This window comes from Mycolicibacterium litorale, from assembly GCF_010731695.1.
Taxonomy (GTDB): Bacteria; Actinomycetota; Actinomycetes; order Mycobacteriales; family Mycobacteriaceae; genus Mycobacterium; species Mycobacterium litorale.
In genome coordinates, this window is record NZ_AP022586.1 from 3,419,851 (window position 1) to 3,535,193 (window position 115,343).

Below are 115,343 nucleotides of genomic sequence, written 5' to 3' on the forward strand. Positions count from 1 at the left end.
CTGCTGATCGTGTTCAGCGCGGTGGCCGGTGCGTCGGCGAACCTGTCGCGCTTCGTGCCGTCGACCACACTGCTGTACCTGATCGGCGGGGTGCTGCTCGGTCTGGTGGGGGTGTTCCTCGTGGTGCCGCAGCTGCGCCGCTGGCTGCTGACGACGGTGCGGCCGCGGCTGGTCGAGGTACTCAACGACTTCCGCGACCTGGCCGCCCAGCCGTCCCGGTTGGCGCTGATCGTATTGGGTTGCGCGGCAACGACCTTGGGTGCGGCGCTGGCGCTGTGGGCGAGTATCGAGGCGTTCGGCGGCGATACGTCGTTCGTGACGGTGACCGTGGTGACGATGGTGGGCGGGACACTCGCGTCGGCCGCGCCGACCCCCGGTGGTGTGGGCGCGGTGGAGGCGGCGCTGATCGGCGGTCTGGCGGCGTTCGGGGTGGCCGCCGCGGTGGCGGTGCCCGCGGTGCTGCTCTACCGGGTGCTGACGTGCTGGCTGCCGGTGTTCATCGGCTGGCAGGTGATGCGCTGGCTGGCGCGCCGGGAGATGATCTAGTCCCCCGCTTCTGCCTCTTGCGCCGAGCGTGAGCTCGTTGCCGATTTCCGGTCCACTTCCCGCCATCAAGTTCACGTTCGGCGGGCCGTCTCCGCAAGAATCGCGCTGAGTCGAACCCGTGACCGGCCCACCGCGATCAGCAACGATTTCGCGGTGACTCGTGTGATCCGCTTCAACGCCTTCGACATGAACTGCGTCGCCCACCAGTCCCCCGGGCTGTGGAAGCACCCCGAGGACCAGTCCTGGCGCTACAAGGACCTGCACTACTGGACCGAACTGGCCAAGCTGCTCGAACGCGGCCGCTTCGACGGCCTGTTCATCGCCGACGTACTGGGCACCTACGACGTCTACGGCGCCAGCGACGAGGCCGCGATCCGCCAGGCCGCCCAGGTCCCCGTCAACGATCCGCTGCTGCTGGTGTCCGCGATGGCCTACGTCACCAACGACCTCGGTTTCGGCGTCACCACCGGCACCGGCTTCGAGCACCCCTATCCGTTCGCCCGTCGGCTGTCGACCCTCGACCACCTCACAGGGGGCCGCATCGGCTGGAACGTCGTCACCGGCTACCTGCCCGCCGCCGCGCGCAACATGGGCCAGACCGACCAGCCTGCCCACGACGCCCGCTACGACCACGCCGACGAGTACCTCGAGGTGCTGTACAAGCTGTGGGAAGGCTCCTGGGAGGACGACGCCGTCATCCGCGACCGCGAGCGCGGGGTGTTCACCGACCCGGCCAAGGTGCATCACATCGGCCACGACGGCACGCACTTCACCGTGCCGGGCATCCACCTGTCCGAGCCGTCGCCGCAGCGGACCCCGGTGATCTACCAGGCCGGCTCCAGCCCCCGCGGTGTGCGGTTCGCCGCGGAGAACGCCGAGGCCATCTTCACCGCCGCCCCCACGAAAGCCCTACTGCGCGAGACGGTCACGACGATCCGCCGTGAACTCGAGATCGCCGGACGCGACCCGTATGCGGTGAAGATCTTCAATCTGTCGACGGTGATCACCGCCGATACCGACGAGGAAGCGCACGCCAAGCACGCCGAGTACCTGTCCTACGGCGACGCCGAGGGCGCGCTGACGTTCATGTCCGGATGGATGGGCGTCGACCTCGCCCGCTTCGGACTCGACGAACCCGTCGGCAATGTGAACTCGAACGCGATCCTGTCGGCGGTCGCGGCGTTCCAGTCCGCCGACCCCGACGGCCGCGAATGGGCGGTCCGCGACATCGCCGAGTGGGGCAAGATCGGCGGCATGGGCCCGCGCATCGTGGGATCGGGAGTGACCGTTGCCGACACGATCCAGGAGTGGGTCGACGAGACCGACGTCGACGGGTTCAACCTCGCCTACGCCGTCACGCCGGGGTCGTTCGCCGACTTCATCGAGCACGTCGTGCCGGTGCTGACCGCCCGCGGCGCCTACCAGTCGTCGTATGCGCCGGGCACGCTGCGCAACAAGCTGCTCGGCCGCGGCGACCGGCTGCCCGAGGAGCATCGCGGCGCCCGTTACCGTGTCGGCGGGCCCGCCTCCACCATCATCGACCGGCCCTCGACCGTGCCGTCCTCGGCGGCGTCGGTGGCATCGCAGCCGACCCGCGGGCGTTAGGAGTCCTCATGAGCATTCAATTGCACTGGTTCCTCCCCACCTACGGGGACAGCCGGCTGATCGTCGGCGGCGGCCACGGCATGCCGGCCGGGGCGGCGCACGGCGACCGCGACGCGTCGATCGACTATCTGGGCTCGATCGTGCGGGCGGCCGAATCGTTCGGCTTCACCGGCGCGCTGATCCCGACGGGCGCATGGTGCGAGGACGCGTTCATCACCGCCGCGCTGCTGGCGCGCGAGACGACGTCGCTGGCGTTCCTCGTCGCGTTCCGGCCCGGCCTGGTGAGCCCGACGCTGTCGGCGCAGATGGCCGCGACGTTCGCCCGGCACGCACCGGGCCGCATCCTGCTCAACGTCGTCGTCGGCGGTGAGGCGCACGAACAGCGGTCGTTCGGTGACCATCTCGACAAGGAGGGCCGCTACCAGCGCTGCGACGAATTCCTCGAGGTCGTGCGGCGGCTGTGGGCCGGTGAGACCGTCTCACTGGACGGGGAACACATCCAGATCGAGTCCGCGGCGATCCCGACGCTGCCGAACCCGGTGCCGCCCTTGTACTTCGGCGGCAGCTCCGCGGCCGCCGGTCCGGTGGCCGCCAAACACGCCGACGTCTACCTGACGTGGGGTGAACCGCCCGCCGCCGTGCGGGAGAAGATCGAGTGGATCCGCGGCCTCGCCGCCGAGGAGGGGCGCGACGTCCGGTTCGGCATCCGCCTGCACACCATCTCACGCGATACCGCCGACGAGGCGTGGACGCAGGCAGACAGACTGGTCGCCGCGCTCGACGAGGAAACCGTCCGCAACGCGCAGAACGGTTTGCACCGCAGCGAATCCGAGGGTCAGAAGCGGATGCTCGCGCTGCACGAGGAGAACCGGCGCAACGGCAGCTGGCACGACGCCCGCTCGCTGGAGGTCGCGCCGAACCTGTGGGCGGGTGTGGGTCTGGTGCGCGGCGGCGCCGGGACGGCGCTGGTCGGCAGCCACGCCGAGGTGGCCGAGCGCATCGCCGAGTATGCCGAGATCGGTATCGACGAGTTCATCTTCTCCGGCTATCCGCACCTCGAGGAGCTGTTCTGGTTCGGCGAGGGTGTGGTGCCGATCCTGCGCGAGCGCGGGTTGTTCAAGGGGCAGGCCTCGTCGGCGTCGCCGGCGCACATCCCGTTCATCGGCGCGACGCGATGACGGTGGTCGCCACCGCCGCGGACGCACTCGACGCCGCGGCGAAACTGTCCGCGGAGTTCGATGCCGAGGCCTCGGCCCGCGACACCGACCGGCGGCTGCCACACGAGCAGGTGCAGGCCCTCAAAGACTCCGGCCTGCTTGCCATTTCGGTGCCCGCCGCGTACGGCGGCATCGACGTGCCGGCGACGGTGCTCGCCGAGGTGTTCCGGCTGATCGCCCACGCCGACCCGTCGCTGTCGCAGATCCCGCACTCGCACTTCGTGTTCCTCGAAGCGCTGCGGTCACAGGGCACCGCCGATCAGCAGGCGTACTTCTACCGGCAGGTGCTCGACGGGGCGCTGCTGGCCAACGCGCAGTCCGAACGCGGTCCACATCCGATCGACGTCGACACCACGACGCTGACGAGGCGCTCGTCGGGCGACTACGTGCTGCAGGGACGCAAGTTCTATTCGACCGGGGCGCTGTTCGCGGACTGGCTGGTCGTGCGCGCGTCGCTGGACGACGGTTCGGTGCCGACGGCGTCGACCCCGAAGGCGGTCGCGTTCGTCCCCCGCGACGCGGCGGGCGTGGAGATCGTCGACGACTGGGAGGGCATGGGGCAGCGGACGACGGCGTCGGGCACGGTGACGCTGACCGACGTCGCGGTGCCCGCCGAACACGTCGTCCCGTTCACTCCGATCTTCGCCGAGCCGACGACCTACGGCGCGCGAGCGCAGTTGCTGCACAGCGCGATCGACGTCGGCATCGCGACTGGGGCGCTCGCCGCGGGTGTCCGCCAGGCCGAGCGGGCCCGTCCGCACTTCGAGGCCAACGTCGCGACCGCGGTCGACGATCCGACGCTGATCCAGGCCGCCGGTGAGCTCGCGGTGACGGTGCGCGGAGCCCAAGCGCTGCTCGTCGAGGCGGCGCGGGCGGTGGACGACGCCACCGCCGACCTCACCGAGGAGTCGGCGGCCGCGGCGTCGGTGGCGGTGGCCGTCGCGAAGGTGGCCGCGGTGCGGGCGTCATTGGAGGCGTCGACCGGACTGTTCGAATTGGGCGGCACGCGAAGCGCTTCGGTGTCGGGCAACCTGTCGCGCTACTGGCGCGACGCGCGCACGCACACCCTGCACGACCCGGTGCGGTGGAAGCTGCAGCACATCGGCCGCTACACGCTGTCGGGTACGCGTCCGCCCCGCCACGGCCAGATCTAGACGGTGTGGGTGACCGGCCGTGCCACGCGCCTGCCGGCCGCCCACACCGCCAGCGCACTGATCGCGAACACGGCACCGATGACGCTGGACCCGGCCCAGCCGGCGACGGCGAACGCGGTGGTCGTACTCACCGCGCCAAGTGCCGATCCAACGGCGTAGAAGAGCATGTAGCTGCCGATGACGCTGCTGGTTCGATCCGGGTGAGCCGCGGTGAGCAGGTGTTGATTGCTGACATGCACAGCCTGCACGGCGAAGTCGAGGACGATCACGCCGACGAGGAGCAGCCACAGCGACCTTGGTGCCTGTGCTGTCGCCAGCCACGAGACAGCGAGGAGGGCGAGCGCTGACCCCGTGACCGTGTTCGCGAACCCGTCATCTGCCCACCTCCCGGCTCGGCCTGCGCCCAGCGCGCCCGCCAACCCGGCGATCCCGAAGAGGCCGATCTGAGCGGTGCTCAGGTGCCACGGGGATGCCTCGAGCGGCAGCGCCAGTCCGGTCCAGAGTGCGCCGAAGGACGCGAACAGGAAGAAGGCGATCAGCCCGCGCGACATGAACAGTCGTTCGCCGAACAACGTGCGCGACGCGTTGAGCACCTGCCGATACCCGGGGCGGCCGGAGCGTCTGTCGGCCGGCAGGAGCGTCACGACGAGGAACGCCAGCACGATGAGAACGACGGCCAACGTGACATAGACGCTGCGCCAACCCCAGGCAGTGGCGAAAGCACCAGCGACGACCCGCGCACCGAGAATGCCGATGACGACGCCGGAGGTCACCAGGCCCAGAGTGCGTCCGCGTTCCTGCGGCGCGGATATGGCCGCGGCGTACGCGACCGTTGTCTGCACGACGACCGCGAACAGGCCGGCGATGGCCACCCCGGCGAGCATCACCCACGCGTGGGTGGCGGTTGCCGCGGTCCCGACGCCGACGGCGGTGAGCAGCAGGTGCCCGATGATGAGCTTGCGCCGATCGACCATGTCGCCCAACGGAACCAGAAACACCAACCCCACCAGGTAGCCGAGCTGTCCCGCCGTCACGATCCATCCCAGGCCACCGCCCGAGACGCCCAGGTCACTGCCGATCTGAGTGAGGATGGGCTGGGCTGAGTAGATGGTCGCGACCGAAACCGCGCAGATCGCGGCGAAGAGGAGGCGACGACCGAGAGACGTTGACACCGACAGTCCAATCAGTAGCATTTTGCAACCGTTCAGACGGTACGCCACAATGGTTTCAAACAGCAACTATTGGAGCCCGTGATGACCCAGCCGGCTACTGGCGACATCGATTGGACCGACCCACCCTGTCCCGTCGCGCGCACACTCGACGTGGTCGGCGACCGCTGGAGCCTCCTCATCGTTCGCGACGCGATGGACGGGGCACGGACATTCGGGGATTTCCAGCACGCCACTGGAATCGCGCGCAACATCCTCACGGACCGACTCCGGCGACTCGTTCAACGCGGCATCCTCGAACGGAAACCCGCCCCGTCGGGCCGGCGGCACATCTATACGCTCACTCCCGCCGGACGGGACTTGTTCACCGTCGTCGTTGCCTTACGTCAGTGGGGTGAGCGGCACGCATTCATGCCGACCGAGGAGCACTCCGTCCTCGTCGACGAACGCGGTCTCCCGATCCCCGAGCTGCGACCCACAGACGCGACCGGCCGCCCCGTGGACCCCGATACGACACGCGTACAGATCTAGGTGTACAGCGTGATCGGCTGGATGTCGCCGGTCAGATAATGCGCACCGACTTCGAGCTTCTTGTAGTCGACGGGGTCGTGCAGTGAGTGGGTGCGGATGTTCCGCCAGAACAGGTCGAGGCCGACCTCGGTGCGCGCCGAGCTGGAGCCGGTGACCTCGTAGACCCGGTGGGCCACCTCCAGCGCCGTCTCGGTGGCCACCACCTTGAGCTGGGCGATCCCGATCTCCGCCTCGGTGCGATCGGCCGCGGTGACGTCGGCGCCGCGGGCGATCGCCGCGTCGAAGCGGGTGTTCCACCGGTCGGCGAGCGCCTCGACGGCGGCGGTGCGCGACAGCAGCTCACCGAACACGCGCTGCACGAACGGGTCTCGCGAATAGTGCTCGACGTTGCTCAGCAGCCAGGCGCCGCGCCGGTCGAGTGTCAGCTGCCGCGCCCGGGCCAGCGCCCCCTCGGCGATCCCGAGGTAGAGGTTGCCGAACCCGAGCTGCACACCCGGCGTGACGAGCGTCGAGTACGGCTCCTCCCCGACCTCGCCGAGTACATCGTCAGCCGCGAGGGCGACATCGCGGAATTCGACGCTGCCGCTGGCCGACAGGCGTTGCCCCAGCGCGTCCCAGTCGCCGGCGAATTCGACTCCGTCGCGGTCGCGTCCGACGACGAGTGCCAGCACCCGGCCGTGGACAGCGGCCATCGCCAGTATGACGTCGCCGGTCGACGCGCCGGTGGCGAACCGCTTGCGGCCGTTGAGCCGGTATCCGTCCCCCTCGGCGGTGAGCACCAGATCGGGGTCGACGGGGTTGACCGCGTCGCCCCACAGCCAGCTGCCGCCAGCGGATGCGGTGAACCAGTGCTCCCAGCGCTCGGCGGCACCGAAGAACACGATGCTCGCCTGGTTGCAGTAGTGGTAGCTGAGGATCTGCGCGATCGACGCGTCGTAGCGAGCCAGGATGCGCACGGCGCGCATGGCGCTCGACCAGTGCCCGCCGTGGCCGCCGAACTCCCGCGGGATCAGCAGGTTGGCCAGCCCGGAGTCCTTGAGGAGCTTCAGCTCGCCGTCGGGTTGCTGGTTGGCGCGGTCGCGCTGCAGCACGTCGCGCGCGAGCAGGCGGCCCACCTCGTCGGCGGTCGCATCCCAGCGGTCGGTGTCGTCGGCGGTCAGCGGCGTCGTCCATGGAGTCCGTGGCACCGCCACACCCTATGACCGTCGGCGGCCGCAGTACCGGGTTCTACTCTGCGAGAATCAAACTCGCTCACCCGAGGCGGCGTCGAACAGGTGCACCCGTTCAGGCCGGACCGTGACGTCCACCCCGTCGCCGGGAGCCGGTACCGCCGGCCAGCTCGCGACCGTCGCGGCCTCCACCACCGCCGTCAACCGGTGCGCGCCCGCGCGGATGATCAGCACGTAGCGGGGGCCGAGCAGCTCGACCAAGTCGACGCGCCCCAGACCCGAGGCCGATGGCGTCACCAGCAGATCCTCGGGCCGCACACCCAACGTCACAGCGCCAGAACCAGCCACCGCGAACGTCACCCCGTCCCCGGTGAACACCCCGGACTCGAGCCGCCCGGGCACCAGGTTCATGCTCGGTGACCCGATGAACCCCGCGACGAAGGTGTTGGCCGGCCGTCGGTAGAGCTCCTCCGGGGTGCCCTTCTGCGCGATGCGCCCGGCGTTCAGGACGACGAGTTGGTCGGCGATCGTCATCGCCTCCTCCTGGTCGTGGGTGACGTAGAGCGCGGTGATGCCGGTGTCCTGTTGCAGCCGCCGAATCTCGGAGCGCAGTTCGACGCGCAGCTTGGCGTCGAGATTGCTCAGCGGTTCGTCGAACAGGAACACCGACGGTGTGCGGACCAGCGCGCGGGCGATCGCGACGCGCTGCTGCTGTCCGCCGGAGAGCTGGCGCGGTTTGCGGTCGAGCAGCGCGGTGATGCCGACCCGTTCCGCCGCCTCGCCGACCCGCCGGGCCACCTCGTCTCGGGCGACGCCGTTGTTGCGCAACGGAAAACCGATGTTGCCCGCCACCGACAGGTGCGGGTACAGCGCGTAGTTCTGGAACACCATGGCGACGTCGCGCTCGCGCGGGGTGGCGCGGGTGACGTCGCGTTCCCCGATGTGCACCGCTCCCCCGTCGGCCGGTTCCAATCCGGCCACGATCCGCAACGTGGTCGACTTCCCGCACCCCGACGGTCCGACCAGCACGGTCAGGGATCCGTCGGGCAGCGTCAGCGTGACATCGTCGACGACGGTGGTGGTGCCGTACGTCTTCGTCAGACCGGCCAGTTCGATGGTGCTCACTTGGTCGCTCCCGTGGTGAGGCCGCCGACGAGGTAGCGCTGCGCGGCGAGTGCCAGCACATAGACAGGCAGCACGCCGAGCAGTCCGGCGGCGGCCTGCTGACCGAACTGCACGTTGCGGTCGCCCTGGAACAGGGACAGCCCGACCGTCAGCGTCTGGCTCTCCTTCGTCACCGCGAGGTAGACGGCGAACAGAAAGTCGTTGTAGCTCAGGAAGAACACGACCAGCAGCGCCGCCACGATGCCCGGCCACAGCAGGGGCAGCACCACCTTGCGGAACGTCGCGGCGACCGACAGCCCGTCGATGACGGCGGCCTCGTCGATCTCGACCGGGATGCGGCGGACGAATCCGTCGAGCAGCCACACCGCGACCGGGACGCTGGCGATGCCGTTGACGAGAGTCAGACCGGCGACGTTGTTGGTGAGTCCGGCGTGCCGCAGCAGGAAGAACAACGGGATGATCGCGACGATCGGCGGGGCGCAGTAGCTGGCGAGCAACACGGTCAGCAACCGGTCACCCGCGGTGTGCCGGGCGGTGAAATAGGCGGCGGGAGCGGCGATCACGACGGCGAGCAGCGCCGCGCCGACCGCCGAGGCCCACGAGTTGCCGAGCATGGTGCCGAGTTCGATGGTGTCGAAGACCTTGACGACGTTGTCGAACGTCAACGATGTGGGCAGCAGGCTCGAGTTCAGCACGTCCTCGGCCGGGCGCACCGCGAGCGACAGCAGGTAACCGATCGGGACCAGCGTCAGCACGACGGCGACGCTGAGGACCAGACGCGCCTTCATCCGTCGGCCTTCACCGCGCGGGCGCGCAGACCCGTCACCACGGTGGCGACGGCGCCGACCACGAACGCGAACACCAGCGTCTGCGCGGCGGCGGTGCCCATGTCGAAGCTGCCCCGCAAGCCGGTCTGATAGATCACGTACGGGGACAACGAGGTCGAGAAGCCCGGCCCGCCTGAGGTGATGACGACGATGAGATCGAACACCTTGTACCCGATGACGAGTTCGAGCACCGCCACCGCCCAGATCGTCGGGGCGATGGCCGGCCACGTCACCGTGGTGAACGTGCGCCACGGGTTGGCGCCGTCGATGCGCGCGGATTCCAGCAGCTCCGGTCGGACCACGCCGAGCGCCGCGAACGCGATCAGGATCGCGAACGGTGTCCACTGCCAGATGTGGATCGCCAGCAGGACCACGAACGCACCGACCCCGGACCCCAACGGGTTGACCCCGCCCAGACCGACGGCCGAGAAGATGCCCGCCAGCCCGCCGCCGACCGGCGCCAGCAGCAGCTTCCACGCCACACCGACCAGCACCGGCGCCGTCACCAACGGCAGTAGGAACAGGGCGCCGGCGACCCCGAACCGGGTGCCGCGGTGGCGCAGCAGCACCGCCAGCGCCAGCCCCAACGCGGTGGTGGCCACGGCGGCGGCGACCGCGAACACCGTCGACTTCACCAGCGACGGTGTGAACGCAGGCGCGGCAACGGCATTGGCGAAGTTCTCGACACCGGTGAAGGCCCGCAGCGGGCGGGCCAGCGAGGAGTCGGTGAGCGCGAGCGCCACCAGGTACACCGTCGGGTAGACCAGGAACAGGGTCAGCCCGGCGATGGCCGGAAGCGCCAGCCACAGCGGGACGCGGCGCGTCATTGCGTGGCGCTGTCCCAGCTGGCCTGAGCCTTCTCCAGGGACTGCTCGACGGTCTGGGTGCCCGCGATCGCCAACGCGAGCTGATCCACCAGGTCCTGCAACAGTTTCGGCGCACCGGCCTGCTTCGGCCACACCAGCGGGTCCCCGTTCAGTCCCTCGCGGATCGGGTCGACGGCCTTGGTGACGACCTTCGCGTAACCGGGCGAGTCGAGCACCTCACCGCGCACCGGGTCGATGCCCGCCCCCGCGGTCGAGGACACCGCGAGGTTCTGCGGCGCGGCGGTCGCCCAGGCGATGAACGCGGCCGCGGCGTCGACGTTCTTCGACGCCGTCGAGATGCCGAGCCCGAACCCGGCGTCCAGCGCGGTGCGCGGGGTGGTGTTGGCGCCGCCGACGGGCAGCGACACCGCACCCCACCGGCCGGCGATCTTCGAGGCCGTCGGATCCTCGGCGCGCAGCGCCATATCGGTCCACGTGTCCAGCAGCGCACCCTGGCCGGTGAGGAAGGCGGTGTTGGCCTGGTCGAACCCGACCTGAAGCGGGGTCGGCAGCGCATTGGGGGCGACCGCGACGAGGTGCTCGAGCGCGGCGACCGACGCGTCGGAGGTGAGTTGCGGTTTGCCGTCGGCGTCCACCAGGTTGCCGCCGTAGCCGGTGAGCCGGTTGATGTACGAGCAGCCCAGGATCATCGGCACCTGTTGGCCGGAGACGATCGCGCCGTATGCCGCGCCACGGGCGTCGCGGGTGATCTTCGCGGCGATCTCGTCGTACTCGACCCACGTGGTCGGCGGCGCGACCTTGTACCGGTCGAACAGTTCGGCGTTGTAGAACAGGATGTGGATGTCGCCGTCGTAGGGCAGTCCGTAACGGCGGCCGTCGAGCAGGGTGTACGGGTCGTAGATCGACTTCAGATAGCCGGGCACGCTCAGGTCGGACTGTTTGGCGTCGATCCAGTCGGTGAGGTCGGTGAGCGCACCGGCGTCGACCAGGTCGCCCAGACCGAAGTAGAAGTAGTCGAAGACGTCGAATTCGCCTGTGCCGCTCTGTACGTCGAGGATCTGCTTGCTGGTCAGCTGATCGTACGGGGCGGCGGTCACGTCGAGGGTGCCGCCGGTGGCCTCACGCCACTTCGGGGCGAGGACGTCACGGAACGAGGTGACGTGCGGTTGGTTGACGAGCAGCTTGAGGGTGACGCCTTCGAACCGGCCGGCCACCGGCGTCTCGGCCGAGAGCGCGCTGCCACCACCGGAGCCACCGCATGCCGCCAGGGCGGGCCCGAGAACGGCTGCGCCGCCGGCGAGTCCCAGCAGTTGCAGTGCGCGGCGGCGGGTGAAGACAGGAGGAGTCACGACGGGCGACAGTACAAACGCCGCGTGCCCGCGGACAGAGAAAAACTCAGCGCGATCTTGAACGGGTCAGCGGACGGTGTGCCCGCTGAGGATCGAGACGCGGTTGAAGGCGTTGATGGCGGTCGCCACCCAGATGATCGCGGAGAGCTCGTCGTCGCCGAGAACCTCGCGGGCGCGGGCGTATTCGCGCTCGGCCGTGTCGTGGTCGGGCAGCGTGGTGGTGATCTCGGCCAGGCGCAGCGCGGCCTGCTCCCGTTCGTCGAACAATTCGGTGTCCCGCCAGACGGATACGGTCGCGCGTTGCTTGGCGGTCACGCCGGCGTCGTCGGCGCGGCGATGGTGCACCTCGAGACAGGATGCGCACCCGTTGATCTGCGACACTCGGATGTTGACGAGTTCGACGAGCGATCGCGGCAGTCCGGTCTCCTTGGCCAGCGCGCTGACCGCCGTCGACACACCGACGAGCGCCTTGTACGCCGCAGGTGAGTGTTTGTCGATGTGGAGGTGCCGAGTTGTCATCGTCCGATGCTACGCAGCACCGTCCGGCACCCGGGCGTGCTCAGCAGACAGTGCCGGTGATGATCGCGCCGGACAGCAGCGCGATGATGATCGCCGCCGTCGACTGCCCGAGCACGAGGGCGCCGATGATGCCGACCACGCCGACGATGAACACCGCGGTGAGCAGGACCGACTGAACGGTGTGGCGATCGGCGGGCTTGGCGCGCCGCGCCGCCGCGGGCTGAACCGGGGCCAGCGAACCGTCGTTAACCGCATCCATGGGTCAGCCTTTCGTTGTGGTGGCGGACACAATTTAAACTGATCGTGATCGCAATCACAACCCGATCCGGCAACGCGTGTTGTCATCCGTGTGCGAACCGGGAACGAAGCACTGTTATGACGACCGCACCCGCCGCCCGTTCGAATGCGCCCTCCGTGACCACGTGGCGGTGGGTGGCGGCGGTCTTGGCGGTGAGTCAGCTGGTCGCGTCGCCGGTATCGCGTGCGGTGAACGGCGAGTTCCTGAAGTCCGGGGCGACGAACCAGGCACTCATCACCCCGGCGGGGTACGCATTCAGCCTGTGGGGGCTGATCACGCTGCTGAGTTCGGTGACCGCGGTGGCGATCGTCCGCTACGGGCTGGGCTCGCCGTGGGAGACCGACGCCCTGATCGATGCGAGCGTCGTGTTCGTCGGGTTCAGCGTGTGGTTGACGGTCGCCGCACAGGACTGGCTGTGGGCGAGCGTCGTGGTGTTCATCGTGATGGCGGCGGCGCTGGCGCACATCATGTGGCTGCTGGTACGCCACCGCGAGGAGTTGACGTGTCCGCGGTGGCTGGCGGTGCTGGCGACGGTGTCGTTCGGGCTGTACCTCGGATGGAGCAGCATCGCGGTGTTCGCGAACGTGACGGCGGCGCTGATCGCGGCCGGATGGTCGGCATCCGGGGCCGGGTGGCAGTTGGCGGTGCTGCTGGCGGCGTCCTTGACGGCGGTGGTCGCGACAGTGCTGCTGCGCGGGACGCCGGGGTACGTCGCCGGGGTGCTGTGGGCGTTGGTCGCGATCGCGATCGGGGCGTCGCAGCGGGACAGCGCGATGCTGTCGATGACGGCCGTGGTCGCCGCGGTGGCCGTCGCGGCGGTGGCCGTTTGGCAGCAGGTGCGCGCCAGGACCCGATAGCAACCCATTGAGCAGGGGCGATGCGGTGTGGCAGCATCTGCCCATGAATCCCCAGGACGATCCCGAGGCCCGGATCCGGGACCTCGAACGCCCGCTGGCCGACCGGGCGCAGACGTCCGAGTTGGGCACTGCGCCGTATCCCGTCACCGGACCGTACCCGCAACCGCCGTATCCGGTTGCGTCGCAACCACATTCGACGGGGCCGTCACAGGCGGGCGTCATCGCGCTGGTGGCCGTCGTGCTGCTGCTCCTGGTGTTCGGCGCGGGCGTGGCGATCTACTTCGCGAAGTTCGCGCCGGGCGACGGCAGCGTGACGGCGGGTCGGCCGACGATCGCCGGTGGCGGCGGCGCTCTGGATCCCACGGCGGAGGCGCCCGCCACCGAAGAACCGCCCATCGTGATCCTGCCGGGCGGACCGGCGGGCGACAGCGACGTGGTTGCGCAGGCGCCGCCGGGCGGCCCGTTCAGCGTGGCGGGCGTCGAGGGCGACAAGCGGGTGGTCTGCAATGACAGCCTGATCAGCGTGAGCGGGGTGTCGAACACGGTGACGATCACCGGTCACTGCGTGAGCGTCACGGTGTCCGGGGTGAGCAACGAGGTGATCGTCGAGAGCGCCGACCGGATCAGCGCATCGGGCTTCGAGAACCGGGTGACCTACCGGTCCGGTGACCCGCAGATCGACAGCTTCGGCGACAACATCGTCGAACGGGGTTAGCCCGTCCAGTAACACCCGCCACGCCCATCACGATCACACCCTCAGCACCACACTTCGGGAGGGCGTATGCGGAACACCTGGAAGACGGCCGTCGCCGCCGTCACGCTTGCGGCCGCCGCCCTCATCGGTGACGTCTCCCCCGCCGTCGCGCACGCGCAACCCGCGGTCGCGGTCAAGGACTTCTCGAAGCCGGCGATCGTCATCCTCGGCTACGGCCTCGAGCCCGACGGCACCATGCGCGCGATTCTGCGCCGACGCGTGATCACGGGTCTGACCGTGGCGCAGTTCTTCCCGCAGTCGCCGGTCATCGTGACGGGCGGCAACCCGCGCAACGGCGTGACCGAGGCCGCGGCGATGCGCCGGATGCTGATGATGCTCGGCTTCCCCGCGCACCGAATCATCGTGGAGGACAGGGCGAACAGCACCGTGCAGAACGCGCGGTTCTCGGTGCCGCTGGCCAAGGAGGCCGGCACGTCCGGGATCATCCTCGTCACCTCGTCGACGCATCAGGACCGCGCCGACGGCAACTTCGCCGATGCCGGCGCCAACGTCCTGGCCACGGTGAGCTACCCCGACGGCAGCCCACAGGTGAACGCCGTGCAGTTCGCCCGCGACGTGATCAGCCCGCTGGTCGGCATCAGTTAGCCGAGGGTTTCAACACGTCGGTGTCCGGGTAGTGTCCGGTGACGTCCGTCACCGAGTACCAGGGGTCCGATGAAGGTTCTGATCACAGGCGGCACCGGGTTCGTCGGCGCGTGGACCGCCAAGGCCGTACAGGACGCCGGACACCAGGTCCGCTTCCTGGTCCGCAAACCCGAACGCCTGACCACCAGTGCCGCGCAGATCGGCGCCGACATCAGCGATCATGTCGTCGGCGACATCTCCGACCCCGAGTCGACGGCCGAGGCGCTCGATGGTTGCGATTCGGTGATCCATTGCGCGGCAATGGTTTCCACTGATCCAGCGATGGCCGACGAGATGCTGCGGACCAACCTCGAAGGCGCCCGGTACGTCCTCGGTGGCGCGGCCAAGGCGAAGCTCGACCCCATCATCCACGTCTCGAGCTTCACGGCGCTGTTCCGTCCCGGCCTCGAGGTGCTGCACGCCGATCTGCCCGTCACCGGAGGGTCCGACGGCTACGGCAAGTCCAAGGCCGTCGTCGAGGCATACGCCCGCGGCCTGCAGGACGCCGGCGCCCCGGTCGACATCACCTACCCGGGGATGGTGCTGGGGCCGCCGGCCGGCGACCAGTTCGGGGAGGCCGCCGAGGGCGTCGAGGCCTCGGTGAAGATGCGCGGTGTGCCCGGCCGCGGGGCCGGCTGGATCGTCATCGACGTCCGCGACCTCGCCGAGCTCCACGTGGCGCTGCTCGAGCCCGGACGTGGCCCCCGCCGGTACATGCTGGGTGGCCGCCGGGTGCCGGTCGGCGAGCTGGCCAAGCTGATCGGCGACGCCTCCGACCGCACCGTGGCGCCCATCCCGGTACCCGACATCGCGCTGCGCACGATGGGCCGGGTGTTCGACGTGATCGGCGACCAGCTGCCGTTCGAGACGCCGATCAACTCGGCGGCGATGCAGTACTACACGCAGATGCCGACGTCCGACGATGCGCCGGCCGAGCGCGATCTCGGCATCAAACAGCGCGACGTCGCCGAGACGATCGCCGACACCGTCGAGGGGCTGCGCACAGTCGGTCGCCTGTAGCGGGAATGCGACGACGGTCACACCGGTTGAGGCCAGTCATGGAACTCGGCTACCACGTACCCATTTTCGACATCGACGGCGGAACGACCGCGATCGCCGGTGAGCTCGCCCGCGTCGGCGAGGCGGCGGAGGCCTCCGGCGCGACCTGGCTGTCGTTCATGGACCACTTCTTCCAGATCGAACCGACCGGCCTGCCGGCCGAATCGAACATGCTCGAGGGCTACACGAGCCTGGGCTTCATGGCGGCGCACACCTCGACGATCGAACTCGGCCTGCTGGTGACGGGCGTGACCTACCGGCATCCCGGGCTGCTGGCCAAGACGGTGACGACGGTCGACGTGCTCTCGGGTGGACGGGCGTGGCTGGGGATCGGCGCCGCCTGGTTCGAACGCGAACACGTCGGCCTCGGGGTGCCGTATCCGCCGGTTGCCGAACGGTTCGAGCGGCTCGAGGAGACCCTGCGGATCTGCGCGCAGATGTGGGACCCCGACAACAACGGGCCCTTCGAGGGCAAGCACTACCGGTTGGCGGAGACGCTGTGTTCGCCGCAGCCGATCAACCGGCCGAAGGTGATGATCGGCGGTGGCGGTGAACGAAAGACCCTGCGGCTGGTGGCCCAGTACGGCGACGCGTGCAACCTGTTCGGCTCACCGGAGGAGGTGGCGCACAAACTCGACGTGTTGCGGCGCCACTGTGACGACGTCGGTCGCGACGCCGCCGACATCCGCGTCACGATCCTCGCCCACGACGGCCCCACCCCCGACACCACCGACGAATTCGTCCGCGCCATGGCCGAATACGCGAAGGTGGGCGTGCAGACCGTCATCGTCATGCCGCCGGGCGGTTCGCCGTCGGCGTGGATCGACGGGATCGCGCCGGTGGTGCCGCAGTTGGCCGACCTGGGGTAGTCAAGCAGTGAAGGACCGCACGTAGTCCACGGCGGCATTCACGTTGGCCCGCAACGCCTCCGGATCGCCGGTGACGAAGGTGAGCATCGCACCGCCCTGATGGGCGGCCACCAGTGAGACCGCGAGGTGGCGCGGGTCGGCGTCGGCGCGAAGGTCGCCGCGCTTCTTCATCGCGGTGAGCGCCGAGCGGAACAGCGCGATCCACTCGTCGTATCCGGCGGCGAGGTCGTCGCGGATCTGCGCTTCGCCCTCGATCAGCTCGGCGGCCAGCGACCCGTAGACGCACCCGCCACGCCGGTAGACGGCTTCGGTGTCGGCGACACAGGTGTCTGCCCAACCCTGGAGCGCTTCGATGCTGTCCAGAGCACCCATGCCGGTGTGGAACCGGGCGACCTGGCGGCGGCGTTCGGCGACGACCTCGCGGGTGAGCTCGCCCTTGCCCCGGAAGTAGTGCGACAGTTGCGATCCGCTGACCTCGGCGGCATTGCGGACGTCGTCCATCGTCGTACCGTCGATGCCGTGTTCGAACATCAGCCGGGCGGTCGTGTCGACGATCCGGCTACGGGCGGCGACCCCTTTGCGGGTGAACCGCTCCTCGGTCATGTGGCGCTCCGCTGGCGCCGCGGCCGGCGGGGTGGGCGTGGTGCGCGTTCGGCCGGGTCGACGGCGTACATGCGCAGGCGGTTGACGGCGAACCGCAGCGCGTCGGCCTGCGGCCAGGCCTCCCGGTAGACGAACGCCATCGTGCCGCCGGCCTGGTGAGCGCCGACCAGCACCAGCGCCAGCTGATGCGGGTCGGCGTCGTCAATCAGTACCCCGCGTTGTTTCATCCGGCGGATCGCCTCTTCCAGCAAGGCAATCCACTGCCGGTAGCCGTCGGCGAGCACGCCGCGCACCGCGTCGTCGGACTTGGCGAGCTGACCGGCCAGACCGTGATAGGTCGGGGTTCCGGAGAACCCGACCGCGCGCAGCTGACGCATGCTCGAGTCAAGCCAGTGTTCGAAGTCGTCGAACGTCTCCAGCTCCCGGTGTGAGTCGATCACGGTCTGCATCTGCCGCTCGATCAGCGCGCGGATGAGGTCCTGCCGATCGCTGAAGTAGTGCGCCAGCTGCGATCCGCTCACCGACGCGGCCTTGCGGACGCCGACCATGGTGAGTGCCGACAGCCCGTCGGTGGTGATGAGCTCGGCGGCGGCGGCCAGGATCCGTTCGCGGGTGGCCTGTCCCTTCGGAGTGAGCCGCCGCTGCGCCGGCGCCGGTACGACCATCCCTGAAGTTTATGGGGCGGCCGTCCCACTCATCGACACGCGACGGTCGAGGAAGTCGCGGATCAGCGCGGTAACTTCGTCGAACGCCGACTCGAGCAGGAAGTGTCCGCCGTCGAGCAAGTGGATCTCGGCGTCGGGCAGGTCGTCGGCGAAGGCGCGGGCTCCGTCGGGACCGAAGATCTCGTCACCGCGGCCCCACACCGCCAGCAGCCGCACCCGGGAGGCACGGAAGTACTCGTGCAGGCGGGGATACAGCGGTGAGTTCGTGGCGTAGTCGAGGAACAGTTTCAGCTGCACCGCGTCGTTGCCGGGCCGCGACACCAGCGCGTGGTCGTGGTACCAGTTCTCCGGGTCGACGAGCGATTCGTCGGCGACCCCGGTGACGTATTGCCAGCGGATCGCCTCCAGCGAAAGTGCTTCGCGCATGGCAGCTTCGGTCTCCGGCGTCTGCTGACTGTGGTACGCCCAGACCGGCTTCCAGAAACTCTCGACGAATCCGGCGTCGTACCCGTTGCCGCTCTGGGTGATGATCGCGGTGATCGCCTCCGGGTTGGCGAGCGCGAGCCGCCATCCGATGGGTGCGCCGTAGTCCTGGACGTAGATGCTGTACCGGTCGACGCCCAGCTGCTCGAGCAGTCCCGCGGTCAGCGCGGTGAGGCCGTCGAAGGTGTAGTCGAACTCCTCGGCCCCGGGCGCATCGGACAGGCCGAAGCCGAGGTGGTCGGGGGCGATGACGTGCCAGCGGTCGGCGAGCGCGGGGACGAGCCGCCGGAACATGTGCGAACTGGTCGGGAAGCCGTGCAGCAGGAGCAGGGTCGGGGCAGCCGGATCGCCGGCCTCGCGGTAGAAGAGCCGGTGGCCGTCGACGGTGGCGTAGCGGTGGTGGACAGCGGACATGGGCGGAGCCTCCTTGTTTTGGGTTGAGTGACCCATTATGGGCGCTTTTGAGCCGTTTGCGCCACCGTGGCGATGGACAACCGCGCTGAGCTGCGACGATGTACCCACGGTTTGGGTGACACATCCCATTCCGCGTGCGCGCCATACGCGATGGGGAGGACGGTGACGCGGTCGACTCGTAGCCCCCACGCCCCCGATGTCGCCGCCGTGGCCTAAGTTGGACGGTCGAGCACGGACGAGCACAGATCGAGGACTGCAGGTGAACGACAACGGGGGGATGTCGGCCGCTGAGCTGCTCGAACTCAACCGCGACCTGCATGGATCCCGGGCGATCCGGCTGCTGGCCACCCACAATCTCGGGCTCTACGCGACGCTGATGGAACGCCATCTGGCCGACGGCGTCGTCCCCGAGACGGAGCTGGTGGTGCGCCTCGAGCGTGATCTGCACGACCTCGACCCCGACGGGCAGTCCGGACTCGCGCTCATCAAGTCGTGGGCGAGCCAGGGCTGGCTGCACCGCATCGTCGACGAGCGCAGCGACCAGAACATCTGCTACCTCACCCAGGACGCCCGCCGCGCGCTGGACTTCCTGCGCGGGATGCGGCGCAACGACACCATCGCCACCGGCGGCTCGATCAACGGCATCGCGTCGCGACTCAAACAGGTCGCGATCCGGGTGGGCAACGACCCGGCACGGATCCGCAAGAGCATCGAGGCGGAGATCGCGGCGCTGCAGGCCGAGCTCGACGAGCTCGACGCCGGGCAGCTCCAGGAACCCGACGTCACCGACGCCTATGACGAGGCCCGCGCCATCGCGCTTCAGATGGAACGGCTGATCACCGACATCGGCCAGTACGGGTCGATGATCGAGCAGGCCACCGCGGCGCTCGACGAGCCGATCGACAGCAACGCCGAGTACCGCGACCGGCAGCGCCAGATGTACGCCGACTACCAGGCGGCATGGGATTCCCAGGGCCGCGACAGCCACCGCGCTTTCCTGCGGATGATCAACGACCCCGACCAGCGCGCCGAGTTCGAAGCCGACGTCGCCGCGGTCGCCGAGGCGCTGCCCGCGCTGGACCCGGCGCTGCGCAAGGTGATGGCCGGGTTCTTCGAACTGGTCGGCCACCAGATCGACGAGGTGGAGCGGATCCAGCAGCGCTGCGCCCAGCGGGTGAAACGCTTCACCGCGTTCGGCACGCTGGAGCAGAGCCGCGGGGTGGCCCGCCAGCTCAACGAGGCCATCGGCGCCGCGCGCGCCCTGCTGAAGACCTCGCTCACCGACTCGCGCCTGGGCATCGACGTCCCGCTGGCCCGCCACGCGATCAGCTCGGTCGGCGCGCTGACCTTCAAGATCGGCGACCTGTCCGCGCCGAAACCGGCCAAACCCGCGGACGGCGAGGTCGACCTGACCAGCTTCGCCGCGCTGACCACCCAGGTCGACGCGCCCGCCATGTCGGAGATCCTCAACAGCGCGATCAGCGCCGGACCGGTGTCGCTGCCCCAGGCCGTCGGCATGCTGGACAACGCGTACCTCGGCCACGTCATCGTGCTGTGGTCCTGGGCGCTCAGACAACCGGGCGCCGGGCCCGCACCGTCCACCACCGTGCGGTTTCGTTCCCTCGACGGCCGGGACCGCGAAATGGCCGTCCCTGAACTGCATTTCACCGAACCGATCACGTCTGGAGTGGCGTCGTGACCACCGAGCCCGACATCGACTTCTCACAGTTGCCGCAGGTCGACCAGAACGCCCGGCCCCCGCACCAGCGCAGGCCGCGGTTCGACGGCGACGTCTCCGAGCTGCCCGACCGGGCGTGCTGGGCGCTGCAGAACCTGCTCACCCGCCGCTACATCAGCGCGGAGTCCGACGGCGACCTGTTCAGCTGGGTGCTCGAATACCGCAAGCAGCTCGCCGTGCGGCTCTCCGAACTCGACCTGTTGCTGCGCATCGTCGACGGCGCCGACGTCGCGTTCGTCGAACAGGCCCGCTACGAATCGGCAAGGGGCGCCAAGCTTTTGCGCCGCGAGCCGCTCGGCACCTACGACTCGATCCTCGCGCTGCACCTGGCGCAGATGATGCGCGCGGCCGGAGGGCAGAGCGTGCTGATCAGCCGCGAGGAGATGCACGGGTTGTTCTCCGGCGTGCTCAACGACACCGACCGGGATGCGGTCACGTTCGCGGCGCGTATCGACGGCGCCATCGCCCGACTGGCCGGGCTGGAGATTCTGCGCCGCAGCCGCGACGACGAGGACAGCTACACCATCAGCCCGGTGATCAACGCGGTCATGACGGCCTCGGTGATCACCGAATTGCAGCGGCAGTTCGAAACGCTGCTGAACGGCGGCACGCCGCAGGGAGAAGCAGAGCTGGATGACTGAACAATTCCATCTGTCCCGGTTGCAGATCATCAACTGGGGCGTGTTCGATGGATACCACTCGATTCCGTTCAGCGTCGGCGGCGCACTGATCGCGGGCGCGTCCGGTAGCGGCAAATCCTCACTGCTCGATGCGATCTCGCTGGGGTTTCTGCCGTTCAACCGGCGCAACTTCAACGCCTCCGGCGACAACACCGCCGCCGGGTCGAGCGCCGGCCGGCGCACCGTCGACAAGTACGTGCGCGGGGCGTGGGGCCAGCGCAGCGACGGCGGTACCAGCCGGGTGATGTATCTGCGCGGCGAGGGCACCGCGTGGTCGGCGATCGCGGTCACCTACGCCAGCGACTCCGGACGCACTGTCACCGGGCTGGTCCTCAAGTGGCTGACCGGCGAGTCCCGGTCGGATTCGTCGAGCCGCTTCGTGATCGGCGACGGCGACCTCGACATCGAGGACGTGTGCAACCGGTGGGCGGCGGGCCGATTCGACACCGGAGTGTTCAAGGAGGTCCGGGGCGAGCGAAGCGACGGGAAGAATTCCGGCTGGCGGTTCACCACCAAGGTGGAATCGCAGTACCTGGCGCAGCTGTACGCGACGATCGGTATCCGCGCCTCCGACGCCGCCCAGCAGCTGCTGGGCAAGGCGAAGTCGCTGAAAAGCGTTGGCGGGCTGGAGCAGTTCGTCCGCGAGTTCATGCTCGACGAACCCTCCAGCCTGGCGCGACTGCCCGAGGCGCTCAAGCAGATCGACCCGCTGGTGGAGGCACGCGAGCTACTGGCGGTGGCGCAGCGCAAACGCAAGATCCTCGGCGACATCGAGAAGATCCAGCACCGCTACGCCTCGGAGTCCTCGGATCTGGGGATCATCGACCTGGTGGATCTGCCGATGGTACGGGCTTACACCGACCACGTCCGGCTGGCGCAGTGCCCGGCGCAGATCGCGCAGCTCGACACCACGATCGACCAGCTCGACAACGAGTACGAGGATGTCACCCGCTCGCTGAATCTGGCCAAGGCCGAGGCGGATTCGCTCAACGCGCAGATCAGCGGGTCGAGTGCGAGCATCGGACCGCTGCAGTCGCAGGTGACCGCCGCCGAGACCGAGGCCGAGCAGGTGTCGCGCCGTCGCAGCGCGTACGAGGACATGGTGACCGCGCAGGGCATCGACGTCCCCGACACCGCCGACGAGTTCTGGAACCTGCGCGAGGACCTGCTCACCGAGGCCACCGAACTGCTGGCCAAGGTGGAGCGGAACCGCGAGGCGTCCACCGATGCGGAGTACGCGCAGAAGGCGGCGCGCATGGCCCGCGACGAGGCCGCCAAGGAGCTCAAGCGGGTCGAGCAGGTGGGGTCGGCGCTGCCCGAGTTCGCGCTGGTGATGCGCGAACAGATCTGCGCGGCAGTCGGTGTCGAGGCGGCAGAGCTGCCGTATGTCGCCGAGCTGATGGATCTGCGGTCGGATCAGACACGCTGGCGGATCGCGGTGGAGAAGGTGCTGCGCGGGCCGGGCTTGCGGCTGCTTGTGCCCGACGTGCACTGGACGGCGGTGCTGCGGTTCGTCAACGAGACGAACATGCGCGGGCGGCTGGCACTGCACCACGTGCGGACGAAGATGTACGGCGCCGAGCCGGTCGGCCCCGAGCCGAACACGTTGGCGGGCAAGCTGTTCGCCGTCGACCCGTCGCATCCCTGCGCCGCGGAGGCCGTCGACGTGGTGGCCTCAGCCGGTGACCACGTCTGCGTCGACACCCCTGACGTGTTCGCGCGGTTCCGGCGCGCGGTCACCGACAGCGGCCTGTACAAGGACAGCGACCGGTTGGCGATCAAGGACGACCGGCGGCCGCTGAAGCAGTCGGAGTACCTGTATCAGGGTGACGTGTCGGCGAAGATCAACGCGCTGACCGTGGACCTGGCCGCCGCGGAGGAGGCCTACCAGAAGGCCCGGCGAGTGGCCGACGAGATCGCCGCGCAGCGTCAGCAGTGGCGGGACCGGGCGTCGGCATGCCGGGCGATCTGCGAGCAGTTCCCGCAGTGGAGCCAGATCGACGTCGAGACCGCCGACGGCCACGCCGACCGGCTGCGCGAGCAGTACGAGCTGCTGCTCGCCGACCATCCCGACATCGAGGCCCTCAACGCACGTGCCGACGAATGCTGGTCGCAGATCCAGGTGTTGATGACGCGCCGGGGTGCCATCCAGACCCGCCGCGACGACCTCGATTCGCGGCGCACGCAGCTGCTGGAACTGTCGGAACGGCTGCAGCCGGCGTTCGTCTCCGAGCCGCTGACGGAGCTGCTGCACCGCTACGCCGGGCAGGTGCCGGTGTCGCTCGAGTTGTTGAACCCGGAGCCGCACCGCGACGCGCTGTTCGCCGCGATCAAGAAAGAGCGGGAGCAGTTGCGGGAGAGCCGCCGCCGCTCGTACGACGAGCTGGCCCGCATCCTCAACACGTTCGACACCGCGTTCCCGGACGCCATCCCCAACGACAGCACCAACTTCGACGAGCGGGTGCACGACTACGTGGCGCTGTGCCGGCACATCGACGAGCGCGAGTTGCCCGAGGCGTACGAGCGGATGATGCGGCTGGTCACCGAGCAGGCGCCCGATGCGATCCTCACGCTGCACCGGGTCGCCGAGCAGGAGGCGCGGCGGATCGCCGAGCAGATCGAGCGGGTCAACACCGGGCTGGGCGCGGTGGAGTTCAACCGCGGCACCCGGCTGACGCTGCGGGCGACGCCGCGGTCGCTGACGGCGGTGTCGGAACTGACGGAGATCGTGCGGTCGATCTCGCGGCGCATCGCCGAGGTCGGCCTGGGCGACAAGCAGGCGATCCTCGACCAGTACGCGGACATCCTGCGGTTGCGCAACCGGCTGGCGTCCGCCGCGCCGGAGGACAAGTCGTGGACGCGCGATGCGCTCGATGTGCGCAACCGGTTCACGTTCGACTGCGCGGAGTGGGATGTGGCGACCGGGGAGCTGATCCGCACGCACTCCAACGCCGGCGACAACTCCGGTGGTGAGCAGGAGAAGCTGATGGCGTTCTGCCTGGCGGGCGCTTTGAGCTTCAACCTCGCCAGCCCCGAAAGTACCGACAACAGACCGGTTTTCGCTCAGTTGATGCTCGATGAGGCGTTCAGCAAGTCGGATCCGCAGTTCGCGCAGCAGGCGCTGTCGGCGTTCCAGAAGTTCGGGTTCCAGCTGGTGATCGTGGCGACCGTGCAGAACGCGACGACGATCCAGCCCTACATCGACAGCGTGGTGATGGTGAGCAAGACCGAGGCGACGGGCCGCAACGCCCGCCCCGTCGCGACGGTGGCGACGCGGACGATCTCGGAGTTCAGCGCGCTGCGGCAGGAGATGCGGGCGAGCGCGAAAGTGCCGGCCCTCTCCCGCTGAGACTGCGGATCGAGCCGAGGCGCGTTGACTCTGCGACCACGGCCGAGCGCCGCTCTTGTGACACCGATCGCGGACTATCCGAGAGCCTGGCTTCGACAGCGGGCCTGATCAAGTACCTGGCTACTCGCGACTCGGCGCCGTGACCTCGCTACGTTGCGACTGCGCTGTCAGCCAACCGTCAAGGAGAGCCAGCATCACCGACGGCTCTGCCCAATCCCGCCAGAAGCGACCACCGCACATCACCATCGCGACCTGTCGGCGCGAGTCAAGTCACGTAGTCGAGTACTCGATACCACACGCGCCCCGCGACATACGTTCTGTGACACGGACGCTGACATTCTTACGGCGGCCGCTCACCACCAGCCACAGAACACGGAGGGCACTGATGTCGATCGTTTCAGGAGACCATGTGTGGTACTACAACGGGCTCGGCAACGCCGAGGCCATAGCGGGCGAGCAAATCACGACCGACCTGAGCATTCCTAGGACGCAATGGTTTCCGGCGGCCAATCCTCATGATCGCAACGACTACCGCGACAACGGTCGGTTCATCTTCAACTATGTCTTCTACGACTCAGAGATACGTGTCGGCCAGCCACATCTGCGTTCCGGGGCAGGAAGTTTCGCGTGGCTGAACAACAACCCGGGCAACCTGACCGGCCATGTCGGCGGACCTGATTTCGGTCAGTACATCGACAAGTTCAACTGGCACAATTTCTTGATCTTCCCGGACTACGCAACGGGTTTCACCGCAATAGGCGCCTTTCTGCGCCAAGGGATCTATCCACCGCTGTCGATCCTGGAGGCGTTTCGCAGGTATGCGCCCGCCAGTGACGGCAATACTCCGGACGTCTACGCAGCAGATGTCGCAGCGGCTGCCGGCGTGCCGATGGACACGCCCGTGGGTGATCTCGGCGATGACCAGATGTACGAGATGCAGCTCAAGATCGCGCAGATCGAGGGAACCGTCGAAGGCACGACGTACGCCTACAATTCGCCGGACCTGCCGCCGGCAATTCAAGCGCTCGTCAGCGAGCTCTGAGCCACCGCGGCAGACTCACGACTCCGAATCGGGTGTGGTCGCGTCGAAGCGCAATGCCGACGACGCTTCGCCGCGCCACACCCGCTTCTCTTTTCCGCGCCACACGAAGCTGCGGCCGTCGTGCGATCGCGCCAACTGGTCGACGAGACGGAGCCGGATTCCCGCCGAGCTGACCTCTTCCTCCCGGATGTCCGGCATCTCGGCCAAGACTGCGCTCTTGGTGGCGGTGGTGCGACCGCATGCGGTGTCCAGGATCGACGCGCGGCGCAGGAGTCGCGGCCCGTCTCCTCCGCCTTCCACAACGGCGACAAGCGGTGTCCACGTTTCCGCGACTGGTGTGGCGAGGCGCCAGACCAGTTCGAACTCCTCTGCGGAGATCGCCCGCGGCGGAATGAATGAGGACGCGAACCAGGGCCGCGGGACGGCCCGCCCTGCGGGTCCCATCACAGTCTGTTCGATCGACCAAGCCAGATTCGCCATCTCGTCTCGTTGCAGCGAGACCTCCTCCAGCGCAGGGGACGTCACCGTCGCGAGCGCGCTGGGAAGCACCACCAACAGGGGGGTGTCCGCTGCGGCCCCATCGTCGGCGGCGTCGGGCTGGAACTGCCGCCCGACGCCGTCGCCGGCCTGGGTGCTCCTGGTGCCCACCAACGTAGCGACGCCGAAGGTATCGCGGACGATGACCCAGTCGATGCAACTGACGGATGCCACAGGGACTTCGACCGGGGCGAGATACCAGTCCGGGCTGTAGATGACGGCGAATTCCGTCGCCAGCATCCGTGCCAGATCAGTCCTGCCGTGCGATGCGGTTCCCAGTGCCACCGACGCATCCTCCATCTCCCAGAATCGGCCTGCCGCCATGCCGGGGAAGGTCAGTGGACTGGGCAGCACTGTGGTGGCGCGTGCACCGACGCGCGCGTCTGCGTCGTTGGCGGCCCCGAGCGTGGCGCCGGGCACGTGGTCCACTGAACTCCAGTGCATCCCTCTACCGTCATACTGCGCGGCGCCGAGCACGACTTCGTCGGTTGTTCCCGGCAGCGGCGGCGCCGCCAGCGAATACGAGTACTCGAGCCGGTCCGGGATCCATGCCGCCGAGCCGGGTGTGGCGTCGGCGATTCCCCACTCCTCGTCGATAACGGTGGCCCATGCGGTGAACAGGTCATCGAGGTCGTCGAGACCGAGCTCCGCGGGCAACGCACCGGACCTGTGCAGACCCAACACCTTGGCGCCGTCGATCGTACGCCCGACTCCGTCCGCCGGCCCCAGCAGGGCGCGGTAGCGGGCCTCCGTGCTCGCCTCGACGCGACTGTTGTTCGCGACGGCCTCCGCGTCCGGCGGGGCGAACATGGTCGACGGATGGGCGGCGAGCGCTGCCGCGGCGGTGTCACGGCCCGCGGCGCGCAGCATCTCGGCCAACAGGGCGCCGGCTCGCACCGCCACGGTCCATGGCGTCGAGTCCGACCGGTCGAGTCGGATGACCGGTTCGCGCTCCACGACCGCCTCCAACGGCGGGCCGTCGGGGTCGTAGGGCACCGGTTCCGCCGGTGGGACTTGCTCCGTCGAAAGGCCACCTTCAGCGCGGTATCGGGTGAATCTCGACCAACTGGCACCGATGTCGATCGCGACGGGACTTCCGCTGTCGTCACCGGTCATCTCCCCGAATTGCCACTGACGCAACAACAACCAGAGTGGGTCGGCGACTTCACCGGCCAGGCCGTCGGCGATGTCGGTGGTTCGGCGGTGCGGTTCGACGCGCATCCAGGGCATGGTCGGGCCTTTCGCTCAGAGCTCGGCGTGGATACGGAGGGCATCGACGCCGATGGCGCGGGCTCTGGCGATGTCGGCGAACGCGTTGGGGCGGGGCTCGAGCGGCTTGACGCCGGACAACTCCTGCCGGACGTACGTCAGCGGGAAGAACTCGGCGGCCCCCGTGGGCGCCAGCTCGTCGAGCGTCACCCCGCGCATCCGGCTCATCACCAGCGTGTCAGTGATCATCTCCGTCAACATGCGGTGGGTCCACACTTCGTCCGGATCGGCCGGCGTGGCAAGCAGAATCGATTGTGGCGCACGGGCGTTAGGAGCGTCGTAATGGACGGCCAGGCCAGTCGTCACAGTGGGCGACGGCAGTACCTCCCCCACCTCGTCGACGACCAGGGCGTGCATCCGCTGGGCCTGCAGGACCTGGTCAGGTGCCGCCACGACCAGATGAGCGCGGGGACCGGACGGCCGTCTCCACCGGCGCAACTCGTTGCGCTTCTGCCCGGGCGGCGGGTCGCCCGCCGCCGGTAGCGCTCCGCCAAGCCAGCCCTCGTCGGGGACGAACGGCAGTTGACTCACCGACAGCGGCGCAGGTTGTGCGACGAAGAGGCGCAGGTCCTCGTACGCGGCGATATTCGGACGTACCCGCCCCAGGCGCGTCAGCCATCGTCGGACATCATGCGGCGCGGCCGGGACACTCGCCGCGGACAGTGTGTGCGCGACCGCCAGGGTGGGAACCACGGCACGCCCTGCGATTCGGCGTGTCACTTCCACGAGTACGTCGAACCTGTTGTCCTCGCGGCGCAGTGCCGCCAGGCGCTGTTCCCAGGCCATCGGTGCGTCGTCCGCGCCGCCGCGCGGCAGCAGTGCCGCGACGTCACGGAGGCTTGCCGCGGCCGTCTGTGCCACCGACACCGCGTCGTAGATGGTCACCTGCTCTGCGCGGAATTGGGCTCCCGGTATGCCGAGCGTGGTGAACACCCGCATCTCGTCGGCCGCGACCCTGGTGTCCTCGGTGGCCGTCTCGGCGGCCTCGATCACCCGCGCGACGGCGGCGCTCACCTGCTCGAGGAGCGTCCCGAGGGCCGCCACGACCGGGTGACTATCCTCGTCCGTGGGCAGCGGAGGCTCCGGTGCGACTGGGGTACTCACCGGGTCCGCCTCCGGTGGAGCGGTCAAGTCGACAGCGGTCGCGGGACGCGACTTGGCCAGCACCTCGCCCGCGGCCTGAGCCAGGGCGACCAGCCGATCGTAGGTATGACCGAACGGCATCGCGTCGTCCGCTGAGAGGCCGGCCGCAGCACGCAGCCGGTCGGCGAACACTGGCGAGGACGCCTCCGCTTCGACACACACATCCAGCGCACACACCCCGAGATCCGCCAGGCGCACCGTCGGCCCGCCGGGTGCCTCGGACAACACCCAGTCCGTAGCCGGACCGATCACGGACTGCGCCCAGCGTTCCGCGTGCGGCGCCAATCGCGCCCGTGCGGCTTCGACATTCCATCCCGCCAGCGGCGGTTCGGACGTCAGGCCCACGACCACCTTGTGCGTGATGGTGATGCCTGACCGGGGTTCGTGGGTGACCGCGGGATCCGGTGGCCGGGAACCGGTGGCGACCGCTGAGAACAGTGCTCCGGCGGTGTCACTGTGTCCGGTCGTCAGGGCGTGCACCCCCTCGGCCACAAGCAGATCCGACACCGCTTCGACGCTGCGGGCCAGATTGTCGAGGGCTTTGAGACAGACTGCGTCACCGCTCACGCCGGGCAGGGCGATCACTTCGTCATGGTGCTCGTGCACCGCCAACCCGTCTACCACGGCCGCGGCAGTGACAGCATCGCTTCCAGCGGCCGCGTCCGCCACGTGACGGTGTGGGTAGCGGGCTCGCAAGGTCGTCACGATCGTGTGCGAGCCGTGATCGCCGAGTTCGCGTTCGAGTTGGTACCCGAGCAGGGCTCCGAGCGATTGCCCGTTGGCAACGCCATCGAGCAACTGCGTGCCGACCCGGACTTGCTTGCTGGTCAGATCGATCGAGGCGAGGCTGCTACCGGTATCGCGGTGTGACAGCTCCCCTGATCGCAGCACCCCCGCCGTTCTGGCCTGATCCAGGGATGGTGCGTGCACGTATCCGACAGGCTGGGCCGGCAGCCGCAACTCACCGTCGGTGACCGCTGCGTTCTCCCAAAGCGCAGGAGCCGCAACGTTGTTCGTGTGAGAGCGCCGTACGTCGACCAGGACTCCCCAGCAACCCAGCTGAATGCCGGTCGGGCGGCTTGCGCGCAGCGTCGCCAGTCGCTGCGTGGCCAATGAGGTGTACCAGGCGTCAAGGCGGGAGGCGCAGCAGTCCAGCACCTCGCCGGTCAGACGGGTCAGATCCCGCGGTTGCAGGTCCGCATCGGCGAGCACGCCGACCGCCTCCTGGGTGCCGGCGAAGTTGTTGGGCCGCGTCTTGGGTTTGTAGACCACCACCCGGAAGTCGTCTTGTTCGAGGGCATCGGTGATGGACATGCCCATGAGTTCGTCGACACGCTGCTCGGTGAACTCCGGCCGGGCCAGCAGGGTGGGGCGCAGATCGGCCGTGAGTCCCTCGGCGACCGTGAGCGCGGCAAGTTGCTTCTTACGGGCACCGACGGTGCTCGCCGGATCGGCCTCCACCTGGCCGACAGAGCCGAGTAGCGACGCAAATGCCTCTCCGACGAACGCGTGGTCGACGTGGGCGAAGCGTGTTCTCACATCGAGTTCCTTCGACAGGGCCAGCGCGTGCTCCAGGAGCAGATACAGCAAGTCCTCGGGGCGGTCGTCGATTTCCGCCGGAACGCCGGAGCCGGCGAGCTGCCTCAGGTACTCACGTGCGTCCGCGGTCGCGATGGGACGCCCCATCGGCTCCGGGGCGCCGCCGGAGCGCGAAAGCATGTCTTCGAGAAGGGAGCCCGTGACTGCGAATCCGATGTCGTCCGCGCTGACAGATTCGGCCATGATCGACTTGATCACGTCGACCCTGACCTCCTCGACGATTTCCGCCTGTTGTCGAAGGGCGTACTCAGCCAGTGTGCTGACGGGAACCGCCGGCAAGGTCTTCAGGCTTGCCGCCTTGTCGACGAGGTGCATCACCCTGCCCAGGAACTCACGGCCCGCATATCCGCCCCGATGCGGCACCGGCGCCTGGGTCAGGATCTGTGCGGTCAGATCGGACACCGACACGCCCGCGCGCGGCGACGTCACGAGGTTGGGCACGTTGCCGGAGGCCCGCAGCCACCATGGGCGGAGCCGGTCGAGCAGCGCCCGCAGGCGCTGTGAATACGCCGGTTCGTCACCGGCGGTGGCGTAGCGAGCGCCGGCGAGTACGGGGAGGATCCCGTAAGGTTGGCGTCCGACGCGCACCGTGGGCAGCGGTCCGCGTCCGCGGACATACGATGCGAAATGCTCTCTGGCGAAAGGCATCACGGCGTCCACCTGGTCGAGGAACGCCGCGATCTCGTCGAATTCCATGCCGTACTCGCCGTCGGACGGGCGGGTCAGCACGGCAATGGCTTCACCCAGGGTGACCGGGAACAACGCCAGCGCCATCGCACGGGAATGTCGTTGTTCGCAGCCGTGGTATCCGGCGATGGACGCCAGAGACCGGTCAGCCAGCCCGAGGGCGGACTCGAGGGACGCCCCGTCCGACGAGCCACCACGCAACGCGGAGATCTCGGGTTCTGCTGCGCCACCGACTCCCACGGCGAACAGGCGGTCGTATCCCGCGAACGGGTCGGTGGCGGCGGCGAATCCCGAAGCCCGCTCGGAGAGGTTGTTGGTCGGCGTTCCCTGCGCGATCAGTGACAGCTCCGTAGCGTCGGCGTGGGTGTCCAGCAGGCGGGTGAGCGCGAGTGCTTCCTCTGCCGGGCCGCGACCGGCGACAGGCTCCCGGACGCCGACGACCACGAGCGTGTCCACGCCCTCGGCAGCAACCCGGGGCAACCCGTCCAGGTCGATCTCGGCGGCCATTCCGAGGTCCAGAGCGCGGGAGAAGTCGGTGAGCCAGCGTGACTCGTCGTCGGACGGAATGATGTGCGGATCACCGGGGTCCAGAGCGTTGCGGCCGTCCTCGGCACCCGGTCCGGCGGCGAGGGACTCCCCGGCCGAGCAGACCACGTGGTGAGTGAACGCCGGTTCCGAGCCGAGGTAACCGGTGATCACCCACGCATCCGGCATCAGATGAGCACGCGGTCGCGGCGTACCCGCATCGACCGGATCCGGCGCGCCGTGGCGGCACAACGCCGCGACCGGGTAAGCCCGTTCCACACCGACGCGGCGGGTCAGCACCTCCCACACGGTGCGGGCGGCGTAGGCGGCGGCCGCCGGATCATCCGGGTGGGCGTCCAGCGCGGCGGCATGGTCCGCCCAGAACTGTGCGCCCGCCTGAATCTCACTGGTGGACACGCTTTCCCGGTCGGTGGTTACCGAAATGTCGTCGGGGTATATCCGGATCCGAAGCACCCCCGCGGGAGCTTCCGCACCATCGCTGCGCCGAGTGCAGTAGCGGGTTTCAAGACGAATCGGCATCAACGCGATCGGGACGGCAGGGTCGAGGGTCGACCACAGTTCCGGCGGTGGCGCGATGGGTGGTGCCATGGTTATCCCCTAGTCCAGGACGATGAACTCGGTAGCGGGAAGAAGAGCGCGGAAAGGTCTCTGGCACAGCCGCACACCGACCTGAGTGCTGGTCGCCGAGGCGGCGAGCATGCCTGCCGTCAGGTGACCGCCGTCGATGACCGGGTCGGGCAGCCCCTGCCACGACCAGTCAACCGGTCGGCGGCCGGCATTTGCGCCGCGGACATCGCTGCTCTTGTCGTCGAGACCGAACCGCGGCTCGCGAGTGTTCTCGAGCAGCGAGACATACCACCGATGGGCGTCGCCATCGGGCGGCTCGAGCAGCCTGCTCGGGGCGATGTCGAGAATGCTGTAGTTGACGTCGTCGTCGATGTGGCCGCGGTCGATCTCCGCGGCCTCTTCGGTGCCCTCGAAACCGCCGCCGACGCGTCTGCCGCGTACCGCGCTCACGATCGTGGTCGGGTAGCGCCGCAACAGGTCTCCCTTGATGACGACTACCGTCAGATCCTGAGGGAGGGTGCCACCGGCGTGATTGTCGCCGAGGGACGTCCACGCGGCCAGCGGTTTGACATCGGGCTGCGGCAGGTCCCAGAACCGGCGGAAACAGGTGCCCCGCACGTCGGTGGGGTAACCGCGCCACGTCAGCTCCCGCATGATCTCGTGGTTCGCCCCGGCGAGGAAAGCCTCGATGAATCGAGCGTTGATCCCGAACACCGACACCGAATTGGGGGCGAGTCCGCCCACGCCGCCGAGTAGCCAGTCCTTGTCCACGACGGCCAGCCGTTTGACCAACGGTTGGGTGAACTTCGGCGCCGCACGCAGCGGGTGGAAGAACGACTTGCCCATCCGCACGACGTCGTCGCTGACCACCGTGTGGGCGTAGGCCAGCAGGTCGCGGTAGGTCTGCCGTGGGTCCAGTGCGGTGACCGCAGTTTGCGTGGCGGTCGCGTCGAACGCTGCGAAACGCGGGGGTTTCGCTGTGGTGGAGCGTTTTCGGGCTCGCAGATCGACAGCCGCGCGGAACGCCGCCACGTCGCCGTCGGACAACTGTCCGAGTCGCGCCGGCGCGCTCGACCGGGTGATGCCCAACTCGGCGAGCACGCTGATGCGTATCGCCTCGGCAGCTCCCAGCGCGGCGGCATTCGTGGGTTCGCTGATCGTGGTGGACAGCAATGTGCCCGGGGCCGAGCGCAGAGCCGGACCCAGCGCCAGACGGACATCTTCGGACGCGAGACTCAGTTGGACTCCGGCGGGAACAGGCAGTTCCTCGCGGTGTACTGCCGCGATCTGACGGACCGGCATTGTCATGCGTGCGGGCGCCCGCACCGCATCCGGAACCCCGTCGACCCGCTGCGCATCGATGACCACGTCGGGATGCCTGCGCGCCAGCTTGGGCAGACGCTTGCCCAGCGCCTTCCTCAGCAACCCGGGGTCGGCCCCTTCCCTGAGCACTTTCGTGTCGATGCGTTGCTCGCGCCGGATCACCTCGTGCACAGGACGGTTGACGGTCTCGTGCACGACGAGCCGCTTGGCCCAATCCTGGTCGCCGATCTGCTCGGTGATTCGCGGCCCGATCCGCACAGCCACGTCATCGTGAACAGACATGTCATCGCCGTCATCGGGTTCGACCAATCGGTCGGCAATGGTCGCCGTGATGGCCGAGACGTTCTCGAGCACGGCAAGCCTGCCGATCAGAGCATCTGACCCGAGTACCGTGCGCACCGCATCGAGGTCCACGCGCGGCTCGTGGGTCAGCCGCTGCGGAATCACCGTGGCAGAACCGGACGCGAGAGCGGTCACGATCGCCGCGCTGATAGTGGTCGGCGAGACCCTGGCATCGTGCAGTTCCGCAACAGCACTCGACGCGACCGCAGCGCGGCGCGCCCGGGCTGCGGCCCTGACCATCGACGGACCCAAAGCCTCCAATGGCAGCGTCGTAGTCTGTAGCTCTGCGTGCAGGGTGCGTCCGGGGTGGACGGCGATACGGCCGAAGCTACTGGAGGTGAACCGCAGTCTGATGTCGTCGGGAGCCGCGGCCAGCTTGGTGTGCAGCGTCTGAAGCGCGCTGGCCATCAGCGCGGCGATCCTGATGCGCCGGTTGGCATCCTCGAGATCTGCGAGCTGCTGCCAGGCCTCCGCCATCAGCGACTCCTGGTCGTGAGCGACGACGCGGGCGCCCAGTCCGGCAGCCATGCGCTGATAGGGGTCGGCATTGAGTTGTGTCACCCAGTGGTGAGTGTCCGAGACGTCCAGCGAACCCGCACCTGCGGCCCACTGCCCGTACAGCGGCGGCCCGACTACCGGTTCTGCCGCCTCGGCGGTGGCAACGAGGTCGACCAGTTCTTTCAGGCGGCTCTGCAGCCGGGTTGCGCGATCCGTGGGGGCGGCCTGGTCAGGGGCGAAGGGGCTCAGCGGTGGTTCTCCGGCCTGCCGATCGACCCTCGCGATTGCGGTCGGGACGCGCTCCACTCCCGGTGCGAAGTCGGGCTCCGGTTCTCCCTGGCCCTCTGGCCGCTCTTGCATCAGCGAGGCCCGGGCCTCGACGGCGACCCGTCGTTCGCCGAGCCCGGCGGCGGACGGCACCTTGCGCAGCTTGCGCGCCAGCGACTCGAAATCCCCTGCGGGACCGGTGGTGAAGCTCCAGTGGTCGTAGGCGGGCAGCTGTAGTCCGTCACCAGGACTCCAGAACGCATAACCCGGCGGATTCAACGCGGCGAAGCCTTTGCCCCCCGGTTCCCAGAACCGGTCATCGGGATGGGCGGGCACGTCGACGCCGAGGCCCGCCAACCGCCCCAGCTCGAAGGTGGGCACCAGGGCCGCGATGTAGTCGGTGTTGGGCGCCAACTTCGTCGGGCAGATGATGCGCGATCGCACCCCGGAGGCCTGCGGGTCGGCAGTGACGACAGCCCGCCCGTCGACGTCTCCCGCCACCTGGACGTGGGCGAACGCCCACGCCTGCGCGGGAGAACTCAGCGCAGTGCCGTCGAGCACGCGGAGCACTGGCCCGCGCGGACCGGACTGGATCCGGCCCTGCCGATGCGCACCCTTGCTCCGGACGACCACCAGCATCAACCACGGGTCGAATCTCCCGTCGCGTGCGCCACCGCTGAACAGCCACGGAAGATCGGCGTGCCCGAATTCGATGAGCGCGAGGAAGTTCGGCTCGTGCCGGCCGTCGCCCGGCACCGGGCTCCGTCGCACGATCTGCAGCGCATTGATGCCTTCGCAGTCGGCAGGACCGAGCAGCGTGACACCCGCTGCGGTCAGAGTCCCGTCGAGTGGCGTCGGTCCCTGATGGCCGCCCAGCTGTAGTGCGGGCGTCACAGTGCGCCTGCCATCACAGCGAACCTCCCCGGTCGGTGCGGCGGCAGCGCCACGGCGAGACCAGGAAAGCAGGGTCAGGGACTCGGTCACGGCACCGCCACCTCCCACGCACGACTGATCTGGAGGTCTGCGGGTCCCCCTGTGCGGACCAGGGATTCAGCGATTCCGGGGTTCCGCGTCATCGCCGCGATCGCGGTCGTGTCCTGGCCCAGGCGCGCGGCCAAGATGTCCGTCGCGGCGTTCAGCCCTTCGACGTGGGTGACGACGCCGATGGCGGGGTCGCGCAACGCGATCAGGGTCTCGGGCGGTGATGTGAACGCCGCGGCCGCCGCGCTGGTGGGCAACGTCACCACGGCGAGGGCCTGCCACGCGTTGGCGGAGATGATGCGGGTTTCCGGGTCGAGGGTGATCTGGTCGGCGTCACCTACGACAGGGCTGCAGTCAACCGTGAAACCTCCGGTCAATTCGGCGTAGCCGGCCGAAGCCAGCCTGGCGTTGTCATCCATATCGAGGTACTGCGCCGGTGGGAATTGAGCGGTACACGGAGCGATCCGGCCGACCTGAGCAACGATGGTCAGTCGCGTCGGCGCGGCCAGGGGCACGAAATCCATGCGTGTGAGCTCCACATCCAGCGGCACGGCGTTTTGGACGAACGTCAACTCAGCGAGCGGATGGACCGCCGATTCCCGATCGCTTCCCGGGCGCAATCGGACCAGCGCCGGTACTGCGGCGTTGGCGGCCGACCAGTTCTCGGTGCGCATCAGCTCGTCTCGCAGAACAGTGACGGGGTTCCGAGCCGGCGGTAGCGCCTGGGTCGATCGCTGCCCCCACGTGAGTTCCGGGATGTCGACGCTGACGCCGAACCCGAGAACCTCGACCCGGGCGTGGCCGCGGATTCGCCAGGGCGACGTTCCGCTCAGATGCCCGCGCAATGTGACCGACGCGACGTCGAAGTCGGCGCACTCGACGCTGACACAGGCTGCGAAATCGGCCTGAAACCCGAATGGTTGCAACATGATGAGCGCGTCGAAGCTGAAGTTCCCGTGGATGCCGAACCCGTCGATTCCCGCAGTGAGTTCGGCACGCGCACCGAACTGCAGCGAGCTGGTGGTGATCGCCAGGTAGGCCTCGAGGCGGGCGCGTAACAACGGTCCTGGTGAGATCTCGGTCCCGAGGCGACGCATGCCCGCCATCCCGTCGGGCGGGGCGAACGCAGGATGGAAGCCGCCCGCGGACATCACGAACAGGCCGCTTGGGCCGCCGGCGATGCGCAACGCCATGTCTCCCTGCACCGGCATTCCGGCGATGTGTGAGTCCATCAGCGAGGCAGCGATGTTCAGGCCGTCGGAGGTGATGGTGCCGAGTACGGCGGCCTGCAGGTGTATCAACGCCGCCCCGTCGAAGGGCAGGGTCATCGCGACCTTACCCACGATCACCACACCGTCGGTGGTGATGAGTACGCCTATGGCCGCGGCCACCAATGTGGGTGTGCCGAAACCGAGTTTGAGCATCGGGCCGACGACCATCGACCCGGTTTCCTCCGGAAAGAACCCACTCAGGGCGGGCAGTAGCCGGTCAGCTTCGGCGGCGGCGTCGCGGGGGAACATCAAGGCTCCGAGGGCGCCGGAGCCGAGCCCTTCTCGTAATGCCTCGATGTCGGGACGGCGGTTGATGCCGATGATGCCGCCGACGCCAAGTAGCGTGAATCCGAAGGACAACTGGATCGGCACGGCGAATTCGGCGGCCAGCAACACGAGCAGAGAGAAGTCGTCGCTCGACAGGATCGCGAAGCCGTTGACGCTGACCGGCCCCAGGTCGGCGGTCAAGGCGCCGCGGTACTCGTCGCCGACCACGGCCAGATACCCGCCGCCCTCGACGCCGGGGATGTTGAGCTCGACACCGGCACCGCTGACCGTGGGTTCGTCGAGCTCCGCGGCGAATCCGAACCGGCCTTCGGCGTCGGCCAGGGAGAGGCGGAGTGCGGCGCGGACTCCGGTGACGCGCACCTTCAGCCCAGGGAGGTCGGCACCAAGGTCGGCGGTGATGGCCACCTCGAGCGCGCTGTCGCGTCCGTCGGGTCGGCCGGCGAGATCCATCGACACGTCGACGTTGTCACCCATCTCAGCTCTCCTAGGCCAGTGATCGTTGCTCGAAGGCGAACTGCGGTGTTTCCCCTTGCGCCAGTGAGATTCTCGGAGATACGCCCTGATGGATGTCGGCGACCGACAGGAGCGGCGAGTCACCGATCAGCTCCGCCGGTTTGAGGTGCGCTTCGATGCCCTCCTGCATGTTCCGGGCGGGGACGATCTGCAGGCTGAACGTGTACAGCGGCGAGCTGGAGGCGAAGGTAGCTGACAACCGGATCGCGCCCGCGGCGAACCCGGCGATCGGGGAAGAGGGCAGATCGGGCAGGGCCCAGGTGATCTCCGCGGTCAGCGCCAGCTCGCCCTCCGGCAATTGCGCACCCGATCCGAAGGCCCACTCCCAGTTCATTTCGTGAGGACCGGGTGCCTTCATGACGACCCTCAAGGGTGCGGCTTCGTCAGCGGGCAGACTGAATTCGGTGAATGCGGGTTCGACGTGTACCTGCACTCCGCGCTTGGTGGTTGCGCCCTGCTCATCGTTCCTGTCAGTGATACCGAGACCCACGACCATCTCCGCCGCGCCGCCGGGGTCGCGCGCATAACCCAGCGTCAGCATCCGCGACCAGCCGGGAGGATGCGTGGCGCCGACGCTGAGGTGGTCGGGATCAAGTTTGTGAATCTCCAGCAGGATGGCGGCCAGCAGGCTCCACCAGTCGGGAGGGTCAACGCTGTCGTGGAGGGCACTCAGGACATCCGCGGGCAGTTCCTTGGCGTTGCGCAGGCTGTCACCGAGTTCATCGGCGAGCCGGTCGAACGCCTGGCCGAGTCCATTCGGCGCATCGGCTGCCGCCTCGGCGGCGGATCGAATCAGCTCCCCGAGGACCGGAATGACATTGTCGGGCGTGGCCGTCGGCATGCATCGCTCCTGACGCAGGTAGAGACTGTCGCGACCATGAAATCCGACGTGGGCTGGGAATGCGCGAGTAGTGAACTACCTGACTTGCCGGTGCCTACGGGCATACAAGATAGAGGCCGTTGCGCACTACCTGTTTTCGGCCGGGATGAGCCGATGTTGCCCCCATAATCGGGCATGGCGGAAAGTAATACGCTCAAGAACGTCAGCATCGTCGTGGGAATTGTCGCGACGCTTGTCACCACCATCATCGCCGTGTTCCAGTTCTTGGATCGCGACGGCTCCGGCGGGGCGACGTCATCTTCCACGGACGATGTCACGTCGATGGTCGACGCGAACGCTGGTTGTGGGATCGCCGCGCCGGCGGAGATCACGCTGTCGTCCGGGCAGGCCTCCCGAGGCGAGCAGGTCACGGTGTACGGATCCTGTTTTCAGCCGGACGAGCGTGTGACGATCAGGGTGCACGCCACTGAGGTGGGTTCGGCGACAGCGGATTCCGAGGGCGGATTCACCCAAACCATCACCATTCCCGACTCGGCGCCCCCGTCAGGCTTCCCGACCGACATCAGCGCGACCGGCCGCTCGTCGGTGAAGACCGGTACGGCACCGTTCGAAACCGGCTGATGCGCAAGTAGGGTAGTGCTCTACGCATGTGGGGATTCCGTTGGCTTCCGTACGTTTCGAATCGCCGGCATTCGCCGACGCGAAGACAGAAACGATGGAGGAAACGATGAGTTATCCGGCTCGCGCGATGAGCAAGACCGAGGCATTCGCCGAACTGCAGGCGCTTGTCGATGAGGGCACACTGTTGTTCGAGGGGCAATCCGACGAGCACCACGTGAACCTCGACGGGCTCAACCCCTACACCGGTGAGAAGCAGGCCGGAAATGTCGCCGGCGTCGTCATCCGCTACGGCGAATCAGCCGCTGCACCCGACTACCTCGATCCGCGCAATGCACTGGCGTTGGTGCGGCTCTGCCAGTACCTGTCCAGTGAGTTCGGCGTGACCGACCTGTTTCATCTGGGCATCAGCGGGGACGCGTCGGGTGGCCGTACCGACTGCCACGGTCAGGGACGGGCGGTCGACTTCGCCGGGGCGGCACGCCGTGTCGGCGACGACACCGACTTTCACCTCACGGTGCTCAACGACTGGGGCAATGCATCAACCGCCTACACGCCCGACGGAAACTGGCCCGACGGCACTGGGAGCGCAGTGACGTTCCGCCTCGACGGCGAAGGAACGTTCGCCGAGTCGTTCTTCCGCAGCGTGTACGACTTCATCGCCGGTCAGTGGCAGGACCGCTCCGCGGACCCCGACGGCGAGGATGCGGCCACGTCGATCGGTGAAGGGAGCTTCATCATGAGCCCCGACCATCCTGCGACCGCACCCGGCACTCCGCATGGGCGTGAAGCGCACAAGGACCATCTGCACACGCAGATCGGGAAAACCGGCCACGAGTAACGCTTGTCGCAAGAGGCTGCGTTGTTGCGCTGCATCTCGACTCGCGCACGACTCTTGACGCGCGACGTAGGGTGCGATTCATGCACGTCGACGTGATGACCACCCCGCAGCCTCTGCAGGCGATCGGCGGCCTGGCACGCCGCTGCCGGGATGCGGGATTCGACGGCCTGCTGTTCACCGAGACCGGGAGAACCGCCTACCTGAACGCCGCGGTCGCTGCCCAGGCGGCGCCGGGCCTGGAGTTGTCGACCGGCGTGGCGGTGGCGTTTCCGCGCAGCCCCTTCGTGACCGCGGCGACGGCGTGGGAGTTGCAGGAGGCGACGAACGGCAAGTTCCGCCTCGGGCTCGGCACTCAGGTCCGCACGCATGTGGTGCGGCGCTACGGCATGGACTTCGAGCATCCGGGCCCGCGCCTGCGGGACTACGTCCTGGCGGTGAAGGCGTGCTTCCGGGCGTTCCGGACCGGCAAGCTCGACCATCGCGGGGACTTCTACAGTCTCGACTTCATCACGCCCCAGTGGAGCGCCGGCCCGATCGACGCACCGGATCCCCACGTCGACATCGCCGCGGTCAATCCGTGGATGCTGCGGATGGCCGGTGAGGTGGCTGACGGCATCCACGTGCACCCCCTGGGCGAACCGGGATACATCGCGCGGCATGTGTTGCCGAATCGCGCTGAGGGAGCGGCGAAGTCGGGCCGCTCGCCGGAGGACGTCGCGGTGATCGTGCCGGTGATGACGATCGTCGGAGACACCGACGAAGAGCGGCAGCGTGAGCGCGACCTGGTGCGGGCGAGCATGAGCTTCTACGGCAGCACGCCGAACTACGCGTTCATCTGGGACGAGGCCGGCTTCGAGGGGACGACGGCCCGGATCCGGGAGAAACAGAAGGCCGGTGACTTCGCGGGGATGGCCGCCCAGATCACCGACGAGCACCTCGCCACGTTCGCGACCGAGACCACCTGGGACGGCCTGGCCGACGCGCTCACCGAGAAGTACGGCCAGACAGCCACCCGGATCGTGCTCTACAACGCGATCGCCGACCCTGAGCGGTTCGAACGTTACGGTGCTGTGGCCCAACGTCTCTCGGCCGGGCACTGATCACCCGTCGCTCGCATTGACTCTGCGCACACGGCGGTGAAGCACGCGAGGCGAAGGCCCTCAGCGCGGAGTCAACTGCGGTCGAGCAGCGCTTTCAGCTCCGGCTCGAAGCGGTTGGCCACGTCCCAGAGGTCGTCGACCAACTGCGGGCACGAGATGATGCCCACGTTCATCTTTCCGCCCTGCGACATCACGGTGATGTTCAGACCCGAACCGTGAAAGATCGGGCCGAGCGGATACAGCGCGGTGACCTCGGCGCCACAGGTGTACAACGTGCCCGGTGGGCCGGCGACGTTGGAGATCACCGCGTTGTGGATCGCCGTGTGGGTCAGCGGTGTGCGCGACATCAGCTTCAGCAGCCAGCCGAACGCTCCACGGGAGATGATCTCGGCCAGGTCCACCAGCAGCGTCGGCCCGAGCGATGAACTGTGTTCCTTGGCATGCGAATTCGACTCGGCGATGGCCAGCAGCCGTTCCAGCGGATCGTCGACGTCGGTGTGCAGGTTGCAGAACATGCCCGAGAGTTGGTTGCGGCCGGGACGATCGGACTTGTCGCGCACCGAGGCCGGCACCACCGCGATCAGCGGACTGTCCGGCAGCTCGGCACGATCGGCCAGGAATCCGCGCAGCGCCCCCGCGCACAGGGCCATCACCACGTCGTTGACCTTGACGTCGAACCGGTTCTTCACCTGTTTCACGTCGTCCAGGTCGAGCTGCGCCAGCGCGATGTTGCGCTCCGACGTGAGCTCGGCGTTGAAGCGCGTGGTCGGTGCGGCGAACGGTGCTGCCATGGCCGTCCCGCTGACCGCACGGTTGACGGTCTTGACGATCGTCGACGTCGCCTCGGGGATCACCCGGGTCAACTGCCACGGTCGGGTCAGGAACCGCAGCAGACCGTCGGCGGCGATCGCCCAGGGCGCGGCGTCGCCGGGGCCTTCGACGGGATCGGGAGGCGGGGCGTCGGGCTCGGGGTCACACAGCTGGTTGAGCAGGTTGGCCGCCGATACGCCGTCCACCGCGGCGTGGTGCAGCTTCAGCATCAACGCGAGCGGTCCGCCGTCCTGTGGGCCGGTGTCGGCCAGACCCTCGATCACCCACATCTCCCACAGCGGCTTGCTGCGGTCGAGGGGAACCGCCGCGATGTGCGCACAGACGTCGGCAAGCTCGCGGCGTCCGCCGGGCGACGGGACGCTGATCCGCTTGAGGTGACGGGACAGGTCGAACGCCCGGTCCTCCACCCAAACCGGATGGTCCAGGTTGAGCTGGCTGTCGGCGAGCTTCGCGCGCAACTCCGGCAGCGCGCTCATGCGCGCCGCCAGTTCGCTGCTGAAGCGCTCGAAGGTGTAGCCGCCCGGGACCGTCGACGTGTCCAACTCGACGATCGAGCACACGTGAAGCGGCACCGCGGACGACTCGCTGTACAACAGGCCCGCGTCCAGCCCGCTCAACCGCTCCATTCGCCTCCAATACCCCGGCTGACCGACCCGTCAAACCGCGGGGAGCTCGTTCCGAAAGCAAAACGACCTCAGCGTCGGTGAAGTGGCAAACTTTCCGCGAGCTCGTCGAACAACGCTTGATTGAGGGCGAACGCGACCTTGACCTCGTCGACCGTGCGGCCGATCTCTTCCCCGTTCAGTCCGAGTCCGTCGAGGCGGGCGCGGTAGGCGTCCTTGTACGGCTTGACCCGCACCGGGAAGTCGTAGAACGCCAGACCCGCTCCCCTCAACCCGAACTCGCGGTCGAGGATCTTGCCCATCGCCTGCCCGCCCGACAGGTCACCGAGGTAGCGGGTGTAGTGGTGGGCGACGAGCGCCGGGCCCCATGTGATGCCTGTCAGGCGCTCGCGGTATGCCTGCGCCGCAGGCGAATCCACCTCACGAGCGATCCCGGGCGCCCAGTGATCGAGGTCCGCGTCGATCGCCGGGAGCCGCTCGAGCACCGGGTCGTAGACGGCGGCCACCACCGGGTCGTCGCGGCGGGCGCGCACCGCGTCTTCGAGTGCGCCGTAGACGATGCGCAACCGCAGCAGGTAGTCGACATATCCCGACGCGGCGACCCGGCCGTTGAGCAGTTCGGTGAGGAACGGGGACTGCTCGGCCGCGTCGTGCTCGGCGGCGGAGCCCTCCTTCATCGCGACGGACAGTGACACGCTCACCTCCAGGTCGTTGCGGTCAGGCCAGCACGGTGGGACGGAAGAGGTCGAACAGGCGTTGCTCCCAGCCGTCGGCGACCTCACCGGTGCGGGCCCGTTCGGCGATGTGGGCGCCGACCACCGCGTCGATGAGCGTCGCCGGATCGACGTCGGCGCGGATCGACCCGTCGGCCTTGCCGGCGTCGATCGTCGACTCCAGTTCCGCCCGCTGGTCGACGAGGATCTGACGGAAGACCGCGGCGAACTCCGGGTCGGCGTCGGTGAGCAGCGCCGCGAAACCGCCGTAGCCGATGCCGTCCTCCACCGTCTCGACGGCGTGTTCGATCAGCCACCGAAGCCGGTCGTCCCCGGTTGCCTGCGCCGCAAGCGGTTCCGGCGCGGTGAGTCGTGACAGCGCACCGGAGAGCATCTCGCGCCGGTCGCGGTGGCGCCGGTAGATCGTGGTCTTCGCGATGCCCGAACGAGCGGCCACCGCCTCGACCGTCACGGACCGAGGCCCGCCCGTCCGCAGTAACTCCAGGGTGGCGTCCGCGATGCCGATGTCGACGTTGCGCCGCTGAACCATGCGCGCCTCCCCTTCACCGCGGATTACCTGCGGACGAGGAAACGCTACACTAGCCGTAGCGCTACGATACGCGTAGCGTAGTGTTCGATAGAGAGGTGCAGACATGACGAGGAAAGTGCGAGGGGACTCGATCACCTATGCCGGGTACCTGGGCTTCCTGGTGGGGTTCATCGGGTTGGGCCTGTTCGTCTACGCATTGGCCGTGGGCAGCGCGGTCGCGGGCGTCATCGGCGCCATCCTGGTGGTCACCGACATCGCGACCGTCGCGTTGTTCCGCGCCGGCGCCCGCAGGCGCGCGGAAGAGAACGACAGCGGCATCGAGATCCCCGGGGTGAACATCTTCGCGACGCCGCTCGAGCGCGACGAGATCGACCGGTACCTGATGCAGTATCGCGGAGTGCAGCGCAGCGATGACGACGAGCAGTCCGGCGCCCGCCTCGTGAGCATCCCCGCCGGGGCACCGTCGCGGCGGGAGGAGAACCGCCTGGCCGCTTGATCACACAACAGCGAAAGTCGCGGCCTGGCGGAGACGCAGGCGGACGTCAAGGACGCGCTCGACGACACGGCCCGGTGACCTTTCGGTGAATGCGCCGCGGGTCGGTGCACGGAGCCCTACATTGTCAGCGAACGGCCAGCGCTTCGCCGACGGGACGGGAGTCCAGCGCAGTGAATCCCAGCATCAGAAGGACGCTGCGGCTGGCGGGGATGCGCCCCGTTCCGCGCTGGCCGGCCCGCACGACATTCGATCTGCGCGGTAAACGAATCCTGTTGACCGGCGCATCCTCTGGGATCGGAGCGGTCGCCGCGCAGAAGCTCGCCGCCCAAGGCGCATTCGTCATCGCGGTGGCGCGGCGCGAAGCGCTGCTGGACGAGGTGGTCGAGCGGATCGTCGCGGCGGGCGGCAAGGCTACGGCGGTGCGCGCGAACCTCGCCGACCTCGACGAGATCGACGCGTTGGTGGAAAAGGTTGGCGCCGTTGACGTTCTGATCAACAACGCGGCCCGGTCGATCCGCCGACCGCTGGCCGAATCGCTGGGGCGGTGGCACGACGTGGAGCGGGTCATCCAGCTCAACTACTACGCCCCGCTGCGCCTCATTCGGGGTGTGGCACCCGGGATGATAGAACGCGGCGACGGCCACATCATCAACGTCGCAACGTGGCGGGTGCTGCCGGAATCCTCGCCGATGTTCGCGGCGTACAACGCCTCGAAGGCCGCGTTGAGCGCGGTGAGTCGCGTCATCGACACCGAGTGGGGGCAGGCGGGCGTGCACTCCACGACCGTGTACTACCCGTTGGTGGCGACGCCGATGATCGCGCCGACGCAGGCCTACAGCGGGGTCGCCGCGCTCAGCGCCGACGAGGCGGCGGACTGGATGGTCACCGCCGCCCGCACCCGGCCGATCCGCATCGCCCCGCGCAAGGCCCTCGCGTTGCGCGCACTCGACGTCGTCGCGCCGCGCGCACTCAACAACCTCCTCGAACGCGAAACCAACCGGATGAATGCGAACGCACGCACAGTCGTTGCGGCCCCAGAGGGTTGACGGTGTCGACTTCGCGGACCACGGTGGGCCACCGGCCCGAGAACCTCGCCCTGGGCGCGGCGCTCACCACGGCGGCGTTCTTCTGCGTCGCGCTGGTGGGCACGCTGGCGAAGGTGTCGGGCCAGTACACCTCGACCGGGGTGCTGCTGCTGTTCCAGAACCTGATCTGTCTGGTCTTCATCGTCCCGGTGGTGTGGCGTGACGGGTGGTCGTCGCTGCGGACGTCGAAGATCGGTCTGCATGTCACGCGGGCGGTCACCGGGACGGCGTGCTGGTATGCGTTGTTCTTCGCGATCACGCAGATCCCGCTGGCGAACGCGACCCTGCTGACCTACAGCGCTCCGCTGTGGATGCCGCTGGTGGCGTGGGTGGTCACGCGCCAGCGGGTGGCGCGGGCGACGTGGATCGGAGCCGGCATCGGCTTCGCCGGGGTGGTGCTGGTCCTGCAGCCGCAGACCCGCAGCTTTCACGTCGGTGAGGTGGCGGCGCTCGCCGGGGCGGTGCTGCTGGCGATCGCGATGATGTCGGTGCGCTGGCTCGGCGCGACCGAACCGATCACCCGGGTGCTCTTCTACTATTTCCTGCTTTCGACGGTGTTGGCGGTGCCGATCGCGATCGTCGACTGGCAGGCGTTCCCGCCGCGGGCGTGGGTGTGGCTGATCGCGCTCGGGTTCGCGCAGCTGTTCTCGCAGATCTTGATCGTGGTGGCGTACCGGTACGCCTCGGCGGAGAAGGTCGGACCGTTCATCTACTGCGTCATCGTGTTCACCGCGGTGATCGACTGGATCGTGTGGCATCACCCGCCGACGCTGTACATGTACATCGGGACGGCGCTGGTCATCGGCGGCGGGCTGGTGGCGGTGCGGGCGCGGGCGGCGCCGACTCCGGGTGGCGGTTAGGTAACGCTTGCGCGGAGCCCGTCGACAGCGGCCGGTTGTGCGGCACAGTTGATCCATGAGCGACAAGAAGGACCCGCCGCCCGGGGACGTCCGCGCGGCGGCGCAGGCTGCGCTGCAGGCGGCGCAGGAGGCGGCCAGCGGGGCGCTGCGGGTGCCGGCCGCGTCGGCTCAGATCGTCGCGCAGTTGCCCGGGTTGCTCGAGAACCTGGCGGCGGCGACCGAACGCCTCAACGCCACGCTGGACCGGATGGAGCGGTACATGGCGCTCGCGGACCCGACGCTGCAGGCGATGGACCGCATCCTGCCGCAGTTGGAAGCGCTTGCCGCCCAACGCGATGCCGCGCTGCGAGCTGTCGGCGATCTGCCCGGGGTGGGAGCGTTCGGGCGCTTCACCGGGCTCACGCCGAGGGAGGATCCGACGCAGGAAAAGGGCAAGTCCTCGAAGAAGCCGCGCCGAAAGGACTGACCGGTCCGCGTCACTGAGACGCTGGTTTCGCCGTGCACCCATCGGGCGGACGGGCGCTCCTGAGTAGCGCCGTGGTGAGTGGCGGCATTATGGAGGGCGAACGAGCTGAGTCGTCGATGAAGGAAGTGGGCGCGCGTGAGCGAGCGGAACCAGCCCAGCGAGAAGTCGCCTGCTGGGAGTCCTGCGGCGGTCGATCCGGCGACGCAGCGTGCCTTCGGTCGGCCCGAAGGCGTCCAGAGCGCGTTCGCGGGGCCCGACCGCCGTCGTGACCAGGGCGAATACACGCCGACGAACCAGTCCCCGGGCCCTGTGCTCGACGACGTCTTCGGGCATCCGAAGGCCGACGATGACGATGCGGTGTCCGAGCAGTGGCCGCCGCAGCCCGACGGCGAGGCTGCCCCTCCCCCGCCGACGCCCGTCGCGGCCGCACCGGCCGATCCCGGCCCCAAGCTCGGTTTGGTCGACCTGCTGTTCAGCGGGAAGGTCTCCCGAACCGCGCTCGTCGTGATCGCGGTGCTGGCGCTGGCGGTGGGCCTGGCCGGTGGATGGATCGGCAGCAAGACGGCGACGATCATCGAGGCGTTCGCGACGCCGAAGGTGAACCTCTCGACGACCGAACCGGACGACTCCGCGGAAAGCCGGTTCACCCGGGTCGCCGACGCGGTCGCCGATTCGGTAGTGACCATCGAGGCGGTCAGCGAACAGTCCGGCTCGCAGGGATCCGGGGTCGTGGTCGACGGCCGCGGCTACATCGTCACCAACAACCACGTGGTCGAAGAGGCCTCCACCGATGCGAACAAGTGGAAGCTGTCGGTCATCTTCAACGACGGCAAAACCGTGCCGGCGGTGGTGGTGGGCCGCGATCCGGTGACGGATCTGGCGGTGCTGAAGGTCAACAACGTCGACCACCTGACGGTGGCGCGCCTGGGTGACTCGAGCCGGCTGCGGGTGGGCCAGGAGGTGATCGCCGCGGGTGCGCCGCTGGGTCTGCGGAGCACCGACACGCAGGGGATCATCAGCGCGCTCAACCGGGCGGTGCGGCTGTCGGCCGAGCGTTCGGGTGACGACATCGTCATCTCAGCGGTGCAGACCGACGCGGCGATCAACCACGGCAACTCCGGTGGTCCGCTGATCAACATGAACGCCGAGGTGATCGGTATCAACGCGGCGGGCAAATCGCTGTCGGACAGCGCCAGCGGCCTGGGCTTCGCGATCCCGGTCAACGAGATGAAGCATGTCGTCGAGACGCTGATGCGCGACGGCGTGATCGCCCATCCCACACTGGGTTTGACGGCGCAGTCGGTGAGCGACACCGGTGCGGCCGGAGCGAAGGTGACCGAGGTCAAGCAGGGCGAGCCGGCGGAGAAGGCCGGGATCAAGGAGGGCGACGTCGTCGTCAAGATCGGTGACCGCCCGGTCGGTGACCTCGACGCGTTCGTCGTCGCGGTGCGTCAGCTCCAGATCGGCAAGGGCACGCCCGTCGAGATCCTGCGGGAGGGCAAGCCGATGACCCTGACGGTGGAGCCCATCGCCGGCAAGCCGACGACGTAGCAGCGAGGCCGGCCCGCTCAGGTTTCCCCTACCAGCCCGAGTTCTGCGGCGAGTACTTCCGCAGCCCATTCCGGCCAGCCCTCGATACGGTCCCAGTCGGGAAACCGGCAGCCGGTTTCGCGGGTGTGGTGCGGGCACCTCGGAGGTCCAACCTGTTCGCGCAAGATGGATGCGATCCGACGCTCGATCTCAGGCACCATAGGGTTCAACGGTAGGGATCGGAGCGTCCGCGCACGGATCATTGCGACGAAGAGCAGGCGCCACAGTTTCTCGCCGTGGTCGCTATGCCTTCTTCAACTCGAAGCGCACGCGATAGAGCAGCCATTCGCATCTGACGCCGACCTTCTCGGCGTGGACCTGTACTTGCTCGGCCAACTGCTCGTTGGGTTGTCCGGTGATGATCATCAGGCGCGCACCCTTGTGGCCTTGAGCTTCAGCCGCTGTCTTGAGGGCGTCCATGTATTTGGCGGCCTGCGCGACGATCCCCTCGTCCGGTGTTCCCGCCTTCAACTCGATGCCGACCAGTTCCTTGCTCTTCGTGTCTACCGCGATCAGGTCAGGTCTCGATCCTGGCGCGAGCACTTTCTCGCGATCGGTGAGGCGAAGATGCTTTGTTGCCTGGCTCAAGAAGTGTTTGTTCTTCCAGAGAAAGTGCTGGAGTTGGGATTCTTCCTCGAACAACTCACGAGCGGGTTGCAGGCCTTGCACCGGCCGCTTGGCATCGAAGAAATGAATCGTTGTCTCCGGAGTATTCGCATCGTCCGAGAGTTCGGGGCTGAAATCGACGCCGGCTTCCCGCAAGCGATCGCTGAGCTCTTCGAGGAGCCTGCGAGATCCCCGTTCGTAGCCGGCCTCTCTGACGAGCACACCCAGTTTGCTGCTCGGCATGTGCTTCAGCAGCCGCGTCTCGGGCGCGATGTTCTCTACGCGTTGTCGCGTCTTTCTCACGAGACGATCGAGGCGTTCTTCCTTCGTCAATTGTGCAGCCAAGTGGACCCCACCTCTGTCGGCGCGCAGGTATCCCGCACGTTGTTCAGCAGAGTCCTACCACGCAACTAACGGCTTCGTCACCGGTCTCGTGAGTAACCATCGCCGGAGAGTAAGGGACTGAAGCTTCTCAGGTTCGATATCGCCCGTGATACCGCATTCGGCGGCCCATCCTGTTACAGCCGCGCGCGCCGACTCTCCCGTCACCCATCCGCGCGACGGAACAACTCGGCCGGTCGTCCACGACCTCCAGTCGTGGTGGCTCCGGTCGCGACGAGCTTGGGCTCCATCGCCCGCCGGAAGCTGTCCCGCTGCAGCGACTCTCCGATGACGGCTTCGTGGGCCAGCCGTAGCTCGCGCAGCGTGAACTCCTCGCCGAGTAGCCGGTCGGGATCGGGATCGTCGGCGTAACGGGCGCGAATGTGCTCGACGGCCTGCACGATGATGTCGGCGTGGTCGTAGGGCAGCCGACCCGGTTGCTCGACGGGCATGAGCCGCGTCGTCTCCGTGAAGCGTGAGGCAAGCTGATCGGCGCGCACCACCTCGATGTGCGCCACCGACAGCACCCATCCGCGGTCGTCGCGTGCGGGGTCGTCGAACACCTGAAGCTGGTGCGGCCGCAGCCCACGGACGTTCGCCTTCGTCTGCAGCGACCGGTTTACCGCATCGGCCAACCGCTCCCCCTTGTGCAGGAAGGTGCCCGGCAGAGCCCAGCCGCGGCCGCTGTTGCGACGTACCTGCAGCACGACCAGCCGATGATCGGCGTCGAGGGTCAGCAGCGCGGTGTCGACCGCGACCGACGGACGCGGGTAATCGGTGAGCGGGCGCGATGTGCGGTCCCCGGGCGATTTCAGGTTCATGTCAGAGCCTCAGCGTACAGTGATCCCCAATTAGCGCATAAGTGCGCAAAAGCTGAAGGGAGTGCCATGACTTCATTTCACGATCGCATCGAAGGGGTCCTGCTGGGCATGGCGGCGGGCGACGCCCTCGGTGCGCCATACGAGTTCGGTCCGCCGCGCGGACCCGAGCTCGCGGTGGAGATGGTGGGCGGAGGCGTGTGGGAGCCCGGTGAGTGGACCGACGATACGGCGATGGCGATCGCCATCGCAGAGACAGCGGCGACCGGTACGGACCTGCGAGAGCCGGCGGCCCAGGACACCATCGTCGCGCGGTGGCATGCGTGGTCGTTGCGGGCCAAGGACGTCGGCATCCAGACCCGGTCGGTACTCACAGCAGCGGCACGCTCCGGCGCTGCGACCGCGGATCGCGCCCGCGCCGAAGCGATCCGCTTGCACGAGCGGACCGGTCGCACCGCGGGCAACGGCTCGCTGATGCGTACCGCGCCGGTGGCGCTCGCCTATCTCGATGACGAGGACGCGATGGTCGACGCCGCACGGGCGGTCAGCGAACTCACCCACGTCGATCTCGACGCCGGTGATGCGTGCGTGGTGTGGTGCAGCGCGATCCGGCATGCGGTGCGCACCGGTGAGCTCGATGCGCGAACGGGACTGCGGCACATCGAACACCGCCGCCGAAAGCTGTGGCAGGAGCGACTCGATGCCGCAGAATCGGGGCCGCCCGCGTCGTTCGCGAACAACGGCTGGGTGGTGGCGGCCCTGCAGGCGGCGTGGTCGGCGATCACGACCACGGCAGTACCGTCCGACGACCCGGCTGCCGGGGTGTTTCGCGCTGATCATCTGCGGTTGGCGCTCGACGCCGCGGTGCGGGCGGGCGATGACACCGACACGGTCGCAGCAATCGCGGGCGCACTGCTCGGCGCCGCCTATGGCGCATCGGCGGTGCCGGTGCGGTGGCGGGCGCTGCTACACGGGTGGCCGGGGATTTCGGCGCACGGTCTCGTCGGCCTGGCATCGGCGATTGCGCGTGGCGGTGAGCCGGATTCGTTCGACTACTCGTATCCCGGTTCGCCGATCGACACGGTGGCGCGGCACCCGTACGACGACGGTGTGCTGCTCGGTGGGATCGGTGTGCTGCGCCGGCTGCCGGCGGATGTCGATGCGGTGGTGTCACTGTGTCGGGTGGCCGATAGCGATGTGCCGCAGGGCATACCGCATGTCGAGGTGCGGTTGATCGACCGGGTCGACGAGGACGAGAACCCGCATCTGGATTTCGTCCTGCTGGAGGGGGTACGGGCGGTCGAGCAGCTGCGGCGGCAGGGTCGCACGGTGCTGGTGCACTGCGTCGGCGCGTACAGCCGCACACCGACAATCGGGGCGCTGTACGGCGCGCGACTACGTGCTGTCGACGTGGACACGGCGCTGGCTGATGTCGTGCGGGTGTTGCCGGGGGCACAGCCCAACCGGGCGTTCCGGGCGGCGCTGCGACGGTTGCACGGTGACCGCCCTGCTGCTCATGCGGTCACCACGAGTGGTCACACAGCGTGCAATACTGCCGCTCGTCGGTCGGGCAGCAGCCACCCATGCTGAGCCACGGTTCCCACGATTCCGGATCGACCGGCATCCCGTAGACGATGTCCTGCGTGCGCCGTCCGCCGCAGCGCGGGCACTGTGGGTTCTCCGCGAAGCGGAAGTCGAGGAAACTGGTGAAACCGCCGTCGCGCATGCGGTCCCGGCAGCGGCGGCAGATCACGGCCGGCCAGTCGGTGGCCTCGCTCCTCAGCCACGGCACGTGCGCCCGCTGTCGCGGATCGTCGTTCTCCCCCAGCCTGATCGGCGAATGTGGTTCCGGCCGGCGGTACGGATCGACGGTGTGCACATGCACTTGATCACGGGCGTCGGCTCCACTCAGGTCGATTTCGCGTCTACATCCGCGACAAACACCATTGAAGCGCAGCAGGTTTCGCGCGGCGACGAGTGACGAGTGGCCACGCAGGTGATACGGGTCGCCGTGGATCCTGCTCTGGTGCAGCGCCAGGATGACCGACTCGGCGTCGTCGTCGTCAAGGCGCCAGCTGGTGAACGCGTTCTCGTTGAGGTTCAACATCAACGTCATGGTGCTCAGATCGACGACGTCGATGCGGTATCCCTTGGGGTCCAGCAGTGCGCCGCCGATGGTTCCCTCGTCGCCGACGCGTGCGAGCACCGTGAGCACCGACACCGGGTCGGTGCCCAGAACGAGCATCGCGAAGTCACCGGGCCGGGCCTCCCCGAACGCGTAGCGCCACGGCCGGTACGGCGACCGGGGCTCCAGCAGCGTGATGACACCGTCCTTCCAGTCGGCGGCCTCGAGGACGTGAAGGCGGTGATGAAGCGTTGGCGTCACCTGTCGATTGTCCCAGCGAGGTATGACATTTCCCGGTCCGAGGACGTCAGCCGACGCCGCTGCAAACGGCGGCGGTGATCTGCGATGCTTCACGAGACACCGCCGCGAATCTCCGACTCGGCGGTGCGTCAACCCGCGCTCGAGGGCGGGTCAGGGGACGTTGAGCCGGCGCGCGAGATCCGGTCCACCCACCTCACGGATGAAGTCGGCGTCGCCGCAGACCACGAGTTGATCGCGGGCACGGGACAAGCCGACGTAAAGGCGTTCGCGGGAGCGCTCGAACTCGCCCTCCTCGTTGACCACGAGCACGACGCAGCGGCGTTCAAGCCCCTTGAACCCCAGCACGTGCCCGTAGAACACCTGGTCGGTGTCCCAGAAGGAATCCCAGTACGCCGAGTGCCCGTCTTTCTGACGCTCCGCCTGCTCCGGATGGCGGCTCCCGGTCGTCAACAGCGCCAGATCCTCCGGGCGCCAGCCCTCGTCGAGGAGAAGGTCGATCTGATCGTCGCCCGCGTCCATCGCCTCGTCGCGGCTGCAGGCGACGAAGGTGACCGCCGGCCCTTCGCCGCCGAGGAACCGCATCGGGTGGTCGACGAGCGGCTGGAACGCGTTGGCGATCTGGCGCGTGTTGCGCAGATTGTGGTCCAGGATCAACGGAGCCAGCGGCACCGGCGGTGACCCCACGCGGTTGAACACGCGCTGACCCTCGTCGGTGAACACATACAGGCCGCCGTCGACCGGGTCGCGCAGGGCGGCCAGCAGCGGATCCCACCACGCGTCGGCGAAGTCCTGCGCCTCGTCCACCACGATCGAGTCGAACCGGTGCCCCGGCTCGAGTTGCGCTGCGAGATCGGCCATGTGGAGCGGAAGGTCGTGCTCCCAGAACTTGACCGTCTCCTCGGTACGGAGAGCCTCGTCGGGCCCTTCCGGCGCGCCCCACTGCACGCCGAGAGCGTGGAACTCCCCGACGTACGCGGGTTGCTGCCGGCGCGGCCACGTGGCGGCGACGCGCTCGAGGTACGACGCCAGGCCGTGGGAGTAGCAGACCAGCGCGACGCGTTGACCGCGCTGCGCCAGCCGACGCGCCTGTTCCATGGCGAGGAAGGTCTTGCCGCTGCCCGCGCCGCCGCGGACCTCGACGCGGGTGAGCAGACGGATGGCGTCGAGGATGACGGCCTGGTGCTCCGTCAAAGCGTCGGCGGCGTCCTCGTTGGCCAAGGCACGGGCGACGACGTCACGCTGCGGCAGACCGCGCCCGGACAGGGCGGTGTTGAGCTGATCGATGCCGTCCTTGGTGAGCAGCGGCCGGTCGAGTTCCTGACGCACGAGGACATAGCGCAGCTTGTCGACGAGCTTGGGCAGATCAGTACGGTCGATCACCTTCCAGCGGGGGCACTCCGGTAGGCCGAAGTCGACCGGCAGTTCGGTGTTCGGCAGGACGACGACGTGGTCCCAGCGCAGCCGGCCCTGAGTCCAGCGCGGGTCCTTCTCGATGAAGTCCCGCAGCGCGTAGCAGGCTTCGCGGGCCTGGCGGACCGGTTCGATGGGGAACTCGCGACCGCCGCGGACCTGCCGCCAGCCATGGCCGTCGTGCCAGACCTCACCGCCCTTGACCTCGATGCAGACGATGCCGGCACCCTCGATGGCGACGACGAAGTCGACCTCGTGGTCCTTGAGGTGGTCGGTGACGCGCTGGCCCGGCACCACGAGGTCGTTGGGCTCGAGCTGGTCGACCAGCGCCTGATAGGTACTGCGCTCGGAGCTCTTGAGGCGGGGGTGCTCATCAGGCGTGATGGTCACGGCGTCGATGCTAGCGAGGTACGCGGGCTATTCGTCGGCCATCGCGTACACCCGGCTCTGACGCGACGGCAGTTCGATGTCGTTCTCGTCGTAGGCGCGCAGGATGTCGCGACGTAGTCGCCGCTGCACCGACCACTGCGCATTCGGGCGCGTCTTGATGGTCATGCGCAGCGTCAGCAGGTCGGGCGACAGTTCCTGAACCCCCAGCATCTCCGGCTTGCCGAGCACCTTCGCGGCCAGCGCCGGGTCCTCGATGGCTTCCTCGGCGGCTTCGACCGCCACCCGTTCGGCCTGCGCGACGTCAGCGGTCAACGCGACCGGCATCTCGATGCGGGCGACGGCATAGTCCTGGCTCATGTTGCCGACACGGGCGATCTCTCCGTTGCGGACGTACCAGAGGGTGCCGTCGATGTCGCGGACCGTCGTGACGCGCAGCCCGACGCTTTCCACCTCGCCGACGGCTTCGCCGAGGTCGACGGTGTCGCCGACGCCGTATTGGTCTTCGAGCAGCATGAACACGCCGGTGACGAAGTCGCGGACCAGGTTCTGCGCGCCGAACCCGATGGCCAGGCCGACGACGCCGGCGGAGGCGATGAACGGGGCGATGTTCACGCCGACCGCGTTGAGGACGGCCAGGACGACCCAGATGAGCATCACGATCGAGACGGTCGACTTGAGGACCGAGGCGATGGTCTGCGCGCGCTGCTGGCGTCGTTCGGCGGTCTTGGCGGCCACCGCGGATGGTGCGCGGTCGCGGAGGTGACGCAACAGCGGCGGCTTCTTGGCCTGCTCGGACGTGTCGCGGGCCTTACCTCGGCGGCCGGTGGCAGCGCGGTCGATCATGCGGTGCAGTACGTATCGGGCGATCAACGCGACGACGACGTAGGCGACGATCCGGATGGGTACCTCGATGAGCCAGTGTTTGTTGGTGTCAGTCCATTGGAAAGCGAGGTTGTAGACATTCATGATCAACGCCGCATACCCAGAATGCCCGTCGCCTATCGGACCCCACCGTTTCAACGCATCTGTCCCACGCGGCCGCCGGATGCCAGGTTCGAGGCATAGCGTGTAGGACCTGCTGGTCGTGCGATGCCCGCCGACCCATTGCGCCCGACCGAGAGGATGCCGAGTGGCCGTCGACACGCCCGCCACACCGACGCTGCGCGAACTGACCGTCCGGGGGATCCTGCTCGGCGGTGTGATCACGCTGGTGTTCACCGCTGCCAACGTCTACCTGGGCCTCAAGGTAGGACTGACGTTCGCCACGGCCATCCCGGCGGCGGTGATCTCGATGGCGATCCTGCGCAACTTCGCCAACCACTCCATCGTCGAGAACAACATCGTGCAGACCGTGGCGTCGGCCGCGGGCACGCTGTCGGCGATCATCTTCGTGCTGCCCGGTCTGATCATGATCGGCTACTGGACCGGGTTCCCGTACTGGATCACCGTCGCGGTGTGCGCGGTCGGCGGCATCCTCGGCGTGATGTACTCGATCCCGCTGCGCCGAGCCCTGGTGACCGGGTCGGATCTGCCCTATCCCGAAGGCGTCGCGGCCGCCGAGGTGCTCAAGGTCGGCGAGCGCAGCGAGGGTGCGGCCGACAACCGCACCGGCCTGCGGATCATCACGCTCGGCGCGGCGGTGTCGGCCGGGTTTGCGCTGCTCGCCAACCTCAAGGTGCTGGCCAATTCGATCTCGACCTACTTTCGCGTCGGAGCGGGCGGTTCGATGTTCGGGGCCAGCCTGTCGCTGGCGCTGATCGGCGTGGGACACCTGGTGGGGATGGCCGTCGGCTTCGCGATGCTCGTTGGGATGCTCATCTCGATCGCAGTGATCCTGCCGATCCGCACGATCGGGGACTTCGCGACGGGCGAGTCGGTCGCCGACGTCATCTCCGGCGCGTTCGCCAACGAGGTGCGGTTCGTCGGCGCCGGGGCGATCGCGGTGGGCGCGGTGTGGACGCTGCTGAAGATCCTGCGGCCGATCGTCAAGGGCATCACCGAGGCGCTGAGCTCTGCCCGCGATCGCCGGCAGGGGCAGCTGGTCGACATCACGCAGCGCGATATTCCGTTCCCCATCGTGGTGGGGACGATCGTGGTGATGCTGCTGCCGATCGCGGTGCTGCTGTGGGACTTCAGCCGCGGCACGGTGCTGCAGGGCAGTTCGGCCGGGATCATCGCCGCGAGTTTGGTGTTCATCTTCGTCATCGGGCTGGTGATCGCGGCGGTGTGCGGGTACATGGCCGGTCTGATCGGGTCGTCGAACAGTCCGATCTCTGGGGTGGGCATCCTGACGGTGCTGATCGCCGCGCTGCTGATCAAGGTGGTGTTCGGGCCTTCGAGTGGCGATCAGGCCACTGCGCTGGTGGCGTTCACGTTGTTCGCGGCTGCCATCACGTTCGGGGTGGCGACGATCTCGAACGACAACCTGCAGGATCTCAAGACGGGTCAGCTGGTCGGGGCGACGCCGTGGAAACAGCAGGTGGCGTTGGTGATCGGCGTGTTGTTCGGGTCGGCGATCATCCCACCGGTGCTCCAGCTGATGCAGACGGCGTTCGGGTTCTTGGGTGCGCCAGGGGCTTCCGAGAACGCGCTGGCCGCACCGCAGGCCGCGTTGATCTCGTCGCTGGCGAAGGGGGTGTTCGGTGGGTCGCTGGACTGGGGGTTGATCTGCCTGGGTGCCGCGATCGGGGTTGCGGTGGTGCTGGTGGACGAGATCCTGCATCGCACAACACGGTTCGCGGTGCCACCGTTGGCGGTCGGGATGGGCATGTATCTGCCGATGAGCCTGATCCTGATCATCGCGGTCGGCGCGGTGATCGGGTACTTCTACAACCGGTGGGCGCAGCGCAGCGGCGGCGACGTGGAACGCAAGAAGCGTTTGGGCGTGCTGCTGGCGACGGGGCTGATCGTCGGCGAGAGCCTCTACGGGGTGGTGTTCGCGGGGTTCGTCGCCGGGACTGGCAACGAGGACCCGTTCGCGATCTTCACCGGTAACGACGGGAACCTGGCCTCGGTCATCGGGGTCGTCGCGTTCGCCGGGGTCATCCTGTGGTTGTACAAACGGACGCAGACGATTTCGAGTCGCGAGGTCGCCAAGGACTGAGTTGAGGGCGTATGACCCCTCCTCAGCGCCGGGTTTCGATCTGGAGGTCACCGGCGGTCACCTTCCGGATGTGGTCACTGGCGAGCATGTCGTGGGGGTAGCCGAGTTCGATCGCACTGGCCTGATTGAGCCGCTCCACTTGGGAGTCGGCCAGGTCGACCTCCAGCGCGCCGAGATTCTCTTCCACCTGCGCGGGGGTGCGGGCGCCGATGACCGGTGCCGTCACGTCCGGATTCCGCAGGACCCAGGCCAGCCCCACCTGGGCGGGAGTGTAGCCCAGCTCCGTGGCGACTTCCTTCACGACGTCGGCGATGGCGAGGTTACGTTCGGTGACCGTGCCTAAGGCGACGTTGAAGCTCCCGCGGGTGCTGCCCTCGGACGCGAGGCTGGTTGCGGTGAGATCGGCGCGGCTGTACTTGCCCGTGAGAATCCCGCCGGCCAGCGGTGAGTACGGAGTCACCCCAAGACCCATCTCGCGCGCCATCGGGATCAAGTCACGTTCCCCGGTACGTTCGATCAGGCTGTGCTCGATCTGCAGCGCGACCAACGGCGACCAGCCGCGAAGATCAGCGATCGTCTGCAGACGTGACACCTGCCAGGCTGGGGCGTTGGAGACCCCCACGTACAGAACCTTGCCCTGCCGCACCAGATCGTCCAAGCCACGCAGGATCTCCTCGGCCGGGGTCGAGAAATCCCACACGTGCAGGAAGAGCAGGTCGATGTAGTCGGTGCGCAACTGCCGCAGACTGGCTTCGACCGATGCGAACAGACTCTTGCGGGATGAACCCCCGGAGTTCGGATTGCCGGGATGACGCAGTGTCGTGTATTTGGTCGCCAGCACCAGGTTTTCGCGGATATCCCGAGTGAATTCACCGAGCAGACGCTCAGAGCTTCCGTTGGTGTAGGTCGCGGCAGTGTCGATGAAGTTTCCGCCGCGGTCGACGTAAAAGTCAAACACCTCGCGGGCTTCGTCCCGATCGACGCCCCAGCCCCAATCGGTGCCGAAGGTGGCGGTGCCCAGTGCCAGCGGCGAGACCCGCACTCCGGAGCGGCCCAGTAACCGGTAGGTGTCCAAAGTGAGCGACATGTGTCCTCCTGTGATTGTGATGTGCCGTCCTCACCAGGTTGTCGCCGCCGCACACCGCAGGTAAGGGAAAGAACTTCCTGGGAACACCAGTCCCACTCAGCTCGTTGCATCGTCAATGGCAAGCCCTTCGGTGGATACGACTCAGGAGCTCGCCGCGTTTCTGCGGACCCGACGCGAGCGCCTGGATCCGGATGATTTCCGACTGCCAACCCGTCGCACGGCCCGGCGGACCCCTGGCTTGCGCCGCGAAGAGGTCGCCGAACTCGCCGGGGTAAGCATCGACTACATCGTGCGACTGGAGCAGGGACGCGGATTGCGGCCCTCAGCGGACGTGGTGGAGGCGTTGTCCCGGGCGCTGCGCCTCAACTTCGACGAACGGTCCTATCTGTTCGACCTGGCCCGGCAGCGGCCGCGCACCACTGACAAGCCCGCCACCACGGCAGTGGCGCCTTTGGCGCAGCTGGTCGACGACCTGTCGCCCATGCCGGCGATGCTGATGAACCACCGCTTCGACATTCTGGCATGGAACGACGAGATGGCGCGGCTGCTGGTCGATTTCGGCACTCTGCCGCCGGCACAGCGCAATTCGATATGGCTGTGCCTGATGCATCCGGAGATTCGCGAGTTCTATGTCGACCGTGAGCGGGTGTTGCGGGAAGGAGTCGCGCACCTGCGTTCGGCGTGGGCCGCGCACCCGAAAGATCAGGTGTTGACCGACCTCATCACCGAGTTGACCGGCTCCCACAAAGAATTCGCGCGCATGTGGGCACAGCAAGACGTCAAGATCAACGGTCGCGGGCAGAAGGTGATGCGGCATCCCGACGTCGGCGAGATCGCCGTCCACTTCGAGGTTTTCATGCCGCTGCAAGACACCGATCAGCGGTTGATGATCTGCCGCGCCGCCGACGAGTCGAGCAAGTCCGCACTGAAACGGCTATGGGCTCAGTGACGGCCCCGGGTGCGACCTGAGGACTCCCTCGACGGCGGCCCGGACCCAGCGGGTTTTCTAGATCCTTCGCATCTAACGCGATCATGCCGGTGCTCGACCTGATGCAGAACGCGTTCGGATTTCTGAGGGCGCCGGGCGCTTCGGAAAATGCGTTGGCCCGCAGCGCAAGACGCGCTGATCTCACGCTGGCCACGGGGGTGTTCGGCGAATCGTTGGACTGGTCACTGATCGGACTGGGTGCTTTGGCAACTGCCACATCCGATATGGCAGCCCTCCGCCCACCGGTATCCGCTTATTGCGCCCGCCCATCCCTGTTTGTAGCGGGGCTCGGTGCGCGTCTTTGATGTAACGCGGCGAAAGACTCCTTGGGAGTCCTGCGGCCGGTATCCCAAACGTCGAGTGCCTCTTCGAGGCTTATATAGGAGGCGAAGAACAGAACTGATAGATCCGGTCCGACAAGAACTGTTCCTACGCCGCGTATGTCGCTGGAAACGCGGATGATGCCATCGCGGACGTCGTACGCACGGCTGGCCGCCACCTCAGGATCGAGGTTCAGACACTCTGCCGCTACAGCAATCTGATCTTTATTCACTTAGGCACCCCCATATCCCAGACAGTGACCGGCCCATTCGGGAGGTCCATATTGGGTGGCCAACCAACGATCTGTCCCGTCTGTCCGTCGACGGCATAGACACGCGACCCATCGTAATACGCGTTGAACCAATGGCCCGCGAATCCATTGGCTCTGTCCACGCCGACAACGGTATGCGCACCCGGTCCCTGGCTCACCAAGTACTGCTCGATTTCTGCTGGTGTCGCCGGTTCTTGCCGCAAGCCTGTCGCGGCTTCCATCTCAGGTACCGACAGAGTTCCAAGCCCAGCCGATGCATCAGGGACGTTACCGGTCAGCCGTTGGTCGACGGCTAACGCGCACTGACCACAATTTACCGCTCGTGCTGGATCGAACGGGTCCATATCAGGCCCACGGTTGATCTCCGGAAGCCATTGTTGGATATCGCTGATCGACTGCGGTGCGGAAGGGCCAATCGCGTCGGGGTAATCGAACCCATCGGGTGTCGGCGTAATCGGGTGATCACTGCCTCGCGGCAGACCTTGGTTCTCTACGGCGAATGGGGTGTGAGGAGCGACTGGCGGCACCATTTCTTGCTGTGCCGGAAACGACGCTGGGCTATGGGGGGTTCTTGGAGTGTCAATGACTTCGTGGGGGATCCCGCTGCGGGCCACGTCATCGAGCGCGCTGAGCCGTGATGCGGCTGCCCCTTCCAGGCCGAACGGCAGCGTGGCGGCCGCGGCACCGGATTCGAAGGTTTTACCGCCAAGCCAGTATTCAGGGTTGTCTTGTAAGGCTTCGGCGTTTTCAGCGACTGACCGAGCAGTGGTGCCGTATGGGTCCATCGCGGTTTCCGCGAGACTGCCGCCGAGGTTCTTCCAAGCCTCTTTGAGAGGATCCCATCCGTTCCGCCCGGTCAGGTCGCGCACGGACTCCTCGGCGCTGCGCCAAGCGTCGCCGAATCCCTCCCCGAACCCCGGCTTGGGCGGTGGCGGCCCATCCGGTGGCGTGTAGGGCACGAGCGGCTTCTGAGCATTAGCCACCATGTCGTTGAGGCGCTGTTCGATCTGGTCAGCTGGGACGCCCTGCTGCTCCATGAGCCTGCGGGCAGTCGCCTTGAATTCCTCGACCTTGGCTGGGTCCAGGCGCGGCCCCTGAGCAGTAGGCGCCGGCTGTCCAGCTACCTCGTCAAGCGCCTCGTCGAGGTTGCGGGGCTGGCCGGGGTCGGTGGTCTTTGCCGGAACTAGCACCTCGTCCAGCGGGGACTTCGCGGTGTCTTCGGCAGGATCGGTGCCGGCCGGAGTACCGGACGCGGCGTCTTTCGGGGTTTCCGGTGGCAGTAGGAGATCTCGCCATCCTCGTTGGTCGGCGTCGGATCCGGAAGCGTCGGTCCTATGGTCCACTAGTCGGATCGTCGGGTCGCCGTCACGTCCATCGGTTTCGCCGTCGAACCGCATCTCTTTCAGCTCAGTGGCTTTCGCTTCCAGGTGCGCGCCGACGTGCGCGTCTGCTTGGGTAAGGCGTTCAGCTGCCCAACGGATGTCCTCGGCATGCTCTGCCGCCGCGATTTGGCGAGCCGCGGCGGTGTCCGAGTCGTAGGCACGGGTATCGGTGATCGACAGGTCTTCTGCGACCTCGAAGCCGTCGCTCTCTGCGGCTTCGATCGCGGCGAGGGCCTCCCGCTTGGCGGCGTCGATGTCGGTCACACCGTTCTCGGCCCGCCCTGCGGCCTCCCTCAACACGCCGCTCTGGCTACCGACGACGGCGATGTCGCTGGCCACCCGGGCAAGTGCTGCGTCTTTCGCGTCGCCCTCCCATAGGGTCCCGCCCGGGGAGACGATGTTTTGCCGGTGCTGATCGAATGCGTCATCGGAGGATGCCGCCGCGGCCCTCCACTGCGCAGCCCCGTCGGCAAGATGCTTAGTACTCCACTGCTCGATCTGGGAACGAGACGGTAGATCGGCGGCGGAAGCCGCAGGACTCACACCGACACCGTGGTGATCGCGTCCGAGCTGGAGGAGTCGGTCCCCTCGTATTTGGCACCGCTCACCGATAGGTCGCCCGCCTGGTCGGTGATGCGGCTGGACTGGCGGCTCTGAAGAGAGGTAAGGGCCGCGTTCATTGCGGCGACCCCGGCGCCGCTGGGCTGGGCGACCGTGATCCCGCCGGAATCCGCGCCGACCAGCAACGATGCGACGGCACCGCTGGCGGCTGCGGCGACACGCAGCCCGTTCGCGTCGACTTGCAATTCGTTTGCCATGCCAACCCCCAATTGGCGATTCCGTTTGCTGGAAGGATACCGCAGGGCTGGCATGCGCAATACGCTCGATGCGAGCGAGCGGGTCCGGTTGGATCTCAGGTGTGTCCCGGGTACGAGTCTTGGTGAGTTGCCACCGACGAGCCGACTGCTGAGGCGCGCACACGAGGTGGAGGTGCTACGTCGAGCATGACGAACCGAAACAGGCTGGTGGCCTCCACCTCGAGGACGTCCTGGACAATACTGAGAGAGCGGCACAGTTGCCTTCCGGCTCGACGCCATGCTGATCCCGCAGCATCCCGTATACCAACCCCTCTGCCTGGCAACGGGGCACTGATACGTCCTAGGAGACCTGGCCTTCCCGGATATCGTCGGCCTCAAATGGCTCACGCGCACGAACCGGCGTTACACCGACGCCGACGAGGATGATCTCGGCAACATCGACATCTTGAGCCTGGAGGGGGCCGCGTTCACCGTCGAGGGCGATCGGGGACGCGTTCGCGTCGTGTCGGCGAAGCCCATCATAAAATTGAGCGACCAGGAGGCCGTTCGGCCTTTGGCGAAGGAGTGCGTCAGACAAACCCCATGGCCTGCACGAGGAGAAACCCCGGCAGGAACACGGCCAATGTCATTGGCGCCGAAATCAACCCGATCAGCATTCCGCGTCCGATCTGGCCGGCGTTACCCGGTCGTGCTCTCAGCAGTGCCGCGATGGCGAGGTCAACCAGTAGGAGCGGCAGGACGAAGACGGCGAGCACAAACCACGGCAGGAACACCCACACGGCGACCTCGACGACGAGAATGTTGCCCAGCGCGGCCACGAAGGCAATGGGCCCATACGAACGCGTGACCTGCTGTGCCGCAGCACTATTCACCATGCGAGGATCCATAATCCGTACACAAGACCGCCGACGAGGACAACCGCAAACGATCCGGCCAAACTGAGCGCCAGCCCACGTGCACGCGCCGATGCGGATCTGGTCAGTGCGGCGCATAGGACCGCGCCCAGGACGAAGACGACAGCGGCACTGATGAGGAAAAGGATGGCTCCGTTGGTGCCGGGATGCCACTTCCCGAGGAGCCACGAAGTCACGATGACGAGTGCCAGAACGAGTTGGGTCACGAACGGCGCCGACCACGTAGCGGTGGACCAGGCCCGTGAGTCCAAGTTGTTGAGTCGCGTGAGTGCTGTCATGTCACCTGCCTGATCAAACGGGAGTCACGCCCGGGGGCAAGGGAATCGACGGAACGTGCGGTGGATCACCGGGGGCCCCGAACTCAGTCCACGGCAATGGGATCGGTACATCGTAATCAGGATTCCACCCTCCAGAATCGAATGGTGCAAAGGCGCTGCCGCCCGCCCCGATGTCGTGGTGCTGTGGGAGATTCACCATCGGTCCGGTGGAGTTACCGGCGATCGCCGGATCGATGAGCACCGTCCGAGTCGAGCCATCGGGGAAGTTCTGATACACCTCCATGGAGGGATAGTCGGTCCGTGTCCCGTCGACACGCACGCCGTCGGCGGTGGGAGTGAAGACGAGATCACCATTGACGGTCCACGGGTTGTTCTCCATCGGCCAGGGCGGGTCCTTGGCGATGTCAGGAGCGAAGGGATTGGCGGCCTCGTATTTGATGCGGACCGCCCCGTCATCGGTCTGTTGCACCACGGCTTCTGGTATCCCGACCTTGACCTGCCCGGGTCCGCCGTCGGGAGTGAGTTCGACGGAGGGGTTCTGCCGCATCACGACGAGACCGTTCTCGTAGTCAATGTAGGTCGTCACCTTCGTGTTGGCAGGGTCGAAGTTCGGGTCAGCAGGCCTGATGTTCCCGAAGTCTCGCTTCCACGGTCCGCTGATCACATCCCGCTGTTCGATCCATTGGCCCACCCGAACGACTCCTTGACCGGGCACCGGACGGATCTTCACAACCCTGACTTCGGGCGGTACGCCGTCGGTGTCGGGATCGTAGCTGTGCGGATCGAGGGCCGCTGCGGTCTGCCAGTCAGTTGCTGACGATGGACCGCGACCGAAGATTTCGCTGAACGCATCGATCTGATTCTGGCGGCGGTTGGCGAGATCCTCGGCCTGCCCAGAAGGTGTCTGCTTGAAGTCGACGGTTCGAATGGTCGGGTCATGCTCGCTCTTCTCCTCGGCGGGCGCCTTCTCCCCTTTGCCTCCACCTACTCCGAGCCGTGCGTACTCGTTGCCGACCTGCCGAAGCTTTGCGCCGACGGCGTTCAGCTCGTTGTTCGAGGTCGACACGACCTCGCCGATCCGGGCAACACCCGTCTGCACGATCGGCACCAGCTTTGGCTCGTGCCTGGGACCGGCCGGTACAGACTGCGCCGCGGCGAGCACCCAGGATTTGATCGAGTCAAGGTTCTGCCGGCCCGTTGACACCACCTGCGCCGACTCCGTGATGTGCAAGCCAAGCCGCTTGTCGAGGCCCGCCAGCTGCGCGATCACGTGGGCGTGCTCTGCGTTCTTACCGCCGTAGGCGGTGGCCGCCTCGCCCGACCAGTATGGGCCGGGAGCTGCCGTATGGGCTGTCGCTCCGAGAGCCTGCAAGTGGCCGCTTTGGTCGAACGCATCCCCTGTCTCCGGCACCCCTGCTCCGAAGGTGTCGCGCGCCCGCGACCATGCCACCAGGAAGGCGTCGAGCGCGCTCACGCAATCCAGCGTATGCGCTGGGAGCTCCTCCCCCATGCACCAAACGCGCGTCGCGGGGAGATCGTGCATCCCCCGGACGATGTTTGCCTGGCGGGGAGGACCGGCAACTTAACACTGGAAGTGGATCCAGATGGCGGCGACACGGACTTGGCGGGCCACGCGAGAGGGCGACGATGGCAGACGAAGAGCTCAACACCCCACCGGACGGGGCGGGCAACCTGCCCGCGACCTCCGAACCCACCCCCGGCGAGGTCGTGGTGTCCACGCAACCCGAAGGGCTCCTGGTCGGCGGTGACCCCGAGGCCGTCGAGGCCTACCTACAGCGGCTCACCGAGAACGCCGGATACGCCATCCAGGTCGTGGGGCTCGACAAGGTATCGCTGGGCAATGCGACCGGACTCGCCGCCAGTGCGGCGTCGATCCTCGGGCAATCCGCGAAGTTCGTGCAGCTACACCCCGACAGCATCAAGGCAGTGCGGAAGGGACAGCTGATACCCGGGACGGACGGCTTCTTCCGCATGACAACTCGTGGTGCAGATAAGAAGTTCGTCAGCCAGTTGCAGTGGAAGCCGACGAACGTCAACCCGGCCAAGCTCATGTCCGCGCAGATGCTCGCCGTGCAGATCGCGCTCAAGACGGCGATCAGCGAGGTCGAGGACCCGTCCAGCGCGTCGAGAACAAGGTCGAGGAAGTCCTGCGCCTCGCGCAGGCCACCCGCTCGGGTGATGTCCTCGGCGACCGCCTGTCGATCGAGCGCATGGTCAACTACCTCGACAAGCACGGGTCGTTCTCGGATACCGACTGGGATTGGATCTCGAGTGTCGGGCCGGGCCTGAACCGGACGGTCGAGCAGCTGCGCCAGCACGCCCTCGCCACGCTCAAGACTTTCGACCCGTCACGACCGATCCAGGACCGCGCCGAGTTCGTCGTCAACGCGGTGGAGAACCAGCAGCTGGGCGAAACGCTGAGCCTGCTCGTCGTCGCCGAGGAGTCGCTGTTCCAGTGGCAGCGGCTGCGCATCGCCCGGGTGGAAGCGACCGAGCCACAACATCTTCAGAAGGTGCTCGACGACGCCCGCGAGCTGCTCGCCCACCAGATGGCCGCCGACGGAGAGCTGTACCGGCGGGCGCAGACCGTGCTCGACGCCGTCGCGAGAACCGAGGCGATCGACGGATTCCGCTTCTGGTCCGTCCAGGGGCTGACCCGAGACCTGCCCAAGCTGCGCGAGGACCTCGACCGCTTCGCCCACGCCCGTCGCGCGCAAGCCCTCGAGTGGTCGGAGATCAACGCGCCCACCCCGAAGGAGGCGATCCAGGCCGCCGCCGACAAGGCTTCCGTTGCGGCGACGCAGGCACTCGAAGCCGCCACCGAGGGCTACACGGCGGTCAGCAACTTCTTCTCGAAGACGACGCGGGAAGGGTCGAAACTGTTCGGCAAGAGGCGATCCTGTGATCAGTCGGACGAGGAGTAGCCCGACCTCACGGCACGCTGCCGTGCCGGCACTGCACCGCCATCGGCGGCGCGTCGCCGAGCAGCGTCCCCAGCGGCGCAAGCGCACCGTCGTCGCGCAGGGCGACGACCGGCGGTAGCGACAGCCGCACCTCGACGATGGTCGCTCCTTCATCGGGCGCGGTCCGGCACCCGAACGCCACCCGCTCCCCCGCTCCCGTACCGAACGCCTCGTCGACGCGGTTGCGGACAGCGGTCAACGTCAGCCGGCCGCCGACCGCATCGCGCAGCACCGGATCGAGGACGGTACGTGCCTCATCGGTCAGGGCCGCCGCATCGCCGAAGTAGGTGTCCGGCGCGACACCCGCACACGTGCCGTGGGCGTACCACTCGTGGTTCGTCAGCGACTGCGTGTTGACGGTGGCCGACTCCAGCCGGTCGCGGACGTGGTCGGACAACGGCACCGGCGGCAGCGCGGACTCGTGATCGTGAAACTGTTGTGGCACATCGCAATACTGGCGGTCGCGCGGCTGTGACCACAGCCCGTGTAGCAGAAGCGTCTGCCCCGCCGAGGTGACCTCATCGGACCGGCATGCCGCGTTCTCCGGTTCGGCGGTGCAGAAGCTGGGCGCCCAGGTGAGGACCAGCCAGCTGGAGGCGGCGCCGTCGGAGACCAGTGCGGACGGGTTGGGCGTCTTGTCGAGGGCGGTGACGCTGTAGGTGACGGCGGCGACGACGACCGTGGCCAGTGCTGCGGAAATCGACAATACGGCTACGTCGCCTCGCCGCATGGTGCACCCTTTCACCAGGGAGAGCAGCCATCAGCGCGCTGCACGGCAACAGCGTCTCACAGCAATGCGCCGGCGTTGCCTGATCGCCGACGAAAGGTGCTGCGAACGTGTGGGCGTGGCCGGGTACCTTGCGGTGAACGACATCGACCGCTGGTTCGCGCGCACCAGCCGCCGCGAGCACCGCACGGTGTCTCTGTACGGCTGCCTGCTGACCGGCAGGATGTTCGAGTACTTCCGCTACCGCCTGCGCTACGCGCTGCTCGTCGACGGCGCGACGTTCGTCGTCCACGTCGCCGAGTTCCTGATCATCCTCACCAGCCTCGGCGGGCTCGCGGCGTTCACGGTGATGATCCTGCGGGTCGGCAGCCTCATCGTCAGCGGCGCCTGGTGGGGACTGCTCGAGGTGATGCGCGAACGCGTGCGCGGACTTTCGTTGACCCGCGACCGCGACGCCGTTGAGCGCGAGATCAGCAGCTGGCTGGTGCTGTCGCTGATCGTGGCGACGGCGGTGGCGGTCGCCGGCGCGGCGGTGGCGTTGTCACTGCTGCCCTCCACCGACGATCCGCTCGGACTGCTGTACGCGCTGCTGGTCGTCCTCGAGCTCGCGGTGCGAATGCCGGTGCGGGTCTTGCATTCCGGCATGTACGCCACCCGGCGGATCTACCGGCCGCTGTGGACACTGTTCGCCCCGACCGCCGTACAGATCGTGGTCATCGGCGCCGGGGCGCTCTTCTACCCCACTGCCGCCGTGGTCGTCGCGATCATCGCCTCCAATGCGCTGTCGATCTGGATCACCGTCCACTTCGCGCTGCGCCTCTACCGACTCAACGGCGTCTCCCCGCGTCCCCGGACGGCGTCGCTGCGGGATCGGCTGCCGCGGTTCCCCGTCCGGCAGGGATTCGACGCCACGGTAGCCGGACTGGGTCTACGGCTCGACGCGATCGCCGTCCTCGCGATCGCCGGCATCTACGGCACCAGCACCCGGTCCTTCGACCTGACCGCCGGGTTCGAGGCGTGGCGCGACATCGACGCCTTCCAGTTCTTCTATTTGGTGCTGCCGCTGCTGCGCGGCGCCTACGAGTCGACGGCGGTCTTCTACTTCGATTTCGTTCGGCTGCGGCGCGTTCCGGCGCTGCGCGAGTACCGGGTGCGGTTCTTCCACCGGCTGCTGATCGTCACGCCCGTGGTCACCCTGCACTTCTGGGGGCTCGCGGTGGTGCTGGGGCTGTTCGTGCTGCCCGGCATCCCGTTCACGTTCCTGCTGGCGCTGCTGCCGCTGTTCATCGTGCGCAGCTTCATCGGCACCTACCAGGTGCGGTTGTTCGCCGAGGGGCAGTTCCGCGCGCTCAACATCACCATCGCGTTCTCGGCGGTGTTGTTCGCGCTGGTGTGGATCGACGTGAATCCCGCCTCGGATCTCCTCGAGCTCACCGCGGCGATGATCACGCTGCTGATCGTGCACATCAATCTGCAACATCTCCGCGACCGCATCCCGCCCCCGCCGACCCAGTTGCCGCTCGGCGACTGGATCCGGGCGCTGGCCGCTGAACCGGGCCCGGTGCGCGCCGGGACGATCACCGTCCCGGAGTGGATTCCGGAGCGGCAGCGCGCCGCCGCGATCGATATGATACGGAAGACGTTGACGGACAACGGATGTCTGGCGTTCTGTTCGGCGACGACGCTGGTGTTCTACACGCGCAGGGACATCGCGTGCGAGCCGCACCTCGAGGTGCAGACCGCCACCGGCGGCGCGGCCAATCGTGCTCAGTACTGGCGGGAGCCGGCCCCTGACGGACGTTCGGCGCTGGACCGCATCACGACGGCCCAGTGGCTCGCTCCGATTGCGGGTGTGCCGCAAGAGCCGCAGAGCCCGGAATGCCTCGCGCCGGAGTTCTTCGAGATCTTCCCCGACGGGGTGGTGGCCGCCCTGGACACCCGCGCGGGCGCGCAAGCCATGCGTGCGCTCGACGACGACCTGGTGCCGGCGATCCTGCCCGCGGCGATGAAGAGCCTCGACGACGACGCGTTGGTGGTGTCGGTGGCCGGGCGTTGGCTGTCGCCGATCTTCCACGAGAACAAGGTGCGGATGATCTTCCTGCTACCCCCGGATCCGGAGCCGGCGCAGTTCCAGCGTTGGCTGCGCACGCTGCGGGCGTGGCGGCTCGGGCAGTGGGACCGGGAGGTCGCGGTCCATGGTGCTTGAGCCGGTCGACATCGACCAGTGCTTGGTCGACCCGGCGACCTACGAGTCGACAATCCTGCGGATCTACGCCAAGCGCAACGAGCGGGGTATGGGGTTCCACGACGTCGCCGATGGCGTGACGTATTTCGATGCGGCCACCGATCGAAAGGCGTTGTCCCGGGCCATCGCCGCGAGCATCGCCGAGGGCAGCTACGAGCCGCAGCCGGTCGATCTGTGGTTCCTGGAGACCAACGGCAAGCGCCGTGCGGCGCACATGCCGGGGTTCGTCGATCACATCGTGGGGTCGGCGTTGTTCAAGTTGCTGTCGCACAACGCCCGCTGCTACGGCCTGCCGGGCGTGTACTCATATCTGCCGGGGGTGACGAACGTGGGCGCGATGCGGGCGTTCGCGGCGTTCATCCGTGACCACCGCGAACGGGTCGGACCGAGGGGCGGACCGGTGTACGTGCTGCAGTCCGACTTCGAGAAGTACGGCGACAATCTACCGGTCGGACCGGACGCCGCGCTGTGGAAGACCTTGCGGGAGGTGGCGTCGCTCGGCAACGGGCGTGGTGAGATCAGCGGTGGTGCATGGAATTTGATTACGGCACTGATCCGCCCGGTGGTGCGTGAGGAGGACGGTACCGAGTTCACCCGGCTCAACGGGGTCGCGATGGGGACGCCACTGGTGCCGGTGCTCGGGAATCTGGCGGTGGTGCCGATGGACCGGGCGATCACCGATACCGACGGGGTGTTCTATGCCCGGTACAACGACGACTTCATGGTCGCCCATGGGGATCTCGCAGTGATCCACGAGGCGGACGCGCGGATCGACGGGTTGGTCGCGGAGCTGGGCGTCAAGCGGAAGCTGAGCAAGGAGTTGCGGACGGCGCTGTCGGTACACGGCCGGCCGTGCGAGGTTGACCCCGCCTACCGTGGCCGGGACCGGATCGACTGCCTGGGCATGTCCGTGACGGCTGTCGGGACGGTGACGCTGGGGCCACATCGGTTGCGTCGCTTCGTTGCCCGGATCGCGGCGCGGATCGATGCGGCGGCGCCGACGTTGTCGGGGATGACGGCGCGGGAGCGGGCGGGCCATCTGGTTGCGGCGACGAATGTGATGCTGGATGTCAGCAGCCCGTTCGCGGTGGCCGGGTTGTCGGCACTGCTCGACACGGTGACGGATCGGGGGTCGCTGAAGGATCTGGATTACCGGATCGCGCGGAAGATCGCGCAGGCGGCGACGGGGACGCCGGGGGTGCGGGGGTTCCGGCAGTTGTCGCCGGAGGTGCTCTATCGGGAGATGGGTCTGGTGTCGTTGGTGGCGTTGCGGAATTCGCGGTGATCTTGCGGATGTGCCTGTGGCGCGGTTAGGTTGAAGCTGGCGCGGATCCCGCACGTGTGCGGTCACTGCGAGAGGCCACAGAGGTTGCGGCTTTCGGTCTCTCTTTTTCGGCGTTTTTGCCCGCGCCTCTTACTTTGGGGTGCCTGAAGTCCGGCTCTCGTCACGCCACGGCCGCCCTCGACGCGAGGTACACCTCCGTCGGCATGGGATGACGCAGGTGCCATGTGATGGCGATCGGCCGGTCGCCCTCGTGTGACACGTAGTCGGAGGGTCCGAGGAAGATGTACGGGGTTGGCCCCAATGCGTTCGTCTTGTTCTCCCGAACGAACAGCAAGATGTGTGAACCGCGTTCACGGTGTTGAAGGTACCGCTGACCGGTGGGCGACGCAGCCGAAGTAGTGGACTGCGACTCCCAGTGAAAGAGATCGCGGTTCAGCGCGTAGTCGCGGTACATCGTGGTCGGCGAGTAGTCGGTGTCGGTCTTTTTCAGCGTGATGAGGAAGGCGTCGGCGTTGACCTGCGGACACCACGCGACTCCCTCCCTCATGGTGCTTGGTGAGCGCCCTTCTGCGGTCCACCCGAGTGCGGCGAGAATTTCTTCCCTCGAGTATCTCGCGTGCACCGCAAGCGGGACGTCGGCGAGGGCCGGGGCGAGCTCGACCAATGGCCGGGCAATGCGATGAGCGGCGCCGAAGGCGATGTCGATCACCTCACGCATCTCGTCGATAACCGGTTCTCCGTCGAGAGCAGTCAAACCCGCTGCCGCATCGGTGAAGTCCCCGCCGTCGGGAAAGAGGCTGTAGAACAGCATCGCTACGAAACGCTGCTCGGCTGAGCTCGTCAAGCGCTGCCCGTTGAGGAGCGCGGTGTAGGCGTCTCGACGAGTCTGATCGTCAAGGTGCGCTAGGGCCCGCACTCGTTTGACGAGACGTTGTTCCAGCGGCCCCTCAGGGGTTGTGAGCTTACCGGCGGTGCGACGCAACGACGTCCACGATTTGTCCTTCCGCAGGACGTCTTCCAAGCTGCGACCAGATGCATCCAGGAAGTTAGCGAGGTTGTCGTTGGGGTGCGCGCGCACTTCAGATACCAACGCCGCCCAGCGGGGCGTCACCTGCTGGCGGACGTTCTCGAGAACGAGGCGTTGGCAACGGCGTCGAGAATGATCTGGCTGCCGGACGGCAGGAATGGGAACCCGTGCTCGACCTGGCGCGCTAACTCTTTCCGACTGGCGCCCGTGAGCGCATGGAAGCGTTGATCGAACCGGAACTCGCGGCGCTGATGGCCGACAAAGTCGAGCGCGGTCAAGACTGCCTTTCCCCTCGTGAGGCGCAAGCCGCGGCCGAGTTGTTGCAAGAAGACTGTGGCGCTTTCGGTCGGCCGGAGAAACAGCACCGTGTCGACTTCGGGGATGTCTAGGCCTTCGTTGAAGAGGTCGACGGCGAAGATGATATTGATGTGGCGGTTCCGGAGTGCAGTTAGGGCGTCTTGCCGCTCCACCGCTGGAGCGTCAGCCGAAACTGCCTGCGCCGGAATGCCGGCGGCAACGAATCGATCCGCCATGAAGCGGGCGTAAACAGCGCCTAAGTAAGTGCGATAGCGCTACACGGTCACAGCTCTCGGATTGCCGTCTCATCGGGCAACCGGCCGTGCCGGATCGGGAGTGTCGGAAACTTGTCCTAGACTCAGGCCCGTGACTTGTCAGCCGATCGAGAAGGCGCCGGCGGCTCTGCGGCCTATTCACTATCTGGGCAACAAAAGCCGGTTTCTTCCATACATCGAATCTGCGGTTACAGATGTACGAAGAACCGACGGCGTCGCAGTCGACTTGTTCTCCGGGTCTGGAGTGGTAAGCCGCGCATTGGCGACGAGTCATGCAGTGATGGCTGTCGATATCCAGGCCTACTCAGAGGTGCTTGTCGGAGCGCTCACCCGCCCAGCCGCCTTCGACGATTCGCTCCTGGAAGCGATCACGGCCGGCGTGTCCGAACGTCTCAGTGGACTCCCCAAGGCGATTTGGGACTTGATTGACTATGAACAGCAGGCCCTCGACGCGGCCGATACGGGTCAATTGGCACATCTTCTGGAGACGGGCTCGCTTATTGCCGGTCGGCCATCCGGCTCAGCCTTCGAAGATGTCCATCGACGAGCCCGTCAGTCGGTCGAGCAACTAGGCAGCGGGCACATCATGCTGCGTTACTACGGTGGCGTATATTTTTCTTATCGCCAGGCTGTCGAACTCGATGCGATCGTCGCAATTGTTCGTGCCCTAACTGATGATCTCCGGACTACGGGCCTTGCCGCAGTCCTCGGCACAGCGAGTGATGTAACCTCGACCGTTGGCAATCATTTCGCTCAGCCCATCCGGCCGCGGGATCGCGACGGTCGTTTGAAGAATGGGTGGTCAGCCCGAATCTGCAAAAGCCGGTTAATGTCGGCAGTAGACGGGTTCAAACTATGGGTTGTGCGGTACCGAGGACTTTCGCACACCCCGTACGCATGTACGTCGGTCCGAGGCGATTATCGAAATGTGTTGGCACGACTGCAAGAAGGCGACGTGGGTGTCGTTTACGCCGACCCGCCGTATACACGCGATCACTACAGCCGCTTTTACCACGTACTTGAGACGCTCGCCCTAGGGGACGATCCCGGAGTCAGCGTGATCCCAGGTACGTCAGATGAGCCCAGCCGCGGGCTATACAGAGTGCAGCGGCACCAGTCTCCGTTCAGCATCCGCTCAGAGGTTTTGCCGGCATTTTCCCAGCTGTTCGGGCACTGCAAGCGCCTCGGCGCCCCGCTTGTCTTATCCTATTCACCCACCGGAGCTGGGACCAAGGCGCGACCGCAGCCACGACTATTGACGGTGCCGCAACTCATTGACCTCGCTAAAGGGTACTTTGGGAACGTTACGGTCAGCGGCACCGATCGAATTGCCCATAGCAAACTGAACAGGCGCCATTTCAACAGCGAGATCGATTACGATGCCGAGATACTCATCATCGCGCAACCGTAATTGTTCTGTAGCCAGTTAGAGCCCAGTATTGGATAACTGCCAAAGGGCGGAAGTCGGCCAGGCAGAGCGCAGTTCGACGCTACTACACCGAATACGGCGCATCCGATCGGCGCGACCGGACCAGCGATCCGTCAAGAGCCCGTCGACTTCTCCGTAGCCCGGTTCTCCGGGTAGCAACAACGTATAAAAGAAGTAGCCAGACTTCTGACGGAGGAATACGCCTATCGGTCGACCCGTCTGCGGATAGTCCCTGCCCTTCGCTGCAGCGAGTTCGAAGCGGTAATTATCGCTCTGCACTTCCACACTGGGGCGATTCTCAACATCGCCGATTAACCCATCGGCATCGACGTGACGGAGGACGATACGGCGCTGCGGAGAACCGACTTTAGCGCCGAAAAACCGTTCGTAATTCTCAACGTCAAAGTTGGCTTGTGACCATCGGGTTGACGATTTCGGGATTTCGGCAACCAGTACCTCGTTCGTCGACGTGAGAACATTCGCGGTAGGTACGGCCGGCTTCAGCGAGGAACGCTCATTGCCGGTATTGCCCGCGACACGCTCCAGCACGCTAGCGGCGGTTATCGGCGCCATGTCGGCGCTCCGATCATCGAGGAATGTTTTAATGGAATCGAGCGCGGACTTCGCTTCCGAACCAGTTAGGTGACTGACGGTAAAAGCTTCCCAGTTGCCGAGTAGCCCACCCATTGTCAAGTTGCCCGAACCAACGATAAGGCTGAGGTGGGAAGTGTGTTCGAACCAGCTAAGCTTTGGGTGGAACAGTGCAGTACCAGGGTTAAGAAAGGCGCTGACTTGAAGATAAGGATGTTTCGCCTGCAGATCGCATAAGCGCATCACCGCTCCGGTATCTGTCACGGTGTCGGTGCCCACCGTCAACCTAAACTCACTGATTCCGACGAACTCGCTAAATATCTCGTTCGCGACCAGTGCGTCTGCGCCATATCTCGTAGCCCAAGCGAAGACGCCACCGCCGCGGTGTGCACCGATAGATTCATATAAGAGGTGCTCCAGCAGGTTGCCGCTAAGCGGCTCAGGGCGCTGGAAGTGAAGCACGGTTACCCTCCGTGTTGTTAGGCGCCAACTTCTTCTACGCCGTCGGAGCTTACGCTGCACGCGACAACCGTGAATCCGGCCTGCGGTACTAAGTCGGTAGCTACGCGGAGGCGCGGGAGGGCGACCCGCTCAACAGTGCGACGACTTTGCTCAATTCCGATCCAGCGGCGACCCATCTGGTGGGCCGCGAGCGCCGTGGTTCCGGAGCCAAGATAGCAGTCCAACACGAGGTCGCCGGGATCGGTGGCAATTGCTACGATCTGCTCAAGTAGCTGGCGCGGTTTCGGAGTGTCAAATGCTGGCTCGCCGGGTAGCTCTTTGTGCAGAGCCTTCTTCGCAGACGTCGTGGACCCAACCTCATCCGCTCTCCAAATTGTGAATGGCGCAAGACCGGAGATCTCTGCCGCATAACGCTTCAGTCGGGGCTTGCCAGCGCCGGCGCGTGGCCAGTAGACGAGACCCTGAGCGTCGAGTTCGTTTAGGCGGTCTTGGGTGTACGTCCAGCAGCGCCCCGCAGGCGGATCATGCCGCGCGCCGGTGGGCGTAACAACGGTATAAAACTGGGCTGCAGTAGCATGGCCGGCCTGCACTGTCATCGGTACGGATCGCCACGGGCCGCGCGGATCGTCGTCAGGGTTACTGAACGCCCCAGTGTCAGGCAGCCCATTACGCAGACGCTTCCATGCGACAGGTCCTGCTGGAGCGTACACATGGATATAATCATGCATTGAGCTGAACGCTTTTCGGTTGTCCCTCGAGGTCCGCTTTTGCCAGACTATGGTGGCTACAAAGGCCTCGGCGCCGAACACTTCGTCTAACACGCAGCGCGCACGATGCTGTTCGGAGTCGTCGAGGTGAACCCACACGCTGCCGTCGTCAGACAATAACTCCCGGATACGTATGAGATGTTCTCGGAAAACTGTGAGCCATGTTGAACTATCCATCCGGTCCGCATAGTGACGAAATTGCTCACCTGTATTATATGGGGGATCGATATAGCAAAGCCGCACTTGACCGAGTGCATTTGCCGACTGAGATTGAATTAGTGCGTCCATCGCCACCGCTGCATCACCCTCAATCAACAAATTGACCGGGCGTTCACCAACTTGAAGCACCGTGGATAACTCGATCCGGCGCCCCGTCGACAACGAGTCGAGCGATCGCCCTTCAGCGGTAGTATCTGTGGGCTTGCCAACCCATTTGAGCTCAACATCGGCTTGAGCGGCGCCCGTTACCTGCCGGGCGCGTGGCCTGCGTTGGTCGGAGCGTGCCTTCCGAAAGCTCACTAAACCACCCTCTCGTCTTCCGCCGGATGCGCGACTCGACAGTATCGTGACCCAACGACAGTCTCGGTTAAGACGGGAACGCGTCGCTCCCCGGACTTCAAGCCATCGATCTGGCCGAGTCCCGCGAGGCGGGAGCTCTGCGTCCAAGCTTGGCGACATCTGAGGAGTTCAACCCTGTCGCTAGCTGCGGTTCCCGCAATGCGGCAACACTCTTGCTCATCGCAGCTTGCCAAACACCCACACCTGTTCAGGACCTGCTGTTTGCTCCTAGCATCGCCGTACGAGCGGCCCGACAGGCGGTGGCTGGTATGCGACAGCTCGCATCGTCGATCGCTTCACCGACCGTGCCACCGATCCCTCCGCACCGCCGACTACGTCCACCTACGCCGCGCCCGCGTTGACCTCCGATCATTCATCTCGACCGTCCTGGCCACGGTGTCCCCGCTCGCGTACTACGCCTGCCAGGCCTACGCCGCGACCACCCCCGAGGGCGAACGCCGGGTGCTGCACGACCTGGAGACGGAGGGCATGTTCATCGACGACCTCGTACTCGTCGCCCGCGGGCACTTCCCACCACATCATCTACGACGCCCGACTCTTCGGACGGAACCGACAGGCCGCATCTTGCTCGGCGAGCAGGTAGCGAGCCCCACCACCCTCACCCCGCCCGCGCCACCACCCGACCATCCGGTACCCGCGTGAGCCCCAGATGCCCCCGCAGCGTCGACGTTGTGTACTCCCGCCGGAACAGCCCACGGTCTCGCAAGATCGGCACGACGTGGTCGACGAACAGTTCCAGCCCCGAAGGGAACACATCCGGCATCAGGTTGAACCCGTCCACCGCACCCGCGACGAACCACTCCTCGATCGCGTCCGCGATCTGCTCCGGCCCGCCGACCACCAACCGGTGCCACGTGATCACCCGGTCCAGCAGCTGTCGCACCGTCAACGACTCCCGCCGCGCCAGGTTCATCCATGATGTCCCGCGCCCCCTGCGACCCCGTGTCGGTCACCGCCCCGTCAAGCAGCCACTGCGGCAGCGGCTTGTCCCACGACAACTCGCTCACATCGACCGACAGCTGGCCCGCCAGATGCGCCAGCCGGCGCTCGCCCGCCAGCTCGTTGAGCTCGTCGTTGCGCCGCCGCGCCTCCTCCTCCGTGCTGCCCAGCACAAAGGACAGCCCCGGCATGATCCGTATCGCATCCCGCGGGCGCCCATATGCCACTGTCCGCGAACGCAACTCCGCAGCGTTACGCAACGCATCCGGCAGCGACGCCTGCGCGGCGAACACCCCGTCGGCGTAGCGCGCCGCCAGATCCAATCCGCCCGAAGATCCGCCCGCCTGGAACAGCACCGGATGCCCCTGCGGCGTCCGCGGCAGCGTCAACGGCCCGTCCACACGGAAGAACTCGCCGTGATGGTCGATCGTGCGGATCGCCCCCACCCGGCTGAACGCACCCGTCTTCTTGTCCGCCAGCACCGCGTCGTCATCCCACGAATCCCACAGCGCCCGAACCACATCGATGAACGCCGGTACCGCTCGCGGCGGTCCGGCTGCCCGCCTCCGCCGAAGTTGTTCCACGCGTAGGGATCACTGCTCGTCACCACGTTCCACGCCACCCGCCCGCCGCTGAGGTGGTCCAGCGAGGCGAACCGTCGCGCCACGTTGTAGGGCTCCTCGAACGACGTCGACACCGTCCCGATCAACCCCAGATGCGTCGTCGCCGACGCCAACGCCGACAACAGCACGATCGGGTCGAGCGCCAGCGGCGGCGCCACCAGCGGCTCGTCAGGCTTCTGAAACAGCGACGGGCTGTCCGCCAGGAACAACGCGTCCAGCGTGCCGCGTTCGGCGATGCGCGCGACGTTGATCCAATACGACAGATCGGTGAACCAGCTGGGGTCCGCGCCCGGGAATTACCATGCCGCCGGGTGCATTCCGTCGGACAGGACGTTGACACCCAGGTGCAACTGCCGCACGGTCACGCCGGGTCACCCGGCAGCGCCAGCTTTTTCACCTCGGGGTCGGTCGCGATGAACTCCTGCACCCGCGGATCCTTGAACGCCTTGATGAGGTTCTCCACATTCTCGGTGTCCACATAATCGCTGCCCACCGTCAGGACCGAGGCGAACTCGTCGGGCGACTTCGGCGCGAAGATCAGCTTGTCCTCGCTCACCCCGGCCGCCAGGAACGACTCCGCGTAGCCGACGATCGCGTCGAGATCCCGCAGCGCGCGCGGCTGCGCCCCGAAGTCGAGCAGGGTGAACTGCAGGTTCTTCGGATTCGCGACGATGTCCTTGACCGTCAACGCCGTGATGTCCGCATCTGGCCGCAGCGTGACCAGACCGGTCTGCGCCAGGTACCAGATGCCCTGCGCGTTGTTGGCCGGATCGGCCAGCAGCCACACCGTCGCCCCATCCGGCAGGTCCTGCGGGCTCTTGTACTTGTCCGACCAGACCCCGAACACCCAGTGGAAGAACGGACCCGTCGCCGCCTCCTCCTTGAACGAGGGGTTCGCGTCGAGCACCTGCTGCAGCCAGTGCCGGTGCTGGAGGATCGTCCCGGCGTAGCGGCCGTCGCTGATGGCCTGGTTGATCTGCGTGCTGTCCCCCAGCCCGACCGCACCGACCTTCACGTCGTAGTCGGGAGCGATGTTCTCGGCGATGTACTCGATGATCGCCTTCTCGGCCGGATTGGAGTCGAGGTAGACGACATCGAGCGTCGCGCCCGCGGTCTCATTGGCCGAGGTCGTGCCGCCGCCGCGCTGCACCACGAAATAGGTTGCCGCCGCGATGATCACCAGCACGGCGATCAGGACCAGCGGCCAGCGGCGCCGCTTCTTCAGCGTGAAACCATGCGGGTCGGCCGGCTCGGCCGACACCGATTCATCGATGCTCATGAGATCAGCACTCTGACGCACCAACGTCGCAGCGCCCAGAGTTGCGATCACCGCGATCCACTCACCGTGATCGCAAAGCTGTTGGGCACTAGTCCCTTTTGGCACCGTGACCGCATCGGCGATGACGCCTGCGCACAATCTCCCCTCGAAGGGCAACAATGATCGAGCTGACCGAGCTGACCAAGGTCTACGGCCACGGCGAGCACCGCACCGTGGTGCTCGACCGCATCAACTTCCGCGTCGACGCCGGCGAGATCCTCGCCGTGGTCGGGCCCAGCGGCGCCGGCAAGAGCACCCTGGCCCAGTGCATCAACCTGCTCACCGCGCCGACGTCCGGTTCGGTCGTGGTCAACGGCGAGGACCTGACCACGCTGTCGTCGCAGAAACTGCGTGTCGCCCGCCGTCGCATCGGCACCGTGTTTCAGTCGGCCGGCCTGTTCGAACGCCGCACCGCGGCCCAGAACGTAGCCCTCCCGCTGGACTACCTCGGCGTCACCGCGGCCGAATCGCGTGCGCGCGTCGCCGGACTGCTCGACCGGGTCGGCCTGTCCGACAAGGCCGACCACTACCCGTTCCAGCTCTCCGGCGGCCAGAAGCAGCGCGTCGGCATCGCCCGGGCACTGGCGTTGCGCCCCTCGGTACTGCTCTCCGACGAGGCCACCGCCGGGCTCGACCCGACCACCACCGACTCCGTCGTCGCCCTGCTGCGCGAACTGCGCGACGACCTCGACCTGTCCATCGTGTTCATCACCCACGAGATGGACACCGTCCTCAAGATCGCCGACTCCGTCGCGCGCCTCGACCGCGGCAGCATCGCCGAATCCGGCCGCCTGGTGGACCTGCTCACCGACCCGCAGTCGGCACTCGGCGCCGAGCTGCGCCCGCAGGGCGTCGCCTCGAAACCGGCCGACAGCCAACAGGTCTGGCACGTCGTCTACGACTCCCCCGACGTCCCGTCAGACTGGATCGCCCGCGCCTCGCTCGATCTCGGCGTCCCGATCGCGGTGCTCGGCGCGTCCGTGCAGGAGGTCCACGGCGTCACCGTCGGGTCCGCCACCCTGGGCATCGCCGCCGACCTCGGCCACCGGGCCACCGAGGTCCTCGCGCGCTACGGCCTGTCGACCGGCGAGAAGCGTGTGCGGAGCGCGGCATGACCCAGTCGCTGCTGGCCAACGCCAAAGTCCCGATCAACGAACTGCCCGCCCTGCTGTTCCCGGCGCTGATGGACACCCTCATCATGGTCGGCATCGTCATGACCATCGTGGTGCTCGTCGGCGTTCCGCTGGGTGCGCTCGTCCACAATCTGGCCCCGGGGGGATTGTTCGAAAACCCGGCACTGCACACGACATTGAGCTGGATCATCAGCGTCGGACGGTCGTTGCCGTTCTTGATCCTGATGGCCGCGATCATGCCGTTCACCCGCTTCATCACCGGCACCAACATCGGTATCGCCGCCGCGGTGGTCCCGATGTCCCTGGCCGGGATCGCGTTCTTCACCCGCATCGTGGAGAACTCACTGCGCTCGGTTCCGCCGTCGGTGGTCCAGGTGGCGCGCGCCTCGGGCGGGTCGCGGCTGCAGATCATCCGCACCGCCCAGCTCACCGAGGCGGTGCCCTCGATCCTAGGCGGGCTGACCATCAACATCATCGCGATGATCGAGTACTCCGCGATCGCCGGAACGATCGGCGCCGGTGGAATCGGCTACGTCGCAGTCACTTACGGATACCAGCGCTTCGACCAGGGCGTCATGCTGGCGACCATCGTCATTCTCGTCGTCACCGTCGCCGCGGTCCAGCTGATCGGTGACGCCCTGGTCCGCTTCACCACACCCCATGCCCGCGTGAGAGGAACCGTCAACGCATGACCACCACCGATGTCGACAAGTCCGACGACCACGGCTTCGAACTCAAGAAACGCCCCACGTGGATCTGGATCGCCGCCAGTCTCGTGGTCGTGGTCGCGTTGATCGTCGCCGGCCGGTTCCTGTTCTTCGGCAAGACGGAGTCGCCGAACGAGATTGCCGGTGCGACACTGATCGTGGCGACGAACGAGGGCAACGCCGCCGAACAGGCCCTCATCGAATACATCTCCCGCGAGGTCGCGCCCCGGCACGGCATCAAGGTCGGGTTCCGCGGCCTGGCCGACAGCAACACCATCAACCGCGCGGTCAGCGACGGTGAAGTCGCCGGCACGATCTATCAGCACAAGCTGTGGCTGGGGCAGGTGCTCGAGGCCAACCCCGACTTCCAGGAGGAGGCCGCCACACCCGTGTTCCGCTGGGGCTTCGGCATCTGGTCGGACAAGTACACCGACGTCAACCAGCTGCCCGACGGCGCCAACGTCTCGCTGTACTCCGATCCCGCCAACGAGGCCCAGGGCCTCTGGCTGCTCGAACGCGCAGGCCTGATCACGCTCAACCCGGCCGTCGACAAGTGGACGGCGACGCAGAAGGACATCGTCGCGAATCCGAAGAATCTCAAGTTCACGCTGCTCGACTTCGCCGCGCAGTCCCGCTCGCTGCCCGACCTCGACGCGGCGGTGGGCTACACCGAGTACTACCTGGCGGCCAAGATCCCGCTGCAGCAACAGATCTTCGCCCCACCCGCTCCGGACGAGTTCGCCGGACAGCTGACCATCGGCAGCCGCTGGGCCGACACCGACAACATCAAGAAGCTCGTCGAGACGTTCAAGGATCCGGCCGTCCAGCAGTTCCTGGCCACCGATCCCAGCGTGAAGGGCATCCTGCTGCCGCTGTGACCTCGATGCTCAGTCGACGCCGAAGCGTTCCTCGATGAGTCGTTCGTGCGCTCGTCCGTCCGTGAGCTCGGCGCGATCCTCCGGATGACGCCAGTAGTGCCGCACCATCCAGTACAAACCCACTCCGCGGGGAACGTAGAGGTCGGCGCCCTCGATAATCACCTCACTGCCGTCGTTCAGCGCCAGCACGATCGCCTTTCGGGTTCGCTTCTTCTCTGGTGTGTCCAGGACATCGTCGATGTCGTCCCACGCGTAAAACTTGGTGCGGATCACATCGGTGTTCTCGACACCCGCGGGGGTCAATCGGACGTACCCCCAGCCGTTCCTGCGCCGCCAGCCCTTGATCAGCCGCCCGACGACCAGTATGACGACGACGGCGAAGGCGTACGGCGAGGCTCGTCGCGGAAGACTCGACGTGGACATGTCCAGCACCCCGGTGAAGTACAGGACGTTGTACAGCACAGCTGTCGCAATGAAGGTCAGCAGCGAGACGAACCCGAAGACGGCCATCCAGCGGTCCGGCAGCACAGTGGTTCCTGATGAGTCGTGCCGCACGCGATATGGCACGAAACCGTAGGAAGCGCGCGCTATTCCGACGGCCACGGGCAGTGGGCTGGCGGCGAGCAGAAGGAAGAACACCGCCGTCGGGTAGCTGCCACGGACGGCCGCCGATACGGCGTACTCCAATCCGAAGCCGATGAGGAGGAAGCCGAACGCAAACAGCCAGCGGTACCTCGTGCGCGCACGCTGCCACGCATCGGGCTCGGGCAGGTTCAGTACGGGCACAAGACGTTCCCCACCGCCTCACCCAGGTCGGCCCCTTTCCAACCCCCGAGCAAGGATCCGCCGAACGCGAACAGCGGAACGGCGCCAACTGCAAGCGGGCCGGTCACCGCACCTACGGCCGCGCCCGCGGCTGCGCCCGCCTCAGCACCCGCCCAACCGCCCCCTGCTCCACCGATACCGCCGAACGCCGCGATGCACGCATCCCGGCCCGACTCGGCCATCACCATGTCGAACACGGTGGTCGCCAGACCCAGCGCAGGCCCACCGAACTTCGCCGCCTTGCCGATGTCATCGACGGACCGCGCGGTGAGCATGGGAAGCCCGCGGCCATGGTCCACATGCTTCTCCAGGCCGGACAGCACCGCTCCCGCGCCCAGGGACATCTTGTCGATCAGCTCCACCGGCACCGCCTGATGCCGACCGCCGGCGGTGGTGAACCCGGCATTGCGGTATCCCGTCGGGTCCATCGACATCGTGAAGTTCGACCCGTCGGGCCACGTGACCGAGGTGTAGTCGCAATCGCTTCCGAGGTCGTGCCACGAACTCGACCGCGAGACCTCCTCACCCGTCTTGTCGAACTGCTCGACGGTGATGAACTCCTGCCGGTCCGGCCAATCGAACGGGTCCTTCCGCGTGATCTCCTGCCTACTGCCGTCCTGCATGAACACCGTCGTCACCTCCTCGCCGTACGCACTCTCCGACTCGACGACCTCCCGGACGGTGATCGACATGTCGCCCTCACGCAAGGCCTCCTGCTGGAGCATGCCGACTGGATTCCGTGGATCCGGCACCTGATCCTGGGGCTTCTGCGGCGCAAGCGGTATCGCGAACGCTTCATTCGACGGGCTAACTGCGACGAACCCGAAACGCCCGCCAGCCTCGGACACCGCGCTGGCCATCCCTTCGTCCGCATCGCCCACCGCGGTCAGCAAGCCGTTGATCGCACTCTGTTCCGCGGCCGCAAGCTTGACCATCTCGGCGAAGTCCTCCGCCGACATTCGCACCGGATCGATGAGCACCACCCACTGATCGGTCACGCTCAGCGGCCCGGCATCCACCTGGTCGGCCCTGGCCAGCAGCGCCGCCCGCGCCGCACCGATCGCGTCGGCGCCGTTGCGCAGCGCGGTCGCGACCGCGTGCGCGTACTCCGAGAACTCGGTGGCGTCGGCGTTCGCCCGCCCGAACATCGCGCTTGCGGCGTCATGGGAGCGACCCTCCCATGCCCGCGTTTCGGGCATCCGACCGCACGCGGTGTCGACGCCCTTGACCACGGCGGCCACAGTGTCCGCCGCCGCGCCGACTGCACCCGCCGACGCGGCCAGCGCGTCGGGGTTCCAGCTTTCCAGCGTTGTCCGTGACGGCAACATCGTTCAGAACAGCCCGTCGAACTGTCCTGCGAGCGCGCCGTCTGCCACCTCGAATGTGTCACCCGCGCCGCGTACTGCCTGACCCATCTTCGTCACGTTGTCCGCCAGCTGTGTTGCCATCCGACTGAAGTGTTCCCCCACCGTCCACACCGCCCACTGCGTCGTCGAGCCAGGCAGTGCGTCGCCTGCGGACGACGTCTTGCCGCCCACGTCCGCTTCATCGATATCCGCCGCTGCGATATCCACCTGATGGGCAAATGCACGCAGTACTTCCGGGTCTACCAGCATCGCCGCCTCCTGCAGCCGCTTCCTTGACCTTTCGATTCTGCGGTATCGCAGGCACCTCCGACTCCGCTAATTTTCCGCGAGTCACACCTCCGTCGGCGCAGGCCCGCCGCGACACGAGTGCAGATACGCCGGATAGTCCCACGTCCGCAGGAACTCCTCGGCGGCACGCAACCCCCGCTGGTAGAGCGCGTCGCGCTCCTCGGCGCTGATGTTGAAATCAAGGGTGCCGACGGAGTCGGTGGGGACGAAGATCGTCCGCGCCACCGTGCACCGGTCGTCGATGTAGGCGGCGTCCTGATCGCTGATCAGCGTCTCCAGCGCCCCGAACGCCAACGACAACGGACCCCGGATCTCATGCGTCGGCACCCTCCCGACCGGTGCGGACAGCCGGATCCCGAACGTCGGCCAGCGCGGTTGGTCGTCGGAGCTGTCGAACAACTGGACCGGGAAGTTCGACAGCAGCCCGCCGTCGACCCACGTCGCCCCGCTCACCTCGACCGGTTCGAACGCGAACGGCACCGCCGACGAGGCGCGAACCGCCCGCGCGACCGGGAACTCGTCGGGGTCCACACCGTAGTTGGGCAGATCCCACGGGATGCGGACCAACCGGCGCCGGGAGAGATCACTCGCGGTGACCACCAGCGACCACGCATTGCGCTGCGGGTCTTCGCCGGTGCGCAGATCGCCGAACGTGCGGACCCCCAGCCCGCCGAGCAGCTCCGTCAGCAGGTTCTCCAGGTACTCGCCTCGGTACAGCCCGTTCTTCGCGGCGAGCGAGAGCGCCGGACCCACCACCGGTATCCGCGTGAGCAGGGTCGGGTCGGCGAACTTCGAGTAGTCGATCTCTCGGGCGAGTTCGTCCAGACGCGACAGCGGCTCCCCGGCGGCCTGCAATCCGGCGATCAACGAGGCCACCACCGCGCCCGCGCTCGAACCGGCGACCCTGGGAAACTCGTATCCCGCGGCGGCGAGCGCATGCACGGCTCCGACCAGACCGATACCGCGGACACCGCCGCCTTCGCACACCAGATCCGCACGGTTCATCTTTCGAGGCTAGGCCGCATCGGCCCGGTGGGTCACCCGCGCCGCGGTTCCCCCGACTCGTCGTCGTCGTGCTCGGTGACCGCCGAGTCGCCCGCGTCGTCGACCCAGGCAGCGCATCGCCCGCGGAAGAAGTCCTGCCGCCCAGGCCGCCCACGCCGGTAGCCGCCGTCGCGATATTTACCCGACCGGCACACGCGCGCAGAACCGCTGGGCTCAGTATCGGCACCCTCATCCATGATCTTCCGATTCTGCGGCACAGCTGACACCCCCAACTTCGCTAATTTCCTGCACCGATGCGCTAAGACAGACAAATGCCGACCGCCTTCCGCTACCCGCCCACCGGCCGCCGCGCCCGGCTGACCAGAGCGGCCCGCAAGATCGGCATCGACCTCCTCCCCGACGAGACCACCGCCCAGAAATTCATCGCCGGCCTGACCGCAGGCGACCCCACCGCCGAACGATTCGTCGCCGAGACCTACCACGGCGACCTCGGGGCGCGGAAGGCCCGCGACCTCGTCGAGCGCGCCCAAACAGACGGCATCGACACCGTCGAAGAAGCGCCCGACTCGATGCGTGACCTCTTCGCCGAATTCGAACAACGCCCCGCCTGGCTCGACCCCGACCTCCTCGAGCAGGGCGCCGCCGTCTGGCGCCGCTGGGCCTACGCCCTCGGCGCCCTCGGCAACGCCGGCACCAACGACACCTACACCGAGGGCTGGCTCGCCGTCCCCCTCTCCCTGTCCGGCGGCTACGCCGGCGACCGGGCGCTACACCGCTACCTCGAAACCTCGAAGTGGTGGATCGAAGTCTGCCGCCCCGGCGCCCTGCTCACCCCAAACTCCCTCGCCCGCAACATCTCTCTGCATGTGCGCATCATGCACGTCAGCGTCCGTGACCGCGTCAAACACCACCCCGAGTGGAACAGCGAACGCTGGGGCCTGCCCATCAGCCAGTCCGCCATGCTGCTCACCCTCCTCGGCGGGAGCGTCGCTCCCGCCCTCGGCCTCTTCGCCCTCGGGCACCTCACCTCCCCGCACGAGATGCGCGCGGTCCTGCACTTCAATCGCTACTGCGGCCACCTCGTCGGTGTCCGCTGCGACGGCTACTTCCCCGAAACCGTCGCCGACGCCTGGCGCATCCTGTTCCTGGCCGACTCCGCCCGCAGCTACGACAGCGCCGGCAGCGGAAGCGAGCTCGTCGAATCCTTCGTCCCTGCTTTTGAACCCACGTCGGCCCACAAGGGTCTCCAACGGCTGAGAGCCGAGTACCACTACCGCATCCAAGCCGGCTACCTCGGCCTCTACATGCTGCCCTGGAACCGACGCCGCTACCGCCTGCCCTCGGCGCTCCCCGGCATCGCCCTGCTCCTCGCCCGAGCCCCGTTCATCGCCGCCCTCGAAATCGCCCGGCGCCTCAGCCCTGCAATCGACCGAATGTGGCAAACCGCGAACCTCAAGAGGTGGGAGCGCTGGCTCGAATGGCAGTCCGCCGGCAAGGCCGCGACGTTCGAAGCCGCTGCGCCACTTCGTCGCTGAGCCATCACGCACAGCTATGCCCGAGCGACCCCACAGCACATTCCCAGGACTAGATCCACTACGGACGCTCGTTGTTCAAAGTGACGACCACAGAAGCCGTCACCGATCGTCCACGGGAGCGTCCCCATGCCAACTCCAGCCAACGAGCGCGAAGCGCGGCTCCTCCGCCGCTTCGACCAGCTGACCTCACACGACGCGCAACTCGTTGCCGCCCAACCTGATCCAACTATCACCGAAAGCCTCAACGGGCCCGACGTCCGGCTCACGGACGTCATCCGCACCATCATGACCGGCTACGCCGACCGCCCCGCCCTCGGCCAGCGCGCGGTGAAATACGTCACCGACGCCACCGGCCGGACGGTCACCGAACTGCAGCCGCGCTTCGACACACTGACCTACCGGGAGACCTGGGGACGGGTGCAGGCGCTCGCCCACGCGCTGGCCGGCAACCCCGTCCGCCCCGGTGACCGGGTCGCCACGCTGGGCTTCATCAGCGCCGACTACGCCATCGTCGACATGGCCCTTGCGCTGACCGGAGCCGTCGCGGTGCCGCTGCAGACCAGTGCACCCTTGACCCAGCTGCACCCGATCGTGGCTGAAACCGAGCCCGTGGCGATCCTCTCCAGCATCGACGACCTCAGCGACGCCGTCGAACTCGCGCTCACCGCTCATGCACCGCAGCGGTTCATCGTGTTCGACTTCCACCCGCAGGTCAACGACCACCGCGAGGCGTTCGACGCCGCCACCGCTCGGCTCCGCCCGCGACACCTGACCGTAGAGACCCTCGACGACGTCATCGCACTGGGCGGGCCGGGCATCGACGAGCTGCAGATCCACCGTGGCAACCCGGATGACCTGCAGCTGCTGATCTACACCTCCGGCAGCACTGGCGCGCCGAAGGGTGCCATGTACACCGACCGCCTGGTGGCGGGCTGCTGGCGCAGGTGGTTCACTCCCGACTGGGACGCCGACGACAGGTTGCCGGCGATCACCGTGAACTTCATGCCGATCAGCCACGTGATGGGCCGGACCATCCTGTACTCCACGCTCGGCGTCGGCGGGACCGCCTACTTCGCCGCCCGCAGCGATCTGTCGACGCTGCTCGACGATCTCGCGCTCGTACGCCCGACGCGGCTCGACTTCGTCCCGCGGATCTGGGAAATGCTCTTCCAGGAGGTCCAGAGCGAGGTCGAGAAGCGGCTCGCTAACAGCCCGGCGGGCGCGAACCGCGACGCCGTCGAGCACGAGGTGATGACCGAGAAGCGCGAAAACCTCATCGGAGGGCGGCAATTCGCGGCGATGACCGGCTCCGCACCGACGTCACCGGAACTGCGTGCCTGGGTCGAGGACTTCATCGACGTCCACCTGGTCGACGGCTACGGCGCCACAGAGGCAGGGGTCACGCTCATCGACGGGCGGGTCCAGCGTCCACCGGTCACCGACTACAAGCTGGTCGACGTGCCGGACCTGGGCTACTTCACCACCGACCGGCCCTACCCACGCGGTGAGTTGTACCTCAGGTCAACCAATCTCATCCCCGGCTACTACAAGCGGCCCGACGTGACCGCCGAGCTCTTCGACGCCGACGGCTGGTACCACACCGGCGACGTGATGGCCGAGACCGGACCCGATCAACTGCAGTACGTCGACCGCCGCAACAACGTTCTCAAACTCTCGCAGGGCGAGTTCGTCACGGTCTCCAAACTCGAAGCCGTCTACGGCGGCCACCCGTCGATCCGTCAGATCTTCGTCTACGGCAACAGCGCCCGCTCCTACGTGCTGGCGGTGATCGTGCCCACCGATGACGCGCTGGTGAGCGTGGGCGGCGACGTCGACGCGGTCAAATCGCTGCTGAGCGAGGCGTTGCAGAGTGTCGCACGCGAGGCCGGCCTGCAGTCCTACGAGATCCCCCGCGACTTCCTGGTCGAGACGCGCCCGTTCACTCTCGAGAACGGCCTGCTCACCGGCATCCGCAAGTTGGCCCGCCCGCAACTCAAGGAGTACTACGGGCCCGCTCTTGAAGGGCTCTACACGGAGTTGGCCGACAGCCAGGCCGAGGTGCTGCGCGAGCTGCGGCAGAACGGCGCCGACGGACCCGTGCTGGAGACGGTCACCCGGGCCGCCGAAGCATTGCTCGGCGCCGCCGCGGCCCACACCGCACCGGACACCGCGTTCACCGATCTCGGCGGAGATTCCTTGTCTGCGTTGACATTCGCGAATCTCTTGCACGACATCTTCGCCGTCGACGTGCCGGTCGGCGTGATCGTCAGCCCGGCCAGCGACCTCGCCTCCATCGCCGCCTACATCGAGGCGCAGCGCACCGGCGGCGCCAAGCGGCCCACCTACGACGCAGTGCATGGCCGCGACGCCACCGAGGTCCACGCGAGAGACCTGACGCTGGACAAGTTCCTCGACGCGACCACCCTGGCGGCCGCAGCGGACCTGCCCGGACCCAGCGGCGAGATCCGCACGGTGCTGCTGACCGGCGCCACCGGGTTCCTCGGCCGGTATCTCGCCCTGCAGTGGCTGGAGCGGATGAACCTCGTCGGCGGCACGGTCATCGCGTTGGTCCGCGCCAAGGATGACGACGGCGCGCGCGCCCGCTTGGACGCGACGTTCGACAGCGGGGACCCGAACCTGCTCGCCCACTATCGGGAACTCGCGGCCGACCACCTCAAGGTGCTCGCGGGCGACAAGGGCGAGGCCGACCTCGGTCTGCGCCGCGCGGACTGGCAGCGACTGGCCGACACCGTCGACCTCATCGTGGATCCCGCGGCGCTGGTGAACCACGTGCTGCCCTACCGGCAGCTGTTCGGGCCGAACGTCGTCGGCACCGCCGAGCTCATCCGCGTCGCCCTGACCACGCGGATCAAACCGTACGTCTACGTCTCGACGATCGGCGTGGGGGACGGCATCGCACCGGGCCGCTTTGTCGAAGACGCCGACATCCGGCAGATCAGCGCCACCCGCAGCATCGACGACAGCTACGCCAACGGCTACGGCAACAGCAAGTGGGCCGGCGAAGTCCTGCTGCGCGAAGCGCACGACCTGGCCGGCCTGCCGGTGTCGGTGTTCCGCTGCGACATGATCATGGCCGACACCAGCTACGCCGGGCAGCTGAACGTGCCGGACATGTTCACCCGCCTGATGCTGAGCCTGGCCGCAACCGGCATTGCCCCGAACTCGTTCTACGAGCTGGATGCGGGTGGCAGCCGCCAGCGGGCCCACTTCGACGGTCTACCAGTCGAATTCATCGCCGACGCCATCTCCACGCTCGGCGCCGCGGTGCAAGAGGGGTTCGAGACCTACCACGTGATGAACCCCCACGACGACGCCATCAGCCTGGACACCTTCGTCGACTGGCTCATCGAGGCCGGCTACCCGATCACGCGGGTGCCTGGGTACGCGGCGTGGCTGGAGCGGTTCGAGACCGCGCTGCGGGCGTTGCCGGAGAAGCAGCGCCAAGCATCGCTGTTGCCGCTGATCCACAACTATCAGAAGCCCGAGCACCCGATCAACGGCTCGCTGGCGCCGGCCGATCACTTCCGCGCCGCGGTGCAGGAGGCCAAGATCGGGCCGGACAAAGACATCCCGCACCTGTCGGCGCCGGTGATCGTCAAGTACCTGACCGACCTGGAGCTGCTCGGGCTGCTCTAGTCCCCTGGGGGTGTCGACCGTCTACCGTGGAAGCCATGGCCGGAAACATCGACGCCGCCCACCCTCCGCCGGCGCTGCTCAAGGTCGTCAACCCCACGCTGCGGTTCGCGCTGCGTACGCCGCTGGGCGCCGTGCTCAAGCAGTTCATGGTGGTGAGCTTCACCGGTCGCAAGACGGGCCGCCGGTACTCGGTCCCCGTTAGCGCCCACCACCTCGACGGTGAGCTCTACGCGATCCTCGAGGCCGGCTGGAAGCACAACTTCGGCGACGGCGCCCCGGCCGACGTCCTCCACAACGGCCGCACCACCCACATGCACGGTCAGCTCATCAACGACCCCGAGGCCGTCGCCGACATCGTGCACCGCGTCGCGACGTCCTACGGCGCCAAGAAGGCACAGCAGATGATGGGCCTGAAATTCCGCGACAACAACGTCCCGTCGAAGGACGAATTCGTCGCCGCGGCGCGGCAAGGCCTTGCGGCCATCCGACTCACCCCCGCCACGTGACGGAGTTCGACCTCGAGGCGCTGTCGACCGCCCACCACGGTTACACCGCCCGCGACGATGACGACGACGATCGCGTCCTGCCCTCAACACCTTCGAGAAGGCTAGGTCTTGAGCGAATCTTCGCGTGAGCAGAAGCGATCTGCCGACAACGTCTGGGCGGAGGTGCAGTACCGATCGCGGCAATGGATGGAAGCCAGCACACCCGTCTATACCCTCAGCCGCAACGTGCCGAATTACATCATCGGAGTTTCAGACACTCACATCCATCGCCGCTCCGCGGAAGGCCATTCCGTGGACCAACAGACGACCATTTCGCGCCGCATGATCGCGACACTCTGGAGTGAATTGTCCCGCGATGGCCAGACGAGCAAGGCAAGCATCACACACGTCCTTCGATTCACTTACGCCCTCCTGCAACGGAGCGTTCCAGGCATCGCATTCGATCCGGATCCCTACTTCCGATTGGTTCTCGTAGATTCCGACGAGGCCAACCGCGAGTTCGACCCGACAGCCGACCCGACGCCAGGCCTTGCCCCGTTGCCAACCCGAACCGGAGGCTCCGGCCGCTCAATCGGGGGTGGCGGTGGCGAGGGTCCTATCCACGCAGCGATCAAAGCCAAGATCAAGAATGATCCGGTCGCAGCGGTCGGGGAACGACTCACCTTTCTCTCGGAGGATCTATCAGAACGCCTTGGCGACGAAATTCGCTTCGCCACAGGTGACCGGGTGGATCTGCTCATGAAGGATCAAGACGGAAATTACGTAGTCATCGAGGTCGAGCCGACGATAGGCCCGCACGATGATGTCGGCTTCCTGCAAGCGGCCAAATATTGGGTACTGCTGGCCGTCTCGAAACGCATTGCGCTTGATCGGGTCCGACGTATGGTCGCGGCCACCTCGGTTGACCGCGGCCTACGCGAGCTCTACGAAGCTCGGTATGGCATCGAGTGGCGGGAAGTGTCGCTGCCGTAGTCAGCGTCTGCATCCGGTGCGAGCACCTTGCCAGCGACAGGTCCGCGTTACCGTTTTCTGCTACACGTGGTGCTATGACCGAGATCGACCTCGAGGCGCTGTCGACCGCCCACCACGGTTACACCGTCCGCGACGATGACGACGACGATCCCGTCCTGCTCGACCGCGCCGGGAACCCGATCGAGACCTGGCGAGAGCGCTACCCCTACGACGAGCGGATGCCCCGCGCCGAATACGAGTGGCTGAAGCGCAAACTGCAGATCGAGCTGCTCAAGGTGCAGCGGTGGAGCAAGCGGACCGGCGCGCGCCACGTGATCATATTCGAGGGCCGCGACGCCGCAGGTAAGGGCGGCACCATCCAGCGGTTCATGGAACACCTCGATCCCCGCTATGCGCGCACGGTCGCACTCGAGAAGCCGACAGAGCAGGAGCGGTCGCAGTGGTACTTCCAGCGCTACGTCGCACACCTGCCGACCGCCGGTGAGATCGTGCTGTTCGACCGGTCCTGGTACAACCGCGCCGGCGTCGAGAAGGTGATGCGCTTCGCGACCGAAGAGCAGCAAGCGGAGTTCATGCGCCAGGCGCCGGTGTTCGAGGAGATGCTCGTCAACGACGGCCTGCACCTCACGAAGTTCTGGTTCTCGGTGTCTCCGGCCGAGCAGCGCACCCGGTTCGCGATCCGGCTCGTCGACCCGCTGCGGCACTGGAAGTTCTCCGACATGGACATCGAAGCGGCAAGGCGCTGGGACGACTACACCCGCGCCAAAGAGGAGATGTTCCTTGCCACCGACACCGACCACGCACCGTGGATCGTCGTCAACACCAACGACAAGAAGCGCGGACGCATCAACGCCATGCGCTTCCTGCTCTCGAAGTTCGACTACGACGACAAAGACTGCGACGTCGTCGGCGAGCCGGATCCGCTGATCGTCGGCCGCGCGCTGGCCGATTAATCCCGCACCGCGAAGACCGGCCATCGCTGCGGGATGCCCTTGAGCTCATGGCGGCCGCGGTCGGCGAATTCGATGCGCGATCCGAGCACCAGCGGCGGCACCACCCCGGACACCAGCACCTCCCCGGGCGTCGCGAGCGCCATGATGCGCGCGGCGATGTGCACCGCGATGCCGTGGACGTCGCCGTCGGCCACCTCCACCTCGCCGGTGTGCAACCCGGTGCGGATCCTGAGGCCGAGCTCGGCGACCCCTTCGCCGATCGCCCGCGCACAGTGGATCGCCCGCGCCGGACCGTCGAATGTCGCCAGCGCCCCGTCCCCGGTGAACTTCACGACCGCACCGCGCGCACCGCTCACCTCACGCTCGACGATGCGGTCGTGCGCGGCGAGCAGCGCCGTCCACTGATCGTCGCCCAGGGCCGCGGCCAGTTCGGTGGAGCCCACGATGTCGGTGAACAGCACGGTGGACAGCACCCGGTTCGACTGCGGCACCGCGCGACCGCCCGTGACGAACGATTCGATCTCGTCGACCACACGGTCCGCATCGCCGGCGAACCACGCGTTGTCCTCGCCATCCAGCTCGACCAGCCGCGCATGCGCGATCCGGCCGGCCATGTCCACCGCATGGTCATGACGGACGTGCCGGTCACCGCGCCGAGGCAGCAGCAGGGTCGGCGCCTGGACACTGCCCAGTGCGGGCCGGATATCGGTGTGCAGGAACAGCTCCAGAATCGCCCGGAAATGCGCGGGACCGCCGGCCAGCCGCTCGTTGCGCGCCCACCACCGCCGCTTCGCCGCGTCGCCCGACCAGCTGGGCGCCAGCCGGTCCACCACCGCGCCGCTGCCCACCGCCTGCGCGGCCACGTCGAGATACCTCGCCAACACCGGTTCGGGCATCCCCACGGGATGGTCCGGGCCACGCACATACCGCGCGAACGGACTGCACAGCACGAGCGAACGCACCCGATGCGGATGGCTGCCCGCGAGCAGCAGCACCGGCAGCCCCGACTCCGACATCCCGAACACCGTCGCGGACTCGCTGCCCACCGCGTCGAGCACCGACACCAGCCCGTCCGCCCACGATTGCATCGCCGGGCGGTCCTTGATCGGCACGGCATCGGAACTCCCGGTGCCGAGCAGATCCGTCAGGATCAGCCGGCTGAACGACGCCAGATGGCGTAGGTGCCCGGCGACGGTGGGTTCATCCCACAGCAGATCGATCGGGAACGTCGCCGTCGGCACGAAGAGCAGGTCCGGACCCGCGTCACCGACAACCTGATACGCGAGATGGGCGTCGCCATCCCGCGCGTACAGCGTCTCCGGGGCGGACGCCATGGCACGAGCATGGCACGACCGCGACATCCGCGTCAGCGACTGTGAACCATCCGGCGCCTGCCCTCGTATCACCCGGTAGGGCCCTGTCCGCCCGAGCCGAAAGGACGACGTGCTGGAACGCATCGCACGGCTGGCCATCAGCGCGCCGCGTGGCGTCCTCACCGTTGCGGCGGCACTGGCCGTCGCCGCGGCCGTCTTCGGCATCCCCGTCGCGAAGACGCTGTGCGCCTGCGGGTTCGAGGATCCGACCTCCGAATCATCAGCGGCGGCGCGCCTGCTCTCCGAGAAGTTCGGTCAGGGCGACGTCCAGATGCTGATCGTGGTCGAGTCACCCGACGGCTACCGCAGCGCGGCCGCCCGCGACGTCGGCACGGCGATCGTCGACCAGCTGCGGCGCTCCCCGCACGTCTCCTCGGTCACCTCCCCCTGGACGGTCCCGCCCTCCGCGGCAACCGAGCTCATCAGCACCGACAGCAGCGCCGGCCTGATCATCGCCGGTATCACCGGCGGGGAGACCGGATCTCAGCAACACGCCAAGGCGCTGTCCGACGAGATCACCGGCGACCGGGGCGAGGTCACCGTGCGCTCCGGCGGCGTCGCCATGGTCAACGCACAGATCACCACACAGTCCCAGCATGACCTCCTCCTCATGGAGTCGATCGCGATCCCGCTGAGCTTCCTCGTGCTGGTCTGGGTGTTCGGCGGTCTGCTCGCCGCCGCGGTGCCCGTCGCCGTCGGCGGGCTGGCCATCGTGGGCGCCCTCGCCGTCCTGCGCACCGTCACGGTGTTCACCGACGTGTCGATCTTCGCGCTCAACCTGAGCGCGGCGATGGGCCTGGCCCTGGCGATCGACTACACCCTGCTCATCATCAGCCGATACCGCGACGAGCTGGCCGAGGGCGCCGACCGCGACAGCGCGCTCACCCGGACCATGGTGTCTGCGGGCCGCACGGTGGTGTTCTCCGCGACGACGGTCGGCTTGTCGATGAGCGTCATGGCGCTGTTCCCGATGCACTTCCTGAAGTCCTTCGCCTATGCCGGTGTCGCCACCGTGACGTTCGCCGCGCTGGCCGCGGTCGTGCTGACACCCGCGGCCATCGTTGTGCTGGGCCACCGGTTGGACGCGCTCGACGTCCGGCGCCTCGCGCGACGCGTGCTGCGCCGTCCCGAGCCGGTGCGTCGTTCCGTCGAACAGTGGTTCTGGTACCGGTCGACGACGTTCGTGATGCGCCGGGCGATGCCGATCGGGGTGGGCGTCGTCGTCCTGCTCCTCACCCTGGGCGCCCCGTTCCTCGGTGTGAAGTGGGGGTTTCCCGACGACCGTGTGCTGCCGCCGTCCGCATCCGCGCGCCAGGTGGGCGACCAGCTGCGCACCGACTTCGCCGGCAACTCGGCCACCGGCGTGTCCGTCGTCATCCCCGACGCAAAGGGGCTGCCACGCAGCGAGATCCAGCGTTACGCGGACGAACTGGCGCGCGCACCCGACGTCGTCAACGTGTCGGTCACCGGCGAGGAGCAGGGCAGCGTTCTGCTGACTGTCGACAGCTCGGCCCCGCTGTTCTCCGATAGATCGGATATTCAGCTCGACCGGCTGCACGCGGTCCCCCGCCCCGGCGACCGACCCGTCTACATCGGCGGCACCGCGCAGGCCAACCGCGACAGCGTGCACGCCATCACCTCGCGGCTGCCGGTCGTGCTCGGCCTGATCGCCGCCATCATGTTCGTGCTGCTGCTGTTGCTGACCGGCAGTGTGGTGCTGCCACTGAAAGCGTTGCTGCTCAACGCCCTCTCGCTGACCGCCGCGTTCGGGGCGATGGTGTGGATCTTCCAGGACGGCCACCTCGGTGCGCTGGGGACGACGCCGACGGGGACGCTCGTCGCCAATGTGCCGGTGCTGCTGTTCTGCATCGCGTTCGGCCTGTCGATGGATTACGAAGTGTTCCTGGTCTCGCGGATCCGCGAGTTCTGGCTGGCGTCGGGCGCCGACGGTGACGCCCGTCCGCCTCGCGTGCGCAACGACGAGAGCGTGGCACTCGGCATCGCCCATACCGGCCGCGTCGTCACCGCCGCCGCGCTGGTCATGACGATCTCCTTCGCGGCGCTGGTGGCGGCGAATGTGTCGTTCATGCGGATGTTCGGCCTCGGCCTCACACTGGCCGTGCTCGTCGACGCCACGCTGGTCCGGATGGTGTTACTGCCGGCGTTCATGCACCTGATGGGCCAATGGAATTGGTGGGGACCGGCACGGTTGAACCGATCGACGCGCCCCCTCGTTTCCAAAGTGTGTCTGCCACAAGCGTGATCGCCGGCGTCCGCGGGGAACTACCACCCCGGCGCTACACCCAGAGCGAAGTCACCGAAGCGCTGCTGGACAGTCCCGGCTGGCGGCCCTTCGAAGACCTGGTCCGCAGTTTGCACGTCAGCGCGAAGGTCAACAATCGCCATCTCGTGCTGCCGATCGAGGCCTATGCGACGATGACCGACTTCGGTGAGGCCAACGACCACTTCATCGAGCACGCCGTCGATCTGGGCTGCGCAGCGGTCGACGGTGCGTTGACCGAAGCGGGACTGAAACCCGCAGACGTCGACCTGATCATGACCACGACGGTGACCGGCCTCGCGGTGCCGCCACTGGACGCGCGCATCGCCGCGCGCCTGGGCCTGCGCCCCGATGTGCGGCGCGTACCGATCTTCGGCCTGGGCTGCGTCGCCGGCGCCGCCGGACTGGGCCGGATCAACGACTACCTGCGCGGTGCCCCCGACGGCGTCGCGGTGCTGCTGGCGGTGGAGTTGTGCTCGCTGGGCCGCCGGACCGAACCCACCATCGCCACCCTCGTCGGCAGTGCGCTCTTCGGCGACGGAGCGGCCGCGGTCGTGGCGGTCGGTGAACGCCGCGCCGAACGGATCGCCGCTGCCGGCCCGGACATCGTGGACTCGCGTGCGCATCTCTATCCCGACTCGCTGAGCACGATGGGCTGGGACATCAGTGCCGCCGGCTTCCAGTTGGTGCTCTCCGCGGATCTGCCTGCGGTGATCGAGCAGTACCTGAGCGATGACGTCACCGAGTTCCTGGCGATGCACGGATGCACGATCGCCGACATCGCCGCCTGGGTGAGCCATCCCGGCGGCCCGAAGATCCTCGAGGCCGTCACCGCCGCCCTCGATCTGCCCGACGACGCCCTCGAGCTGACCTGGCGTTCCCTCGGAGACGTCGGGAACCTGTCGTCCGCGTCGGTGCTGCACGTCCTGCGCGACACGATCGCCAAACGCCCGCCGTCGGGAAGCCCCGGACTCCTGATGGCGATGGGGCCGGGATTCTGTTCCGAACTCGTGCTGCTGCGCTGGCACTGATGTACCGGCGCCTCATCATCGCGGTGGCGTTGGAGCGCCTCGCTGAACTGGTTGTGTCCCACCGCAATCTGTCATGGAGTCGGGCACACAGCGGCACGGAGTACGGGGCTCGGCACTACCCGTTGATGATCGCGCTCCACACCGGTTTGCTTGCGGGATGCCTCATCGAGGTCTATGCACGGCGACGGCCCTACGTCCCGGCGCTGGGCAGGCCGATGCTGGCGGCGGTGCTGGCGGCCCAGGGTCTGCGCTGGTGGTGCATCGGCACTCTGGGACGCCAGTGGAACACCCGCGTCATCGTCGTTCCCGGGGCGTCGCGCGTGAGCGCCGGCCCGTACCGATACCTGGCACACCCCAACTACGTCGCCGTGGCCGTCGAGGGCGCCGCCCTACCGCTGGTCCACAGCGCGTGGATGACGTCGCTGTCGTTCACTGTGCTCAACGCCCTCCTGCTGCGGACGCGGATCCGCGTCGAGGACGCCGCCCTGGCCAGGCTGGCGTGATCGACCTGCTGGTCGCCGGCGGCGGCCCGGCCGGGCTCGCGACCGCACTGCACGGGGCGGCGGCCGGCCTCGACGTCGTGGTGGTCGAACGGCGCCGCGGACCGATCGAGAAGGCCTGCGGCGAAGGGTTGATGCCCCATGCGGTGGAGCATCTGAGCCGCCTCGGGGTGGATCCGCCGGGGGTGCCGTTGCGGGGCATCCGCTACCTCGACGGTGACCGGTGTGCCGATGCGCCCTTCCGGGCAGGGCCCGGCCGCGGTGTGCGCCGGACAGCCCTGCACACCGCCATGCTGGAGGCGGCGGCCGAAGCCGGAATAGCATTCCTGCACACGGATATCTGCACAGTGCACCAGGACTCGGCGTCGGTCCGGATGGGCGATCTGCGCGCGCGCCACCTGGCCGCCGCGGACGGGCTGCACTCACCGATTCGCCGATCTCTGGCTCTCGAGCAGCCGGTCGGCGGTCCGCGCCGGTGGGGAATCCGCCGGCACGTGAGGATCTCGCCCTGGACCGACCACGTCGAAGTGCACTGGGCAGACGACGCGGAGGCGTACGTGACACCGGTCGCCGACGACTGTGTGGGTATCGCGGTGCTGACGTCACGTCGCGGCGGATTCGACCAGCATCTCGACGAATTCCCGGGCCTGCGCAGGCGGGTAGCCGGATACCCGCACGGACCCGACATGGCAGCGGGGCCACTGCGCCAGAAGGTCAGCCGGCCTAGCTGTGGCCGCGTGCTCCTCGTCGGTGACGCCGCCGGCTACATCGACGCGCTGACCGGAGAGGGGCTGGGCATCGCGTTCGCCACGGCCGAACTCCTGGTCGGTTGCATCGCCGCAGGCCGCGCCGACGACTACGACCGGCGATGGCGGCAGGTGACCCGGCGCTACCGGCTGCTGACCGCGGGAATCCTGCAGGCGAGCACTTCGGCACCGTTGCGCCGCGCCGTCGTTCCGGCGGCCGACGCGTTTCCGGGCGTGTTCACCGGCTTGGTGAACCGGCTCGCGCAGGGACCGCGATAGCCGCTACTACGCGCCGAGCCTCAGTGCCAGAATCCCCGCGACTTCCGCTTTCGCTCATCGCCTTCCACGTTCACCCAGTCACCCGAGGCGTAGGAATGCCACTCTTTGGCGCCCTGCCGGACCACGTCCAGGCTGCCGTCGGTGCGCTTGACGTACGCGTCGCCGAATCGCATGTACTCGTCTGCGCCGCCGCCGGGCAGCATCACCGTGACGGTCATGTCAGCGCATCTTCTCGGGAATCGAGTTCAGCGCGTGCAGGACATGCACGGCAAGCGCGCGTGCCGCTTCGCTGTCGAGGTCTGAATGCGTGGTGATCGTGTTCTTGACCAGATCGACACGCAGGTCGTAAGGAGTGCGGAACGTTGTGGACGATGCCATCGAATGTCCTTCATAGCCGGGCTGTATCGCTCGAAGTCGAGCTGCCCGGTAGTCCCTACAGTACGCCCTGTGCGGCTGTCGGCTGCCAGTAGGGCCGGTCAGACGAACGCCGGGCGCGTGGCGAGCATCTTCTGCGCCAACCGCAGATAGCTTCCCGTCACCACCGGCCACGCCATGGTCGGCGCCAGACGCCTACCTTCGCCCGCCAGCGCGCCGGCCAGACGCGGTTCGGTCAGCACCCGGCGCAGCGCGCTCGCCATCGCGGCCGGATCGTCATGGTCGACGACGATCCCCGCTCCGGTGCAAAGCAATTCGACCGCGTGCGGGAAAGCCGTGGCCACCACGGGCCGCCCGCTGGCCACTGCCTGGGCCAGAACACCGGACGCTGCTTGGTCGGTCGAGTCGTACGGCAGTACGACCGCGGCCGCAGAGCGCGCCATGTCCGTCAGCGCCGTCTGACTCCGGTAGCAGTCGTCGAATCGCACCGAGTCCGCCACTCCGAGCCGCTGAGCCCGGTTGATGCAGAACCGCCGGTATGCCTCGCCCTCTGCCGCGGAGACTCGCGGATCCGTCTGCCCCACAACGAGATACTGTGGCCGTCCCGGAACATCGCTCAACGAGGGCATCGCATCGATCACCCGCTCGATACCCTTCCCGGGACCGATCAGCCCCCACGTGAGCAGAGTGGGCCGCCCTGCGCGTTTCGGCGCGGCCCCGCGCGGCAGGGTGACACCGTGCGGGATCGTGCTGATCTTCATGGGATCCACGCTGTAGCCCAGGCGCAGTCGCGAATTCGCGGCATCAGAGATCACCACCACGCGGTCGGCCTTTGCAATGATCGACTCGAGCACCGAACGCTGTGCTGTCGTGGGGTTCTTCGGGATCGTGTGCGCCAGGACGATCGACGGCACCTGCAGCGCGTCGAGGATGTCGAGCACATGCTCGCCGGCCGCGCCGCCGTAGATGCCGTCCTGGTACTGGACAAATGCCACGTCGTAGCGGTTGAGCAGCGCCGCGCACGTCTGCACCGACCCGTCGGCGACCTGACCGACCACCCGCAGATCCGTCGGCGCGGCGTCATCGTCAGCCACCCGAACCACGCCGACATCGGCACCCAAAGCATTCAACCCGTCACACAGAGCGGCACTGAACGCCGCCGCCCCGCAGGGTGTCGGCGCGAAGGTACTGAGCACACCGAAGCTCGGCGGACGCGTAACATGTTGCGGCATAACGACAGACGAAGCAGTCAATGGTGAGTCCCGACTCGCGGTTGTGCACCGGCGCAGCCGACGTGAGCGGATGCTCGATGGGATCAGCGCGGATGGCCGACCCGGCCGGACTGGCTGGGCTCCAACTCCTTCGACGCTACACCCTGCAACACGTCCTGGTCGACAGCTACGGGCCCATGAACTGCCGATACGGGGTAGGGTCGGAGGATCGGGACCATTCAGGCCCCCAATTCAAAGGGCCGACGATGTCTGACAAGTCACCCCGACAGACCATGAGCAAGAAATCCGGCAAGAGTCTCAAGGAGAAACGCGTCGACAAGCACGCCAAGGCGTCCGCGAAGCTCTCGTCCGCCGACGCACTCCTTAATGCCAAGAAGCACTGACCCACAACACCTTTCACTCGGCGTCCTGGCCCACTCGCGGAAGCCGGACGAACGCCGCCTGCCGATCCACCCGGCACATCTGAGCAGAATCGATCCTCAACTCCGCGGCCGGATCGCTCTCGAAACCGGCTACGGATCGGACTTCGGTGCCACCGACGACTCGCTTGCCGAGTTGGTCGGCGGGATCCGCACGCGTGAGCAGCTGAACGACGAGTGCGGGGTGCTCCTGTTGCCCAAGGTGCAGGCGGAGGACCTGGCCGAGATACCCGTCGGGCGAATCGTCTGGGGCTGGCCCCACTGCGTGCAGGACACAGCGCTGACCCAGGTCGTTGGGCCAGCACGACGGCGGCACGTGGGCCGACACGCCCGAGAACGGGAGCATCCCGGTCGCCGATTTCCTCGCGGCCCACGACATCGTCGTCAACTGCGTGCTGCAGAACCCTTCGGCACCGCTGATCTTCCTGACGGAGGACGACCTGTCCGCGTTCACACCGGGCAGCCTGCTCATCGACGTCTCTTGTGACGTCGGCATGGGCTTCAGCTGGTCGCAGCCCACGACGTTCCGCGAACCCGCCGTCGAGAAGGGAAACGGACTGCTCTACTACGCCGTCGACCACAGCCCGTCGTATCTGTGGAACTCCGCGACCTGGGAGATCAGCGAGGCACTGCTGCCGCATCTGGACACCGTCCTCGCCGGACCGGACGCCTGGGCCGACAGCGACACCATCTCGCGGGCCATCGAGATCCGCGGCGGCGCCGTCCTGAACTCCGCGATTCTCGACTTCCAGCAGCGCGCCGCGGATTACCCGCATCCTTTGCTGAAGCATCACGTGCGGTGAGAACCGCAGCTAACTTATGCCCGTGGCAAACCGCGACCGTTAGCTCCGGCGATGTGCCCGACCAGCCAGTTCGCTCCCCGGTTGGCAATCCCCAGACACGCCAGACATAGTGACGACGTAACGCGTCTGCCGATTGACGGCAGGCGTAGTCTCGGCACCGTGTCGAGCAGAAGGCACCCTGTGTTCAGCATCGAATAGCAACTTCACCAGGACGGACCGTGGCAGATACATCGAGCGCAGCACCCAAGGCCGAGTCCGCGTGGCTCTCGAAGTCCGCTTCGCAGACCCGTGGGTCGGACAAGGGCGAAGTCCAGTTCCACTACGACATCAGCAATGAATTCTTCAAGCTGTGGCAGGACCCGAACCAGGTCTACAGCTGTGCCTACTTCGAGAAGGACGACTACACCCTCGAACAGGCCCAGATGGCCAAGATCGACCTGTCCCTGAGCAAGCTGAAGCTCGAGCCCGGGATGACCCTGCTCGACATCGGCTGCGGCTGGGGCGCCACGATCATGCGCGCCGTCGAGAAGTACGACGTCAACGTCATCGGCCTGACACTCTCGGAGAACCAGAAGCGCCACATCGAAGAGCACTGGTTCGCCAACGCGAAGAGCGATCGGAAGATGGAAGTCCGCCTGCAGCCCTGGGAGGACTTCGACGGCCGGGTGGACCGCATCGTGTCGATCGGCGCGTTCGAACACTTCGGCTTCAACAAGTACGACGACTACTTCAAGAAGACGTTCGACTGGATGCCCGAAGACGGCGTGCAGATGCTGCACACGATCATCATCCCGGAGGATGAGGAGATCAAGGCCAAGAAGCTCCCGCTGACCATGTCACGGGTGCGCTTCATCAAGTTCATCATGGACGAGATCTACCCCGGCGGCCGTCTGCCGCTGGCCTCGATGGTCAAGGAGCACGCGGTCAAGGCCGGCTACACGGTCACCCGCGAGCAGCACCTGCAGCCGCACTACGTGAAGACCCTCGACACCTGGGCCCGCAATCTCGAGGCCCACAAGGACGAGGCCATCGAGATCACCAACGAGGAGATCTACGAGCGATTCCTCAAATATCTGGACGGTTGTGCCGATCTGTTCCGGCAGGGCTACACCGACGTGGCGCAGTTCACCCTGGAAAAGGCTCCCGTTTAGCCAATCTAGGCAATCTGCGTTATACAGTTCAGGATCTTTTTGAGAAACGGAGGATGGCGCGGATGACGGACAGCGGGTCGGGGGGCTCGGGATCGATGAAGGTGGCGTACGAGGACGTTCAGGCCCACTACGACATCTCCAACGAGTTCTTCGGGCTGTGGCAGGACCCGACGCGGACGTACAGCTCCGCCTACTTCGAGCGTGAAGACATGACGCTCGAAGAGGCGCAGCTGGCCAAGATCGACCTGGCACTCGGCAAGCTCGACCTGCGGCCCGGGATGACGTTGCTCGACGTTGGCTGCGGCTGGGGCGCGATGATGAAGCGCGCGATCGAGAAGTACGACGTCAACGTCATCGGCCTCACCCTCAGCAAGAATCAGCAGGCGCTCGGCCAGCAGATCCTCGACGGGATCGACACGCAGCGGTCCCGCGAGGTCATGCTGCGCGGCTGGGAGGAGTTCGAACAGCCGGTCGACCGCATCGTCAGCATCGAGGCCTTCGAGGCTTTCCCGAAGGAGCGCTACAAGGCGTTCTTCGATCTGTGCCACCGCATCATGCCGGACGACGGGCGCATGGTGCTGCAGACGATCATGGGGCACCCGCTCAAGCGCTGGCCGGAGCTGGGGGTGCCGATCACCATGTCCGATCTGCGGTTCATGCGCTTCATCGCCAAGGAGATCTTCCCCGGCGGTTCGGTGCCGTGCGACGAGGACGTCATCGAATTCTCAACGGCAGCAGGATTTTCCGTCGCGGAGCGCGACGATCTGACCGCCAGCTACGTCCGGACACTCACCACATGGGCGCAGAGCCTCGAGGCGCAGCGTGAGCAGGCGATCGCGGTGACGAGCGAAGAGGTCTACGACCGCTACATGAGGTACCTGCTGGGCTGCGCGGACTTCTTCAACCGCAACGTCAGCTACGTCGAGCAGTTCACGCTGGTCAAGTAGAAGTTTGCGAAAGCACACGTTGACACATCCCCTTCTCAAATGAGCCCGCATCCGCTTCATCGGTGAGCGACACTGACACCCGGAACATCGCCATCCGGGGGGATCATGTCCGCGAACACGCAGCAGGAACAATCGACCGGGACCACACCGAGGCGCACCCTGCGGCTCGCTCTCGCGATGCGCGGCGGAGTCAGCCTGGCGGTCTGGATCGGCGGCGCCGTCGCCGAGATCGACGTGTTCCGCCGCGCCTGCAGCGGCGGGCCCACACCCGCTCCCGGAAGCCGCGGTGCGCGGTACCGGGAAATGCTCCACCGCACGGGCAAGTACGGCTCGGTCGAGATCGACATCCTCGCCGGTGCAAGCGCCGGCGGACTGAACGCCGTGCTGTACGGGCTGGCGCAGACGTGCGGATCCCGACTCGACGACATCGCCCACTCCACCTGGATCCAAGACGGGGGAATGTGGGAGCTGTTGCGCGAGCCGGGGTTGGGCCGCGTGCCGTCGGTGCTGCGCGGTGACGAACACTTCTACGTCGTCATGCGCGAGGCGCTCAAGCGGATCGCGGACAAGAGCGAAGGCGCGTACGCGGTGCAGCGGTTGACCGTCGAGCTGGCCGCCACCCTGCTGACCGACGAGTCCGACTCCGACCGCGCCAACCGCGCCCGCTTCTCGTTCCTCACCAGCCAGGGCACCATGGGGTCGCGGCAGAGCACCATCCCCAACGGCGCGGAGGCCGGCACCCCCGACGGCGAGAGCGCCCTGGACCGGCTGGCGCTGGCGGCCCGCGCCACATCGTCGTTCCCCGGTGCGTTCGAACCCGCGAGCATCTACTCGGTCACCCCCGCAGCGCCCGACGCCCAGAGCGAAAGTCCCTCCATCCCACCGTATTTCGAACCGCGCAAGAGGGGTGACCTCGCCCGCGGTACCCGCAGGGAGTCGCGGCCCGGCGGCCGGGACGCCGGGTTGGGGGTCAACATGTCCGCGGCGTTCCCGTACGCCGAATGGTATTCGTTGACGGCCGAGCGGGACTCAGAGGAGGCGGTCGTGGAGAGTCCGTACAACGTCGTCGACGGCGGGCTCTTCGACAACATCCCGATCGACCGGGCGATCCGGGCGATCAAGCTGGCCCCTGCCAGCGGTCCGTCAGAGCGGTTCCTGCTGTATCTCGATCCCGAGCCGCCCGCGCGTGAGTCGACAGAAATCGACGCAACGCGCAAAGATTCGGCACTCAACTGGTTGCCGGTGATCAAGCGGTCACTGAGCCTCAAACAACGCGCCGAAACCGCCCAGGACGAGCTCGGACTCCTTCTCGAGCACAACGATGCGGTATTGGCCAACCGCGGCCGCTTGGAGGCGTTGGCCAGTCGGCTTCGGGCGAATTCTCCGGGTGCGCCGCCGTTCATCGATCCGCAGGCCTACGTGCAGTACCGCATCGCCGCCGATTCGGCCCGGATCGCCTCACTGCTGACCAACCCGTGGGAGGAGCTGTGCCAGCCACCGCGTCTCGGCGGTGACTACATCCCGCTCAATCGTCAGCTCGCGTTGACGGTGAAGGATCAACTGGCCGCTTCCTACAACGGCACGACCGGGATCGAAGCGCGACTGGCGTCCGACGTGGTGGCGATGGCCGCGCAGGTGCGGGTGCTGATCGCCTGGGCGCGCAGCCTCGAGAGCCTGCTGCAGGAACTCGCTGATTATCCCGATCCGCAGGGCGAGCGCGCGCTCGCCGGAGCGACCATCTCGGCCTGGAAGCTGACGCTGTATCGGTGGCTGAGTGTCCTGGTCGCGGCCAAGCACCGCGCCGTCGACGAGGTGCTCGTCGACCCCCTGCGGAGCGACCGTGAACGGTTCGAAACCTACCCACTGGCCGACCGCATGGACGAGTGCTTCAACGCGCAGGACGACCTGCTCCTCACCGACGAGCTGGCCGAAATGCTCTGCGCTCCGTCGTCGCCGGCCGATGACATCCAGTTTCACCGGTACCTCGCCGACGGCGATGAGTTCACAACAGGCACCCCTCTGGCCGAGAACCTCACCAGCGCTGTGGCCACTGCTCGCGCATGCCTGCTGAATGACTCCTCGCCCGTCGTGGCCGGGTTGCCCACGCTGCAGCCACCCGTGCCTGACAAGGTTCGGATCTTCACCGAATCCGTCTACGCCCTCTTCTACGACGCCCCGCTCGACGACGCCTCCGTCGCGGACATCACCATGTTGTTCTGCCAGACCGGCATTCCCGACACCGCGTCCATCGTGAAGTTCGACCGGATCACCAGCACTGAACCGGCGTCAACAGAAGTGGTGGACACGGGCGTGCTCGTACGCGCAGCGCGCGCAACACTTCTGCGGTCCTGGCTCCGGCGTCCTCCAACCGACGTTGTCCGGTTGCAGCAGGTGTTGGACATGGACCCGAGGGAGCTGGTGTCGTCGTCGGACGCCAAGCTGGCCGGCAATGCCCTGGCCCGCTTCGGTGGGTTCTTGCTCACCAACTGGCGACGCAACGACTGGCAGTGGGGGCGACTCGATGCCGCCGCGGCCCTGACCCGGATCATCGACGACAGCTATCCGACACCGCCTGAGGACGAGAACGCGCGGGAGGCACAGCGAGACAACGACATCGAGTTCCTTCAGGGGTCCATCTGCGCCGATGCCCGCACCGCCGGAGACACCACCGCCGACGGCCGGTTGGTCACCGAAACCGTCGGCGGCCAGACCCTTGATGCGCTCACCCCGCACTACCGCTTTGCGCTGGCCTCGCGGATCGTTCCGCTGCTCTCGCGCGCCGTGTTGCCCGCGGATTCGGCCGGCTGGCCGGCGAAGGCCGCACAGTGGGCAGCGCACCTCGCTCTGCTGCGGCCCCTTGCCGTACCGCTGCCGCTGGTCGCCGACCCGTTGCGGCTGGTGCTGGCGCTCGCCGCGATCCTGCTCTCCTCGGCGCTGCTCGGTGTCTCGGACAGCCCCCGGCCGCTCCACATCGTGTACATCCTCGTGCTCATCGGGCTCGGAGGGGCCATCGGAGTCGCCACCGCACGAATCCATTCTCGGTGGCGCACAATGCGAAAGACTTTTCCTCCTGAGGACGACAGCCGACAGGCCTGGCGGGACCTTCTCGCCGCTTCCGATCGCGGGCGGTACCGCGCCGCCTCCGGTCTCCTGGCCCTTATGGTGGTGGCCGTCGGCGTCTGGCATCTGGTCGATCTGGTGAGGCACTGGGACTCGGGGAGGTCCTCCGATCCCGGATACCTTGCGGTCCCCTTCGAGGCATTCGCGGCGTTGGTGACGCTGGCGGTCGCCGCGTACCGTTGGCTGTTCAAGAAGTCGGCCGAGATCGAGGTCGAGGGGATCCGCGCCGTCGGTGCGAAGCATGGGGTCAGACGATTCGTGGGAGTCCTGTCGGCGCTCGCCTTGATAGCGGTGGTCCTGTCGACGCCGGACGTGCCGAAAGCGTGGCGGCCGGAATGGTTGACACCCACTCAGGCGGCCGCCGTGATCGCCGGGGTGACGGTGGCCGTGCTGGTCGGGGTCTCGCTGTGGGGGTGGGCGGCCGGACGAGGTCTCGCGATCTGTGTCGTGGCGATCACGCTGGCCGCCGCTCTTCTGCAATACGTCTTCGACGTGTGGTGGAAGAGTAGCGGCAACCGTGTCCTCGACATCCTGCCCGTGCTCACGTGGATGGTGTTGCTGGGCAACGTGATCGCGGTGCTGCCCTGCCGGCGTGCGAACTACGGCGACCCTGCGGCCGTCAGCGTGAGCCGAGAGCGCCCCTCCGGAACGTCGACGACAGCTCCCGCCGGTGCGCCGTCGAGTTCCACCGCCGTCCCCGGCGGCAGTGACGCCAGCCGGACCCGCACCGGGTGATCGGTCGACACCGCGATCGTCGACCGCGGCAGCGTCGCCAGCCCGGCGCGCACCACGTCCACCGCCACCCCGGCGACCCCACTGAGATCCAACGTCAGCCACGGCATCGGGTCGACCTCACCGCCGAGCTGCCATGTCATTTCCGTGAAGAGCCCGGGTGTCGGGTCGAAGTCGGGGATGACGCCGCGCCGGCGCTTGATCGTGCGCGTCCGGTCGGGCCGCGCGTAGGACCGGGCGTCGACCTTGGCGCGCCTCCCCCTCTGCGCCGTCACGTCGTCCGCGGCGCGTAGCTCCGACACCCACCACACCCGGTGCGGGCCGATGCCGAGATCCTCGCGCACCAGCTGCGGATACCACGCGAATGTGATGTGCCCCGGATCTGCCTGGCGCAGACCGGTTCCCATGTGCGCGACCGGATCGTCGAAGTCGTCCTTGAGCAGGAACGCGATGTGGTCCTCGACCGGATACGCGGCGAACCGGTATCGGTAGCCGAGCCGGTCCAGCTCGAACACCTGCTGGACGATGCCCGGGAACGGGACGAATTGGTCGAGGCCGCCGTGGGCGATGACGAACGGCAGCCACCGGGCGTTCGCGAGCAGCGGCCAGGTGTCCCCCTCTCGCGCGCAGTGTGACGTGGGGTCGAAGTCGGCCGGCGCCTCGACCCCGCGCACCAGCCGCACCCCGCACGTCGGCGGGCCGGCCAGCACGACCGCCTGGGCGAACACCTCCGGATAGCTCAACCCCAGCTTGTACGTGCCGTACCCGCCCATCGAGTACCCGGCGATCACCGTGCGGTTCGGGTCGGCGCCGAGCTGTTCGACCACCCGGGCGAACACCTCCCACACGTCGAGTTCGCCCTCGTCGAAGTACCAGCACGCCGGGCCCCGTGCCAAGGGGGTGACGACGATCGAGTTCCGGCCGTCGCACACCTCGTGCAGCAGCTTCGGATCGAACGCGGCGTACTGGTTCTGCCCCAGCGCCAGCGAGTGCAGCATCAGGGTCAGCGGCAGTTTCCGTCCCGGCGCGTATGTCGCGGGCAGGCACACCGAGTAGGGCTGCACCCGGCCGAGGAACTGGGGCTTGGTGTCGAGGATGTTGCCGTCGCCGACGCCCTGCCCCAGCTCGATCGACGACACGTACCAGCGGGTGGACGTGCCGGTCACCACCGGTTCGTCGTCGGTCCGGCGGGCGGCGAGCTGATCCCACGGCACCGCCAGCGAGAACTGCGACACGTCGCCGTCGTCGAGCGCATCGGCCTGCGCCTGATCCGACCAGAAGTTCAGGTGCACCTTCTCCTGCTCGCGGGTGCGGAACGCGAGGTTGTACACGTTGGGCTGGCCCGGCCCGGCGCCGCGCACGAACGGCACCTCGGCGAACCCGTCACCGTCCTCGTCGGCCAACCCGGCCCCCAGGCGCACCGTCCACGTGCCTGACGGTGCGACGAGGGGCCGCGGGACCTTGGCGAGGAACGTGCGCGACTCCATGTCGGCCCGGTGCTCCACCGCGGTGCGCGTCCCGGTGGTCAGGTCGATCAGCCACGCCCCCTGTCCAGACATCAGCAGTGCCAGATCGATCCCCGCGGAGCGGACACCGGCGTTCGCCGGCCACTCGTTGGTGCCGCCCGCAGAGCGGTCGGTGTCGAATGTGAACAGGCCGATGGGGATCGCGCTGTCCAGCAAGGTGTTCCAGTCGATCCGCCACCACGTGTGCGTGGTGTCCAGTCCGATCGCCACGCGGAAAATGTCGGCCCCGTTGTCGGCGGCGGGCCCCTCCGGATACACGTAGGTGCCCCGCGCCGGCGCCCCGCCGGTGGGCACCCGGACCGGAACCCCCGACGCGCCGTGGTCGTCGTAGAGGAAGTCCGTCCAGAACAGCGCCCCCTCCGCGAACCGGCCCGTGCCGCAGGTCCGGGGGAAATGCTCCCCGAACGGCCAACTCGCGGGTGCGGGCAGTGCCGGCTCGCGTTGCAGCGCCGCCGGCGGCACACCCTCGGGCATCCCGTCGAGGACGACGAGGTCCGCCGCGGGCGCCGGCGACGGGGCGATCGCGTTCGCGACCGCACCGACGACGCGGCGCGCGACCCGGACCGGGAGCAGGGCGGTGGAGATCAACGACACCGGCCCGACGTTAGGGCGAAAGTCCGGTTATGGCGGGCGGTTCGGGGTCAGTAGGCGCCGAACACCAGCGCGACGTTGTGTCCGCCCAGGCCGAACGAGTTGCTGACCGCGTAGCGGTAGTCACCGCGCCTGGCCTCACCGGCGACCACGTCGAGGTCGACGTCGGGGTCCTGGTGGTGCAGGTTGAGCGTCGGGGGCACGACCCCGTCCCGCAGCGCCTGCACCGTGATCACCGCCTCCACCGCGCCGGCCGCGCCGAGGGAATGCCCGAGCGCCGCTTTCGGTGCGTACACAGCCGGGTGGTGTCCTCCCAGCGCATGCCGGATGGCCCGGGCCTCGGCCACATCGCCGAACGACGTGCCGGTGGCGTGGGCGTTGACGTGGTCGATGTCCGACGGCCCGAGGCCGGCCAGGTCGATCGCGTGTGCGATCGAGTCGCCGGCGGGCACACCGCTCGGATCGGGTTCGACGATGTCGTAGCCGTCAGAGGTCATCGCCGCCCCCATCAGGCGGCCCAGGATGGTCGCGCCGCGCGCCTTGGCGTGGTCCTCGGTTTCGATGAGCAGCAGCGCACCGCCCTCCCCGAACACCATGCCCTCACGGTCCTTGTCGAACGGGCGGCAGGCGCCGACCGGATCGTCGTTGTTCGTGGACAGCACGCCCATGCGGGAGAAGGAGCCCACCGGGACGGCTTCGATCCTGGTCTCCACGCCGCCGCAGATCGCGATGTCCGCCTCGCCGAGCACGAGTTGGCGCCACGCCTGGGCGATGGCGGCCGCGCCCGAGGCATCGGCCATCAGCGGGGAGATGATGCCGCCCTTGGCCTGCCGGTCCAGTCCCACCGCGGCCGCGGGCGCGTTCGGCATGTACATCTGCACCGCCAGCGGCGACACCGCGCGCAGCCCCTTCTGCCGCCAGTCGTCGTACTGTGCCGGGATCTCCTCGGTGGAGCCGAGCGCCAGCCCGATCGACACCATCAGCCGTCGCGCGTCGATGTCCGGTGTTCCCGCGGCCTCCCACAGCCGACGGCCCAGCACCGTCGACATCTTCTGCATGTACGACAGCCGGCGCAGTTCGACGCGATTGAGGTGTTCGTCGAAGTCCTCCCGTAGCTGACCGCCGATGCGCACCGGTGAGCCGAGCTCGTCGACGAACCAGGAATCCAGCCCGCGGATACCGCTGTTCCCGGCCAGCAACCGCTGCCAGGTGTCCTCGGCGTCAGGTGCCAGCGCCGTGGTCGACGCGACCGCGGTCACCACCACGTCCGTGAACCCACTGCCTGTTCTCAACTTGGCCATGCCTGCGAATTCCTTCACTACTCGCTTGACGACGTTGAGTTGCTGCGTACAGGATAACGCTGCGGCAACGGGTTTTTCGTCCGCGGCAAGCGCGTCAGCGCACCGCCCCGTTGATCGCGGGGTCCTCGATCATGCCCTTCTCGACACCCCACATCGTGGCGATCGTGCGGTACTCGCCGGTGGCCATCACGTATTCGAGCGCCTGGCGCAGCGACTCGGCCAGCGGCGACCCCTTGGCAACGGGCCATCCGTAGGGCGCGGAGTCGAACACCTCACCCGCGGGTTCCAGCGCACCGCCGGAGGTCTTGATGGCGAATCCGGTGACCGGCGAGTCGGCCGACATCGCGTCCACCTCACCCGCGATCAGCGCCGCGGTGACGTCGTCTTGTTCGGTGAACACGACCTTCTCGATGGGCTCCCGCCCGGCCGCGACGCACGCCTCACTCTTGGCGGGCAGTTCCTCGGTCTCCTGGATCACGCTGTAGGCCACACCGACTCGCAGTCCGCACGCGTCCGCCGGGTCGACCGCCGCCCCGGCGCGCTGCGCCCACAGCGTGCCGGCCTCCAGGTAGGTCACGAAGTCGACCGTCTTCTCGCGCTCGATCGTGTCGGTGATCGACGACATGCCCACCGTGAACGCCCCCGATTGCACCGACGGGAGCACGCTTTCGAATGCGGTCTCGCGGAACTCCGGCACCAGCCCCAGCGTCCGCGTCACGGCCTTCATCAGGTCCACGTCGAACCCGACGATCTCTCCGTAGGCGTCGCGGAACTCGTTCGGCGCGTAGGGCACGTTGACGCCGACGACCAGCCGGCCCGACTCGCGGACGTCCGCGGGCAGTGTGGCGGCGATCGACGGCACCGCACCCGGTGTCGGCACCGGCGTCGGCGTCGCGGTGTCCTCGGCCACCACCACCTGCCGCGGGGCGCGGGTCCGGTCAGGCCACCCGCTCCACTGCCACGTCACGACCCCGGAGATCACCACCAGCACCAGCCCGGCGCCGACCACCGCACCCGCGCGGCGGGTCAGTCTGCGCCGCACCGGGATCCGCGCGGACCGCGCCGAGTGCCTTCCCGAGCGGCTCGACCAGCGCATCGGGGAGGTCAACGCCCGCCGCGCCGCCGCCGCGAGCTCCGCCGCGGACTGGTACCGGTGCTCGGGTTTCTTGGCCATGCCCTTCTCGATCACGGCGTCGAACGCAGCCAACCGGGCGTCGGTCGCCGACGGTTTGGGCACGGGCTGGACGATGTGGCCGGCGATCTGCTGTTCGAGGCTGTCGGCCGGGTACGGGCGCGCGCCGGTCAGGCACTCGTAGAGCACGCAGGTGAGCGCGTAGATGTCGGATCGCGGATCGATCTTTCCCCCGTTGAACCGCTCCGGCGCCATGTAGGCCAGCGTGCCCAGGGTGCTGCCCGCCGTCGTCATCCCGGGCTCGCCGGCGCTGCGGGCCAGGCCGAAGTCGATCAGGTAGACGAAGTCGCGTTCGGTGATGAGCACGTTGGACGGTTTGACGTCGCGGTGGATCAGCCCGGCCGCGTGCGCGGCGTCGAGCGCAGTGGCCACCTGTTCGACGACCTTGACGGCGAAGGACGGCAGCAGCGCTTCGCCGTTCTCCTCCAGGATGGTGCCGAGATTGCGGCCTTCGATGAGCCGCATGTCGAGATAGAGCCGGCCGTCGATCTCGCCGTAACTGTGGATCGGCACGACGTGCGGGTCCTGCACGCCGGCGGCGGCCTGTGATTCGCGCCGGAATCTGCGCTGGAACGTGGTGTCCTGGGCGAGGTGCGGCGGCAGCACCTTGAGGGCGACGATCCGGTCGGTATGGGTGTCGTAGGCCCTGTAGACCTCGCCCATGCCGCCTCGGCCGATCAGCTCCTGGAGCTGGTAATGCCCGAATGGTGTCGCGTCCACCGTTGTACTCCTCGGCAGCGGCCAGTCGGTGTGTCGACTGAAATTACCCCACGTTTGCCGAGAATGTCGCCACTCGTATCGACGTACCCGTCAAAACTGCCGTCGAAGTTTACTTATGGCAAATTTGGTAAACCGTAGGGAAACCCCCGATTCCTCGGCGCATCCCTGCGTCGGACACTTGCGGCAACGAACAGCCGTGGGGGACGGCCGGTCGTCCGCATGGGACCGAGAAGGGGGCAACCAGTGATTCAGCAGGTCGCGGACCGACAAACCAGCATCGACCACCGCGCGGACGGGGAACACCGCCGCGCCGGCAGTAGGGGAACCTTCCAAGTGACAGCTACGGGGCGTACCCCGAGTGACATGCCGGGCCTCGACATCGGCGAGCTCAAGTCCTGGCAAAACTATCTGGATGCCGCGCTGCGGCTGCAAGCCAAACTCAACCACGACCTCAACGAGGCCTGTCGGCTGACGCTGGAAGACGTCCGACTGCTGCACGAACTCGCCAAATCGGCCACCGGTTCGGTCCGGATGGGTGCGCTCGCGCAGACTTTGGTGTCGACCCCCAGCCGGGTCAGCCGCCGAGTCGACCGGCTCGAGGCGCGCAATCTGGCGCACCGTGCGTCGAGCGATCGGGACGGCCGCTACGTGCTGGCCACCATCACCGACGAGGGCCGCTCGCTGCTCGACAAGGCGATGGCCGTCTACGGCCAGACCGTGCGCACCCACTATCTCGACCCACTCAGCCGGCCGCAGACCGCCGCGATGGCGGAGAACTGCCGACGGATCAACGCGGCACTGTCCCCCGAGCTCCGCGCGGCCAACTGATTCCGTTGCGCCCCCTGGCTAACTGACGTCGAGGATAGTTTGCAGAGTCTGATGTTGAACATGCAACGAGGCGGCGGCGAAAACCGGTCCTGAGCACCCGCTCGGCACGAAATCATACCGGGGGTCGGTTTCCGTATCGCTTTGCTGTTTGCGATCATGACGTAGTGGACGTGCTGCGGAACACGCCGGCCGGATCGTCGGCTGTCGCGGAGTTCCTCAACGCCGTCCCCCACGGTCCGGCGGGGCTCCTGGTCGAGGGGGAGGCCGGGATCGGGAAGACCCGATTGTGGCTGAGCGGGGTCGAGGAAGCGCACCGCCGCGGATACCGGGTGTTGTCGGCGCGCGCTGGTCAAGCCGAGACGTCGTTGGCGTACGCCGCGGTCGCCGACCTCCTCGAGGACGTCGATCCGGAGATCACCGCGCACCTGCCCGTCGTGCAGCGCCTGGCCCTCGACCGGCTGCTGTTGCGCGGCGACGCCGACGGCCCCGAGACGGACCACCGCGTCGCCGCTGCCGCCGTACTGAGCACCGTCGAGACCCTGTGCCAGGCGGCGCCGTTGATCGTGGCCGTCGATGACGTGCAGTGGCTCGACGTGTGCAGCCGCGACGTCCTCGGATTCGTCGCACGGCGGCTCAGCTGTCCGGTCGGCCTGCTGCTCACCGAGCGCACCGAGGAGTCCCTCAACCACACCGAATGGCTGCAGCTCGCCCAGCCCGACCGATTGCGCCGTCACCGCGTTGCACCGCTTTCCCTCGGTGGCCTGCACGCGATGCTCTCGGAGCGGCTCGGTCGCTCGTATCCGCGGCCGACTCTGATCAGGATCGCCGAAACCTCCGGAGGCAACCCGCTTTACGCGCTCGAACTGGCCCGCGCGATGGCCGAGCAGACCGCCGCGGGCGAACCCACCCTGCCCGCATCCCTGACCGATGTCGTGCGCCGGCGCATCCAGGGCATCGACGAGGTGGTGCGCGACGTGCTGCTCGCCGCGGCATGCGTGGCCGCCCCCACGGTAGACCTGGTGGCCAGCGCCACCGAGAAGACACCGGAGGAAGTGCTCGAGCTGCTGGAAGCCGCCGAAGCGCAGGGTCTGGTCGAGATCGACGGGCTGACAGTACGATTCGCCCATCCCCTGCTCGCGCGCGGCGTGTATTCCGAGGCCGGCCCGGCCCGGCGCCGTCACATGCACCGCAGGCTTGCAGGGGTGATCTCCCAACCCGAGCAGAAGGCGCGCCATCTCGCGCTCGCCGCGACCAGTCAGGACGACGACACGCTCGCCGCCCTCGATGCGGCCGCCAACGCGGCGCGCGCCCGCGGCGCACCCGCCGCGGCCGCCGAACTGCTCGAGTTCGCGATGCGGCTCGGCGGGGACACCGATCTGCGCCGCTTGCAGGCCGCCGCCCATTACTTCACCGCTGGAGACAGCGGGCGCGCCGAGGAACTGCTCGAGAGCACGCTGCCACGGATGCCGCACGGGCCGCTGCGGGCCATCGCGTCCATGCAGCTCGCCGGAATAGTCATCGACCACAACGACTTCCACCGGGGGCTCGGACTACTCGACGAGGCGCTGGCCGACTGTGAATCCGACCAGACCCTCGAAGTGCACTGCCTGCTGTCGCTGAGCATGGCCCAGACCAACGCGGGTGACCACGAACCGGCGTTGCGCAATGCCGACCGTGCCGTGGCGATCGCCGAGCAGACGGGCCAGCTCCAGCTAATCGGACAGGCCCTC

93 protein-coding genes and 4 pseudogenes (2 of these 97 only partly in view) are annotated in these 115,343 nt (G+C 67.4%); 51 read left to right on the forward strand and 46 right to left on the reverse strand.

The window, feature by feature from the left end:
- From G6N30_RS16285 to G6N30_RS16300, 4 genes are all read left to right on the forward strand, one after another.
- A protein-coding gene (locus G6N30_RS16285; RefSeq protein ID WP_134054498.1) for a lysylphosphatidylglycerol synthase transmembrane domain-containing protein crosses the window boundary here: on the forward strand, positions 1-546 show its 3' end. It extends 1,818 nt beyond the left edge of the window; the window shows 546 of its 2,364 coding nt (coding positions 1,819-2,364); its start codon lies beyond the left edge, outside the window; it ends in the stop codon at positions 544-546.
- 153 nt (positions 547-699) lie between these two features.
- The gene (locus tag G6N30_RS16290; RefSeq protein ID WP_134054500.1) at positions 700-2,151 is read left to right on the forward strand and encodes an LLM class flavin-dependent oxidoreductase; all 1,452 of its coding nucleotides are present in this window, start codon (positions 700-702) and stop codon (positions 2,149-2,151) included.
- A gap of 8 nt (positions 2,152-2,159) precedes the next feature.
- A complete protein-coding gene (locus G6N30_RS16295) occupies positions 2,160-3,329 on the forward strand; it encodes an LLM class flavin-dependent oxidoreductase (RefSeq protein WP_163687622.1) in 1,170 nt (389 codons plus the stop codon).
- The gene (locus G6N30_RS16300) at positions 3,326-4,522 is read left to right on the forward strand and encodes an SfnB family sulfur acquisition oxidoreductase (protein ID WP_134054502.1); all 1,197 of its coding nucleotides are present in this window, start codon (positions 3,326-3,328) and stop codon (positions 4,520-4,522) included. The genes G6N30_RS16295 and G6N30_RS16300 overlap by 4 nt, the downstream gene beginning before the upstream one ends.
- On the opposite strand, the gene G6N30_RS16305 is transcribed toward G6N30_RS16300, so the two are convergent.
- Positions 4,519-5,694: an MFS transporter gene (locus tag G6N30_RS16305; protein ID WP_134054504.1), complete on the reverse strand. Its 1,176-nt coding sequence runs from the start codon at positions 5,692-5,694 to the stop codon at positions 4,519-4,521. The two genes, G6N30_RS16300 and G6N30_RS16305, sit on opposite strands and share 4 nt — an antisense overlap.
- 81 nt (positions 5,695-5,775) lie before the next feature.
- Here G6N30_RS16305 and G6N30_RS16310 point away from each other — a divergent pair, with 81 nt between their 5' ends.
- Positions 5,776-6,222, forward strand: a complete 447-nt coding sequence (locus G6N30_RS16310) for a winged helix-turn-helix transcriptional regulator (RefSeq protein ID WP_134054506.1) — start codon at positions 5,776-5,778, stop codon at positions 6,220-6,222.
- On the opposite strand, the gene G6N30_RS16315 is transcribed toward G6N30_RS16310, so the two are convergent.
- The 7 genes from G6N30_RS16315 to G6N30_RS16345 form a co-directional block, all read right to left on the reverse strand.
- Positions 6,219-7,409 carry an acyl-CoA dehydrogenase family protein gene (locus G6N30_RS16315; RefSeq protein WP_134054508.1) on the reverse strand — a complete coding sequence of 397 codons (1,191 nt, stop codon included), beginning with the start codon at positions 7,407-7,409 and terminating at the stop codon, positions 6,219-6,221. The genes G6N30_RS16310 and G6N30_RS16315 overlap by 4 nt on opposite strands.
- 54 nt (positions 7,410-7,463) lie before the next feature.
- Positions 7,464-8,516: an ABC transporter ATP-binding protein gene (locus G6N30_RS16320; protein ID WP_134054510.1), complete on the reverse strand. Its 1,053-nt coding sequence runs from the start codon at positions 8,514-8,516 to the stop codon at positions 7,464-7,466.
- On the reverse strand, positions 8,513-9,304 hold the full coding sequence (locus G6N30_RS16325; protein ID WP_134054512.1) for a carbohydrate ABC transporter permease: 792 nt from the start codon (positions 9,302-9,304) through the stop codon (positions 8,513-8,515). Before G6N30_RS16325 ends, G6N30_RS16320 begins: the two co-directional genes overlap by 4 nt.
- Positions 9,301-10,170 carry a carbohydrate ABC transporter permease gene (locus tag G6N30_RS16330; protein ID WP_134054514.1) on the reverse strand — a complete coding sequence of 290 codons (870 nt, stop codon included), beginning with the start codon at positions 10,168-10,170 and terminating at the stop codon, positions 9,301-9,303. Before G6N30_RS16330 ends, G6N30_RS16325 begins: the two co-directional genes overlap by 4 nt.
- Positions 10,167-11,519: an ABC transporter substrate-binding protein gene (locus tag G6N30_RS16335; protein WP_134054515.1), complete on the reverse strand. Its 1,353-nt coding sequence runs from the start codon at positions 11,517-11,519 to the stop codon at positions 10,167-10,169. The genes G6N30_RS16330 and G6N30_RS16335 overlap by 4 nt, the downstream gene beginning before the upstream one ends.
- Before the next feature lie 66 nt (positions 11,520-11,585).
- The gene (locus G6N30_RS16340; RefSeq protein WP_134054517.1) at positions 11,586-12,038 is read right to left on the reverse strand and encodes a carboxymuconolactone decarboxylase family protein; all 453 of its coding nucleotides are present in this window, start codon (positions 12,036-12,038) and stop codon (positions 11,586-11,588) included.
- 40 nt (positions 12,039-12,078) lie between these two features.
- Positions 12,079-12,297 (reverse strand): hypothetical protein, encoded by a 219-nt coding sequence (locus G6N30_RS16345; protein WP_134054519.1) that lies wholly within the window; start codon positions 12,295-12,297, stop codon positions 12,079-12,081.
- A 116-nt stretch (positions 12,298-12,413) separates the two neighbouring features.
- Here G6N30_RS16345 and G6N30_RS16350 point away from each other — a divergent pair, with 116 nt between their 5' ends.
- The 5 genes from G6N30_RS16350 to G6N30_RS16370 all read left to right on the forward strand — a co-directional run bounded on the left by G6N30_RS16350 (position 12,414) and on the right by G6N30_RS16370 (position 16,520).
- Positions 12,414-13,193, forward strand: coding sequence for a TspO-related membrane protein (locus tag G6N30_RS16350; RefSeq protein ID WP_134054521.1), 780 nt, complete (start codon positions 12,414-12,416; stop codon positions 13,191-13,193).
- A 43-nt stretch (positions 13,194-13,236) separates the two neighbouring features.
- The gene (locus G6N30_RS16355) at positions 13,237-13,908 is read left to right on the forward strand and encodes a DUF3060 domain-containing protein (RefSeq protein ID WP_179965467.1); all 672 of its coding nucleotides are present in this window, start codon (positions 13,237-13,239) and stop codon (positions 13,906-13,908) included.
- A 66-nt stretch (positions 13,909-13,974) separates the two neighbouring features.
- Positions 13,975-14,553: a YdcF family protein gene (locus G6N30_RS16360; protein WP_134054523.1), complete on the forward strand. Its 579-nt coding sequence runs from the start codon at positions 13,975-13,977 to the stop codon at positions 14,551-14,553.
- Positions 14,554-14,622: 69 nt separating this feature from the next.
- Positions 14,623-15,612 carry an NAD-dependent epimerase/dehydratase family protein gene (locus G6N30_RS16365; RefSeq protein ID WP_134054525.1) on the forward strand — a complete coding sequence of 330 codons (990 nt, stop codon included), beginning with the start codon at positions 14,623-14,625 and terminating at the stop codon, positions 15,610-15,612.
- A gap of 38 nt (positions 15,613-15,650) precedes the next feature.
- Positions 15,651-16,520 (forward strand): LLM class F420-dependent oxidoreductase, encoded by an 870-nt coding sequence (locus tag G6N30_RS16370; protein WP_134055353.1) that lies wholly within the window; start codon positions 15,651-15,653, stop codon positions 16,518-16,520.
- Here G6N30_RS16370 and G6N30_RS16375 read toward each other — a convergent pair whose 3' ends face one another.
- From G6N30_RS16375 to G6N30_RS16385, 3 genes are read right to left on the reverse strand one after another with little or no spacing between them, the layout of a single operon-like run.
- Entirely contained in the window at positions 16,521-17,123 is a 603-nt protein-coding gene (locus tag G6N30_RS16375) for a TetR/AcrR family transcriptional regulator (RefSeq protein WP_134054527.1), read from the reverse strand.
- Positions 17,120-17,788, reverse strand: coding sequence for a TetR/AcrR family transcriptional regulator (locus G6N30_RS16380; RefSeq protein WP_134054529.1), 669 nt, complete (start codon positions 17,786-17,788; stop codon positions 17,120-17,122). The genes G6N30_RS16375 and G6N30_RS16380 overlap by 4 nt, the downstream gene beginning before the upstream one ends.
- 9 nt (positions 17,789-17,797) lie before the next feature.
- Positions 17,798-18,685 (reverse strand): alpha/beta fold hydrolase, encoded by an 888-nt coding sequence (locus G6N30_RS16385; RefSeq protein ID WP_134054531.1) that lies wholly within the window; start codon positions 18,683-18,685, stop codon positions 17,798-17,800.
- A 277-nt stretch (positions 18,686-18,962) separates the two neighbouring features.
- Here G6N30_RS16385 and G6N30_RS16390 point away from each other — a divergent pair, with 277 nt between their 5' ends.
- The 4 genes from G6N30_RS16390 to G6N30_RS16405 all read left to right on the forward strand — a co-directional run bounded on the left by G6N30_RS16390 (position 18,963) and on the right by G6N30_RS16405 (position 25,494).
- Positions 18,963-20,384 carry a DUF3375 domain-containing protein gene (locus G6N30_RS16390; protein ID WP_179965641.1) on the forward strand — a complete coding sequence of 474 codons (1,422 nt, stop codon included), beginning with the start codon at positions 18,963-18,965 and terminating at the stop codon, positions 20,382-20,384.
- Positions 20,381-21,064 (forward strand): DUF4194 domain-containing protein, encoded by a 684-nt coding sequence (locus G6N30_RS16395; protein WP_134054533.1) that lies wholly within the window; start codon positions 20,381-20,383, stop codon positions 21,062-21,064. The genes G6N30_RS16390 and G6N30_RS16395 overlap by 4 nt, the downstream gene beginning before the upstream one ends.
- Positions 21,057-24,452 carry an ATP-binding protein gene (locus G6N30_RS16400; RefSeq protein ID WP_134054535.1) on the forward strand — a complete coding sequence of 1,132 codons (3,396 nt, stop codon included), beginning with the start codon at positions 21,057-21,059 and terminating at the stop codon, positions 24,450-24,452. The genes G6N30_RS16395 and G6N30_RS16400 overlap by 8 nt, the downstream gene beginning before the upstream one ends.
- 385 nt (positions 24,453-24,837) lie before the next feature.
- On the forward strand, positions 24,838-25,494 hold the full coding sequence (locus tag G6N30_RS16405; RefSeq protein WP_134054537.1) for a hypothetical protein: 657 nt from the start codon (positions 24,838-24,840) through the stop codon (positions 25,492-25,494).
- 15 nt (positions 25,495-25,509) lie between these two features.
- Here G6N30_RS16405 and G6N30_RS16410 read toward each other — a convergent pair whose 3' ends face one another.
- The 5 genes from G6N30_RS16410 to G6N30_RS16430 all read right to left on the reverse strand — a co-directional run bounded on the left by G6N30_RS16410 (position 25,510) and on the right by G6N30_RS16430 (position 38,166).
- Positions 25,510-27,252, reverse strand: coding sequence for a hypothetical protein (locus G6N30_RS16410; RefSeq protein WP_134054539.1), 1,743 nt, complete (start codon positions 27,250-27,252; stop codon positions 25,510-25,512).
- A 24-nt stretch (positions 27,253-27,276) separates the two neighbouring features.
- Entirely contained in the window at positions 27,277-31,863 is a 4,587-nt protein-coding gene (locus G6N30_RS16415; protein WP_163687625.1) for a hypothetical protein, read from the reverse strand.
- A 9-nt stretch (positions 31,864-31,872) separates the two neighbouring features.
- Positions 31,873-35,166, reverse strand: coding sequence for a hypothetical protein (locus tag G6N30_RS16420; RefSeq protein ID WP_134054541.1), 3,294 nt, complete (start codon positions 35,164-35,166; stop codon positions 31,873-31,875).
- Positions 35,167-35,252: 86 nt separating this feature from the next.
- Positions 35,253-37,286 (reverse strand): DUF6603 domain-containing protein, encoded by a 2,034-nt coding sequence (locus G6N30_RS16425; protein WP_134054543.1) that lies wholly within the window; start codon positions 37,284-37,286, stop codon positions 35,253-35,255.
- A 10-nt stretch (positions 37,287-37,296) separates the two neighbouring features.
- A complete protein-coding gene (locus G6N30_RS16430; protein ID WP_134054545.1) occupies positions 37,297-38,166 on the reverse strand; it encodes a hypothetical protein in 870 nt (289 codons plus the stop codon).
- Between the two features lie 213 nt (positions 38,167-38,379).
- Between G6N30_RS16430 and G6N30_RS16435 the strand changes: the two genes are divergently transcribed.
- The 3 genes from G6N30_RS16435 to G6N30_RS16445 all read left to right on the forward strand — a co-directional run bounded on the left by G6N30_RS16435 (position 38,380) and on the right by G6N30_RS16445 (position 40,725).
- The gene (locus tag G6N30_RS16435; protein ID WP_163687627.1) at positions 38,380-38,787 is read left to right on the forward strand and encodes a hypothetical protein; all 408 of its coding nucleotides are present in this window, start codon (positions 38,380-38,382) and stop codon (positions 38,785-38,787) included.
- A 106-nt stretch (positions 38,788-38,893) separates the two neighbouring features.
- Positions 38,894-39,625 (forward strand): hypothetical protein, encoded by a 732-nt coding sequence (locus G6N30_RS16440; RefSeq protein ID WP_134054549.1) that lies wholly within the window; start codon positions 38,894-38,896, stop codon positions 39,623-39,625.
- Positions 39,626-39,705: 80 nt separating this feature from the next.
- Positions 39,706-40,725 (forward strand): TIGR03617 family F420-dependent LLM class oxidoreductase, encoded by a 1,020-nt coding sequence (locus G6N30_RS16445; protein ID WP_134054551.1) that lies wholly within the window; start codon positions 39,706-39,708, stop codon positions 40,723-40,725.
- Positions 40,726-40,796: 71 nt separating this feature from the next.
- Here the strand turns inward: G6N30_RS16445 and G6N30_RS16450 are convergent, their stop codons facing one another.
- The 3 genes from G6N30_RS16450 to G6N30_RS16460 form a co-directional block, all read right to left on the reverse strand.
- On the reverse strand, positions 40,797-42,182 hold the full coding sequence (locus G6N30_RS16450) for a WS/DGAT/MGAT family O-acyltransferase (protein WP_134054553.1): 1,386 nt from the start codon (positions 42,180-42,182) through the stop codon (positions 40,797-40,799).
- A gap of 68 nt (positions 42,183-42,250) precedes the next feature.
- Positions 42,251-42,856 (reverse strand): biliverdin-producing heme oxygenase, encoded by a 606-nt coding sequence (locus G6N30_RS16455; protein ID WP_134055357.1) that lies wholly within the window; start codon positions 42,854-42,856, stop codon positions 42,251-42,253.
- A gap of 40 nt (positions 42,857-42,896) precedes the next feature.
- A complete protein-coding gene (locus tag G6N30_RS16460; protein ID WP_134054555.1) occupies positions 42,897-43,442 on the reverse strand; it encodes a TetR/AcrR family transcriptional regulator in 546 nt (181 codons plus the stop codon).
- A 103-nt stretch (positions 43,443-43,545) separates the two neighbouring features.
- Between G6N30_RS16460 and G6N30_RS16465 the strand changes: the two genes are divergently transcribed.
- The 5 genes from G6N30_RS16465 to G6N30_RS16485 all read left to right on the forward strand — a co-directional run bounded on the left by G6N30_RS16465 (position 43,546) and on the right by G6N30_RS16485 (position 47,900).
- A complete protein-coding gene (locus G6N30_RS16465) occupies positions 43,546-43,938 on the forward strand; it encodes a hypothetical protein (protein ID WP_134054557.1) in 393 nt (130 codons plus the stop codon).
- Positions 43,939-44,147: 209 nt separating this feature from the next.
- On the forward strand, positions 44,148-44,984 hold the full coding sequence (locus G6N30_RS16470) for an SDR family oxidoreductase (protein ID WP_234880189.1): 837 nt from the start codon (positions 44,148-44,150) through the stop codon (positions 44,982-44,984).
- Between the two features lie 2 nt (positions 44,985-44,986).
- Positions 44,987-45,883: a DMT family transporter gene (locus G6N30_RS16475; RefSeq protein WP_134054561.1), complete on the forward strand. Its 897-nt coding sequence runs from the start codon at positions 44,987-44,989 to the stop codon at positions 45,881-45,883.
- Between the two features lie 55 nt (positions 45,884-45,938).
- Positions 45,939-46,349, forward strand: a complete 411-nt coding sequence (locus tag G6N30_RS16480) for a hypothetical protein (RefSeq protein WP_134054563.1) — start codon at positions 45,939-45,941, stop codon at positions 46,347-46,349.
- 135 nt (positions 46,350-46,484) lie between these two features.
- A complete protein-coding gene (locus tag G6N30_RS16485; RefSeq protein WP_134054565.1) occupies positions 46,485-47,900 on the forward strand; it encodes a S1C family serine protease in 1,416 nt (471 codons plus the stop codon).
- Positions 47,901-48,182: 282 nt separating this feature from the next.
- Here the strand turns inward: G6N30_RS16485 and G6N30_RS16490 are convergent, their stop codons facing one another.
- Positions 48,183-48,890, reverse strand: coding sequence for a PDDEXK family nuclease (locus G6N30_RS16490; protein WP_134054567.1), 708 nt, complete (start codon positions 48,888-48,890; stop codon positions 48,183-48,185).
- Positions 48,891-49,090: 200 nt separating this feature from the next.
- A complete protein-coding gene (locus G6N30_RS16495; RefSeq protein WP_134054569.1) occupies positions 49,091-49,747 on the reverse strand; it encodes an NUDIX hydrolase in 657 nt (218 codons plus the stop codon).
- Between the two features lie 66 nt (positions 49,748-49,813).
- Here G6N30_RS16495 and G6N30_RS16500 point away from each other — a divergent pair, with 66 nt between their 5' ends.
- Positions 49,814-51,334, forward strand: coding sequence for an ADP-ribosylglycohydrolase family protein (locus G6N30_RS16500; RefSeq protein ID WP_134054571.1), 1,521 nt, complete (start codon positions 49,814-49,816; stop codon positions 51,332-51,334).
- Here G6N30_RS16500 and G6N30_RS27285 read toward each other — a convergent pair.
- From G6N30_RS27285 to G6N30_RS16515, 3 genes are all read right to left on the reverse strand, one after another.
- Complete coding sequence (locus tag G6N30_RS27285) at positions 51,267-52,130, reverse strand: hypothetical protein (protein ID WP_234880154.1); 864 nt, start codon at positions 52,128-52,130, stop codon at positions 51,267-51,269. The two genes, G6N30_RS16500 and G6N30_RS27285, sit on opposite strands and share 68 nt — an antisense overlap.
- Positions 52,131-52,280: 150 nt before the next feature.
- Positions 52,281-53,930 carry a nuclease-related domain-containing DEAD/DEAH box helicase gene (locus G6N30_RS16510; protein WP_134054572.1) on the reverse strand — a complete coding sequence of 550 codons (1,650 nt, stop codon included), beginning with the start codon at positions 53,928-53,930 and terminating at the stop codon, positions 52,281-52,283.
- Between the two features lie 27 nt (positions 53,931-53,957).
- Positions 53,958-54,896, reverse strand: coding sequence for a mechanosensitive ion channel family protein (locus G6N30_RS16515; RefSeq protein WP_134054575.1), 939 nt, complete (start codon positions 54,894-54,896; stop codon positions 53,958-53,960).
- Positions 54,897-55,059: 163 nt separating this feature from the next.
- Between G6N30_RS16515 and G6N30_RS16520 the strand changes: the two genes are divergently transcribed.
- Positions 55,060-57,033 carry an OPT family oligopeptide transporter gene (locus tag G6N30_RS16520; RefSeq protein WP_134054577.1) on the forward strand — a complete coding sequence of 658 codons (1,974 nt, stop codon included), beginning with the start codon at positions 55,060-55,062 and terminating at the stop codon, positions 57,031-57,033.
- Positions 57,034-57,055: 22 nt separating this feature from the next.
- Here the strand turns inward: G6N30_RS16520 and G6N30_RS16525 are convergent, their stop codons facing one another.
- A complete protein-coding gene (locus G6N30_RS16525; protein ID WP_134054579.1) occupies positions 57,056-58,120 on the reverse strand; it encodes an aldo/keto reductase in 1,065 nt (354 codons plus the stop codon).
- A 115-nt stretch (positions 58,121-58,235) separates the two neighbouring features.
- Between G6N30_RS16525 and G6N30_RS16530 the strand changes: the two genes are divergently transcribed.
- Both G6N30_RS16530 and G6N30_RS16535 read left to right on the forward strand, forming a co-directional pair.
- Positions 58,236-59,069 (forward strand): helix-turn-helix transcriptional regulator, encoded by an 834-nt coding sequence (locus G6N30_RS16530; protein ID WP_134054581.1) that lies wholly within the window; start codon positions 58,236-58,238, stop codon positions 59,067-59,069.
- A gap of 83 nt (positions 59,070-59,152) precedes the next feature.
- A complete protein-coding gene (locus G6N30_RS16535; protein WP_134054583.1) occupies positions 59,153-59,413 on the forward strand; it encodes a hypothetical protein in 261 nt (86 codons plus the stop codon).
- A 244-nt stretch (positions 59,414-59,657) separates the two neighbouring features.
- On the opposite strand, the gene G6N30_RS16540 is transcribed toward G6N30_RS16535, so the two are convergent.
- From G6N30_RS16540 to G6N30_RS16555, 4 genes are all read right to left on the reverse strand, one after another.
- Entirely contained in the window at positions 59,658-61,625 is a 1,968-nt protein-coding gene (locus G6N30_RS16540; RefSeq protein WP_134054585.1) for a toxin glutamine deamidase domain-containing protein, read from the reverse strand.
- Complete coding sequence (locus G6N30_RS16545) at positions 61,622-61,900, reverse strand: hypothetical protein (protein ID WP_134054587.1); 279 nt, start codon at positions 61,898-61,900, stop codon at positions 61,622-61,624. The genes G6N30_RS16540 and G6N30_RS16545 overlap by 4 nt, the downstream gene beginning before the upstream one ends.
- A 569-nt stretch (positions 61,901-62,469) precedes the next feature.
- Entirely contained in the window at positions 62,470-62,775 is a 306-nt protein-coding gene (locus G6N30_RS16550) for a hypothetical protein (protein WP_134054589.1), read from the reverse strand.
- Positions 62,776-63,105: 330 nt separating this feature from the next.
- The gene (locus G6N30_RS16555; RefSeq protein WP_134054593.1) at positions 63,106-64,566 is read right to left on the reverse strand and encodes an EspA/EspE family type VII secretion system effector; all 1,461 of its coding nucleotides are present in this window, start codon (positions 64,564-64,566) and stop codon (positions 63,106-63,108) included.
- A gap of 173 nt (positions 64,567-64,739) precedes the next feature.
- Here G6N30_RS16555 and G6N30_RS27000 point away from each other — a divergent pair, with 173 nt between their 5' ends.
- Together G6N30_RS27000 and G6N30_RS27005 are read left to right on the forward strand one after the other, a co-directional pair.
- Positions 64,740-65,402 (forward strand): hypothetical protein, encoded by a 663-nt coding sequence (locus G6N30_RS27000; RefSeq protein WP_179965469.1) that lies wholly within the window; start codon positions 64,740-64,742, stop codon positions 65,400-65,402.
- Positions 65,324-66,037 carry a hypothetical protein gene (locus G6N30_RS27005; protein WP_179965470.1) on the forward strand — a complete coding sequence of 238 codons (714 nt, stop codon included), beginning with the start codon at positions 65,324-65,326 and terminating at the stop codon, positions 66,035-66,037. Before G6N30_RS27000 ends, G6N30_RS27005 begins: the two co-directional genes overlap by 79 nt.
- A gap of 7 nt (positions 66,038-66,044) precedes the next feature.
- Here G6N30_RS27005 and G6N30_RS16565 read toward each other — a convergent pair whose 3' ends face one another.
- Positions 66,045-66,806: a ribonuclease T2 family protein gene (locus tag G6N30_RS16565; protein WP_134054595.1), complete on the reverse strand. Its 762-nt coding sequence runs from the start codon at positions 66,804-66,806 to the stop codon at positions 66,045-66,047.
- A 115-nt stretch (positions 66,807-66,921) separates the two neighbouring features.
- On the opposite strand from G6N30_RS16565, the gene G6N30_RS16570 reads away from it, so the two are divergent.
- Both G6N30_RS16570 and G6N30_RS16575 read left to right on the forward strand, forming a co-directional pair.
- Positions 66,922-69,009, forward strand: a complete 2,088-nt coding sequence (locus tag G6N30_RS16570; RefSeq protein WP_234880156.1) for a hypothetical protein — start codon at positions 66,922-66,924, stop codon at positions 69,007-69,009.
- Entirely contained in the window at positions 68,999-70,333 is a 1,335-nt protein-coding gene (locus G6N30_RS16575; protein ID WP_234880157.1) for a reverse transcriptase family protein, read from the forward strand. The genes G6N30_RS16570 and G6N30_RS16575 overlap by 11 nt, the downstream gene beginning before the upstream one ends.
- 160 nt (positions 70,334-70,493) lie before the next feature.
- Here G6N30_RS16575 and G6N30_RS16580 read toward each other — a convergent pair.
- Positions 70,494-71,905: pseudogene (locus G6N30_RS16580) on the reverse strand (DUF3427 domain-containing protein); the annotation flags it as partial.
- A 118-nt stretch (positions 71,906-72,023) separates the two neighbouring features.
- Here G6N30_RS16580 and G6N30_RS16585 point away from each other — a divergent pair.
- A complete protein-coding gene (locus G6N30_RS16585; protein ID WP_163687630.1) occupies positions 72,024-73,343 on the forward strand; it encodes a DNA adenine methylase in 1,320 nt (439 codons plus the stop codon).
- Positions 73,344-73,358: 15 nt separating this feature from the next.
- Here G6N30_RS16585 and G6N30_RS16590 read toward each other — a convergent pair whose 3' ends face one another.
- Positions 73,359-74,414 carry a phospholipase D family protein gene (locus G6N30_RS16590; protein ID WP_134054599.1) on the reverse strand — a complete coding sequence of 352 codons (1,056 nt, stop codon included), beginning with the start codon at positions 74,412-74,414 and terminating at the stop codon, positions 73,359-73,361.
- 17 nt (positions 74,415-74,431) lie between these two features.
- Positions 74,432-75,700: a site-specific DNA-methyltransferase gene (locus tag G6N30_RS16595; RefSeq protein ID WP_163687633.1), complete on the reverse strand. Its 1,269-nt coding sequence runs from the start codon at positions 75,698-75,700 to the stop codon at positions 74,432-74,434.
- Positions 75,701-76,135: 435 nt separating this feature from the next.
- On the opposite strand from G6N30_RS16595, the gene G6N30_RS16600 reads away from it, so the two are divergent.
- Positions 76,136-76,402 (forward strand): hypothetical protein, encoded by a 267-nt coding sequence (locus G6N30_RS16600; protein WP_179965471.1) that lies wholly within the window; start codon positions 76,136-76,138, stop codon positions 76,400-76,402.
- Here the strand turns inward: G6N30_RS16600 and G6N30_RS16605 are convergent.
- Positions 76,359-77,687, reverse strand: a pseudogene (locus G6N30_RS16605) (LLM class flavin-dependent oxidoreductase). The gene G6N30_RS16600 and the pseudogene G6N30_RS16605 overlap by 44 nt on opposite strands.
- Complete coding sequence (locus tag G6N30_RS16610) at positions 77,684-78,601, reverse strand: MetQ/NlpA family ABC transporter substrate-binding protein (RefSeq protein ID WP_134054603.1); 918 nt, start codon at positions 78,599-78,601, stop codon at positions 77,684-77,686. Before G6N30_RS16610 ends, G6N30_RS16605 begins: the two are co-directional and overlap by 4 nt.
- Positions 78,602-78,759: 158 nt before the next feature.
- Here G6N30_RS16610 and G6N30_RS16615 point away from each other — a divergent pair, with 158 nt between their 5' ends.
- Genes G6N30_RS16615 through G6N30_RS16625 form a run of 3 tightly spaced genes read left to right on the forward strand, consistent with a single transcriptional unit; the run spans position 78,760 to position 81,358 of the window.
- Positions 78,760-79,755 (forward strand): methionine ABC transporter ATP-binding protein, encoded by a 996-nt coding sequence (locus tag G6N30_RS16615; protein ID WP_134054605.1) that lies wholly within the window; start codon positions 78,760-78,762, stop codon positions 79,753-79,755.
- Entirely contained in the window at positions 79,752-80,465 is a 714-nt protein-coding gene (locus G6N30_RS16620) for a methionine ABC transporter permease (protein ID WP_134054607.1), read from the forward strand. Before G6N30_RS16615 ends, G6N30_RS16620 begins: the two co-directional genes overlap by 4 nt.
- Positions 80,462-81,358 (forward strand): MetQ/NlpA family ABC transporter substrate-binding protein, encoded by an 897-nt coding sequence (locus tag G6N30_RS16625; protein WP_134054609.1) that lies wholly within the window; start codon positions 80,462-80,464, stop codon positions 81,356-81,358. The genes G6N30_RS16620 and G6N30_RS16625 overlap by 4 nt, the downstream gene beginning before the upstream one ends.
- A gap of 9 nt (positions 81,359-81,367) precedes the next feature.
- On the opposite strand, the gene G6N30_RS16630 is transcribed toward G6N30_RS16625, so the two are convergent.
- From G6N30_RS16630 to G6N30_RS16645, 4 genes are all read right to left on the reverse strand, one after another.
- Positions 81,368-82,144, reverse strand: a complete 777-nt coding sequence (locus tag G6N30_RS16630; RefSeq protein WP_134054611.1) for a PH domain-containing protein — start codon at positions 82,142-82,144, stop codon at positions 81,368-81,370.
- Complete coding sequence (locus G6N30_RS16635) at positions 82,132-83,511, reverse strand: WXG100 family type VII secretion target (protein ID WP_134054613.1); 1,380 nt, start codon at positions 83,509-83,511, stop codon at positions 82,132-82,134. The genes G6N30_RS16630 and G6N30_RS16635 overlap by 13 nt, the downstream gene beginning before the upstream one ends.
- A 3-nt stretch (positions 83,512-83,514) precedes the next feature.
- Positions 83,515-83,799, reverse strand: a complete 285-nt coding sequence (locus G6N30_RS16640) for a type VII secretion target (RefSeq protein WP_134054615.1) — start codon at positions 83,797-83,799, stop codon at positions 83,515-83,517.
- An 81-nt stretch (positions 83,800-83,880) separates the two neighbouring features.
- Positions 83,881-84,843, reverse strand: coding sequence for a patatin-like phospholipase family protein (locus tag G6N30_RS16645; RefSeq protein ID WP_134054617.1), 963 nt, complete (start codon positions 84,841-84,843; stop codon positions 83,881-83,883).
- Positions 84,844-85,154: 311 nt separating this feature from the next.
- Between G6N30_RS16645 and G6N30_RS16650 the strand changes: the two genes are divergently transcribed.
- The 6 genes from G6N30_RS16650 to ppk2 all read left to right on the forward strand — a co-directional run bounded on the left by G6N30_RS16650 (position 85,155) and on the right by ppk2 (position 92,466).
- A complete protein-coding gene (locus G6N30_RS16650) occupies positions 85,155-86,378 on the forward strand; it encodes an oxygenase MpaB family protein (RefSeq protein ID WP_134054619.1) in 1,224 nt (407 codons plus the stop codon).
- A 126-nt stretch (positions 86,379-86,504) separates the two neighbouring features.
- Positions 86,505-90,035 (forward strand): carboxylic acid reductase, encoded by a 3,531-nt coding sequence (gene car, locus G6N30_RS16655; protein ID WP_134054621.1) that lies wholly within the window; start codon positions 86,505-86,507, stop codon positions 90,033-90,035.
- 35 nt (positions 90,036-90,070) lie between these two features.
- Positions 90,071-90,541: a hypothetical protein gene (locus G6N30_RS16660; protein ID WP_179965472.1), complete on the forward strand. Its 471-nt coding sequence runs from the start codon at positions 90,071-90,073 to the stop codon at positions 90,539-90,541.
- Entirely contained in the window at positions 90,538-90,669 is a 132-nt protein-coding gene (locus tag G6N30_RS27350; RefSeq protein ID WP_264007041.1) for a hypothetical protein, read from the forward strand. The genes G6N30_RS16660 and G6N30_RS27350 overlap by 4 nt, the downstream gene beginning before the upstream one ends.
- Positions 90,650-91,513, forward strand: coding sequence for a PDDEXK family nuclease (locus tag G6N30_RS16665; protein ID WP_134054625.1), 864 nt, complete (start codon positions 90,650-90,652; stop codon positions 91,511-91,513). Before G6N30_RS27350 ends, G6N30_RS16665 begins: the two co-directional genes overlap by 20 nt.
- 74 nt (positions 91,514-91,587) lie before the next feature.
- Positions 91,588-92,466: a polyphosphate kinase 2 gene (gene ppk2, locus G6N30_RS16670; RefSeq protein WP_134054627.1), complete on the forward strand. Its 879-nt coding sequence runs from the start codon at positions 91,588-91,590 to the stop codon at positions 92,464-92,466.
- On the opposite strand, the gene G6N30_RS16675 is transcribed toward ppk2, so the two are convergent.
- Complete coding sequence (locus G6N30_RS16675) at positions 92,463-93,800, reverse strand: adenylate/guanylate cyclase domain-containing protein (protein WP_134054629.1); 1,338 nt, start codon at positions 93,798-93,800, stop codon at positions 92,463-92,465. The two genes, ppk2 and G6N30_RS16675, sit on opposite strands and share 4 nt — an antisense overlap.
- A 109-nt stretch (positions 93,801-93,909) precedes the next feature.
- Between G6N30_RS16675 and G6N30_RS16680 the strand changes: the two genes are divergently transcribed.
- The 4 genes from G6N30_RS16680 to G6N30_RS16695 are packed head-to-tail and all read left to right on the forward strand — an operon-like array spanning position 93,910 to position 98,676.
- Positions 93,910-96,102 carry an MMPL family transporter gene (locus G6N30_RS16680; protein WP_134054631.1) on the forward strand — a complete coding sequence of 731 codons (2,193 nt, stop codon included), beginning with the start codon at positions 93,910-93,912 and terminating at the stop codon, positions 96,100-96,102.
- A complete protein-coding gene (locus G6N30_RS16685) occupies positions 96,024-97,151 on the forward strand; it encodes a type III polyketide synthase (protein ID WP_134054633.1) in 1,128 nt (375 codons plus the stop codon). The genes G6N30_RS16680 and G6N30_RS16685 overlap by 79 nt, the downstream gene beginning before the upstream one ends.
- Entirely contained in the window at positions 97,151-97,654 is a 504-nt protein-coding gene (locus G6N30_RS16690) for an isoprenylcysteine carboxyl methyltransferase family protein (RefSeq protein ID WP_134054635.1), read from the forward strand. The genes G6N30_RS16685 and G6N30_RS16690 overlap by 1 nt, the downstream gene beginning before the upstream one ends.
- Positions 97,651-98,676: an NAD(P)/FAD-dependent oxidoreductase gene (locus G6N30_RS16695; RefSeq protein ID WP_134054637.1), complete on the forward strand. Its 1,026-nt coding sequence runs from the start codon at positions 97,651-97,653 to the stop codon at positions 98,674-98,676. Before G6N30_RS16690 ends, G6N30_RS16695 begins: the two co-directional genes overlap by 4 nt.
- A gap of 20 nt (positions 98,677-98,696) precedes the next feature.
- Here G6N30_RS16695 and G6N30_RS16700 read toward each other — a convergent pair whose 3' ends face one another.
- The 3 genes from G6N30_RS16700 to G6N30_RS16705 form a co-directional block, all read right to left on the reverse strand.
- Complete coding sequence (locus G6N30_RS16700; protein WP_134054639.1) at positions 98,697-98,894, reverse strand: cupin domain-containing protein; 198 nt, start codon at positions 98,892-98,894, stop codon at positions 98,697-98,699.
- 1 nt (position 98,895) lies between these two features.
- Positions 98,896-99,054 carry a DUF6307 family protein gene (locus G6N30_RS26935; protein WP_166674593.1) on the reverse strand — a complete coding sequence of 53 codons (159 nt, stop codon included), beginning with the start codon at positions 99,052-99,054 and terminating at the stop codon, positions 98,896-98,898.
- Positions 99,055-99,152: 98 nt separating this feature from the next.
- Positions 99,153-100,304 (reverse strand): glycosyltransferase, encoded by a 1,152-nt coding sequence (locus G6N30_RS16705; protein ID WP_134054641.1) that lies wholly within the window; start codon positions 100,302-100,304, stop codon positions 99,153-99,155.
- Between the two features lie 345 nt (positions 100,305-100,649).
- Between G6N30_RS16705 and G6N30_RS16710 the strand changes: the two are divergent.
- The 4 genes and pseudogenes from G6N30_RS16710 to G6N30_RS27290 all read left to right on the forward strand — a co-directional run.
- A pseudogene (locus tag G6N30_RS16710) lies at positions 100,650-101,505 on the forward strand (hypothetical protein).
- A 218-nt stretch (positions 101,506-101,723) separates the two neighbouring features.
- Entirely contained in the window at positions 101,724-102,656 is a 933-nt protein-coding gene (locus G6N30_RS16715; RefSeq protein ID WP_134054643.1) for a cyclopropane mycolic acid synthase family methyltransferase, read from the forward strand.
- A 62-nt stretch (positions 102,657-102,718) separates the two neighbouring features.
- Entirely contained in the window at positions 102,719-103,603 is an 885-nt protein-coding gene (locus tag G6N30_RS16720) for a cyclopropane mycolic acid synthase family methyltransferase (protein WP_134054645.1), read from the forward strand.
- A 177-nt stretch (positions 103,604-103,780) separates the two neighbouring features.
- Positions 103,781-106,102, forward strand: a pseudogene (locus G6N30_RS27290) (patatin-like phospholipase family protein); the annotation flags it as partial.
- A gap of 1,220 nt (positions 106,103-107,322) precedes the next feature.
- On the opposite strand, the gene G6N30_RS27295 reads toward G6N30_RS27290, so the two are convergent.
- From G6N30_RS27295 to stpK7, 3 genes are all read right to left on the reverse strand, one after another.
- The gene (locus G6N30_RS27295; protein ID WP_134054649.1) at positions 107,323-109,575 is read right to left on the reverse strand and encodes an alpha/beta hydrolase-fold protein; all 2,253 of its coding nucleotides are present in this window, start codon (positions 109,573-109,575) and stop codon (positions 107,323-107,325) included.
- Between the two features lie 47 nt (positions 109,576-109,622).
- Positions 109,623-110,873 carry a KasA/KasB family beta-ketoacyl-ACP synthase gene (locus G6N30_RS16735; protein WP_134054651.1) on the reverse strand — a complete coding sequence of 417 codons (1,251 nt, stop codon included), beginning with the start codon at positions 110,871-110,873 and terminating at the stop codon, positions 109,623-109,625.
- Positions 110,874-110,967: 94 nt separating this feature from the next.
- Positions 110,968-112,785 carry a serine/threonine protein kinase StpK7 gene (gene stpK7 / locus G6N30_RS16740; protein WP_134054653.1) on the reverse strand — a complete coding sequence of 606 codons (1,818 nt, stop codon included), beginning with the start codon at positions 112,783-112,785 and terminating at the stop codon, positions 110,968-110,970.
- Between the two features lie 243 nt (positions 112,786-113,028).
- Here stpK7 and G6N30_RS16745 point away from each other — a divergent pair, with 243 nt between their 5' ends.
- Together G6N30_RS16745 and G6N30_RS16750 are read left to right on the forward strand one after the other, a co-directional pair.
- The gene (locus G6N30_RS16745) at positions 113,029-113,613 is read left to right on the forward strand and encodes a MarR family winged helix-turn-helix transcriptional regulator (RefSeq protein ID WP_134054655.1); all 585 of its coding nucleotides are present in this window, start codon (positions 113,029-113,031) and stop codon (positions 113,611-113,613) included.
- A 164-nt stretch (positions 113,614-113,777) separates the two neighbouring features.
- On the forward strand, positions 113,778-115,343 hold the 5' portion of the coding sequence (locus G6N30_RS16750) for a helix-turn-helix transcriptional regulator (protein WP_134054657.1). The gene runs 1,179 nt beyond the window's last position; the window shows 1,566 of its 2,745 coding nt (coding positions 1-1,566); its start codon is at positions 113,778-113,780; its stop codon lies beyond the right edge, outside the window.

Excerpts from the sequence above, each read along its gene's own strand:
- G6N30_RS16325 (WP_134054512.1), bottom strand. The coding sequence starts at position 9,304 with ATGAAGGCGCGTCTGGTCCTCAGCGTCGCCGTCGTGCTGACGCTGGTC.
- G6N30_RS16685 (WP_134054633.1), top strand. The coding sequence starts at position 96,024 with ATGGAATTGGTGGGGACCGGCACGGTTGAACCGATCGACGCGCCCCCT.
- G6N30_RS16660 (WP_179965472.1), top strand. The coding sequence starts at position 90,071 with ATGGCCGGAAACATCGACGCCGCCCACCCTCCGCCGGCGCTGCTCAAG.
- G6N30_RS16735 (WP_134054651.1), bottom strand. The coding sequence starts at position 110,873 with ATGGCCAAGTTGAGAACAGGCAGTGGGTTCACGGACGTGGTGGTGACC.
- G6N30_RS16385 (WP_134054531.1), bottom strand. The coding sequence starts at position 18,685 with ATGTCCGCTGTCCACCACCGCTACGCCACCGTCGACGGCCACCGGCTC.
- G6N30_RS16295 (WP_163687622.1), top strand. The coding sequence starts at position 2,160 with ATGAGCATTCAATTGCACTGGTTCCTCCCCACCTACGGGGACAGCCGG.
- G6N30_RS16550 (WP_134054589.1), bottom strand. The coding sequence starts at position 62,775 with ATGGTGAATAGTGCTGCGGCACAGCAGGTCACGCGTTCGTATGGGCCC.
- G6N30_RS16615 (WP_134054605.1), top strand. The coding sequence starts at position 78,760 with ATGATCGAGCTGACCGAGCTGACCAAGGTCTACGGCCACGGCGAGCAC.
- G6N30_RS16620 (WP_134054607.1), top strand. The coding sequence starts at position 79,752 with ATGACCCAGTCGCTGCTGGCCAACGCCAAAGTCCCGATCAACGAACTG.
- G6N30_RS16355 (WP_179965467.1), top strand. The coding sequence starts at position 13,237 with ATGAATCCCCAGGACGATCCCGAGGCCCGGATCCGGGACCTCGAACGC.
- G6N30_RS16450 (WP_134054553.1), bottom strand. The coding sequence starts at position 42,182 with ATGGAGCGGTTGAGCGGGCTGGACGCGGGCCTGTTGTACAGCGAGTCG.
- G6N30_RS16365 (WP_134054525.1), top strand. The coding sequence starts at position 14,623 with ATGAAGGTTCTGATCACAGGCGGCACCGGGTTCGTCGGCGCGTGGACC.
- G6N30_RS16690 (WP_134054635.1), top strand. The coding sequence starts at position 97,151 with ATGTACCGGCGCCTCATCATCGCGGTGGCGTTGGAGCGCCTCGCTGAA.
- G6N30_RS16375 (WP_134054527.1), bottom strand. The coding sequence starts at position 17,123 with ATGACCGAGGAGCGGTTCACCCGCAAAGGGGTCGCCGCCCGTAGCCGG.
- G6N30_RS16650 (WP_134054619.1), top strand. The coding sequence starts at position 85,155 with ATGCCGACCGCCTTCCGCTACCCGCCCACCGGCCGCCGCGCCCGGCTG.
- G6N30_RS16575 (WP_234880157.1), top strand. The coding sequence starts at position 68,999 with ATGGTGCTTGAGCCGGTCGACATCGACCAGTGCTTGGTCGACCCGGCG.
- G6N30_RS16340 (WP_134054517.1), bottom strand. The coding sequence starts at position 12,038 with ATGACAACTCGGCACCTCCACATCGACAAACACTCACCTGCGGCGTAC.
- G6N30_RS16495 (WP_134054569.1), bottom strand. The coding sequence starts at position 49,747 with ATGAACCTGAAATCGCCCGGGGACCGCACATCGCGCCCGCTCACCGAT.
- G6N30_RS16345 (WP_134054519.1), bottom strand. The coding sequence starts at position 12,297 with ATGGATGCGGTTAACGACGGTTCGCTGGCCCCGGTTCAGCCCGCGGCG.
- G6N30_RS26935 (WP_166674593.1), bottom strand. The coding sequence starts at position 99,054 with ATGGCATCGTCCACAACGTTCCGCACTCCTTACGACCTGCGTGTCGAT.
- G6N30_RS16400 (WP_134054535.1), top strand. The coding sequence starts at position 21,057 with ATGACTGAACAATTCCATCTGTCCCGGTTGCAGATCATCAACTGGGGC.
- G6N30_RS16535 (WP_134054583.1), top strand. The coding sequence starts at position 59,153 with ATGCCGGTGCTCGACCTGATGCAGAACGCGTTCGGATTTCTGAGGGCG.
- G6N30_RS16470 (WP_234880189.1), top strand. The coding sequence starts at position 44,148 with ATGCGCCCCGTTCCGCGCTGGCCGGCCCGCACGACATTCGATCTGCGC.
- G6N30_RS16675 (WP_134054629.1), bottom strand. The coding sequence starts at position 93,800 with ATGGCGTCCGCCCCGGAGACGCTGTACGCGCGGGATGGCGACGCCCAT.
- G6N30_RS16610 (WP_134054603.1), bottom strand. The coding sequence starts at position 78,601 with ATGAGCATCGATGAATCGGTGTCGGCCGAGCCGGCCGACCCGCATGGT.
- G6N30_RS16500 (WP_134054571.1), top strand. The coding sequence starts at position 49,814 with ATGACTTCATTTCACGATCGCATCGAAGGGGTCCTGCTGGGCATGGCG.
- G6N30_RS16300 (WP_134054502.1), top strand. The coding sequence starts at position 3,326 with ATGACGGTGGTCGCCACCGCCGCGGACGCACTCGACGCCGCGGCGAAA.
- G6N30_RS16350 (WP_134054521.1), top strand. The coding sequence starts at position 12,414 with ATGACGACCGCACCCGCCGCCCGTTCGAATGCGCCCTCCGTGACCACG.
- G6N30_RS16330 (WP_134054514.1), bottom strand. The coding sequence starts at position 10,170 with ATGACGCGCCGCGTCCCGCTGTGGCTGGCGCTTCCGGCCATCGCCGGG.
- ppk2 (WP_134054627.1), top strand. The coding sequence starts at position 91,588 with ATGACCGAGATCGACCTCGAGGCGCTGTCGACCGCCCACCACGGTTAC.
- G6N30_RS16430 (WP_134054545.1), bottom strand. The coding sequence starts at position 38,166 with ATGCCGACGGCCACGCCCGACAATGTCATTCCGGTCCTCGGGGAGCTG.
- car (WP_134054621.1), top strand. The coding sequence starts at position 86,505 with ATGCCAACTCCAGCCAACGAGCGCGAAGCGCGGCTCCTCCGCCGCTTC.
- G6N30_RS16405 (WP_134054537.1), top strand. The coding sequence starts at position 24,838 with ATGTCGATCGTTTCAGGAGACCATGTGTGGTACTACAACGGGCTCGGC.
- G6N30_RS16390 (WP_179965641.1), top strand. The coding sequence starts at position 18,963 with ATGTCGGCCGCTGAGCTGCTCGAACTCAACCGCGACCTGCATGGATCC.
- G6N30_RS16720 (WP_134054645.1), top strand. The coding sequence starts at position 102,719 with ATGACGGACAGCGGGTCGGGGGGCTCGGGATCGATGAAGGTGGCGTAC.
- G6N30_RS16370 (WP_134055353.1), top strand. The coding sequence starts at position 15,651 with ATGGAACTCGGCTACCACGTACCCATTTTCGACATCGACGGCGGAACG.
- G6N30_RS16445 (WP_134054551.1), top strand. The coding sequence starts at position 39,706 with ATGCACGTCGACGTGATGACCACCCCGCAGCCTCTGCAGGCGATCGGC.
- G6N30_RS16645 (WP_134054617.1), bottom strand. The coding sequence starts at position 84,843 with ATGAACCGTGCGGATCTGGTGTGCGAAGGCGGCGGTGTCCGCGGTATC.
- G6N30_RS16515 (WP_134054575.1), bottom strand. The coding sequence starts at position 54,896 with ATGAATGTCTACAACCTCGCTTTCCAATGGACTGACACCAACAAACAC.
- G6N30_RS16545 (WP_134054587.1), bottom strand. The coding sequence starts at position 61,900 with ATGGCAAACGAATTGCAAGTCGACGCGAACGGGCTGCGTGTCGCCGCA.
- G6N30_RS16525 (WP_134054579.1), bottom strand. The coding sequence starts at position 58,120 with ATGTCGCTCACTTTGGACACCTACCGGTTACTGGGCCGCTCCGGAGTG.
- G6N30_RS27000 (WP_179965469.1), top strand. The coding sequence starts at position 64,740 with ATGGCAGACGAAGAGCTCAACACCCCACCGGACGGGGCGGGCAACCTG.
- G6N30_RS16455 (WP_134055357.1), bottom strand. The coding sequence starts at position 42,856 with ATGAAGGAGGGCTCCGCCGCCGAGCACGACGCGGCCGAGCAGTCCCCG.
- G6N30_RS16700 (WP_134054639.1), bottom strand. The coding sequence starts at position 98,894 with ATGACCGTCACGGTGATGCTGCCCGGCGGCGGCGCAGACGAGTACATG.
- G6N30_RS16480 (WP_134054563.1), top strand. The coding sequence starts at position 45,939 with ATGAGCGACAAGAAGGACCCGCCGCCCGGGGACGTCCGCGCGGCGGCG.
- G6N30_RS16410 (WP_134054539.1), bottom strand. The coding sequence starts at position 27,252 with ATGCGCGTCGAACCGCACCGCCGAACCACCGACATCGCCGACGGCCTG.
- G6N30_RS16530 (WP_134054581.1), top strand. The coding sequence starts at position 58,236 with ATGGCAAGCCCTTCGGTGGATACGACTCAGGAGCTCGCCGCGTTTCTG.
- G6N30_RS27005 (WP_179965470.1), top strand. The coding sequence starts at position 65,324 with ATGGTCAACTACCTCGACAAGCACGGGTCGTTCTCGGATACCGACTGG.
- G6N30_RS16625 (WP_134054609.1), top strand. The coding sequence starts at position 80,462 with ATGACCACCACCGATGTCGACAAGTCCGACGACCACGGCTTCGAACTC.
- G6N30_RS16565 (WP_134054595.1), bottom strand. The coding sequence starts at position 66,806 with ATGCGGCGAGGCGACGTAGCCGTATTGTCGATTTCCGCAGCACTGGCC.
- G6N30_RS16460 (WP_134054555.1), bottom strand. The coding sequence starts at position 43,442 with ATGGTTCAGCGGCGCAACGTCGACATCGGCATCGCGGACGCCACCCTG.
- G6N30_RS16465 (WP_134054557.1), top strand. The coding sequence starts at position 43,546 with ATGACGAGGAAAGTGCGAGGGGACTCGATCACCTATGCCGGGTACCTG.
- G6N30_RS16635 (WP_134054613.1), bottom strand. The coding sequence starts at position 83,511 with ATGTTGCCGTCACGGACAACGCTGGAAAGCTGGAACCCCGACGCGCTG.
- G6N30_RS16425 (WP_134054543.1), bottom strand. The coding sequence starts at position 37,286 with ATGGGTGACAACGTCGACGTGTCGATGGATCTCGCCGGCCGACCCGAC.
- G6N30_RS16360 (WP_134054523.1), top strand. The coding sequence starts at position 13,975 with ATGCGGAACACCTGGAAGACGGCCGTCGCCGCCGTCACGCTTGCGGCC.
- G6N30_RS16380 (WP_134054529.1), bottom strand. The coding sequence starts at position 17,788 with ATGGTCGTACCGGCGCCGGCGCAGCGGCGGCTCACTCCGAAGGGACAG.
- G6N30_RS16415 (WP_163687625.1), bottom strand. The coding sequence starts at position 31,863 with ATGGCACCACCCATCGCGCCACCGCCGGAACTGTGGTCGACCCTCGAC.
- G6N30_RS16440 (WP_134054549.1), top strand. The coding sequence starts at position 38,894 with ATGAGTTATCCGGCTCGCGCGATGAGCAAGACCGAGGCATTCGCCGAA.
- G6N30_RS16640 (WP_134054615.1), bottom strand. The coding sequence starts at position 83,799 with ATGCTGGTAGACCCGGAAGTACTGCGTGCATTTGCCCATCAGGTGGAT.
- G6N30_RS16310 (WP_134054506.1), top strand. The coding sequence starts at position 5,776 with ATGACCCAGCCGGCTACTGGCGACATCGATTGGACCGACCCACCCTGT.